Genomic DNA, 115343 nt, shown 5'->3' on the forward strand with positions numbered 1-115343 from the left:
CGTCCAGCAGCGCCGACGTCGGGAGTTCCACGGGAACCCGCGCCGACACCGTGGAAACCAGGTGCCACACGCCGGGCGCGCGCCGCACCACCAGCAGCTCGGGCACGGTGACCGTGCCGACGATCGCGACCCGGCCCAGGTCGTTGCGGACCAGGTCCACGATCATGATGTTTTCGGCGACCTCCTTGGCCGAGGCCCGCAGCGCCGACGGCCACGCATTCAGCGGCAGGGTGCCCTTGATGGGGCTCGACGCCACGACCGCTCCGTTCCGCCGCAGAAAAAGCTCCGGAGACAGCGATGCCACGGCCCCCCAGGGCCCCGCGACGTAGGCCGCCCGGGCCGGGGACGTCCGCGCGACCCCGTCGATGAAGAAGTCCAGCGGGGCGCCGGTGACCGAGCCGCTGAATTGCGTGCACACGCAGGCCTGATACACCTCGCCGGCGCGGATGGCCTCCAGGCAGGACAGGACCCCGCCGCGGTGCGTCGCCCGGTCGGCGGCACCCCAGTCGATCCGGCAATCGCGCGCCGGGGCCGGCCGGGCCGCCAGCGCGGCGCTCAGCCATGCCGGCATAGGGGCACCAGAGATGCTTTCGTACCACCACTGCCCGTCGCGGTCGCGGCGTAAAACGCAGTCGGTCCAGCCGCCCGCGGCCTCGGGGATCCGGTTGCCCCGCCCGTCGGCGCCGGGATCGGGGTAGGACAGGTAGCCGAACCAGCCGCCGCCGACTGCCTGCGACTCCGGCGCCGTCGTGGACTGCGGGACCGCGAACGCGTCGCCGGCGTCCACCGGCCGCGCGGCCAGGCTGGGTGCGATCACGGCCAGCGCCCCGAACCACTCGCCGGTCAGCGCGGCCGGTGGCGGCAAGCCGAGCCGGCCGGTGGCGACGCCGACGGCGCGCAGCACCCGGGGCGCGGCGCCCAGGTCGCCAAGCCGGTCGATTCGCACTGACCTAGCTTGACAGAGCGGCACGCCCGTCGCTTAGCCGCGGCTGATGTCGCGGGCGCTGGCCAAAGCCGCCAGCTTCTGCGGGTTGCGCATCACGTAGAAGTTGCTGATCTTCCCGTCGGAAATCTCCAGCGTGATCACCCCTTCGAGCTGGTCGCCGAGGTAGAGCAACACCGCCGGAGCGCTGTTGCAGGTCACCATGTCTACGCGCGCCCCGGCCATTGCGGCCGCCCGGCGCATCAGTCCGGCGATGGCCCGGGCCACCCGTTCGGCGCCGACCACCGGCCTGCGGGCGGCGCTGACGAGGCCGCCGCTGTCGGCCGTCCAGGTGGCGTCGGGTGCGAGCATCGACATCAGCGCTTCCACGTCACCGCTGGCCGCCGACGACAGGAACTGGGCGGTGATCTCGGCGTTGCGTTCGGGGTCGGCCGCGTCGAACCGTTTCCTTCGCGCACGCACGTGTTCGCGGGCGCGGTGCGCCACCTGACGCACGGTCGGCGCCGCTTTGCCGACCGCCTCGGCGATCTCGCCGTAATCGAAGCCGAACACCTCGCGCAGCACGAACACCGCCCGCTCGTCGGGGCTCAGGGTTTCCAGCAAGACCAGCATCGCCATCGAAACCGATTCCGCCAGAACGACATCGGCGGAGGGATCCTGGTCATCGAGCAGCAGCGGCTCGGGCAGCCACGGCCCCACGTACTCCTCGCGTCGGCGCGCGTCGGCGCGCAGCGCGTTGAGCGCCTGCCGGGTGACCAGCTGGGCCAGGTAGGACTTGGTGTCGCGCACGGCGGACAAGTCCACGGCAGCCCACCGCAGGTAGCTGTCCTGCAGCACGTCGTCCGCCTCGGTTGCCGAACCGAGGATCTCGTAGGCGATCGTGAACAGCAACGGCCGCAGCAGCGTGAACCGGTCGGCGTGCTCGGACCCGGCCGTCATGGCAACGCGAGCCGCTCGTCGGCCGGCGACGGAGCGAGCCGCCGACCCCCCTTGAACCAGAAGTACGAGCCCGGCTTGGCGGCCTCCCGGCGGATGGCCCAGAGCGTGCCCTTGCACACCGCTTCCTTCACCGAGGCCGCGAACCGGCCGCCGAGGTACAGCTCCACCGGGGTGTCGTCTTTGCGGGCAAGCTGAACGGTCGCGTGCGAGCGCCCCAGGCTGATGCACTGGCCCGTGAACGCCTGGTTCAGCGGCGCCGGTGTTTCTCCGGCGATGCGGCTGAGCACGGTGTTGGCGGCCTGGGCGCCGAGCGGCCCGGCGGCCTGGCAGCTCATCCGCAGCGGTTGGCCCGACGGCGCGGCCGCGTCCCCGGCGGCGACGATGCGGCCGTCGTCGATGCTGGTCAGCGTCTCGTCGGTGAGCAGCCTGCCCGCCGCGTCGGTGCTCAGCCCGCTGCGCGCGGCCAGGTCCGGCACGGTGAACCCCGCGGTCCACACCGTCGCGGCGCTGGGCAGCACGGCGCCGTTGCTCAGCACCACCGCGTCCCAGCGCACCTCGGCGGCGGAAACGGATTCGAGGACGTTGACCTCGAGGCCGCGCAGTTGCTTGGCCACCGAACGCCGGCCCCGCCCGCTCAGCGACGGACCGAGCACGCCGCCGCACACCAGGGTCACCGGGCGTCCCAGTTCGGCCAGCTCGGACGCCGTCTCGATCCCGGTCAGCCCGCCGCCGACGACGGTGATCGGTGCGGCCAGCGGCAGGTCGGCCAACGCGTAGCGCAGGCGCTGCGCGCTTTCCAGGTCGGCGACCGAGTGGGCGTACTCCGCCACCCCGGGCACCGCGGACGAGCCGGTCGGCAGCGCGCCGGTGCTGCCGACGGCGTAGATCAGGTAGTCGTAGTCCAGCTCGGCGCCCGAGCCCAGCACCACCCGCCGGTCGGCGGGCACGATGCGGTCGACGGCGTCGACGATCAGGCCGATGCCCTCGCCCAGCAGGCTCTCGTAGTCGGCGATCGCGGCGCTGGAGTCGGCGACCAACTGGTGCAGGCGGATGCGCTCCACGAAGACCGGGCGCGGGTTGATCAGGGTGATCGCGACGTCGGCGCGTTGGCGCAGGTGGTTGGCGGCCACGGTTCCGGCGTATCCGCCGCCGACGACGACGACGTGGGTGCTGGGGAAGGTCGGCTCGGTCATGTCGGTCTCCTACTCTCACGGGACTGTTGCCCTTGAGACACCGGAGCCCGGCCGCGCGTGACAGTCGCGGCGCGACTGTGAGCTGTTTCACTCGCCCTTCGGGACGAAGACGAAGTTGTTGACGTAGATGCCCTGGGCCGCCCAGCCGTCCTCCCTGCCACCGATATTCGCCGGGTCCTGGTGGGTGGCCGCATCGAACTCTTCGACGGGCCGCCGGCCGTCGCCGCCGTCAAAGTAGCCCTGGTAGCCGAGTCCGGTCAGCAACTCGGTGATCGCGGCGACGGCGCCCCGGTGATGGCGCTCTTCGGCTTCGACCAGGACCGCCGGCCGGTTGCGGGCGATCGTGTCCGCGGCGCCGCGCAGTACCGCCAGTTCGTGGCCCTCGACGTCGATCTTGATCATTCCGACGTCGTCGAGGCCCAGATCGTCGAGTCGCTTGACCGGCACGTCGATCGTGCAGACCGCGCCCCCGTCCGCGTCACCGAGGGCGTTGCCCGTGTCGATGGTGCTGCGGCCCGGGTCGGATTCGACCACGCGCATGGTGGTCACGCCGGGCTGGTCCGACAGCGCCACGGCTTCCACCCGGACCGCGGCGCCGACCGCGTCGAACATCGCTGCCAGCTCGCGGGCCTGAGCCGGTCGCGGCTCGAACGCGATCACCGAGCGCGACGAGGGCAGCATCGCGATGGTGAATTCGCCGACGTCGGCCCCGATGTCCAGCGAGACGCGGGCGGGATCGCACAGGGACGCGACCAGCTGCACGTCCGGCCGGGATTCGCCCAGCCGTCGCAGGATCCGGAATTTGCGCCGCCAGAACAGGCCTGGAGCCAAGGTCTTTGCCGCCGGCGCGAGCCGACGTTTCGCGGAGCGTGCGACGGACATTCGCGGGTTTCCCATCCTCGTTGGGGGCCAGCTTGACCGGGGCTGAGCCGGGCCGCACATGATACGCTTCGCAGCAATTCGTGACCTGCCCCGGGCCGAATACTGCCACCGCGAAAAACCCCCTTGATTGGGCCCCTGAACAGGCCAAGCCCAGCTGGGACACGTGCCCGATCGGAGGAGTCCTTGCCGCGCAGCCTGGATCTCGTCGTCACCTCCGTCGCCACGCAGCTGATGGAGGCCACCGGATCCACGGCGACCCAGGTGAGTCAAAAGGTGCTCGCCCAGCTCGTCGAGCAGTTCGACCTGGACGCCAGCTTCCTGCGCCACCACGACCACGACATTCGGGCCTCGGTGTTGGTGGCGGAGTGGCCGCCGCGCACCGACATTCCGGACCCGGACCCGATGGCCGTCGTCCACTTCACCAGCGCGGACCCGGTGCTCGCGCAGTGCGAGCACGGCAGGAAGCCGGTGGTGATCCGCCCGGAGCCGAACAACCGGGCATTCGGCCGCCGGTCGGGCGGGCCCAAGCAACCGGCGTCGCCCTCGGTGGCCGCCGCACCGCTGGTCTCGGGCGACACCACCACCGGGGTGCTCGGCTTCGTCAAGAACGGCGCCCGCAAGTGGAAGCAAGAGGAGATCAACACGCTGGAAGCGGTCGCCGCGCTGTTCGCGCAGCTGCAGGCCCGCATCGCGGCGGAGGAAAAGCTGCGCTACCTCGCCGAGCACGACGATCTGACCGGCCTGTACAACCGACGGGCGCTGGTCGCGCACCTGACCGAACGGCTCGCGCCGGGAAGCCCGGGGCCCGTCGCGGTGCTGTACCTCGACCTGGACCGGCTCAAGCCGATCAACGACTACCTCGGCCACACCGCGGGCGACTGGTTCATCCGTGTTTTCGCGCAACGCATTCGGGTGTGCGCGGGCAGCCAGGCGATGATCGCCCGGCTGGGTGGGGACGAGTTCGTCGTCATCCCGGACCAGGCGATGTCGACCGGGACCGCGGAGTCGTTCGCGCGCCGCCTGGGGACCATGCTGCGCGAGCGCCTGGCGATCGGCGGGCACATGATCACCCGCACCGTGAGCATCGGGCTGGCGGTGGGCATGCCGGGGCGCGACAACAGCACCGACCTGTTGCGCCGGGCCGATGAGGCCGTGCTGACGGCCAAGCGGGGGGGCGGCAACCAGGTTGCGCTGTCCACCGACGACATGTCGCTGAAAAGCGCCTTCCGCAACGACATCGAACTGCATCTGCAGGGCGACATCGACAGCGAAGCGCTGCTGCTGCATTACCTGCCCGAGGTCGACCTGTGGACCGGTGCCATCGTGGCCGCCGAGGCGCTGGTCCGCTGGCGGCACCCGATTTGGGGCCTGCTGCTGCCGGATTCGTTCATCGGGGTGGCCGAATCGACCAACCTGGCGGGCGAGCTGGGCCGGTGGGTGATGCGCAGCGCGTGCGCCGAATTCAGCCGGTGGCGGGCCAACGGCGTGGGGCAGAGCGCCGTCCTGCGCATCAACGTTTCGCCCATCCAGCTGATCACCCGCGGCTTCGTGCGCAGCGTCGCCGACACCATCGAGGAGTTCGGCATCGACGGCGGATCGGTCTGCCTGGAGATCACCGAGCGGGCCGTGGTGCATGACATCGAAACCACCCGCAAGACCCTGCACGAGCTCAAGGAGGTCGGGGTCCAGATCGCCATCGACGACTTCGGCACCGGCTATGCCGTTCTGTCGCACCTGAAGTCGCTTCCGGTCGACATGCTCAAGATCGACACCGGGTTCGTGCGCGACCTGGGCACCAACGCCGGCGATCTGGCCATCGTCCGGGCGATCATCGGGTTGGCCGAGGCGTTCGGGCTGCAACTGGTCGCCGAGGGAGTCGAGACACCCGCCGCCGCACTGACTTTGATGCAACACGGCTGCCACCGTGCGCAGGGCTTCCTGCTGTCCCGGCCGGTGCCGGGCAACGCGATGGAGGCGTTGCTGGCCGCGCGCTGGATGCCGATGCCGTTCCTCGCCGACCGCGAGGCGCTGTCGTTAGGCGCGATCTAGCACACATGTTTCGCCAGTCGAATAAAAAGGGTAAAAGGGCCCTTGCCGCGGTCATCGCGTGCACGGCGCTGCTATTGAACGGGTGCGGCGGCCACCCCAATCCGGGCCCGTTGTCCGCGATGGTCTTTCCGGCCATCCCGCCCACCGTTCAGGAGATCGCCAACCCGCTGCGCGGCCAGTACGAGGACTTGTTGATTCCGCTGTTCCCGCAAGGCAATCCGGCGCAGCAGCGGTACCCGGCATGGCCGGCGTCCTACGACGCCAGCATGCGCATCTCGTGGCGGCAGTTGCAACCCACCGACCCGCGCACCCTGCCGCCCGACGCCCCCGACGACCGCAAGTTCGACTTCAGCGCGATCGACGACGCCCTGACGAAGCTGCAGAACCGCAACATGCGGCTGACGCTGCGCGTGTACGCCTACAACTCGTGCTGCAACGACTCCTATCCCGACAACACCAACATCGCGATCCCCGACTGGATGCGGTCGGCGTCCACCCCCTATCCCGCGCCGGCCAACAGCCCGACGCCGGGCGTGACCCAGGTGGTCCCCAGTTGGAACGACCCCAATTACCTGAACGCGTTCGGGCAGCTGCTCGCCGCGCTCGGCCGCCGCTACGACGGGGACGAGCGACTCAGCGTGTTCGAGTTCTCCGGGTACGGGGATTTCAGCGAGAACCACATCGCGTACCTGCGCGACGTGTTGGGCGCGCCCGGTCCCGCGCCCGACGAGAGCAAGGCGATGCTGGGCTATTACAGCCAGTTTCGCGATCAGAGCATCACCACCGATTCGATCCGGCAGCTGGTCGCGGCCAACGTCAACGCCTTCCCGCACACGCAATTGGTGGTCACACCGCAGAATCCCGAGATCGTGCGCGAGCTATTGGCCGACGACGTGACCAAAAAACTCTCGGCCCCGGTGGGCGTCCGATCGGATTGCCTCGGCGTGCAGGCGCCGTTGCCGGCGTGGGCCGAATCCAGCGACTCGCAATACGTGCGCAGCAACGACGCCGTCGTCAACGCGATCAAGCAACGGATGGCGTCCGCCCCGGTGATCACCGAATGGTGCCAGCTGCCCGACGGAACCGACCCCCGGTCCTACTACGAGAAGGGCCTGCACGACGTCGTCCGCTACCACGTGTCGATGACGTCGAGCGTCAACTTCGCGGACCGCGAATCCAGGTCGGCGATGGACCCCGGCCTGTTTTTGCTGTGGGCCCAGGCCAATACCTCGGCGGGCTACCGGTATTCGGTCGAGGGGCGCCCGGGTTCCCAGTCGCTGCAGGGCAAGGCGGCGACCATCTCGGTCGCCTGGACCAACTACGGCTCGGCGGTGACCACCGAGCAGTGGGCGCCCGGGTACAAGCTGGTGGACTTCTCGGGAGCGGTGGTTCGCAGCCTGCCGGCCACGGTCAACCTCAAGACGTTGGTGAGCGACGACAGCAGCTCCTCACGCGAGGAGGCGGTCCCGGCGTCGACGACGGAGACCGTGCGCATCGACCTCAACGGCCTGGCGCCCGGCCACTACACGCTGCGCGCGTCGGTGGACTGGCAGCAGCACAAGCCGGGCGCATCGCACGTGGTGAACTACGCGCCGATGGCGTTGGCGCGCGATGGTCGCGACGCCGCGGGCCTGTATCCGATTGCTACGCTGGACATTCCGCGAGACTCGACGATATCAGCGAACCGGCAGTGACCTCAGCGACGGCTCGCGCCGCGGCACCGACGCGCCCGCCAGGCCGGTCCATGACCGGGCCAGCGCGTCGTACCAGCGCTGCAGCCCGAAGTCGCCCGCTCGGTCGCGCGCGGCGGTGCCCAGCCGCTCCCGCAGCCGCTCGTCGGTGACGAGTGCGGTCAGCGCGCCGGCGATCTGATCCGGCGCACCCGGTTGCACGACGGCACCGGTGACCCCGTCGCTCACCGCCTCACCGATGCTGCCGACCGTCGTGGTCACCGGCGCCAAGCCGTACGCCATGGCCTCCAGCAACGCCATCGGCAGCCCCTCGTCTCGGCTGGGCAGCAGGAAAACGTGTGCGGCGCAGAGCAGTTCGTCGCGAGCCGCCGCATCCAGCCAGCCGACCACCCGGATCGTGTCGCCGAGACCGGCCGCCGCCACGGCGGCGCGCACCCCGTCGACCTCGCCGTCGCCGGCCAGGGTCACCCGCAGCCGGCGGCGAACCGTCTCGTCGAGCGCCCCCACGGCCGAGACGATGTCGTAGCTGCCCTTGCGCGTTCCCATCCGGCCCAGTGCCACCGCATGCACCCGGTCGACACCCGATTGCGCCACGGCGGTGTCCGGGATCCGGACGGCGTTGTGCAACACGCTGATCCGGCCCTCGGGCAATCCCAGCCGGACCGCATACTCCTCGATGTGGCGCTCGCCCAGCACCAGCCAGTGATCGGCGACGAGCATGCGGCGCACCGCGGCCCGCACCGGCGCGAATAGCCGGTCGAACCAGCCACCGAAGTCGTAGCTGTGTCCGTGGACCACGGCCGGCACGCCGGCCAGCCGGGCCGCGGCCAGCGGCACCGCCTTGCGCAGCACGCTGCCGCCCTGCGCGAGGTTCGCGTGCAGCACGTCGGCGCGCCCGCGCAGCAACAGCCAACTGGCGCAAAGCATTCCGCGGATGCCCACCAGCAGCTTGACCGACCGCGACCGGTCCACGTAGGTGGGCACCACGACGACGGTGATCCGCTCGTCCGGATGCGCGGCCATCAGGGCGGCCACGGTTGCCATGCCGCCGCGGCTGTCCGCCGCCGCGGGTGCCGGCCCGATCACCAACACCCGCACCGGGTTTCGTCCCCCGCTCACCGTGCGGCCCCCGCGAGCAGCGGCTCGGCGCCGGTCTCCGGGGCGTTCGACCGGCGTCGTAGCCGCGCGAACGCCAGGGCCGCTCCCAGCGCCATGCCGAGCGTCATGGCGTTGGCCGGGTCTTCGGGCAGCGGGTCGACGATGCACATCACCAGCAGACCGGCGGAGACCGCCGCGGCGGCCTTCGCCGGCGCCGACGCGCTGCGCAGCGCGGCGACCAGCGGCGTGAGCGCGAACGCGGCGAACGCGGCCATGCCGACTGCGCCCGATTTGGCCAGCCACCACAGGTAGAAGTTGTGAGAGTAGGTGGTGCCCAGCGTGTTGGTGAACTCGTCCGGGTCGTTGCCGAACGGCTCCTGATACGCGTAGCCCAGCCCGTGGCCGAACACCGGCGCCCCGGCGATGGCCCGGTTGAGCTTGGCGTCCTCGGCCAGCCTCGCCAGCGTCGAGGAGTCCACCGCGAGCGCGTTGCTCGAGACGCCGCCGAGCACCCGGTGGCTGAATCCGGTGATCTGATCGCTGAGCCACTCGCCGGCCATCGAATGCTGCAGCAGGAACAGCGCGCCCGGCACCGCCACCGCCAAGATGCCCGCCCCGGCGATGGCCAGCCTGGCCGCCCGCCGCAGGGACGACCACCCCAGCGTGGCGGCAAACGCCACCACCGCGGCGACCCCGAGGGCGATCAGGGTGTTCCGCGAGAAGGCCAGCACCGAGATGATCAGCGCGGGCAGGCCCAGCGCGAGGTACCAGACGGGTTTGAGGCGCATGACGATCTGCGCCGCCACCAGGGCGGCGAGCACCGCGATCGCCGGCGTCAGGGTGGAGGTGATGACGCGGTTGGCCGTGTCGCCGGTGTCGGTTTGCAGGCTTTCCAGCCGGCCCGCCAGCCGCAGGCCGCCCGAGGAGCTGAGGATGGCCATGCCCGCCGAGAACCACAGGGTGAGCACCATCGCGTGGGTCGACAGTTTGACGTAGCCGCCGTACACGATGACGAGCGCCAGCACGAGACCGCCGACCATCTCGAGCAGAAAGGTGGCCTCGCGCACGATGATTGGCGCGGAATGACCGGTCGCGAACCCGACCGCGGCGAAGTACGCCACGGTCAACGCGAACATCCCCGGCAACGCGTACTCGGAGAAGCGCAGCCGCACGGCCGGCAGCACGAAGCAGATGGCCAGCACCAACGCCACGTGATAGGCGTTGACCGAGACGGGGCCGATCACCTTGGCGACGTGCAGGCCCTGGGGCAGCGCCGCGAACGCCAGGAACAGCGCGACCCCGATCATCGTCGCCGGCCGCGTCCAGTAGATCACCAGGCAGAACGACAGGCCGATCAACATCACCCCTTGGGTGGTGTTGCGCACGGACAGCACGCCGAAGATGAAGCAGCCCAACGCGAATACCGCCAGGACGACTCCAGACATCGCCAGGCGGTGCCGGTTCCGCAGGTACAGGATCACGCCGGTCGGCCTACCTTGGTCCGGTAGGTGCGGGCCGCGGCCCTGGCGTGCCTGGGTATCCGCGCATCGGTCAGCACGGTGCCGACGACCTCGGCACCGGCGGCGCGCAGCGCGGTGAGCGCGTCGCTGAGTTCATCCTCGGTGGTGCGCCCCGCGCGGACCACCAGCACCGTGGCTTGCACCGCCCCGGCCAGCAGTCCGGCGTCGGCCGTCGCCAGGACCGGTGGGCCGTCGACCACCGTTCGGTCGAAGCTGGCCGACACGTCGGCCAGCACCTTGTCGAGGACCTCCGGTAGGTAGGCGCTGCTGGGCAGCGTGTCCCGGCGAGCGGCGCGGGCCGCCAGGATGAAAAGCCCCGGAATCGGCGTCGGCTTAACGGCTTCCGTCGCGATGTCGGGGTCGGACAACGCATTGCCCAGCCCCTCCCCGGAGTCGACCTTCAGCAGGCCGGCGATCACCGGTCGGCGCGTGTCGCCCTCGACGAGCAGGGCGTCTTCGCCCGATTCGGCGAACGCCCTCGCCAGGTTCATCGCCGTGGTCGTGGTCCCCTCCCCGCCGAACGGCGCCGTCAGCAGCACCCGGCGCGCGCCCGGTTCCATCGCGCGGAGCAGGCGCGCCCGCAGGCCGCGCACCGCGTCGTCGAACGAGATGTCGGTGCCGAATCGCGGTGCGTTGCCTCGCCTTCCGGGCAGCTCGGCCAGGGTCGGCAGATTGGAGAGCCGTTCCAGCTTCGCGCGGTCGCGCACGGTGCGATCGGCGGCCTCGCGCGTCAACGCCACCCCGGTCCCCAACAGCAGGCCGGCCGCAAGCCCCATGGCCATGTTGCGCACCGGAACCGGCTTGATCGGACTATCCGGCACGCCCGGCTGCTCGATCACCGTCGCCCTGGCTATCGGGGTATTCGGGGCAACCTGGGGAGGCAGCGCCTGCGGCGTGGCCGCCTGCGTCGGGGTCGCGGACGGGTCCACCGTCGGGGTGGTATCGCCCCCGGGCGGCGTCGCGGGCGGGCCGTCGGCGTCCGGCGCCACGGGCGCCTGGGTCGGACCCTGTGTCGGGGGGACCTGCGGCGGTGGTGCCTGCGGCGGTGAGCTGTTCACCAGCGCCACCGGGTCTTTCGGATTCACCCCCAACGTGCCGACGATCCCGGTGAAGGTGTCGGCCATCGCCTTCGCCAGTGCCGCGGCGCGATCCGGATCGGTATCCGTGACCGAGATGGTGAAGAGCGTCGACTTGGGCGTGTACTCCACGTGCGTCTCGCTGGCCAGCGCGTCCGCGCCGATGGGCAGGTGGAACTGCTTGACCGCGCGCTCGGCCACGGCGTGCCCGCCGGCAATCGCCGCGTAGGACGACAGCCGCTCCTGGGCGGCCTGCGTTCCCGAATACACCTGGGCCAGGTCGGTCTCGCCGGAAAACGAGATGAGGACGGTGGCCGACGATTGGTAGCTCTTGGTCTGCAGCGCGGTGACGGCGGCGGCCCCCGCGAGGCAGGCCAGCAGCGCGCCCAGGAACAGCTTCCAATGGGCCGTCAGCGTCCGGACGAACGTGCGAAAATCCATGAACTAAAACCTTTCCCGGGGCCGGCCGGCGCGGGTGAGTTCACGCGCGCCGAACGGCGGGCGCGCGGCCCGCACCTCGGCGAGGATGTTGAGCAAGCGGTCTGCGGCCGCGTCGCCGCAGCAGCGCCGCGCGTAGTGGCCCGCCGCCTCGGCGCCGTTGCGCGCCGCGACGGCCGGATCCGCCAGCCTGTCGAACGCCGCGGCCAGCCCCGCGACGTCGTCGACACCGACCACCGGGCCGCCCGGCGGCTGGTACTCGGGCAGACCCCCGATGTCCGAAACGATCGGCATCACGCCCAGCTGCATCGACAGCACCTGCACGCCGCTCTGCGAGGCGCGCCGGTAGTGTGCCACCGAACCCTTTGCGGCGGAGATCGTTTCGATGACGTCGGAGTAACGGTACGATCCCGACAGCCATCGCGCATGTGGCGGCAGCGCGGCATTTCTCAGGCTGATCGGCCCGTCGCCGATGAGCAGCAGGTTGTCCCCGCGCCAGGCCTGGCCACTGACATGCCGCTGCCAGGCGCGCAGTACCACGTCGATGTTCTTGTACGGGTTGAGCCGTCCCACCATCACGAAGTCGCGGCGCCCCTCCGCGCGGACCGGCGGTGGGACGAGCGCCACGTCGAGGTCGCTGGTGAGGGGAAGCACGTGCACCGGGGTGCCGGCCACGTCCCGGCGGCTGATGATCGCGTCCGCGACGTAGTCGCTGTAGGTGACGGTCGCCGCCGAGCGGGCACCCCATCGATCGAAGACCGCGCGCTCGTAGCCCGGCCGCTGTTCATCGGCGTCATGGGGTTTGTCGTCGTGCACCAGCTGCACCCGGGGCGCCCCCGCGGCCAGAGCCATCCAGCGCGGATCGCGGACCAACTCGGCGATGACCACGTCCGCTCCGTAATCCCGGACGCGACGCCAGGCGGCGACGCTGGCCGGCCACGTCGCGAGGGTGCGAACCCGCGGATCGAGCACCAGCTCGTAGTCGCGGGCGCCGTCGGACTCCGGGTGCTGGTCGGACGTCACCAGCAGCACGTCGGCTCCCCGCCGCCGCAGGGCCTCGGCCTGCACGCGCGCCAACGGCCGCATCCATGGCGAAAGCCAAAGCACCCGAAGCGAAGTCATAGCGCTAGCCGCTTCACGACTGCGCCCGGCTCGATCGACCAGCGCCCGTCGAGCTGGGGATATGCCCGCCGGACCTCGTCGTAGAGATCGGGCAGCGTCAGCATGACGCAGTCGGGATCGGCCGCGACGAGCTGCTCTGGGGAGATGATCGCGACGTCCGTTCCCGGAATCCGGCGTCCCTGCTTCGCCGGCGACGCGTCGGCCACGGCCTGCAGCAGCCGCCGGTCGACGCCCGCGAGGCTGAACAACGCCGGTACGCGGGAGCTGGCGCCGTATCCATAGACCTTGCGGCCGTCGACAGCCTGGGCCAGGAGCCAATCGCGCAGCTGGGCAGCGTGGACCTCGGCCGCGCACTGCAGCCGTCCGACGACTGCCGGGTCCCTGATCCCGAAATCAGATTCACGCTCCAGTATTTCCCGGACACTTTCATCTGGCTCGACGCGACCATGGACTGCGGCGGCCAATAAGGTACCGCCGTAGAGATCGAACTCCCACGCCGTCGCCACGCTCATCCCGACGGAATTCAGCAGGCCGAGGAGCGCGGTCAGTGAATAGTAGCCGAAGTGTCCGTGGCGCAACGCATTCCACTGCCCCTGACTTACCATTGCCAATAGCCAGGGGAACTGCACCAACAACACGCCTTCGGGTGCAGTCGTCTTCGCGCGAAACTGGAATCCGGCCCGCTGGTCTGGGTCATGCATGACGCCGAAAGAGTCGAGAACTACGTCGGCAGTTTCAGACTCCACGAAACCGCGCTCGGCGAGGAGCGGCAACCACGTCCCCCCGTGTGGACTGCCGAATTCGCGCATGGTGCTGCCGCGCAGCCAACCCGCCTCGGCTACGCGTTGGACGGCGTCAATGGCCTGGTCCCGCAAGGCGAGTGGTTCAATGCCACGGGGTTCTTCGGTAATGGTGTCGTCGCTGGCGAGTTGGGCGAGACCGCAGCCCGCACAGAGATCCATCGCGAGCGGATGCGCCGACTCCGCTGGGCTCACCGGCTCCGATACTAATGGAAAGTTGTCAGCGGCCGGCACATTTCCCAGGTCCAATACTCGGCATAACCTTGTGCAACCGCAGGCCCGGCAGGCGCTCACACCACACCGCCGCAGGATGGGCTCAAACTCGGCGCCACGTGAAGGGTCGGAAGCGGAAACACCAACTGGCAACCCCAGTCGGCGATATAGCCGAGTTGCTCGGTCAGCTCGGCCTCCAGGTTCCAGGGAAGCGCGAGAACGACGTCGGGACGGTCCCTTGCGATCCGTTCCGGCTCGTGGATCGGGATCCTCACGCCTGGCGTGAAGTGGCCATGCTTGTATGGGTTGCGATCGACGGTATATTCCAGCAGATCGCTGCGAATCCCGCAGTAGTTCAGCAGGGTATTTCCCTTGCCCGGTGCGCCATAGCCGACCACGCGTTTGCCGTCGGCGCGGCACTGCAGCAGAAAGCGCAAAAGGTCCTGCCGCGTGGCCTCCGTCTTAGCCTGAAGCTGAAGGTAACCGTCGACGCTGTGCAGGCCCGCCGCCTCCTCGACGCTCAACACCTTTGCGACTCGTTGGCTCGGCGGTCCGGCAATCTCCGCCGAGCGTGCCCAGATTCGCAATGACCCGCCATGAGTGGGCAACAGTTCAACGTCAACGACCGCCAGCCCCGCCGTTGCGAGCGCGCATATCGCCGAGAATAGCGTGTAGTACTGGAAGTGTTCATGATAAATGGTGTCGAACTGCGCCAACTGCACCAGGTTTAGCGCGTGATGCACTTCGATGCTTAGCCACCCATCGTCTGCCATCAATCTACGAAGGGATCGCGTGAAGCCTCTCAGATCGGGGATGTGCGCGTAGACGTTGTTCGCGACAACGAGGTCGGCCGGCCCGTGCTCGTTGCGGACCTTGGCCGCGATCTCCTCGTCCAAAAACGACGATACGGTAGGCACGTTACGCGCTCGGGCGGCCGCGCTGACGTTTTCCGACGGCTCGATGCCCAGACAAGGCACGCCGGCCGCAACGACGTGCTGTAGCAGGTAGCCATCGTTGCTGGCGACTTCGACCACGCGCGAATGCGGTCCGAGTTGGAGTCGCTGGATTGCCTCGTCGACGAAGTCCTTGGCGTGACGCACCCAGCTGTCCGAATATGAAGAGAAATAAGCGTATTCGGTGAAGGTGTCCTCCGGGGTGATCAGCGCAGGGATCTGCAGCAGCAGGCATTCCTCGCACAGCCGGAGGTGCAGGGGATAGTTCGTCTCGGGCAAATCGAGGTCGTCGAAAGAGAGGATCTTTTCGCACGGCGGGGTCGCGCCGAGATCCAAGACGCTGATCAACCGGTCCGAGTCACATAAGCGGCAATTCATTGGGCTCTCAATCCATGGCTTCTGGGGCTTCGTTGACGAACTAGTGGTGCAGCCGTTCCCAGGGCGTCAGTCATGCGCTCCGGTCGACGCCGGGAACTAGCGTTGCCCGGAGGCATCCTATGCTCGCGGGTTTGGCAAAACCAATGTCGCAGCGGCTGGCGCGTCAGCGATCGGGTAGTTGTGGAGGTTGACTGTCCGATGTCATGACGAGGTAGGTCATTGCGAGGCAGACAACGGCCGTTTTCTCGGGCATTGAAGGACTCTTCGCGCGCTATTGCTCCGCACGGCATGATGCCGCTGCCCGGGATAACCGTCTTAAGGGCGCGATCCGCCTTGCGGCGGAATGGATGTCGGGACGATCGGGCAATCATGAGATCACCGCGTTGATCGCTTCGACGTAGGCGTTGGCCATTGCTTCCACCGTGTAGTGTGCGCGCAGCCGCTCGTAGCCGCGCCAACCGATCGACTGCAGCGCGTCAGGGTCGGCCAAAATGTCGGCCAATCGGGCACGCCACGCCGGCATTGAAACAGGGTCGACGACGAAGCCCGCGCTGCCGAAGTCGAGCATTTCCGGCACCGCGCAAACCGCCGACGCCGCAACGGGGATCCCCCGCGCCATCGCTTCCAGGATCACGAGCGGGAAAGCCTCGGACCGGCTGGGCACACAGAGCAAGTCCGCCTGGGCCAACGCAGGACCCGGGCCGGCAGACCATCCGTGCCACAGGACGCGGTCGCGCAACTCGACGGGCGTACGGGCCTCCAATCGCTCCCGGTCCGGGCCGTCGCCGAAAATGGAGAGCCGCCAGGGCAGATGCGCCAAGCCGGCGAGGGCTTCGATCAGCAGGTGGGGGTTTTTGTGCTCGACGATGCGCGACAACATCACCAGGTGAAGTGGTTCACCCGCCGCCCGGGTCCGGCGGCTCGGCTTTGCCATCATGGCGACGCCATTGGGGGCGACGAACATGCGTCCCTTGAGCCGGTGGTGCACGCCAAGCATGTCCCACTGCCGTCGGGCGAGAACAACAATGCCATCGGCACGACTCATTGCAGCGGTCAGAGGTCGCGAATAAATCGGACGATCGGCTTCCGGCGGGATGTGCGGGGCGACTAACCAGCGACGACCACGACCGGCCGCGCGCCACAACGTAGCAAAACCCGTTTCGGTGTTGGTGTCACCGCTGATCAGTACTGCTGGCCCCTCGGGCATATCGACCGCCGGGGCCCACCACGGCTGCCGCACCACACGCACGCTGTGCGGGATCTCCTTGATCATCGGGCCAAATCGTTGCATGCAGACGATCGTGACCGGATATCCGCGGCGATCCAATTCAGTTGCCAGCAAGGACTTCTGACGCTCGGCGCCACCGTAGACCAAGCGGTTTGTGGTGATCACGATCGATGGCTTGCCAGTGCCGCGGACAGCGATGGCGCGCTTACGAGTATCTCGCTTGGACCGCTGCAGCCGGTCCAACAAGCTTGTGCCGGCAAGATATACGTCCGCATGGTGAACGCCGTACTCGCGTTCGAGCAGCAAGGCGATGTTGGCGCGCAACAAATCGCGGTTGCGGTAGCGTTCGACCGTCGGCACTGCCGCACCGTGCGCCGAGTCGGGTTCGGAATCTGTCGGTGCCGCCGGATTGCCATGCTCGATTTCTAGTTCGTCGGCGAGCAGAATACGCCAGCCCGCCGACTTGGCGCGATCCTGCCAGTCGGTCTCTTCCCCATAAAGGAAGAACTCTTCGTCCATGCCGCCGATCTCGTTCCAGGCCGCACGGTTTATCGCCAGGCATGCGCCGCCCAAATATCCGTCAATACTTTTGGACTCGGCGGGCTGGCGAGAATAGAGGTGCGATATCGGGGTCCGACGAAGTGCGGCGGAGTAGCCAGCGGACGCCACCAGGGCCCGGCTCAAGGTCCGGCGGCGCGTCGCGATGTCCCAACGGGCCGGACCGGGTGCCCCTTTGTCGCGTACCAGCGGTGAGACTGCCGCCACTCCTGGTTGGCGAAGCAACTCTCTCGTGCGGTTCAACGGGCCCTGGAGCCGCGCGTCGGCGTTCAGGAGCAACAGGTCAGTGTCGCTCGGTGTGTGCTCCACCAACGCATTGAAGGCGGCGCCAAAGCCGAGATTAATCGGGCCCAGCACCCAGTGCACCCCGGGGTGCCGCGCGGCCAGCTCGTGGCGACCGGGATATCCGTCGCCGCTGTTCTCATAGACGTAGACCGGCAGTTCGGGCAGGTGCTCGGCGACGCTGGCCAGGCACTGCTCGACCAGGTCGTGGCTCTTGTAGGTCACGATCATCACCACCATCGGCCGACCGGACCTGGTAAGCGTGCCGACCGGGCGTTTCAGGTATGCCCGGTCCAATTCGCGTGTCATGCCACTACTTTCCTTTGGCGCAGTGCGGTCAACTGAGTGCGCAACGACGACCACGTGAACGGACCGATCGTCACGCTGGTGACCAGGTACACGGCGGCGGAGGCGGTCACGACCAACGCCACGTGGTGGCCCACGAGGAGCAGCGCCACCGCGACGCAGGCGCCCGTGGGCACCAGCAGCCGAAGCAAAAACGCCACGGGCGTGCGGTAATCGCACGTGCGGCGCAGCCACCAGCTGGCGATCACCATGCCGAACAATTCGGTGCCCACCAACGCCAATCCGGCGCCGACCGCGCCGAATGGCTTGTCCAGCGCGAGGTTCAGCGCGATGTTGAACGCCAGTGTGGCGATGGAGAGCCGGAACAAGAACTTCTGCTGGTGGCAGGCGAACAGGCCCTGGCCGAGGGTGCCGGTGACGAAACGCAGTGCGACGGCGACGAAGAGCATCGCGAGTGCGGGTGCGCCGCGCTCCACGAACTCACGTGCGCCGAACAACTCGATCAGGGGGCGCGCCAGCAACGCGCCGACGACGGCGACCGGGACGCCCACGAAATACATCAGCTCGACGCAGCGCCGCAGGAAGGCGCTGAACGCCTCGACGCTGCGCGAGAACAGCTCGGTGGCCGTCGACAGCGTCGCCTTGAGGAAGAACATCGAGACGACCAGGGTGTTGAACGCGACCGTGTAGGCCAGCCCGTAGACCCCGACCTCGGAGTGCGTGCTGACCTTCGACAGGATGACGCCGTCGGTGCGCCAGTATAGGACGCCGACCACGGCCACACCGATGGGAAAGATGCTCTCCCGCAACAGGTCCGCGACCTCACGCGGGGCGAAAATTGGTCGCAATGAGATGTGGCGCGCCGCCGCGCTGCCCTGGATGAGCAGCTGCAGCGCCGGCGGTATGAGCTGTGCGACCGCGAACCAGACGACGTCGGCGCGGACGGCGACCAGGTAGCTGACCATCGCCAGCGTGCCCAGCCGGCCCGCGACGTCGGAAATCGCCACTGCCGAGAAGCGGACGGTGGACAAGAACACCGGCTCGAACCGCGTCGTCATCGTCAGCATCAACAGCTGGCCCGAGAGCACCACCAACATGACCCGGACGTCGGCGTCGCGATAGAGCAGCAGACCCGTGCCGGCCGCCGCCGCAGCGAGCGGAAGGCAGTACACCAGCGATAGGCCGCTGTTGACGCGGACCAGCCGCTCCAGGTCTCCGGTGCCCGAGGTGACCCGGCGCACGATGACGGTGCCGATGCCGAGATCGGCCAGGCTGGCCCACATTCCGACGAAGGCGACCGCGATGGTGAGCTCGCCGTAGCGCCCCGGGCCGAGGTAGCGGGCCGTCATCGCGACCGACACCACTGAGGCCAGCATCCCCAGCGCCCGGCAGATCAGTTGGACGGAGAACGCGTGCGCGATCCGCGACCGCGGCACCGAGGCGACGGCCGGCGCCGCCACGGCCGGCTCAATTGTGCTCTCACGCACCATCAGTAGGCCCCGTCGCTCGACATGACGGCCTTGAGCGTGCGGGCGATGATCATCAGGTCACCGGCCATCGACCAGTTGTCGACGTACGACAGGTCGAGCCGAACCGAGTCCTCCCAGGAAAGGTCCGAACGACCGCTGACCTGCCACAGTCCGGTGACCCCCGGCTTGACCAGCAGCCTGCGCTTGACCTGCCCGTCGTAGTTCTCGACCTCGCGCCGCAACGGTGGCCGCGGTCCGACGACGCTCATGTCCTGCTTGAGCACGTTGATGAACTGCGGCAACTCGTCGATGCTGAACCGGCGAAGGATTCTGCCGACGGGGGTGACGCGCGGGTCCCGGCGGATCTTGAAGAGCATGCCGCCGGCGCCCTCGTTGAGCGGCAGCAGGCGTTCGACCTGGGTGTCGGCGCCGTCCACCATCGTCCGGAACTTCAACATCGTGAAGGGCTTGCCGTCCAGGCCGATGCGTTCGGCGCGGTAGAACACCGGCCCCCTGCTCGTCGCCTTGATCCAGATGGCCGCCGCGATGAGCACCGGCGCCGTGGCGACGAGCGCGGCCAGCGAGAAGCAGAAGTCGAAGGCGCGCTTCTGAAACCGCTGAGTCCCTTCGTATTGCGGCTTCTCGACGTGCAACAGCGGAAATCCCGCGATCGGCTTCAGGGTCAACCGCGGGCCGGCGACGTCGACCACCCCGGGCGACACCACCAGGTCGACGTCCATCGTCTCCAGCCGCCACATCAGGTCCCGGATCCCGTGGACGCCGAAATGCTCGGTGCGCGTCACGGCCACGGTGTCCGCGCCGCAACCCGAGATCGCCGCCACCGCGCGGGTCTCGTCGCCGAGGATCGCGATCTCGTGGCCCTGGACCGTCAACGTTTCGCCGCGGGGCGGGCCGTAACCCGGGATGCAAACCCCGACCACCACGTACCCGTCGTTCGGGTTGCGGATCAGCTCACCGGCGAAATGCGTAACGCCCGGCCGGTCGCCGATCGCCAAAACCATGGTCTGGCATTCGCCGTGCGCCCGTTTGCGCCAGACGTGCTTGCGCCACAGGCTGCGGCTCGCCAATAGCCCGATGGTGCCCGCGGGAAGGGCGACCGCCAGATAGCCACGCGCCAGCTCGATCTTGGCAAGCAGCGTGACCATGGCGATGAAACCGAACGTCCAGAAGGACGCGCTGGCGATGCGCCGGTACTCGTCGATTCCGGCGCCGATGATGCGCGTCGATCGGGTCTGGAACATCGACAGCGACGAAAGCCACAGCGCCGCAAAGAGAACCGAGAGCAACGTCATCACGGGGCCCGGGTATCCCGACGTGGTCGGCGTGTCCCCGAACCGGACGAACTGGGCGAGTGCAACCGCGGCGCACACGATCGCCGTGTCCGTGACGCGCAACCGGGCCGAGTACGCCTGCTGCCAGCGCGAAAAGCCCTTGGCGTGCGGCACGCGCACGGCCTGCGCCCGAAGCGGCGGTACACCGCTGTCGGCTCGAAGGGTTGTCGTCATGCTGGCGGCTTCCTGGCTTAGGCGGTCGCCGATTCGGCTGCGCCGGAGAGGGTCCGGGCAGCGTCGTGGATGGGGGTCCCGGCGTAGTACGCGCCGGGGTAGCAGATCAGCTGGGCCCGCGATGCGCGCAGCAGCGCGAGCGGTCCCTGCAGCAGGTAACGGCGGGCCAGCCGGCGCGGCTCGCAGGTGAGCCGGTAAAACCACTCGAGCCCGGCCCGCTGCATCCAGTCCGGGGCGCGGCGGGTCTTGCCGGCCAAGAAGTCGATGGCGCCGCCGGACGGCAGGAAGACCCGTGCCCCGGTGGCGAATCCGTGCCGGTCGACCCATTGCTCCTGGCGCGGCTTGCCCAGGCTGACCACCAGGATGTCGGTGCGCGCCGTGCGGATGGCGGAAACGAAAGCGTCGGAACCCGATTCGATGTCCGCCGGGTCGGGCGCCCACATCCCCGAGATCGCGAGCCGGGGATACCGCGCCCGCAGGCGCTGCGCCAGCAGCAGGTGGGTCTCGGCGCTGCCACCGAAGAAGCCGACCCGCTGGCCCGTCGACTCGGCCAGCGTCAGGACCGCGGGTAGCAGGTCGGCGCCGGTGACGCGGGGCCACGGCTGCGCGGTCAGCAGTTGTCCTCGCCACGCGATCGGCATGCCGTCGGCCAGTAGCAACCACTCCAGCCGGCCCGCCGGCGCCGCACCCAGGGTGCGAAAGTGGTGCAGGTGGTCGAGGTTCACCGAGCCCACCGCCAGGCCGGGCGACCCGGAGTCCAGGCGGTCCGCGATGATCGACAGCACCTCGTCGGTGTCGCACCGTTCGACGATGCTCCCGCTGACGACCATGCGCACCGGGACCGAGGAGAGGGCCGAGGTCATGACGCCTCGCTCTCCACTGACTCCTCCAGCGAGGGCCAGCTCGCGTCCTTCTCCGACATGACGGTAACCGGCAGCGGCCACTTGATGCCGAATTCGGCTTCGTCCCAACGGAATCCCTCTTCGCTGTCCGGTACGTACGGACCGCTGATCTGGTAGAGGATCTCGGTGTCGTCGGTCAGCGTCTGGAACCCGTGCGCCACGTACGGTGGCAGGAACAGCGCCCGGTGGTTGTCCGCGCTGAGCTCTACCATCACGTGTTCGCCGTAGGTTTGCGACTCGGGGCGGACGTCGACGGCGACGTCGGCGATGGCGCCGCGCACGCAGCGCACCAGTTTGGCCTCCGCGTGCGGCGGCGCCTGCCGGTGCAGGCCGCGCACCGTGCCCCGGGTGTAGTTGAAGCAGATGCTAGTTTGCGCGACTTCGGAGATCAGGCCGTGCTTACCAAACTCGATGGCGCAGAACGAACGGGTGAAGAAGCCGCGATGATCACGGCTGGGTTCGACGTCGATGATCGTCACGCCTGCGACATTCGTGGGTGTGTACTTCACGCGGTTCCCTTCTAGGTCGGTGGCGGTTACTCAGTCCAGCGATTGGGCGCCGAAGGGATTCAAGATCGCCTTCTCGCTCACGAAGGCTTCGGCGTAGCGAACGCGGGCCTGCGCGCCGCGGACCCGCATCAGGCCGAGAAACGCGGCGTCGTCGAACCAGTCGCGACCCGCCTGAGACGGGTACGACTCCGCGAGCAGTTGGGTCTTCTGGCGGGCCACCTCGTCCGGAACGCCCACGTAGAGAGTCGGATTCGGCAAGTCGGACTCCCATTTGAGAATCTCGTAGCCCAGCACCAGATGCGCACGAAACTCGGTCGGTATGAGCTCGGCGACCAAGCGATGGTCCTGGTGGTAATCGTGGCGGTGCGGGCCGATCACCAGGTCGGGCTCGCATTGGCTGCGGAACTGGGCGAGGTGTCGCTTGACCGATCCCCAGTGGTCGGGCAGGCGGCCATCGGGCAGGTCGGCCACCGTCAACCGAACCTCCGACCGCGGGAACAGCGCCGCGAACGCGTTCTTTTCTTCGATCTCGCGTTCGCTGCCGCCACCGGTCAACACCAAGGCGTGCACGACGACATCGGGGTTGTGGCGGGCGATTTGCAACAACGTGGCGCCCGCGCCGATGAGGATGTCGTCGCAGTGCGCCCCGATGGCCGCAACCGATTTGATTGCGCCGGTGTGCAGGCCGATCATGCCGAACGTCTCGCCGGAGATTGCTCCCAGACCATCCACGGGCGGGTGCCCGCGTTGTAGTCGGCGTCGAGTTCCGCGCGCTCCTTGAACGTGTCGGCCGGCTTCCAGAAGCCGTCGTGCTGATACCCCAGGAGCCGGCCGGTCCCGGCGAGCGCCATGCAGGCGTCGCCGACGAGGTCGCCGTTCTCGGGGATGAGGTCGAAGACCTCATCGGTCAGTACGAAGTAGCCGCCGTTCACCCAGATCGGGAACTTGGCGATCGGGGCGATCTCCTTGATGTCGCCGGCGGAGCTGACATCGACGCAGTGGAACGACGACTGTGGCGGCACGATCAGCATGGAGGCCGCCGCACCGCTGGTCTTCAACCGGTCGATCATGGTGTCGAGCGGCGCGTCGGTCAGCACATCGGCGTAGTTGGCGAGGAAGTACTCGTCGCCGCCGACATACTTGCGCACCCGGCGCAGCCGCTCGCCGATCGGCGACTCCAGCCCCGTGTCGACGAAGGTGATGGTCCAGTCGGACATGTCGGAATCGAGCAATTCGATCTCACCGGCGCGCATGACGAAGTCGTTGGACTCCATCTCGCGGTAGTTGAGGAAGAAGTCCTTGACCATCGACTGGCCGTAACCGAGGCACAGGATGAATTCCTTGTGCCCGTAGTGGGCGTAGTAGCGCATCACGTGCCACAGCAGCGGTCGGGGACCGACCATCTGCAGCGGCTTGGGGACAAGGTCGCCCTCGGCCGTGCGCATCCGCATCCCATAACCACCGCAGAAAAGTACGACTTTCATGACACCCAACCCTTCGGACGACGGACCGCGCGCGGGCAGCGCGCGAGGGGGTGAAAACCAAGGACCCACTCAGAGGGGCTAAACGATACTTTTGGTATATCGGCATTTGCGGGGGTCATATGATCGACGCCCCGTAGCCGCCGGACGGCGGTTGCGCCATCACGGTGGGGATCAGCCCGTACCGCGGACCGGGCGCTCCGCGGCCCCCGGCCCCCCTCGGCAGCCCGCCCAGCATGCTCGGCGGCATGTTCCCCGCTCCGCCGGGGGCGCCGGCGCTCGCCAGCTCCGCCCCGGCGCTGGTCAGGTGCGCGGTCGGGATGACGCTGGTCCAGCTGGCCGGCACCGACAGCGGGCCCAGGGTGGCCGCCTGGCCCATGGTGCCGACGAGGCCCGCGCCGGCGGCCTCGGCCGCGCCGGCGGCCTCGGCGGCGGCTGTCCCCGCGACATCGGCGGCCCCCGCGGCGGCCGTGGTCGCCATCCCCTGCAGGGTCTGGGCCATGCCGAGCACGCTGGAGAGCCCGTACAACGGGGTCGCGGCCACCATCAGATAGCCGGGGAGCAGGGCGGGCATGTTGCTTTCGAACTCGCTCATGAAGCTCGCCACCGAGAGCCCGCCCGTCCCGGAGCTGAGCCCACCCAGCAGGGTCCCCCAGGGCGTCGTGGTGGTCGCGGCACTCGCCGTGGCCGGCGACGCCAGGTTCGACAACATCGTGGACAGGGTGGACATCAGGCTGGCCAGGGTGAGTTGTTGGGTGGACGAGCCCGCGGCCGCTTCCGAGAGTGCGGTGGCCTGTCCTGCGGCGCCGGCAGGGTCGCTGACCTCGGGCGCCGATGCGAACGGCGTCAGGTCCGCGGCCTCCGCCGAATTCGCGGCGTATTGATACATCGCCGCGGCGTCCTGCGCCCACATCTCGCCGTACTGGGCCTCGTTGGCCGCGATGGCCGGCGAGTTCTGGCCGAAGAAGTTGGTCGCGGTCAACACCGCGAGTTGAACCCGGTTGGCGGTGACCGCCGCGGGGGGCACGGTCATCGCCCACGCGGCCTCATAGATCTCCACCGCCAGCCTGGCGTGACTAGCCGCCTCCTGGGCCCGCGCGGCGGCACCGGACGTCCACGCCGCATAAGGCCCGAAGGCGGACGCCATGGCCAGCGACGACGGACCCAGCCACCGCCCGACCGTCAGCCCCGAGATCACCGATCGGTAGGACGCCGCGGCGGAGTGCAGCTCGGCGGCGAGGTCATCCCAGGCCGCGGAGGCCGCGGCCAGCGAGCCCGGGCCGGGGCCGGCGTACATCCTCGCGGAGTTGATCTCCGGCGGAAGGGCACCAAAATCCATCGTGTTCTACCCCTGGCCGCACCGGTCGGCGGCCGCCGCCGGCCGAAGCGAAGTGACCAACGACACACGCGGCACGCGGTGCATACGGGCCGTCCGGCGCAGTGGTTGACGGGGTGAGCCGGGCACCCGGGGCCCGGCTGCAGGCCTCTGACCAGGCAAACAAACTGAAAACCACATAGATGACGATTCTACATACTTTTAGTTCGTAGTACAGCAAGAACGCTCACTACGAGTATTTCCAAGTTCGCGATGCAGACCCGTAGCGTTGAAGCCTCGACGTGACGACTGACTGCTAACCTCAGAGACGGCCGTATTGCCCCCGAGACCCGCCGGTGAGTGCTGGCTCTGAACCGAGGTGCGGGCCCTGCTCGAGGAAGGCTTCGTGAACGTGACACTGATCGATCCGGGCCATGACACAGGCCCCGGAATGATCACTCGCGTTGCTGCCCCAGGAACGCGATCAAGCCGCTCCGGACAGTCGGGTCCACGGTTCCGATGACGACCCACTCGACCGACGGACGCGCGGACGCGACCCGGCGACAGATTTTGCGGGCCGCCTCGCATCAGTTCGCTCGACGGGCCTATCACGATGTCGGCCTTGATGACATTCTCGCGGAAGCGGAACTGACCAAGGGCGCGATGTATTTTCACTTCCGGTCCAAGCACGCGTTGGCCGTCGCGATCATCGAACGTCAGACCGTCGCCGGCGCCACCGCGGTGGAAGATCTGCTGACGCGCGGACTTTCGGGCCTGGAAACCCTCATCGACTTCTCCTATCTGATCGCCGTCGGTGACATCAAGACCGACGGGGTCAGGGCGGGGCTGAACCTACTCGAGTCGGTCGGCCGGTCCGAGGGGCTGCAGAAGCGGCTGCTGGAGGAATGGGCCAAGGCACTGGCCGGAGTCGTCGAGCAGGCCATCGCCGAGGGCGACATCGACCAGCACTGTGATCCGCAGGACGTGGGGCGCCTGATGGTCTCCCTGCACGTGGGGCTGCGGCAGACCAGCAATCTGGAAGAGCCGGAGCGTTTCCTGCATGACCTCGAAAAGTGCTGGCTTCTGCTGCTGACCGGCATCTTGCAGCCGGAACGGATCGACTACTTCCGCCAGTTCCTCAAGCGACGCGCGGCGCTCGCGGTCACTACCAGCTCGACGGCCGCGGATTCGGACTAGTGCGCGACCTGCGCATCGCGCGATCGGGACCGGTGGGGGCGGCTGTTAGGCTTGAGCCTTCGGCCGGAAGATTCGTGAACACGTCGAGATCCGGAATTTAAGCCCATCGACCGAATTCCGGAGGTGCAGAAGCGATGGCGCGCCAGGTTCGATCGGAAGCCACCCGGCGAAAGATCCTCGATGCCGCAATAGACGTTTTCGGTGAGGTCGGGTACGCCGCAGCGGGGTGGAACACGATCATCGAGCGGACGGGCATGACCAAGGGTGCCCTCTACCACCACTTCGATTCGAAGGAGTCGTTGGCGTCGGCGATCATCGAAGAAGGTTCGGAGACAATACTTGTCGCGTTCCGCAATGTGTGCGGGTCATCGTCGCCGGCGCTGGAGAACATGATCCACGGCACGTTCACGATCGCGAATGTGCTCACCACCGACAAAACAGCCCGCGCCGCCGAGCAATTGACGGCCGCCCTGAGCGGGTTCAATGAAGCGGCCACGCGCTTCTGCGCGAACCTGGTCGAGCTGATGGCGGCTCAGGCCCGCAGGGCCGCCGCCGAAGGTGACCTGCGTCGGGAGCTGGACGCGGCGATGATCAGCGAGTCGCTCGTCGGCGCTATCTTCGGCACGCGTTTGCTGTGCAACGCGATCGCGGCCAAGGGCATCGCGGGTCACGAGGGGGCAGGCGGCGCCGCCGATCGCCTCGCCGGCCCCCCGAGTCAAATCTGGCATCTGATGCTGGCCGGCATCGTCACCGAGGCGTCGTTGCCCTACTTCCGCGAGTTTCTTTCGCGCGAGGCGCTCCGCCATGGCCCTTCGGCCGCACCGGCCGGCGCCGACGTCGCGGCGGTCCCCGAGGTCCGCTGAGCGGCGGCGACCGGCCGTCCGATGAGAAGGTCGACGCAAAAAGCCATACTGCAAGTATCTGATTGTGCCGGGATTATTCCTAATGGTTTATCGAGGCGGCTAGCGCTCTTCTTCCCATAATTGCTCGGTCAGATCCTGAAAGACCGCAAGTACGAACTGATCGTCCGCCCGCAGCAGGGCGGACTTGCTCATCAGCGCGCGCACCATCGAGCCGTCCTTGTGCGCCAATTTCACGACCATGTTGGCGAGGGCGTGGACCACCGACAGCAACGATTCCGACTCGGGCGCTTCGTGGAATATCTCCTGAAACCGCAGTTTCAGGACTTCCTCGGGCTCGAACCCCAGCATCTCGGCGAACGCGGTGTTGGTGAACAGGATGCCGCCGTCGTTCCCGATCGCGAGCACCGGGACCGGAATCCTCTCCAGGACGACCAGCGCAGGCAACTGCTGCAAAGTAGTCAGCGGCTCGCTCGATTGCGGGTTTCGTCGTCGCTCCACCGCCCGATTATGACCTATGACCGGAGGTCGTTCGGCGCTTTTATCCGGGGCGCCAAGAATATTCATCGAATGAGCCTGCCATGCAACTCAATAACCGCTTCTGGCTCACTCGACTTCGGTGTCGGATGCTCGTCTCGCTCCCGTCACTGCGTTCCGCTCACTCGACTTCGGTGTCGGATGCTCGTCTCGCTCCCGTCACTGCGTTCCGCTCACTCGACTTCGGGCGCTGGCGGCTGATAGCGCGGGAACACACCCGTCGGTGCCGGCAGCGCGGTCCCCGGGACCAGTCGCGCGCCGATGGCGGTGAAAGCGCGTCGGTCTTCGGCCTGACCGAGCAGGTCGAGCAGCCTGCCGGCCGACTCGGGCATCACGGGTTGGACCAGCAGCGCCGCGATGCGGACCGCTTCGCAGGTGGTGTACAGCACGGCGCGAAACCTCGCCTGATCGGCCTCGGAGTCGCTCTTGCGCAGCACCCACGGCTGCTGGGCGGAGAAGTACTTGTTGGCATCCCCGAGCATCAGCCAGATTGCCTCGAGCGCCAGATGCATGGCCTGCGCGTCGAAGTGGGCGCGCACCCGCTCCAGCAAGCCGTCGGCGGCCGCCAGCAGTTCGCTGTCGGCGGCGCTCAACTCGCCCGGGTCGGGCACCACCCCACCGAGGTTCTTGGCCACCATCGACAGCGACCGTTGGGCCAGGTTGCCCAGCTCGTTGGCGAGGTCGGTGTTGATCCGGGTGATGATCGCCTCTTCGCTATAGCTGCCGTCCTGGCCGAACGGGACCTCGCGCAACAGGAAATAGCGCACCTGGTCCACCCCGAAGGTGTCGACCAGGTCCTCCGGGGGAACGATGTTGCCCACCGACTTGCTCATCTTTTCGCCGCGGTTGAGCAGGAACCCGTGTGCGAAAACCCGCCGCGGCAGCTCGATTCCCGCCGACATCAAGAAGGCCGGCCAGTAGACGGCGTGAAACCGGATGATGTCCTTGCCGATCATGTGCAGGTCGGCCGGCCAGTAGCGGCGGAACAGCTCGGAGTCGGTGTCGGGGAATCCCGCCCCGGTCAGGTAGTTGGTCAGCGCGTCCACCCAGACGTACATGACGTGATCGGGGTGCTCGGGCACCTGCACCCCCCAGTCGAACGACGTCCTCGAGATCGACAGGTCGCGCAAGCCGCCGGAGACGAAGCTGACCACCTCGTTGCGCCGCACCTCGGGGGCGATGAAGTCCGGGTTCGCCTCGTAGTGGGCCAGCAGCTTGTCGGTGTACGCGGAGAGCCGAAAGAAGTAGGTCTGCTCCTCGGTCCAGGTCACCGGGGTGCCGGTTTCGGTGGCGATCCGCGTCCCGTCCACGACCTCGGTCTCCGATTCGACGAAGAATCGCTCGTCGCGCACCGAATACCAGCCCTCGTAGGTGTCCAGGTAGATGTCGCCGGCGGCGGCCATCCGCCGCCAGATCTCCTTGGACGCCTCGTGGTGGTCGGCGTCGGTGGTGCGGATGAACCTGTCGAAGGAGACGTTGAGCCGCTCCTGCAGACGCTGGAACACGTCGGAGTTGCGGCGAGCCAGCTCGGCGGTGGGCAGCCCTTCGGCCGCGGCGGCCTGCGCCACCTTCAGGCCATGCTCGTCGGTTCCGGTCAGGAAGCGCACGTCGAAACCGTCGAGCCGCTTGAACCGCGCGATGGCGTCGGTGGCGATGTACTCGTACGCGTGCCCCAGGTGCGGCGCGGCGTTGGGGTACGTGATCGCGGTGGTGACGTAGTAGGGCTTCATCGGGACTCACCCTATTGTGTGGCGGTGAGCTCCAACCGCTCCGGTAAACGCGAGGCGCCTCCGGCGCCCGAACCGCTGGCGCCCCTGATCGACGCCCACACCCATCTCGACGCGGTCGGCGGCGGACCCGACACGGGCGCCGGGGACGTGCGGGCCATCGTGGACCGCGCCGCGGCCGTCGGCGTGGAAGCGGTGGTCACCATCGCCGACGACCTGGACTCGGCGCGCTGGGTCACGCGGGCCGCCGACTGGGATCCCCGCGTCTATGCCGCCGTGGCGTTGCACCCGACTCGTGCGAACGCGCTGGACGACGCCGCCCGTGCCGAGATCGAGCGGCTGGTCGGCCTGCCCAGGGTGGTGGCCGTCGGCGAAACGGGGATGGACCTGTACTGGCCCGGCCGCCTGGACGGGTGCGCGGATCCCGGCGTGCAGCGGGACGCCTTCGCCTGGCACATCGACCTGGCCAAGCGGTGCGGCAAACCGCTGATGATCCACAACCGAGAGGCTGACGCCGCGGTCCTCGACGTGCTGGCGGCCGAGGGCGCCCCCGACGTCGTGATCTTTCACTGCTTTTCCTCCGACGCCGCGATGGCCCGCCGCTGCGCGGCCGCCGGGTGGTTGCTGAGCCTGTCGGGGACGGTGAGTTTCCGCAACGCCCGCGCCCTGCGGGAGGCGGTGCCGCTGATACCTCTCGAGCAGCTTTTGGTGGAAACCGACGCGCCTTTTCTGACGCCGCACCCCTACCGGGGTGCAGTTAACGAGCCGTACTGCCTTCCCTATACTGTGCGGGCGATCGCTGAACTGCTGGAGCGCCGTCCCGAGGAATTGGCGCAAATCACGACTAGCAATGCCCGGCGGGTTTACGGGCTGGCCTCGTGACCGGCGCCGCGGCGGGTGATTTCTACAACAACGCCGCGCCGGAGTTGCCCAACATTGGCCGGTTCGTTACCGTCTTGTGATCGTAAGGTCGGGGGCCCCTGGGCCCTTTTGTCATTTTCCTGCTGAGTGTTACGTAACTGTTGCTGAGGTCGGGGTAGCGCGCGTTGACTGTATTGACAAAACTTCATCACAATTCGTCACCCACGTTGCGCCTCCTAGTCGGAGCGCTGTTGTTGGTACTGGGGTGCGCCGGCGGGCTTGCGGTCTCCGCGTCCAAGACGGTCACGCTGACCGTGGACGGAATGGCGATGCGGGTGACGACCATGAAGTCGCGAGTGATCGACATCGTCCGGGAGAACGGCTACAACGTCGACGACCGGGACGACCTCTACCCCGCCGGCGACGTGCAGGTCCACGACGCCGCCAATATCGTCCTGCGGCGCAGCCGTCCGCTGCAGATCTCGCTGGACGGCCACGACGCCAAGCAGGTATGGACGACGGCATCAACCGTCGACGAGGCGCTGGCTCAACTCGCGATGACCGACACCGCCCCGGCCGCGGCGAATCGCGGCAGCCGCGTGCCGCTGGCGGGGATGACGCTGCCGGTCGTGAGCGCCAAGACGGTCCAGATCAACGACGGCGGCGCGGTGCGCACCGTGCACCTGCCGGCGCCCAACGTCGCGGGGCTGTTGAACGCCGCCGGCGCGCCGCTGCTGGAGAGCGACCAGGTGACGCCCGGTGCGGCGTCCCCGATCGTCGACGGGATGCAGATCCAGGTCACCCGCAACCGGATCCAGCGGGTTACCGAGCGGGTGCCGCTGCAGCCGCCCGCACGCCGGATCGAAGACCCGGGAATGAACGTCAGCCGCCAGGTCGTCGAGGACCCGGGCAGCCCGGGCACGCAGGACGTGACGTTCGCGGTGGCCACCGTCAACGGGGTCGAGACCGGGCGACTGCCCGTTGCCAACACGGTGATCACGCCGGCCCGTGAGGCTGTGGTGCGCGTGGGCACCAAGCCCGGCACCGACGTGCCCCCGGTGAGCAACGGGTCCGTGTGGGACGCCATCGCGGGCTGCGAGGCGGGCGGAAACTGGGCGATCAACACCGGCAACGGGTATTACGGGGGTGTGCAGTTCGACCAGGGCACCTGGGAGCGCAACGGCGGGCTGCGGTTTGCGCCGCGCGCTGACCTCGCCACCCGTGAGGAGCAGATCGCCGTTGCCGAGGTGACCCGGGAACGGCAGGGCTGGGGCGCCTGGCCGGTGTGCAGCGGAAGAGCTGGTGCAAGCTGACCATCCGGCTGCTCGGGCGCACCGAGATCAGGCGGCTGGCCAAAGAACTGGAATTTCGGCCACGCAAGGCTCTGGGGCAGAACTTCGTCCATGACGCCAACACCGTGCGGCGGGTGGTCGCGACCTCCGGCATCGGCCGGTCCGACCACGTCCTGGAGGTCGGCCCCGGCCTCGGTTCGCTGACCCTGGCGCTGCTGGACCGCGGCGCCGCCGTCACCGCCGTGGAAATCGACCCGGTGCTGGCCGGCCGGCTGCCCCAGACCGTCGCCGAGCATTCGCACAGTGAGGCCCATCGGCTGACGGTCCGCAACCGCGACGTGTTGGCCCTGCGCCGCGACGAGCTGCCCGCCGAACCCACGGCCGTGGTCGCCAACCTGCCCTACAACGTCGCCGTGCCCGCGTTGTTGCATCTGCTCGCCGAATTCCCATCCATTCGCGTCCTCACTGTGATGGTGCAGGCCGAGGTCGCCGAGCGGCTGGCCGCCGAGCCCGGCGGCAAGGAGTACGGCGTGCCCAGCGTGAAGGTCCGCTTCTTCGGGCGGGTACGTCGCTGCGGCACGGTCTCGCCGACCGTCTTCTGGCCAATTCCGCGCGTCTATTCCGGGCTGGTTCGCATCGACCGGTACCCGACGTCACCGTGGCCGACCGACGAAGCCTTCCGGCGGCAGGTGTTCGAGCTGGTGGACATCGCGTTCGCCCAGCGGCGCAAGACGTCTCGCAACGCGTTCGCCGGGTGGGCGGGCTCCGGCAACGAATCGGCGAATCGGCTGCTGGCCGCCAGCATCGATCCGGCGCGTCGCGGTGAGACGCTGGCCATCGACGACTTCGTGCGCCTGTTGCGGCGTTCGGGCAGCGGTGACGACACGCTGCCGCACGTCTCGGGGCACGCTTCCGCGAGCTGACCGGGCGCCGTTGCGCGCGGTTGGCCTTGCGCAGCGATAGTCTGCTGCCGTGGCTGACAATGTCTGACGGCAACACCGCCGCGCAGTGGGTGCCCACCGGGTCGGTCACCGTCCGCGTGCCGGGCAAGGTCAACCTGTACCTGGCGGTGGACGATCGCCGCGAGGACGGCTACCACGAGCTGACGACGGTGTTTCAGGCCGTTTCGCTGCTCGACGAGGTGACCGTCCGCAACGCCGACGTGCTGTCGCTCGAGCTCGTCGGCGAGGGCGCCGGCACGCTGCCCACCGACGAGCGCAACCTCGCCTGGCAGGCCGCCGAGCTGATGGCCGAGCATGTGGGGCGGGCGCCGGATGTGTCGATCATGATCGACAAGTCCATCCCGGTGGCCGGCGGCATGGCGGGAGGCAGCGCGGACGCGGCGGCGGTGCTGGTCGCGATGAACTCGCTGTGGGAGCTCAACGTGCCACGCCGGGACCTGCACACGCTCGCCGCGCGGCTGGGCAGCGACGTGCCGTTCGCCCTGCACGGCGGCACCGCGCTGGGAACCGGCCGCGGCGAGGAGCTGGCCACCGTGCTGTCCCGCAACAGCTTCCACTGGGTACTGGCGTTCGCCCACGGCGAGTTGCTCACCCCCGACGTCTTCGCCGAGCTGGACCGGCTTCGGGACGGCGGGGATCCGCCGCGACTCGACGAGCCCGGGCCGGTGCTGGCGGCCCTGGCCGCCGGCGATCCCGAGCAACTGGCGCCGCTGCTGGGCAACGAGATGCAAGCGGCCGCGGTGAGCCTCAACCCGGCGCTGCGCAGCGCGCTGCGCGCCGGTGTGGAGGCCGGCGCCCTGGCGGGCATTGTGTCCGGCTCGGGCCCGACGTGCGCCTTCCTGTGCACCTCGGCGGGCGAGGCGGTCGATGTCGGAACCCGGCTGTCCGGCGAGGGCGTCTGTCGCACCGTGCGGGTCGCCAGCGGTCCGGTACCGGGCGCCCGCGTGGTGCCGACACCCACTGAAGTGTGAAATCGCGCTCATCGCGCGCCACAGTTTGGCAGTTACTTAAGAGGAGTTTAAGATGGCTCCCGGTGACGAGCAGCGCTAAGCACGACCACTCAACTCCGTCGTCCGCCGGGCATCCCGGCGGACTCGTCGGCTCACCACCGCTTCGAGACCTAACCGCTGCCCAACTGTGCTCGCGCGCCTGCTACACAGCGGCGCCCAGCAGGCGGAATATGAGAATCCGGGCCTTGGGGAATTTGCCGGAACCGAGGAGGTATTTGTGAGCAGGTTTACCGACAAGATGTTCCGCAATGCCCGCACGGCGCAGACGGGCATGGTCACCGGTGAACCGTACGAGCCCGTTCGGCACACCTGGGGCGAAGTTCACGAGCGCGCTCGCCGCATCGCCGGCGGCTTGGCCGCCTCGGGCATCGGCCTCGGCGACGCCGTCGGCGTGCTCGCCGGCTTCCCGGTGGAGATCGCCCCGACGGCGCAGGGGCTGTGGATGCGCGGCGCCAGCCTGACCATGCTGCACCAGCCCACGCCGCGCACCGACCTGGCCGTGTGGGCCGAGGACACCATGACCGTCATCGGCATGATCGAGGCCAAGGCCGTCATCGTCTCCGAGCCCTTCATGGTCGCCATCCCGGTGCTCGAGGAGAAGGGCATCAGGGTCCTGACCGTCGCCGACCTGCTGGCCTCGGAGCCGATCGACCCGATCGAGGTCGGCGAGGACGACCTGGCGCTGATGCAGCTGACGTCGGGTTCGACCGGATCACCCAAGGCCGTCCAGATCACCCACCGCAACATCTACTCCAATGCCGAGGCCATGTTCATCGGCGCCCAATACGACGTCGACAAGGACGTCATGGTGAGCTGGCTGCCGTGCTTCCACGACATGGGCATGGTCGGCTTCCTGACCATCCCGATGTACTTCGGCGCCGAGCTGGTCAAAGTCACACCGATGGACTTCCTGCGCGACACGCTGCTGTGGGCCAAGCTCATCGACAAGTACAAGGGCACCATGACCGCGGCGCCCAACTTCGCCTACGCGCTGCTGGCCAAGCGGTTGCGCCGCAACGCCAAGCCGGGTGATTTCGACCTGTCCACGCTGCGGTTCGCGCTGTCGGGGGCCGAGCCCGTCGAACCCGCCGACGTCGAAGACCTGCTCGACGCGGGCAAGCCGTTCGGGCTGAGGCCCTCGGCGATCCTGCCGGCCTACGGCATGGCCGAAACGACGCTGGCCGTGTCGTTCTCGGAGTGCAACGCCGGCCTCGTCGTCGACGAGGTCGACGCCGACCTGCTGGCGGCCCTGCGCCGGGCCGTGCCCGCCACCAAGGGCAACACCCGCCGGCTGGCCACGCTGGGTCCCCTGCTGAAGGACCTCGAGGCCCGCATCATCGACGAGAACGGCAACGTGATGCCCGCGCGCGGCGTCGGCGTCATCGAGCTGCGCGGCGAGTCGCTGACGCCCGGCTACCTCACCATGGGCGGCTTCATCCCGGCCCAGGACGAGCACGGCTGGTACGACACCGGTGACCTCGGCTATCTGACCGAGGAGGGCCACGTCGTGGTCTGCGGACGCGTCAAGGACGTGATCATCATGGCGGGGCGCAACATCTACCCGACCGACATCGAACGGGCCGCCGGTCGCGTCGAGGGGGTCCGGCCGGGCTGCGCCGTCGCTGTGCGCCTGGATGCCGGCCACTCCCGCGAGACGTTCGCCGTCGCGGTCGAGTCCAACGCGTGGCAGGACCCGGTCGAGGTGCGCCGCATCGAGCACCAGGTCGCCCACGAAGTAGTGGCCGAGGTCGACGTGCGGCCGCGCAACGTCGTGGTGCTGGGCCCCGGCACCATCCCGAAGACCCCGTCGGGCAAGCTGCGCCGCTCCACGTCGGTCAGCCTGGTCAGCTAGCGACCCCTCCCGCCGCCGCCCCTTCCTGCGCGAGCGTGCGCAGATTGCCGCGGTTTGCGGTGTGTCGCTGTACCAACACGCACGCTCGCCGACGGCTCCGCATCACCGCAGCGGGGAGAGCCCCGACCGCACCAAGTCCAGACAGGTCGCGGAGATGGCACCCAAGTCCTCGACACAGCCGTTGCGCCCCCACGTCTCCACCCCGACGACCATGGCCGCGGCCAGTGTGGAGCCCGCGACGCCGGCGACGAGATCGATGTTCTCCACGTCGGGGTAGCGCTGCATGACGAAGTCGGTGATGACCGCGGCGAACGAGGACTGGACCACCCGCAGGTGGCTGGCGATCTGGTCCCCGGTGATCAGTTCGGCGCGGGCGAGCGCCGCCTGCCGAACCAGCTCGATGTCGTGCGGATAGCTTTCCATGCTGGCCAGCACCGCCTCGAACACCGACTCGGAGCGCGGCCGTTTCGCCAGCGCATCGGCCAGCCATTCCACCTGGGTGTCGTAGTCCTGGAACAGCACGGCTTCCTTGGTGGGAAAGTGCCGGAAAAATGTGCGCTCGGTGACGCCGGCTTCCTGCGCGAGCTGCTGCACCGTGACTTTGGCGAAGCCTTCGCTGGCGAACCGCCTCAAGGCAACCTGCCGCAGCGCCTCATGGGTTCGGCTGTGGCGCAGCTTGTGCAGGTTCGTCCGCTCGCTCATACCTCGCATCCCATCACATCCGACGCCCTGTCAGCGCCGACATCTTTCAATTGGGTCAGTACTGACATATATTAGGGGCGCCCCTCGGCGGGCGCCTTGGCCAGGTCGCCTCGAAGACCATTCGGAGAAGGAGCATGAGCGATGACGGATTATGACGCGATCGTGGTCGGGGCCGGCCACAACGGGTTGACCGCCGCGGCGGTCCTGCAACGCGCCGGCCTGCGCACGCTGTGCCTGGAGGCCAACACCTACAGCGGCGGAATGGCCGCCACGGTCGAGTTGATCGACGGATTTCGTTACGAGATCGCGGGTTCGGTGCAATTCCCCACCGCCCCTGCGATCACCAAAGAGCTCGGGCTGGACACACTGCCCACCGTTGACGCCGAGGTCCAGTCGGTCAATCTCGGCGACAACGGCGAAGAACCCATGATCTTCTACCGGGATCCGATGCAGCTGATGACGCACCTCGCCGAGAAACTTGGAACCGAGGCCGTCACGGGTATGGCCGAGATGATCGGCTGGAGCCAGGGACCCGCCAAAGCGCTCGGCCGCTTCGAGGTGTGCACGCCACCCAAGACGCTCGACGAGATGTACGCCTGCGCCGCAAACGAATTCGAACGCAGAGCCATCCACGAGGTGATGTTCGGGACGGCGATGGATGCCATCGACCGCTTCCTGCCCGACAAGGACAAGCACGCGGTGCTGCGCGGCATGCTCGCCTTCCTCGCCATCAACTCCACCTATCGCGGGCCCTACACGCCCGGCAGCGCAACATGTTTGGCGTTCGCGCTCGCCGTCCCGAGCGAGGGCACCGCGATGATGACGAAGCTCGAAGGAGGAATCGGGGCGCTCGGCCAGCACCTGCACGAGCTGTTCGTCTCCCACGGGGGGGAGATCAGGTATCGCGCCAAGGTCGAGAAGATCCTCGTCGAGAACGATCGCGTGACCGGCGTGCGCCTGAAGGACGGCTCCGAGATCACCGCTCCGATCGTCGTGTCCAACCTGTCGCCCGACCTGACCATGATGGACCTGGTCGGTGCCGAGCATCTGACCGCGGACCTGATCACCCGGCTCAGCGGACGCGACCACCGGGCGCCGTTCGTGCAGATCCACTTCGCCCTCGACGGCCTGCCGGAATTCGCGCCGCCGTACGACTTCCTCAACGAACCCGGCATGCAATCGTCCATCGGCATCTTCGGCTCACCCGAAGAGCAACAACGCCAATGGGAGGAGTGCAAGCGGGGCATCATTCCCGACAATCCGTCGATGGGCATGCAGATCCCGTCCGTGCACGATCCCAGCATGGCGCCTCCAGGCAAGCACGCGGCGAGCGCGTTCGCCTATGCGTTCCCCGTCGAAGCGAGCCGCGACCTCCATGGTCAGCTCAAGAACGTGATGGCGGAGAAGGTCATCGACAAGATCACCCGTTACGCACCCAACTTCCGCGACATCCAGATCCGGCATATCACGTTCGCGCCGTACCATATGCAGACGATGTTCGCCGCTCCCGCCGGCGACTTCTGCCACGGCCTGCTGCATCCAGACCTGATGGGGCCCAACCGGCCCGGCCCCAAGGGCTTCCTCGACATGCCCATCGGCATCGAGGGGCTTTACCTGGGTGGCGCGGGATGCCATGGGGGGCCGGGGATTACCTTCACTCCCGGCTACAACGCCGCCCACCAGGCGCTGGAGGACATCTCGCGATGACCTACGTGATCGCCGAGCCCTGCGTCGATCTGAAAGACAAGGCATGCATCGAGGAATGCCCCGTCGACTGCATCTACGAGGGCGCCCGGATGCTCTACATCCAGCCCGACGAATGTGTCGACTGCGGTGCCTGCGAACCGGTCTGCCCGGTCGAGGCCATCTACTACGAGGATGACCTGCCCGATCAGTGGAGCGGCTATACGCAGCTCAACGCCGCCTTCTTCGAGCGGCTCGGTTCGCCCGGTGGTGCGGCCAAAGTCGGTGTGTGCGAACATGATCCACCGGCCGTCAAGGAACTCCAGCCGATGGGCGGGCAGGGCCAATGACGCGACCCCTCGAGGGTGCGGTGGCCCTGGTCACCGGCGCGAGCCAGGGGATCGGGCAGGGCATCGCGATCGAGCTCGGCAAGCAGGGCGCCACCGTGTGGCTCACCGCCCGCACCGCCGCCGGGCTCGAGCAGACCGCCGATCAGATCGCCGAACTCGGCGGCGCCGCGGTGGCCCGGGCGTGCGATCACGCCGACGACCCCCAGGTGGTGGCCGTGTTCGACGAATTGCGCCGCGAGGCGGGCCGACTCGATTTGGTGGTCAACGTCGCGTCGCCTGATTTCACATCCATGGTGGGACAGCCGTTTTGGACCCTCCCGTTCCAGGCGATCACCGACAGCCTCACCGTAGGCCCCCGCGCGAACTACGTGACCTCCGCCCTTGCCGCCCCGATCATGATCGAGCAGGGGGGCGGGCTGGTCGTCAACATCTCCTCCCATGGCTGCGAGGACTACATACTGTCCACGCCGTATGGGGCGGCCAAGGCCGCCATCGAGAAGATCACGCACGACACGGCGCTCGAACTGCGCGAGCACAACGTGGCGGTGATCGGGTTGTGGCCGGGCCTGGTGCTCACCGACCGCATCCTCGGCTTCGCGACCGAGGGCCCGTCGGGGTCGCGCCAGCTGTTCGGGCTCGACCTCGACATCTGCGAGTCCCCGCGGTTCTCGGGCCGCGCCGTCGTCGCGCTGTTCACCGACCCCGACCGGATGGCCCGCACCGGCCGATCGTTCTTCGCCTCCCGCCTCGCACGCGAGTACGGCTTCACCGATGTGGCCGGCCGTCTGCCCCCGGAGGTGCGGCTGCTGGTCGACCTCCTCGGCGACGGCAACGTGCCCGAGTATTGGCAAATGGTGGAGCGGTTCGGCCGCGGCTTCGCCGAACCGTCGCCGGCGTAATCCGCGTCCGCACCCCGCCGGGCCGGTCAAATTTGTCAGTACTGACGTCTTCCAATTAAGTCAGCACTGACATATTCTGGCGTCACCTCGGGGGTCTGTGGCGGGAGCCCGGGAGCATTGTCGAAAAGGAGCTCGAGCATGGCTGACCAGCAGGCGGTCGCCCGGGTGCGCGGTAGCGATGGCACGTAGCGGGGCGGCGCGTGCCGTTCGTCCGCTGATGGGCCTGGTGACCGTCGCGGCGATCACCGGGATCATCGCCCTCACCGCAGGCTCGTTTCGGGGGGACTTCACCGCCAGCGTGCCCGTGACGGTGATGTCACCCCGCGCCGGGCTGGTGATGAATCCGGACGCAAAGGTGAAATTGCGCGAGGTCCAGGTCGGTACGGTTTCCTCGATCGAGGAGCGGCCGAACGGCCAAGCGGCGCTTCACCTGGCGATCGATCCGTCGAAGTTGCGGCTGATTCCGGCCAATGTGCTCGTCGACATCGCCTCGACGACTGTGTTCGGGGCCAAGTTCGTCCAGCTGATTCCCCCGGCCGATCCCTCGGTGCAAAAGCTGCATGCGGGCCAGGTGCTCGACGCGAAAAGCGTGACGGTGGAAATCAACACGGTATTTCAGGAACTCACCTCGGTGCTGGCGAAGGTCGAGCCGGAAAAGCTCAATGAGACGCTGGGCGCGCTCGCCTCGGCGCTCAACGGCCGCGGTCACCGGATCGGTCAGATGCTCTCGGATCTGGATTCGTTCCTGGCCAAGCTGGATCCCGCTCTGGCGAACCTGGGCCATGACATCGCGACCTCTCGAAAGGCGTTCGGCGCCTACGCCGATGGCGCACAGGACCTGGTCGAGGTCGCCGGCAATGCGACGAAGATCGGCCAGACGATCGTGGACCAACAGGCCAACCTCGATGCGCTGTTAATCAGCACGATCGGGCTGGCGGACATCGGAAACGACGTCGTGGGGGGCAACCGGCAGGCCTTGACCGATGTTGCCCAACTGCTTTTGCCGACAACCGATCTCGCCAACGAGTACCACGAAGCGCTGAATTGTGCGATCGCCGGGACGCTGCCCATGGCGAAGAACCCGCCCCCGTCCGACCCGGGTGTCGTGGTGTCGGTCAGCTTCACACTGGGGCTCGAACGCTATCGGTACCCGGGTCACCTGCCGAAGGTCGGCGCCACGGGTGGTCCGCATTGCCAGGATCAACACCTGCCGGCCGTGCCGTACGAAACGGCTCCGCCGTTCCTGGTCACCGACGTGGGCGCCAACCCATGGCAGTACGGAAACCAGGGCATCCTGCTCAATTCCGACGGGCTCAAACAATTGCTCTACGGACCGATCGACGGGCCACCGCGCAGCTCCGCTCAGATCGGTCAACCCGGATGAGTGGCGGGGCGCGCGCGACGGTCATCAAGTTCGGGGTTTTCGCCGTCGTGATGACCACGCTGACCGCGTTTCTCTTCTTCATCTTCGGCCAGTACCGCACCGGGGCGACCAACGACTACTCCGCGATCTTCTCCGACGTCTCGCGCCTCAAGGTCGGCGACTCCGTGCGCGCGGCCGGTATCCGGGTCGGCACCGTCAACGGCGTCGAACTACGCACGGACAAGACCGTTTTGGTGACGTTCGACGCCGATCGCGGAGTCGCCCTCACCGCCGGCACGAAGGCCGCGGTTCGCTATCTCAACCTGGTCGGCGATCGCTACCTCGAGCTCGTCGACGGGGCCGGGTCCACCAGGCCACTGCCGGCGGGAGCACAGATTCCACTCGACCGCACCGCGCCCGCCCTCGACCTCGATCTACTCCTCGGCGGCCTGAAACCCGTTGTGCAGGGCCTTAATCCCCAGGACGTCAACGCGCTCACCTCATCGCTGGTGCGGGTCTTCCAGGGCGAGGGCGACACCCTGGACTCCGTATTCTCCAAGACGTCGTCGTTCTCGAACGCTATGGCCGACAACAACCGGACGGTCCAGCAACTCATCGACAACATGCACGCGGTGCTTGCCACGCTCGTCAAGGACGGCGACAAGTTCTCCGGCGCGATCGACCGGCTCGAGCGGTTGACCACCGACCTCGCCCAAGACCGCGACACGATCGGCGCCGCGATCGACTCGCTGGACAGCGGGACCGCGTCGATCGCCGACCTGCTCAGGAAAGCCCGGCCGCCGCTGGCCGGTACCGTGCAGCAGTTGGGTCGCCTGGCGCCGCTGCTCGATCAGGGCAAGGACCAAATCGACGTGGCGCTGCAGAAGGCCCCGGACAACTATCGCAAACTCGTCCGCCTCGGCGCATACGGCAGCTTCATCCAGTTCTACATCTGCGGCATGACCGTCAGGGTCTCCGACCTGCAGGGCCGGACCGCGGTGTTCCCCTGGCTCAGGCAGGTCGGCGGGAGGTGCGGGGAGCCCGATGCGTAAGTACCGCGGTGCCCACCTGATCCGGGCCGGCTTCATCGGCATTGTCCTGATGATCCTCGTGATCGCAGTGGGTCTGCAGCCGCAGCAACTTGTTTCCCTGGCGACCGATGTCCGCTACCAGGCGCTGTTTGCCGAGGCGGGCGGGCTGGAGGTCGGCAACGACGTGACGACATCGGGCATCAAGGTCGGCACGGTCTCGGACATCGAGCTGTGCGACGGCAATGCCTTGGTCACGTTCACCGTGAAGGCAAAGGTCAGGCTCGGGTCGTACAGCACCGCACACATCAGGACGGGTTCGCTGCTGGGCCGGCGGGTGCTCACCCTCGATTCGACGGGCAGCGGGATGCTGCGCCCGTCCGACGTCATCCCGGTCACACGCACCTCATCGCCGTACACGCTGACGGAATCGGTCAGCGACCTCACGACCAATCTGGCGGGAACCGACACCGCGTCGCTGAACCAGTCGTTGGACACGCTGTCGGCCACGATCGACCGGGTCGCACCGCAATTGGGGCCGATGTTCGACGGCCTGACCCGCCTGTCAGAGTCGCTCAACGGCCGCAACAAGACGCTCGGCGAGGTCCTCAAGGACACCAGCACGCTCACCGGCATCCTGTCGGAACGCAGCCAACAGGTGAACAGGTTGATCCTCAACACCAATGACCTGCTCGACGTGCTGGCGCGGCGGCGCGAGGCGATCGTGGACCTGCTGGCGAACGTGTCGGCCGTCGCCAAGCAACTGTCCGGTCTGGTGCGCGACAACGAAAAAACGCTGACACCGATGCTGCAGAAGCTGAACGCGGTGACGGACGTCCTGGAGAAGAACCGCGACAACATCGCCAAAGCCCTGCCGGGCCTGGCCAAATACGAGGTCACCCAGGGCGAAGCGGTGTCCAGCGGGTTCTACTACCAGTCGTTCACCCCGAACGTGATGCCACCCCAGTTCATCCAGCCGTTCCTCGATTACGCGTTCGGGTTCCGCCGGGGTGACATCCCCGGCCAGCTACCGGACAACACCGGCCCGCGGGCGGAATTCCCGTTCCCGCGCAACGGGATTCCGCAGGGGCCGCACTGATGGCGCGGAACAGGCTGGTCGTGATCACGGCCCTGGCACTGGCCGCGCTGGGCGCCGGTGGCGCGAGCTTCGTCGCCTATCAAACGTTTTTGCGACCCAAGACGGTCACGGCCTACTTCACCGCCGCGACCGCGATCTACCCGGGCGACCGGGTGCGGGTCGCCGGCGTCAGGATCGGCGAGATCACAGCGATCCGACCGGAGGGCAACCTGGTCAAGGTCACGCTGCATGTCGACCGCGACGTGCGCATCCCCGCCGACGCCAGGGCGGTGATCGTCGCCCAGAACCTGGTCGCCGCGCGCTATATCCAGCTGGCGCCGACCTACCGGGGCGGGCCGACGATGCCCGACGCGGCGGTGCTGCCGGTGGAACGCACCGCGGTACCCGTCGAATGGGATGAGGTGAAGGCCCAATTGACGCGGCTGGCCACGGATTTGGGACCCAACAGTCGGGTGTCGACGCCGTCGGTCGCGCGGTTCATCGACAGCGCCGCCAACGCGTTGAGCGGCAACGGCGAGAAGTTGCGCCAGACCCTGGCGCAGCTGTCCGGGGTGGGCCGGATCCTGGCCAGCGGCAGCGGCAACATCGTCGACATCATCAACAATCTGCAGGTCTTCGTCACGGCGCTGCGCGACAGCAACCAGCAGGTGGTCCAGTTCGAAAACCGGCTCGCCACGCTCACCAGCGTGCTCGACGACGGCAGGTCGGAGCTGGACGCCGCGCTGACCGATCTGTCGAATGTGGTGGGCGACGTCCAACGGTTCGTGGCGGGCAGCCGCGACCAGGTCTCCGAACAGATTCAGCGGCTGGCCAACGTGACGCAGAACCTCGTTGACCATCGCACGGACCTGGAGAACCTCCTGCATGTGGCCCCAAACGCGTTCGCCAATTTCTACAACGCCTACAACCCCGACACCGGTGACACCATCGGATCGATTGTGCTCAACAACTTCTCGAATCCCGTGCAGTTCATCTGCGCACAGATCGGAGCGCTGGAAAACGCCACCTCGACCGAAACCGGCAAGCTGTGCGCCCAGTATCTCGGCCCGGCACTGCGAGCGATCAACTTCAACTACCCGCCGTTTCCGATGAGCATGGTCCTGATGAAGTCGGCCAACCCCGACAACATCGTCTATTCCGAGCCGCGCCTGGCACCGGGCGGCGAGGGCCCGGGGGCCGCGCCACCCGAGCTGCCGCCCGCGGTGTCCGCTTACACCGGGCTGCCGGGCGACACCCCGCCGGCCCCGCCGCCGCCACCACTGGGACGCATACCCGGGGCGGCGCAACCCGAGCCGCCGCCAACGACGGCCACCGGCACCGCGACACAAGACCTGCCGGCGCGCGAACCCGCGAACGTGCAGGACATGCTGCTACCGGTGGGAGGGGCCCAGCCGTGAGCCGATTGCCCCACCTGCGCCGGGCGCTCGTCGTCGGCGCCGCCGTGCTGTCGACCGCGACCGGATGCGCGTTCCAGGGCCTGAACTCGCTGCCGCTGCCCGGCACGGTGGGGCGGGGGCCGGGTGCGGCCATTTACCACGTCGAGTTGGCGAATGTAAGTACGCTCGAGGCGAATTCGCCGGTGCTGCTCAACGATGTGGTCGTCGGCAGCATCGATCGCCTGACCTTCCGCGACTGGCACGCCGACGTCGACATCTCGGTGAAACCCTCCGTCGTCGTGCCCGCCAACGCGGTGGCCCGCGTCGGGCAGACCAGCTTGCTGGGATCGATGCATCTCGAGCTGAACCCGCCGCCGGGCGAGGCCGCGAACGGCCGGCTGCAACCGGGGGCCACCATCCCGCTCAACAGGTCCGGGACCTACCCGTCGACCGAGCAGACGCTCTCGTCGTTGTCGGTGGTGGTCAACGCCGGGGGGTTGGGGCAGATCGGCGACATCATCCACAATTTCGGTGCCGCCATGGCCGGGCACGAGGACCAGATCCGCGACTTGCTGAACCGGCTCAATGACTTCGTGGGCACGCTGGATACGCAGCGCGACAACCTCATTGGCTTCATCCAGGAGCTGAACCACCTCACCGACACGTTAGCCGGACAACGCGACGTGATCACTCGAGCGCTGCACAAGATACCGCCGGCGTTGGACGTGCTGATCCGGGAGCGGCCGCGCATCACCACCGCGTTGGACAAGTTGCGGTTCTTCAGCGACACCGCGAACCGGCTCGTCAACGACACCCGCGATGACCTGGTGCACAACCTGAAGGACCTGGAACCGACGATCAAGGCGCTGGCCGACATCGGTCCCGACCTGGATACCGCGCTGGCCTGGGCGACGACCTTCCCGTATGGCCAGAATCTGATCGACCGGGGCGTCCGGGGTGACTACATGAACATGTTCCTGGTCGCCGACCTCACCCTGCCCCGGGTCAAGCGGACGTTGCTGCTCGGCACCCGGTGGGGTCAGGTCGGCGCGAAACTGGTTCCGGCACCGGGAGAACCGGAATATTTGAATTTCACCTACGACCCGCTCGACGCGGGTAAGCCACCCCGGCCGCAGGGCGTTCCTGCGCCGGTGGCGCCCAGCGCGGGCGGGACGGAAGCCGGTCCAACGCCGGCGACTCCCGTCGTCCCGCTGCCCACCGATTTCCCGCCGCAAGACCAGGCCGGCGGCTGATGCTGACGCGGCTGGTCAAGATCCAACTGGCGATCTTCACGATCGTGTCGGTCGCCGGCGTCCTTGCCATGGCCGTGGTCTACATCCAGGCGCCGACCTTGCTGGGCATCGACCACATCACCGTGCGCCTCGAATTGCCCTCCGGCGGAGGGATATACCGGTTCGCCAACGTGACCTACCGTGGCGTGCAGGTGGGCAAGGTGACCGCGGTCGACTTGAAACCCGACGGGGTGCAGGCGACGCTGTCGCTCGACGCGTCGGTGCGGATTCCCGCCGACCTGCACGCCGAGGTGCGCAGCGTGTCGGCGGTGGGCGAGCAGTATGTGGACCTGCGGCCGAAAAACAATGCCGGCCCCTACCTGCGCGATGGATCGGTCATCCCCGTCGATCGCACCACGATTCCCCAGCCGGTGGGGCCGATGCTGGACAGGGTCAGTGCGCTGATCAACAGCATCCCCAAAGGGAAAATGAGCGCTTTGCTCGACGAGTCCTTCAAGGGGCTCAACGGGGCGGGCTACGATCTGGGCTCGCTGCTTGACTCCTCGGCTCAATTCACCCGGGACGTGTCGCCCGTCTCCGATCAGACCCGGACGCTCATCGATGACGCTGTGCCGCTGCTGGATTCACAAGCCGAAACGACGGGCGCCATCCGAACCTGGGCGCACAGCCTGGCGGACGTGACCCACACGCTGGCGACCGACGACGGCCAGTTGCGCACGCTGATGAAAACCGGACCGGGCGCCGTCAATGAGGTCTCTCGCCTGCTCGACCAGATAAAGCCCACGCTGCCAGTCTTATTGGCGAACCTCACCACGGTGGGCCAAATCCTGGTGACCTACAACCCGTCGGTCCGGCAATTGTTGGTGTTGCTGCCGCCGGTGATCGCGTCGCTGCAGGCGTCGGGTTTGTCGAAGAACAACCCGACCGGGATGGCGATGGGCGAGTTTGCGATCAGCATCGGCGACCCGCCGCCGTGCACGGTTGGGTTTTTGCCGCCCTCGTCGTGGCGTTCCCCCGCCGACACCACCACGATCGACACACCGGACGGGTTGTACTGCAAACTTCCCCAGGACTCCCCGATCGCGGTCCGCGGTGCCCGCAACTATCCCTGCATGGACAAACCCGGTAAACGTGCACCGACGGTGCAGATCTGCGACAGCGACAAGCCCTACGAACCGCTGGCCATGCGCCAACATGCGCTCGGTCCCTATCCGCTGGATCCGAACCTGATCGCGCAGGGCATCCCGCCCGATGACCGGGCCACGTTCGGCGATCACACGTACGGCCCGGTGGGCGGGACCGCATTGCCCCCGGGCGCTGCGCCGTCGGGAACGCCGCCCGATGCCGCGCCGAGTTCGTTGACGACCGACGGCCCGGCGGCCAATCCCTCTGTCGCCGTGGCCAGATACGACCCCCGGACCGGCAAGTACATGGCGGCCGGGGGCCGATTGTTTCAGCAATCCAACCTGGTTGCCGCCGCGGCGCCGAAGTCGTGGCAGGACATGCTGCCCAGGTAGGCGCTCGGGGTGATCCGCCTACCAGGCGTGGACGCGGTTCTGCGCCGGCTCCAGCCCCAACTCGATGAGCAACTCGGTGGCGTCGGCGGCCTGCTCGCAGATCGTCGGGACCTCGCCACGCTCAGTGGCGGTGAAGTTCTCCAGCACGAACGCGGCCGGGTCTTTGCGTCCGGGCGGACGGCCGATGCCGATGCGCACGCGCTGAAACTCCTTGGTGCCCAGCGCCGCCGCCACCGAGCGCAGCCCGTTGTGGCCGCCCTCGCCGCCGCCGATCTTGAGCCGGATACTGCCGAACTCCAGGTCGAGGTCGTCGTGGATGACGATGATGTCGGCCGGGGCGACCGAGTAGAACTTCGCGAGCGGCCCGACCTGGCGGCCGGATTCGTTCATGAAACAGCGCGGCTTGGCCAACAACACCGAGCGCCCGGCCAGCCGACCGCTTACGACTTCGGCACCGGATCGCTTGTGCGCCTTGAACTTTGCGCCCAACCGCGCCGCGAGCAGGTCGGCCACCATGAACCCGAGGTTGTGCCGGGTGCGTGCGTAATTGTCTCCGGGATTGCCCAGGCCGACCACCAGAAGCGGTTCGGCCACGTCGTGAACCGCCTACTCGGACTCTTCGCCGGAGGCCTCGGCTTCGCCGCCCTCTTCGGCCTCGGGAGCCGCGGCTTCGCCCTCGGGGGCCTCGCCGGCGCCCTCTTCCGCGAGGTCCGCGGCGGTCGGCGCATTCACCACGTTGACGACCAGCAGGTCGGGGTCGGAAACCAGGCTGACGCCCGTCGGCAGCGTGATCTGCCCGGCGGAGAACTGGGTGCCCGGAGGGGCGTCCTGGACGGACACGGTCAGCTGCTCGGGAATCGACATGGCCTCGGCCTCGATCTCGATCGTGTTGGTCTCCTGGGTGACCAGTGTGTCCGGGCCGGCCTCGCCCTCGACGACGACGTTGACCTCCACGTGCACCTTTTCGCCGCGGCGCACGACCACCAGGTCGGCGTGCTGAATGGTGCGGCGGATCGGGTGGATGTCGAGCGCCTTGGTCAGCGCCAGCTGCTCCTTGCCGGCGATGTCGAGGGTCAGCACCGCGTTGGTGCCCGAGTGCCGCAGCACCGCTGCGTAGTCGTGGCCGGGCAGTTCCAGGTGCTGGGGCTCGGCGCCGTGACCGTAGAGGACTGCGGGAATCATGCCGTCGCGGCGGGCCCGGCGGGACGCGCCCTTGCCGGTCTTGGTACGCACCGTCGCTGCGAGTTGGTTGACTGCTGACTTGGCCATCGTGTCGCTCCTGTTGCTCACTCGTTCGGGCACGGCCAGGTCGCGACAATCAAGTCGGTCTCCGTCGATAACGGTGTGCAAGCACCCTCGCCGTGACGCCCGGCCAGGTTAGCGCATGTGCACCTCAGAGCGGAAATTGAACGAGTGTGCGCTCAGGGCTTTCGGTGTGCGGCCAGGGCGCATATTCGACGCGATTTCCGCCCAGGGCGCACAGTCGAAGCCCGCTGCGCACACGCGGCTACAGCGGAAATTCGGTGCCCGTGAGCTGCTCAGACAGCTCCCACAGCGCGGCGGCCGTGGCCTCGTCCTTCGCCCGGCGGCTGCGCCCGACCGGTTGCGTGCGGCCGAGGTAGCCGAAGCGCGGACCGACGAACGTGTCGCCCGGCAGGTCCTGCGACGCCGCGTAGAGGGTCTGCCGGGCGCCGAAATCGGCGTCGGTGGCCACCACCCGCGTGGCGGCCGACATCAGCGCGTCGCCCAGCTTGCGGCCGGAGGCGCCCTGCAAATTGGTGTGCGAGTAGCCGGGGTGGACGGCCAGCGCCCGCAGCGGCGAGCCGACCGATTCGAGCCGGCGCTGCAGCTCGCTGGTGAACAGCAGGTTGGCGAGCTTCGATTGGCTGTAGGCCAGCCAGGGGGAGTAGCGCCGGTTCTTCCAGTTCAGGTCGTCGAAGTCGATGCGGCCCGGCCAGTGCGCCATCGACGACACCGTGACCACGCGGTCGGTGAGCTTGGGCAACAAAAGATTGGTGAGCGCGAAATGACCCAGATGGTTGGTACCGATCTGGCTCTCGAAGCCGTCGGCGGTGAGCGCGTAGGGCGCGGCCATGATGCCGGCGTTGTTGATCAGCACGTCGGCCCCGTCCGCCCCCTCGGCGAACTGGCGCACCGACGCCAGGTCCTGCAGGTCGAGTGGGCGCACCGCTATGTCCCCGGTCATCTGCCGCGCGGCGGCCTCGCCCTTGCCCGTGTTCCGGACGGCCATGATGATCTTGGCGCCCCGCCCGGCCAGCTCGCGCGCCGTCACCGCGCCCAGCCCGCTGTTGGCGCCGGTGATGATCACGGTGCGCCCCGCGAACGACGGCAGGTCTGCGGCGGTCCAGTTGGCCATGGCTGAAGAGCTTAGTGAAAGCCTGCCGCGAGAGTGCAACTACCGACGGCGCCACTCGAGAAATGCGTAGCCAGTTGCACTTTCGGCGACAGGAATCACTTAGCGGCCACGACGAATCCGTGGATGATCGCCTCGATGTCGGGCGCCTGCGCGGCCGCCTGGTCGGCCAGGCTGGTGATGGTCAACTGAACCAGGTACCGCTGGTTCGCGGGCGGCGACCCGGTGGGCAGCACGATCCGGTTCCAGCTGTGCAGCCGCGTGCCGTCGAGGTCGTAGCTGCCCTGGATCATCGACGACGGAAAGCCGTCGTAATCCGCCGTCGAGGCGTCCAGCTGCTTGAAATCGGCAAACAGCTGGGCGTCGTCGTTGCCGTGCTTGATCACCTGGGCCGGGTCGAAATCCCCCAGCAACTTGAAGACCACCAGCCTGGCCGTCGGATACTTGCCGCCCTTGGAGATGATCACCGTCTCCTTGGCGATGTTCGGACTGGTAAACGGCGACCAGCCCGGCGGTGTCGGTATCGACACCGTCAGATCCGGCAGCGATCCCGGCGCGACCTGTTGCCCGTTGACGCCGATGTTCTGCAGATACTGGGACAGGGGGACGGGCTTCTGCGTCGTCGTGGGGGCGGCGCCGGTCGTCGAGCTCCTCGTCAGGACCGACTGGTAGTCAGGGGCTTTCGGCTGGTCGCACGCCGCCATGGCCATGCTCAGCGCGACCGCCACGACGGCGGCGCCCCAACGCAACCTCACAGAATCTCGCGCACCGCGTCGATCGGCCGCGCCAGCCGGGTGCCCTTCGGTGTGACGACAAACGGCCGTTCGATCAGGATGGGATGCTCGGCCATCGCGTCGAGCAGCTCATCATCGCTGGCATCGGCGAGCCCCAACTCGGCGTAGATCGGTTCGCGCTTGCGCACGGCCGAGCGGACGTCGATGCCGGCGTCGCGGATCATCCCAACCAGCTCGGGCCGCGACGGCGGGGTCTTCAGGTACTCGATGATGGAGGGGTCAAGACCGTTGTCCCGCAACAAATCCAGCGTTTTTCGGGAGGTGCCGCATTTCGGGTTGTGGTAGATGACGGTATCGGCCATCTAGGCGTCCCCGTCGAAAAGCCCTGTCACGGAGCCGTTTTCGAAGACGGCACGAATGGTGCTGGCCAGCAGCGGCGCGATGGACAAGACGGTGAGCTGCGGGAAGCGCTTCTGCTCGTCGATGGGCAGCGTGTTCGTGACGATCACCTCGCGGGCGCCGCAGGAGGCCAGGCGCTCGGCCGCCGGGTCGGACAGCACCCCGTGGGTCGCCGCGATCACCACGTCGCTGGCGCCGTCGTCACGCAACAGGTTTACCGCGCCGGCGATGGTGCCGCCGGTGTCGATCATGTCGTCGATCAGCACGCAAGTCCGGCCTTCGACCTCGCCGACCACGCGGTTGGACACCACCTGGTTGGGCACCCGCGGGTCGCGGGTCTTGTGAATGAAGGCCAGCGGCACGCCGCCCAACGCGTCGGCCCACTTCTCGGCGATGCGCACCCGGCCCGAGTCGGGGGAGACCACCACCATGTTGCCGTCCGGGTAGTTGTCCTTGATGTAGCCGGTCAGCAGGTTCTGAGCCCGCATGTGGTCGACGGGCCCGTCGAAGAAGCCCTGGATCTGGTCGGTGTGCAGATCGACCGTCACGATCCGGTCGGCGCCCGCGGTCTTGAGCAGGTCGGCGACCAGCCGCGCCGAGATGGGCTCGCGCCCGCGGTGCTTCTTGTCCTGCCGGGCGTAGGGGTAGAACGGCATGACCGCGGTGATTCGCTTCGCGCTGCCGCGTTTGAGCGCGTCGATCATGATCAACTGTTCCATCAGCCAGTTGTTCACCGGCGCCGGGTTCGATTGCAGGACGAACGCGTCGCAACCACGCACCGACTCGTGGAAGCGAACGAAAATCTCGCCATTGGCGAATTCCCGCGCCGTTTGCGCGGTGACGTGGACGTCGAGCTCCTTGGCGACCTGTTCGGCCAGTTCCGGGTGCGCGCGGCCCGAGAACAGCATCAGGTTTTTTCGGTTATCGGTCCAGTCGTGGCTCAACGCACTGCCCTCGTTTGGGTCGAAATGGAAGCCTCATCGTACGTAGCGAATCGTACGGAAATGCGGCCGGGTTACCAGGGACCAAATTCACGGTGTCTGTTCGGGCTCTGGTTTGTCTTTGGTTTTTTCTATCGCCTCTTCGGCCGCTTTCGCCGCCGCGCTGCCCGGCCGCTTGCGCTGCACCCAGCCCTCGATGTTGCGCTGCGGCCCCGCCGACACCGCCAGCGCGCCCGGCGGGACGTCGTCGCGCACCACCGTGCCGGCGCCCGTGTAGGCCCCGTCGCCGACGGTGACCGGCGCGACGAACATGGTGTCCGAGCCGGTGCGGACGTGCGAGCCGACCGTGGTGCGCCGCTTGGACTCGCCGTCATAGTTGACGAACACGCTGCTCGCGCCGATGTTGCTGTGCTCGCCGATGTCGGCGTCGCCGACGTACGTCAGGTGCGGGACCTTGGTGCCGGTCCCGATGTTGGAGTTTTTGGTCTCGACGAACGCGCCGAGCTTGCCGTCGGATCCCAGCGCGGTTCCCGGCCGCAGATACGTATACGGGCCGACCGTGGCGCCGTCCCCGATCGACGAGGACGTGCCGTGGGTGCGGACGACCGAGGCGCCGTCACCGACGACGACGTCGGTCAGGGTGGTGGCGGGCCCGACGACGCAGCGACCCCCGACCCGGGTGCGGCCGTGCAGCTGGGTGCCGGGGTGGATCACGGTGTCGCGGCCGATCGTCACGTCGACATCGATCCAGGTGCTGGCCGGATCGATGATGGTGACGCCGGCCATCTGGTGGGCGGCGACGATCCGGCGGTTGAGTTCGGCGCCCAGTTCGGCCAGCTGGACGCGGTTGTTGACGCCGGCCACCAGCGCGCTGTCGGCGACGTGCTGAGCGTGCACAGTCCGGCCGTCACCGCGCAGGATGGCGATGGCGTCGGTCAGGTAGAGCTCCTGCTGGGCGTTGTTGGCGCTCAGCCGGCTCAACGCCGACCGCAACGCCACGATGTCGAAGGCGTAGACACCCGCGTTGACCTCGCGAATCTCGCGTTGCGAGGGCGTCGCGTCGCTGTGCTCGACGATCCCCATCACCTCGTTGTCCTGGGTGCGCAGGATGCGGCCGTAGCCGACCGGATCGCTCAGCGTGGTGGTGAGCACCGTGACCGCGGCCGCCTGGGCGCTGTGGGTGGCCACCAGGCCGGCCAGGGTGTCGGAATCGAGCAGCGGCGTGTCGCCCGAGGTGACGACGACGATGCCGGCGTAGTCGTCGGGCAGGGCCGACAGGCCGCACAGGACCGCGTGGCCGGTGCCCAGCGGGCGGTCCTGCAGCGCCACGTCGATCGTGCGTCCGAGGTCCTCGCCCAGCTCGGCGACCAGCGGCTCGACGCGTTCGTGATCGTGGCCGAGGACCACCACCAGATGCTGGGGCGCCACCTTGGCGACGGCGTGCAGGGCGTGCGCCAGCATGCTGCGGCCGGCGATCGTGTGCAGGACCTTCGGGGTGTCAGAGCGCATCCGGGTGCCGGGCCCGGCCGCGAGAACCAGGACCGCGGTGTCACCACGAAACGACACGGATCTCCCTTCTTCGCGCGAGCGTGCGTGTTTGTACGCCGACACGCCGTCAAGCGTGTCATTTCATGCACGCTCGCCGCAAAGGGCCACGCCAGCTCCGTCGCCAGGACTCGAACCTGAACTCTCAGAACCAAAATCTGATGTGCTGCCGATTACACCACGACGGACTGCAGGCCCATGGCCCCGCGCCACCAAGACTCTAGACGGCACGGCCGCGCCGCGCCGAACCGATACGCTGATTGACGTGGCCGTTCTGGACCCCCAAACGCAGAAGGAGCCGGACAAGGAAGCGCGGGCGCCACGCGCCCGCATGACCGGTAGCGAGCGCCGCCAGCAGCTCATCGGCATCGCACGCTCGCTGTTCGCCGAACGCGGTTACGAGGGCACCTCGATCGAGGAGATCGCGCTGCGGGCCAACGTCTCCAAGCCCGTCGTCTACGAACATTTCGGCGGCAAGGAGGGCTTGTACGCCGTCGTCGTCGACCGCGAAATGTCGGCGCTGCTGGACATGATCACCTCGTCGCTGACCAACAACCGGTCCCGGGTGCGGGTCGAGCGCGTCGCGCTGGCGCTGCTCACCTACGTCGAAGAACGCACCGACGGGTTCCGGATCATGATCCGCGACTCGCCGGCCGCGATCAGCTCGGGCACCTACTCCAGCCTGCTCAACGACGCCGTCAGCCAGGTCAGCTCCATCCTGGCCGGCGACTTCGCCCGCCGGGGCCTGGATCCCGACCTGGCCCCCCTGTACGCGCAGGCGCTGGTGGGCTCGGTGTCGATGACGGCGCAATGGTGGCTCGACACCCGCGAGCCCAAGAAGGAAGTGGTCGCCGCCCATCTGGTCAACCTGATGTGGAACGGCCTGACCCACCTGGAGGCAGATCCCCGCCTGCAGGACGAGTAAGGCCTACGGCCGCACCCCGTCCAGGAAGTTGTTCAGGGCGTGTTTGCCGATTTCCCGGATGCCCAGGGGTCGCGGAAGCAGGCGGGTGACGACGAACATCATGCGCCGGTTCGGCGCCCCCACTTGCATGCTGGGGCGTTTGCCGAGATAAAGGACCGCCTCTTCCACGTTTTCCTCGGGCGTGTTGATGAGGCTGCCCCTGGCCCGCGCGACCTCGAGCGCGTCGGCGGCCCCCGGCGAACTCGTGAGCCCGGCCATGCACGCCAACACGTGTACGTTGTCGGGTTTCAATTCGTACCAGAGCCCTTCGGCGAGAATGATGTTGTATGCCCTCGTCGCGCCGTAGTGCGTGTAGTACGGGCTGCCGATCAGCCCCGTGCCGCTACTCATCAGGACGATGCCGCCACGGCGGCGCGCCTTCATCAGCGCCCCGTAGTGGTAGGTCAACCCAAAAGGGCTGGCGCAGTTGATGTTTATCCGCCGCCGCTCGAATTCGAGGTTATCGGCCCAGAATCCCCCGACCGTGGCCAGCGCGGCGTTGGACACCAGCAGCCCGATTTCGCGGTCGCCGACGGCCGCGACGATGTTTTCCACGGCATCCGTCGCCCCCAGTTCCTGGGAGACGGCAAGCACCTCCACGCCGAACTTTGACACCAGCTCCTGACGTTTCTTCTCCAGCTTTTCGGGGTCGCGCGCGACGATCGCAACCGACAAGCCTTGGGAAGCAGCATAATCCGCCCAGGCACCGCCGATGCCCTCGCTGGCGCCGGCCACGAGCGCCCAGGGTCCGTACTGCGCGGCGAAGTTCTTCGGGGGGCGCCGGACGAGCGGGCTGTGCGCTTGCCACTGCTTGGCGACGATTGACTTCAACGCCAGAGCCGATTGTGCTGCATTCATCGCTACCTTCCTGGTGTTTGTTACCTCAGCGTGGGGATGGCTTTGAGGCGATCGATGAGCATCGCCAGCACGTCGTCCGGCACGTCGGTGACCGGCAGGCTCAAGCCGGTGCATACCGCGGAGTACCAGCGTGCGAGCACCGCGGGGATTTCGTCGTAGGTGCCCTGCGGCACGATCACGTCCAGCACCTCGTCGGTGAGGTGCTGGTGCAGGTCGGACCATTCGTTCCGGCGGGCCATGCCGGTCAGGGCCTCGCCGATGTCCTCGAAGCCGAAGAACTCGAGCTGCCGGCGGTAGGCGGGGGTGCTGTAGAGGAAGGCAAGTTCGGATCGCCGGTGTTCCCGCAACCGCACCAGCTCGGCGTCGGTGGTGGCCATCAACGGTTGCGGGTTGGCTACCACGGCGACCGGAATCCCGGTGCGCCGACCGTTTTTGGCGCCCTCGGCCAGGGCCGGCAGGGTCTGTGCCTTAAGGATCGACGGGTGCGAATTGGTGGGATGGCAGACGAAGCCGTCGGAGATTTCGCCGGCCAGAACGCACATCTTCTTGTTCACCCCACCGGTCCAGATCTGCGGGGGCGCACAGGGATTCGGACCGGGGTTGAAGTACGGCTGCAGGCGGTCGAATCGGTAGAACCGTCCGCTGTAGTCAAGGGGCTCGCCGGTCTGGAAAGAGTGGAATATGGCGAGTACTGCTTCGATGTAGTCCCGCATGCGCAGCGCCGGCTGCGACCACGGGACCGAAAATCGTCCGACGATGTTCCCGCGCACCTGGGTGGCCAGGCCGAGCTGGAAGCGCCCGTCAGAGTACCTGGCGAGATCCCAGGCCGCGTACGCGGTGATCATCGGGCTGCGCGGAAACGCGAGCGCCACGCTGGTCCGCACGGTCAGCCGCGTGGTGTGGGTCAGCGCCAGCGCCGCGACCGTGAACGCGTCGTGGATGGTCTCGGACACATGGATGACCTCGAAGCCGATGCGCTCCATGCGCGCCGCCCACGGACCGATCTCGGCCAAGCCGAGCCGGGCCGGCGCGGAGGCGACGACTTCCATCGGCCGCTCGGCCTTCCCGCCGCCGGTCACCGGGTCAGTCCCCGGACGATCAGCGTGGTGTTGTGCCCAAGCCAGGCGTCGTCGAGGGTGCGTTCGGTGGCCATCGACATCATCACCGTCCCGCCGATCATGTCCATCAGCAGGCGCGCGTCGATGCCATCGGCCGCCGACCCGTTCGCGGCGGCGTCGTCGAGGTAGCGCTGCAGGCGCTCGTAGGTGCCACCCTGCAGCCGATCCAGCAGCCGCGCCGACAGCCCGGGCTCCGACGGCAGTTCGGCCGTCAGGCCCGACACCGCGCTGTGCACCGCCGGCCGGCTGAACAGTTGGATCGATCCCTCGAGCAGGCTGCGCACGACCGTGCGCAGGTCACCGGTCAGCGGCAACTCCTCTTGTGGCGTCGGGGGAAACACCGCCGCGAAGACGAGTTCGATCTTGGTGGGAAAACGCCGGTACACCGCCGGCGGCGTGGCGCCGGCCCGGGCCGCCACCAACGGGATGCTCAGCCGCGCATAGCCGATCTCTTCGAGCAGTTCGTTGGTGGCTTGGAGCACCGCGTCGTCGATGCGCGCGTCGCGGGGCCGCCCCTGGGACCTGGTGTCGCGACGCCGGCGTTCGAAAGGTGTTGATTTCATTACGTTCAGATCGTAATGTTTTGCGCAGCCCGGCACAATGGTCCACCGGGGACCGATCAATCGGAATGGGTCGCGAATAATGCTGCGCATCAATCGGTTTCGACCGATGCGACCGGATAACGCGTGTCCACTCAACGATGAGGAACGCCCGACATGGCCATCGAGACCCCACCCAGACCGCTACCGTTTCGGATCCTCGACGGTGGCTACCGCGCCGCCCGGATGCTGGGCGCTCATCCCTTGCCGCTGCGCAAGTACGCGCTCATGGACCGGGCCAGCCGGCGCGCCGGCGGCCTGACCGACTTCGGTGATCCCCGCTTCGAAGCCGGCCTGGACCGGCTCATCGAGTCGATCAATTCCGAGGACAAGCTCAACGGCTTCGGCCGCATTCTGGCCACGACGCACATCACGAACCTGCTACGCCAGCGGTTGCTGGTCATGGACCACGTCCGTAGAAACCCTTCGATCCGCGACGAGGTCATCGCCAAACCGGTCTTCCTGGTCGGCGCGCCACGCACCGGCACCACGATCACCCATCACCTGCTGAGCCAGGACGATCGGTTTCGCTTCCCCCTCACCTGGGAGTGCGACGAGCTGCACCCACCGCTGGATCCGGCCACGATGCGCACCGACCCGCGCATCGTCCGCAGTGAAAAGCAGATCCGGCGCACCCTGGCCCTGGCCCCCGATCTGGACGCGGCCCACCCGCTCGGCGCCTGGGAGGCTCAGGAGTGCGCGCTGTTGCACGCCTACGCCTTTCACAGCGAGACGTTCCTCGTCATGTTCAACTGCCAGGGCTACGACCGATGGTTGGCCGACCAGGATCGCACCTGGGTCTACCAGGAGGAGAAGCTGCTCCTGCAGTACATGCAGAGCGGGGGACTGCGTCCCCGGGAGAGCTGGCTGCTCAAGACGCCACCGCACATGGCCAACATCGACAAGATCCTCGACGTCTTCCCCGACGCCCGCTTTGTCACCACCTACCGCGAACCCACCGAAGTCATCGCCTCCAGCTGCAAGCTGTCCGGCACCGTCTTCTCGATGGTGACCGACGGCGTCGACTGGCATGACCACGGGCGCTACATGAGCTGGCGCACCGGGAGCATGCTCGCCCGCAACGTCGAACTGCGGCGCCAATTCGCCGACCTCGCAGCGCAATTCATTGACTTTCCGATGGATCGGATGGTTCGCGACCCGATGGCGTGCGTCAAGGAGGTCTATGACCACTTCGGCATGGAGCTCACCGCCGAGGTGCACCGGAAGATGAGCAGGTTCATGGCCGAGCGGGGCGTGGCCACCCGCAAGCCCAACATCTACCGTGCCGAGGATTACGGACTCGACACCGCCACGATGTGGCCCGAACTCCAGTACTACCGGGACTTCTACGGAATCGAGGACAAGCGGTGACCGAAGAGCTGAGTGAAGCCGTGCGGGCGGCATGGCGGCGGTTCGGCGACCTCCACGACGACCTGCTCGGCGACGCGCTGGCCCAGGGCGACCTCGACGAGGGTTCTGCCACTGCGCTTCTGGGGCGCCTGGTCGGCCACATTCAGTACATGGGGTTGCAACTGCGCAGCGACCCGGCGCGACCAACGCTGATCAACGCCCAATACGCGTCGTGGAACTGGGGGCATTCCAACCCCGACACCTTGTACCTGTCGGCGCGGATCGACGATGCGCACGACTACCGGGTGTACGGCACATTGGGCTCGGTCGCACAAACCACCTTCGGCGTCTACGCCGGCAAGGATGACCAAGCCCGGGCGGTCAAGACGCAGTCCGAGGACCTCGACGTCGCCCCGGACGGCTCCTTCGAGATCTACTTCAGCCGCGAGAAGGTAGGAGATACCAACTGGTTTGAACTTCCCCCCGACGCCGAGTCGTTCTGCTGCTATCAGACCTACGGAGACTGGCAACGGCAGTCGAAAGGCAGCATTCGCATCGAATGCCTCAATCCGCAACCACCGGCGGAACCGCCGTCGCTGGTGCAGACCGTCGCCGCGTTCGACGAGCACTTGGCCGCCTCGCGCGACCTGTTCACCATGTGGGTCAAAGACATTCCCGCGCGCGTCTTCGGGGCCTTGCCGAAGAACGTCGCCATCCCGCCGATGCAACCACCGTCGGCGATGGCCGGAGCGTGGTTCGTGCCCATCTCCTGGGAACTCGAGGACGGCCAGGCCTTGATGATCGACTACGAAATCCCCGCCGACAGCCCGTACGTCGGCGTCTGCCTAACCAACCGGTGGAGCGAGATGATCGACATCGCGACCCGCCAGACGAGCCTGAACCGGGCCCAGTCGCACGCCGACGGAAATCGCGTGCGGGTGCTGGTGGCCGCCCAAGACGTCGGTGTCGAAAACTGGCTCGACGCCCGCGGGTATCGAAGCGGGGTCGTGACCTGGCGGGCAACCGCTACCGAGCAGCCCGCGACACCGACGGCCACGGTGATCGAAATCGACGACGTCGACGAGTACTTCGACCCGTCGCGGCGTGTCACCGCCGACCAGCGGGCGGCCGCGCTGTCGGCGCGCCAGCGTCACTTCGCCGAGCGCGACGCGCTCTGACGCCGACGGCTGGCCCGATGGTGGTGAGCTGCTGCGCCCCGCTACGCGGCGCTTGCACTCACCACTAGTCCGATGGTGGTGAGGTGAGCTGCTGCGCCCCGCTACGCGGCGCTTGCACTCACCACTAGTCCGATGGTGGTGAGGTGAGCTGCTGCGCCCCGCTACGCGGCGCTTGCACACACCACTAGTCCGATGGTGGTGAGCTGCTGCGCCCCGCTACGCGGCGCTTGCACTCACCACTAGCCGCAGTCGCGGGAGAGCAGATCCGCCACCGTCTCGCGGCGGACCAGGGCCCGCGCCCGGCCGTCCTTGACCGCCACCAGCGGCGGCCGGCCGACCATGTTGTAGTTGGAGGCCATGCTGTGGTGATAGGCGCCGGTGCAGGCCACGGCCAACAGGTCGCCGGGGCGAAGGTCCGCCGGCAGTTCGATGTCGCGGGCGATCTCGTCGCCGGCCTCGCAGTGCCGGCCGGCCACGGTGACGCGCTGCTTGGCTCCCTGCGGGTGCCGGTTCGCCAGCGTGACGGTGTATTGCGCGCAGTACAACGACACTCGCGGGTTGTCGCTCATCCCGCCGTCGACGGCGACGAAGGTGCGGCCGCCCGGCTGAGTCTTCACCGAGCACACCCGATAAAGCGTCACACCGGCCCGGCCGCTTATGGCGCGTCCGGGTTCCACCACGACGGCCGGCCGGGGGAAGTGCTCGGCCGCGCAGGCCTCGTCCAGCGCGTCCTCGATGACGCGGGCCAGCTCGCCGAGGTCGAGCTCGCGATCGCCATTGAGGTAGGGGATGGCGTGGCCGCCGCCGATGTTGAGCTCGGTGAGGATGACGCCGTGGCGGGCGCGGATGTCGGCCATGGCGGCGATCATCCGGCGGATCGCTTCGCCGTACAGGGTCGCATCGGAGACCTGCGAGCCGAGATGGCAGTGCAGCCCCACCAGGTCGAGGATGGGGTGCGCCAGCACACGCTTGACCGCGTCCGCGGCGTGCCCACCGCCGAGGGTGAAGCCGAACTTCTGGTCGCTGATGCCGGTCGTGACGGCGCGATGGCCGTGTATGTCGATATCGGGGGTCACCCGGATGAGCACCGGCTGGCGCCGGCGGGCGAGGCCCGCGAGGTAGGCGATCTCGATGCACGAATCGACCACGACGCGCCCGACGCCCGCCTCCACGGCCTCGCGCAGCTCATCGGGCGATTTCGCGTTGCCGTGTAGGACGATGCGGGCCGGGTCCACTCCGCCGGCCAGGGCGATGGCCAGTTCGCCGCCCGAGCAGACATCGACACCGATGCCCTCCTCGCGTGCCCACCGCGCTACGGCCGTGGTCAGCAGCGACTTCCCCGCGTACACGACCCCGACATCCCGCAACGCCTTGCGGTAGCGCCGGGCGCGATGCCGAAAGTCGGCCTCGTCGATGACGTAGGCGGGGGTGTCGAATTCGTCGGCGATGTCGGCCAGCGCCACGCCTCCGACGCAGAGCTGCCCCCGCTCATCGGAGCGGGTCGTGACCGGCCAGATCGTGGAATCGAACCGGCGCGGTGCGGCCCGACCGAGTGACGGCACGATGTCGAGCAATGTCATGACTTTCAAGGTGCGGCCGGCCGGCGCGGGGCGCCGCTTTTCTTACGATCCCTTGACGGAACCGGGCCCGATCTTGACGCCGTGCTGTGCTTTTTGGAGCGTCCCTAGAATGGATTCATCATGACCGCACCGGGGCCTGCCCACCCAGAAACCCCGATCGCGGGGCTCGTGGATCTGGCGCTGACCGCGCCGACCTTCCAGCAGCTGATCGACAGCGCGGCAACCCGACCCGCCGAATTGAGGCTGGTCGGACCGGCCAGTGCCAGGCTGTTCGTCGCGGCCGCGCTGGCGCGGCTGGGTCCGTTGCTCGTGGTCACCGCGACCGGGCGCGAGGCCGATGAACTGACCGCTGAATTGCGGGGGGTGTTCGGCGACGCGGTGACGGTCTTCCCGTCTTGGGAAACCCTGCCGCACGAACGGCTTTCCCCGGGCATCGACACCGTCGGCGCCCGCATGCTGGTGCTGCGCCGGCTGGCTCACCCCGACGACGCGCGGCTGGGCCCGCCCTTGCAGGTGGTGGTGACGGCGGTGCGGTCGCTGTTGCAGCCGATGACGCCGCGGCTGGGCGACGTGGAGCCGGTCACCTTGAGCGTCGGCCGGGAGATCGCCTTCGAAGACGTCGTCGCCCGGCTGGTCGAGCTGGCCTACACCCGGGTGGACATGGTCGGCCGGCGCGGTGAGTTCGCCGTGCGCGGCGGGATCCTCGACGTCTTCCCGCCGACCGCCGAGCATCCCGTGCGCGTCGAGTTCTGGGGCGACGAGGTCAGCGAGATGCGGATGTTCTCGGTCGCCGATCAGCGCTCCATCCCCGAGATCGAGGTCGACGCGGTGATCGCGGTGGCCTGCCGCGAACTGCTGCTTACCGACGACGTGCGGAAGCGGGCCGCCGCGCTGGCCGCCCGGCACTCCACGGGCGAACCCGCCATCACCGGCACCGTCACCGACATGCTGGCCAAGCTGGGCGAGGGCATCGCCGTCGACGGCATGGAGGCGTTGCTGCCGGTCCTGCGTCCCGGCGAGCACGTGCTGCTGACCGACCAATTGACCGGCGGCACCCCGCTGTTGGTGTGTGACCCGGAGAAGGTGCGCACCCGCGCGGCCGACCTGATCAAGACGGGCAGCGAATTCCTCGAGGCGTCGTGGTCGGTCGCGGCGCTGGGCACCGACGCGCCCGTCGACGTGGCCCAGTTCGGCGGGTCCGGCTTCGCCGAATTGGAGGACGTGCGGGCCGCGGCGGCCCGCGCCGGTCACCCGTGGTGGACGCTGAGCCAGCTCTCCGACGAGTCGGCGGCGGAGCTGGAGGTTCGGGCGGCGCCGTCGGCCCGCGGGCATCAGCACGACATTGACGGCATCTTCGCGATGCTGCGCGCCCACGTCGCCACGGGCGGGCACGCCGCGGTCGTCGCCCCCGGCACCGGGACCGCCCATCGGGTGGTCGAGCGGCTCGCCGAGTCCGAAACCCCCGCCGCCATGCTGGAACCGGGTGCCGCCCCGAAACCCGGGGTGGTCGGCGTGCTCAAGGGTCCGCTGCACGACGGCCTGATCATTCCGGGCGATCCCGCCAACCTGGTGGTCATCACCGAGACGGATCTGACCGGCAACCGGGTCACCGCCGTCGAGGGCAAGCGGCTGGCGGCCAAGCGGCGCAACACCGTCGACCCGCTGGCGCTCACCTCCGGCGACCTGGTGGTGCACGATCAGCACGGCATCGGGCGGTTCGTGGAAATGGTCGAGCGGACCGTCGGCGGCGCGCGCCGGGAATACCTCGTTCTCGAATACGCCTCGAGCAAGAGGGGCGGGGGTTCCGACAAGCTGTACGTGCCGATGGACTCACTGGACCAGCTGTCGCGCTACGTCGGCGGGCAGGCGCCGGCGCTGAGCAAGCTCGGCGGCAGCGATTGGGCCAACACCAAGACCAAGGCGCGCCGGGCCGTGCGCGAGATCGCCGGCGAGCTGGTCTCGCTCTACGCCAAGCGGCAGGCCAGCCCCGGGCACGCGTTCGGGCCGGACACCCCGTGGCAGGCCGAGATGGAAGACGCGTTCGGGTTCACCGAGACCGTCGACCAGCTCACAGCGATCACCGAGGTCAAGGCCGACATGGAAAAGCCGGTCCCGATGGACCGGGTGATCTGCGGCGACGTGGGCTACGGCAAGACAGAGATCGCGGTGCGGGCGGCGTTCAAGGCCGTCCAGGACGGCAAACAGGTCGCCGTGCTGGTGCCCACCACGCTGCTGGCCGACCAGCACCTGCAGACGTTCAGCGAGCGGATGGCCGACTTCCCGGTGACCGTCAAGGGGCTGTCCCGATTCACCGACACCGCCGAGTCCCGCGCCGTGATCGACGGCCTGGCCGACGGCACGGTCGACATCGTGATCGGCACCCATCGGCTGTTGCAGACCGGGGTGCGCTGGAAGGATCTGGGGCTGGTCGTCGTGGACGAGGAGCAGCGGTTCGGCGTCGAGCACAAGGAGCACATCAAGTCGCTGCGCACCCACGTCGACGTACTCACCATGAGCGCCACCCCGATCCCCCGCACGCTCGAGATGAGCCTGGCCGGGATCCGCGAGATGTCGACGATCCTCACCCCGCCCGAGGAGCGCTATCCCGTGCTGACGTACGTCGGCCCGCACGACGACAAGCAGGTCGCGGCCGCCTTGCGGCGCGAGCTGCTGCGCGACGGCCAGGCGTTCTACGTGCACAACAGGGTCAGCTCCATCGACCGGGCCGCGGCCCGGGTCCGCGAGCTGGTGCCCGAGGCGCGCGTCGTCGTCGCGCATGGGCAGATGCCCGAGGAGCGGCTGGAACGCACCGTGCAGGGCTTCTGGAACCGCGAGTACGACATCCTGGTCTGCACCACGATCGTGGAGACCGGCCTGGACATCTCCAACGCCAACACGCTGATCGTCGAGCGCGCCGACACCTTCGGGCTGTCGCAACTGCACCAGCTGCGCGGCCGGGTCGGCCGCAGCCGCGAGCGCGGGTACGCGTACTTCCTCTATCCGCAGCACGCGCCGCTGACCGAGACGGCCTACGACCGGCTGGCGACGATCGCGCAGAACAACGAGTTGGGCGCCGGCATGGCCGTCGCGCTGAAGGACCTCGAGATCCGGGGTGCCGGCAACGTGCTGGGCGTCGAGCAGTCCGGGCACGTCGCCGGTGTCGGCTTCGACCTGTATGTGCGGCTGGTGGGCGAGGCCGTCGAGGCTTATCGGGCGGCCGCCGACGGGCAGACGGTTACCACGCCCGAGGAGCCCAAGGACGTGCGGATCGACCTGCCGGTCGACGCGCACCTGCCGCCGGACTACATCGCCAGCGACCGGCTCCGGCTGGAGGGCTACCGGCGGCTGGCCGCGGCCTCTTCTGACAGTGAGGTCGCCGCCGTCGTGGACGAGCTGATCGACCGCTACGGCACGCTGCCCGAGCCGGCGGAGCGGCTGGTGGCGGTCGCGAGGCTGCGGCTGCTGTGCCGCGGCGCGGGCATCACCGAGGTGTCGGCCCCGTCGGCGGCGACCGTGCGGCTGTCGCCGGTGACGCTGCTGGATTCGGCCCAGGTGCGGCTCAAGCGGATGTACCCGGCGGCGCACTACCGCGCCACGACGTCCACCGTTCAGGTGCCCATTCCGCGGGCCGGCGGGGTCGGGGCGCCGCGCATGCGCGACGTCGAATTGCTGCAGATGGTGGCCAACCTCGTCACGGCACTGCAGGGAAAACCACAGATAGAGATTGGTATAACGGGGTCACAGCCAGCACCGATGTCCGGGGAGGAGGGGCGCGCATGATCGTCGTCTTGTTCGACCCCCGTCGCCCGTCGCTGGTGCCGGTCGAGGCCATCGAGCACCTCACCGGGGAGGTGCAGTACACCGAGGAGATGCCCGTCGCGGTGCCCTGGTCGCTGCCGGCCGCGCGGCCGGTGCACTCCGGTGACCCCAATGCTCCAGCGCCGGTGCTGCTGTCCTCCGATCCGGACCACCCGGCCGTCGCCGCCCGGTTGGCGGCCGGGGCCCGGTTGATCTCCGCACCGGACAGGCCGCGCGGTGAGCGACTGGTCGACGCCGTGGCGCTGATGGACAAGTTGCGCACCGCGGGGCCGTGGGAAAGCGAACAGACCCACGACTCGTTGCGCAGGTTCCTGCTCGAGGAGACCTACGAGCTGCTGGACGCCGTGCGCAGCGGCAACGCCGACCAGTTGCGCGAGGAACTCGGAGACGTGTTGCTACAGGTCCTCTTCCACGCCCGTATCGCCGAGGACGCGCCGCAGTCGCCGTTCACCATCGACGACGTCGCGGCCGCGTTGATGCGTAAGCTGGGCAATCGGGTGCCGGGGGTGCTTGCGGGGCAATCCATTTCGCTCGAAGAGCAATTGGCCCAGTGGGAGGAGGCCAAGGCCTCAGAAAGGGCGGCAAAGGCGAGAAACTCGGTGATGGACGACGTGCACACCGGTCAGCCGGCGCTGGCTTTGGCGCAGAAGGTGATTCAGCGCGCGGAGAAGGCGGGGTTGCCGGCCGACCTGATCCCCGCCGAGATGACCTCCGTTGCGGTGGCCGCCGACATCGATGCGGAAAGCGCGCTTCGCGCGGCGGTTTTGGAGTTCGTGGACACGGTCCGCGGCGTGGAGACGGCGATCGCGGCGGCGCGCCGCGGCGACAACGTTCCGGTCGAACTCGACGTCGCGCAGCTGGGCGACGTCACCGAGGAGGAGTGGCGCGCCCATTGGCCTTTCGCTGAATCGGCGGTCGAGGACACGGTCGTCGGCGAGGCGGCCGCTAACGACGCCGGCGCCAAGGCGTCCGGCGGGGGCTCCAAGCGGCGCAAAGGGCGGAAATAGGGCACTTTGGCGCGCTAGCGGTGCGCTTGGCGCAGGAATCGACGGGGTAGCCGCGAAACGCGTGGGACGATGGTCGTGGCCGGAGTTGGTGCAGGGGAGTAGTAGGGGAGCTTAAACGGCATGGTTTCGCCGAGGCGTTGGTTGCGTGCGGCCGCCGTGATCGGCGCGACCGCCATGCTTCTCGCGTCCAGCTGCACCTGGCAACTCAGCCTGTTCATCCCCGCGGGCGTCCCGCCGCCGGCCGGGGATGCGGTACCGCCGGTGGACACTCACGTCAGCGGTCGGCCCGCGGATCAGTTGCGCCAGTGGGCCCAGCAAAGATCGGCGGCGTTGGAGATTCCGGTCATCGCGTTGGAGGCCTACGCGTACGCCGCCCGGGTCGCCGAGGTCGAGAACCCGAAGTGCCATATCGCGTGGACCACGCTGGCGGGCATCGGGCAGGTCGAGAGCCACCACGGCACGTACCGGGGCGCGACCCTGTCGCCGAACGGGGATGTGAGTCCGCCCATTCGTGGCGTTCGGCTGGATGGCAGTGGGGGGACTCTGCGCATCGTCGACGCGGAGGAAGGGGCCGACGGCGAGCCCGGCGTGGTGCGCGCGATGGGCCCGATGCAGTTCATTCCCGAGACGTGGCGGCTGTACGGGGTGGACGCCCACAACGACGGCCGGGTCAGCCCGGACAACATCGACGATGCGGCGCTGGCGGCGGCGGGTTACCTGTGCTGGCGCGGAAAGGACCTCGGGACCCCGCGGGGATGGATCACCGCGCTGCGGGCCTACAACAACTCCGGCGTCTACGCGCGGGCGGTGCGGGACTGGGCAACCGCCTACGCGGCGGGTCACCCGCTGTAGCAGGATGTATCGCTGACCCACGCTTTACGACGCAAGGAGAACCCAGTGCCGCTTATCGAGCAGGTCGGCGCCCGCGAGATCCTCGACTCCCGCGGTAACCCGACCGTCGAGGTCGAGATAGCTCTGATGGACGGGACGTTTGCCCGTGCCGCGGTGCCGTCCGGCGCGTCGACGGGGGAGCACGAGGCAGTCGAGTTGCGCGACGGCGGGCAACGATACGGCGGCAAGGGCGTGCAGAAGGCAGTGCAGGCCGTCCTCGACGAGATCGGTCCCGCGGTCATCGGCCTGGCCGCCGACGACCAGCGGCTGGTGGACCAGGCGCTGGTCGACCTCGACGGAACTCCCGACAAGTCCCGGCTGGGCGGCAACGCCATCCTGGGCGTCTCGCTGGCCGTTGCCAAAGCGGCCGCCGATTCCGCCGATCTGCCGCTGTTCCGCTACCTCGGCGGCCCCAACGCCCACATCCTGCCGGTGCCGATGATGAACATCCTCAACGGCGGTGCCCACGCCGACACCGCCGTCGACATTCAGGAGTTCATGGTGGCGCCGATCGGCGCGCCCAGCTTCGCCGAGGCGTTGCGGTGGGGCGCCGAGGTGTACCACGCGCTGAAGTCCGTGCTGAAGAAGGAGGGGCTGTCGACCGGCCTGGGCGACGAGGGGGGGTTCGCCCCCGACGTCGCCGGCACCACCGCGGCGCTGGACCTGATCGGCCGGGCCATCGAATCGGCGGGCTTCAAACTCGGCGCCGACGTGGCGTTGGCGCTCGACGCGGCGGCCACCGAGTTCTACACGGACGGCACCGGCTACACCTTCGAAGGCTCGACCCGCACCGCCGAGCAGATGGCGGAGTTCTACGCCGGCCTGCTCGGCTCCTATCCGCTGGTGTCCTTGGAAGACCCGCTGGCCGAAGATGATTGGGACGGATGGGTGGCGCTGACCGCCGCGATAGGCGACCGGGTGCAAATCGTCGGCGACGACATCTTCGTCACCAATCCCGAGCGCCTCGAAGACGGGATCGAAAAGGGCGTCGCAAACGCCTTGCTGGTCAAGGTCAATCAGATCGGGACCCTGACCGAGACGCTCGATGCCGTCGCGCTGGCCCACCACAGCGGATATCGCACGATGATGAGCCATCGCAGCGGCGAGACGGAAGACACCACGATCGCCGACCTGGCGGTGGCCGTCGGTTCCGGTCAGATCAAGACCGGCGCGCCCGCCCGCAGCGAGCGCGTGGCCAAATACAATCAGCTGTTGCGGATCGAGGAAGCCCTCGGTGACGCGGCACGGTACGCAGGCGATCTGGCGTTCCCCCGGTACGCGCTGGATCAGAAATAGGTTGAAACACCTTTGACGCCCAAGCCCGATCCGAAGCGGCGCTCCCCGGCATCGCGCCCGGGGAAGGCCGGCGATTCGGTTCGGCGCCGGCGCGCCGTCAAGCCGTCGCAAACCGCCAACCATACGACGCGGTCGCTGCAGGAGCGTGTCGTTGAACCCATCAAGCGGCAGGTCGCCGAATCCGTCGAGCAGCGGTCCGACCAGCGGCTGGGGTTCACCGCGCGGCGGGCGGCGGTGCTGGCCGCGGTGATCTGCGTGCTCACCCTCACCATCGCCGGCCCGGTGCGCACCTACTTTGCGCAGCGGACCGAGATGAACCAGTTGGCCGCCAGCGAGGCCGCGCTGCGCAGTCAGATCGCCGACCTCGAACAGAAGAAGGTAAAGCTGGGTGACCCTGCCTATATCGCGGCGCAGGCCCGCGAGCGCCTGGGTTTCGTGATGCCCGGGGACATCCCGTTCCAGGTTCAACTTCCGCCGACGGCGGCGGTGTCCGCGCAGCCCGGGGCGGATGCGGCGAAGCCGGCCAGCCACGACCCGTGGTACACCTCGCTGTGGCACACCATCGCCGATGCCCCGCACCTGCCGCCGGCACCGCCGGAAGCGCCCAACCCCACGGCCCCCGGTGGTTGATCGTGCCGACCTGGATGCGGTGGCGCGTCAGCTCGGGCGTGAGCCGCGCGGGGTGCTGGCGATCGCCTACCGTTGTCCCAACGGCGAGCCGGGCGTGGTGAAGACGGCGCCGAAACTTTCTGACGGCACGCCCTTTCCGACGTTGTACTACCTGACGCATCCGGCGCTGACCGCGGCCGCCAGCAGGCTCGAGACGACGGGGCTGATGCGCGAGATGACCGAGCGGTTGCGGCAGGACCCCGAACTGGCGGCCGCGTACCGCCGAGCCCACGAGTCGTATCTGGCCGAGCGCGATGCCATCGAGCCGCTGGGCACCACATTCTCCGCCGGGGGTATGCCGGACCGGGTCAAGTGCCTGCACGTGCTGATCGCGCACTCGCTGGCCAAGGGTCCGGGTGTGAATCCCCTTGGCGACGAGGCGTTGTCGATCTTGGCCGACGACCCCGCCATGGGCGCGGTGCTGGTGGCGGGGCAGTGGTGAGCCGGCTCGCCGCAATCGATTGCGGTACCAACTCGATTCGGTTGCTGATCGCCGACGCCGACGACGGCCGCCTGAGCGACGTGCACCGCGAGACGCGGATCGTGCGGTTGGGCCAGGGCGTCGACGCGACGGGTGAGTTCGCGCCGGACGCGATTGCCCGAACCCGCGCCGCGCTGGCCGATTACGCTTCGCTGCTGACGGAGCATGGCGTCGAGCGGGTGCGAATGGTGGCGACCTCGGCGGCTCGTGACGTCGCGAATCGCGATGTCTTTTTTGCGATGACGGCCGAGGTGCTGGGCGCCGTGTTGCCCGGCGCGGTTGCCGAGGTGATCACCGGCGCCGAGGAGGCCGAGCTGTCCTTCCGCGGCGCCGTCGGCGAATTGGACGGTGCTGCGGCTCCTTTCGTGGTCGTCGACCTCGGCGGGGGCTCCACCGAGATCGTGGTCGGCGGGGATGCGGTGGTGGCCAGCTACTCGGCCGACATCGGGTGTGTCCGGCTCACCGAGCGATGTCTGCACTCGGACCCGCCGACACCGCGGGAAGTGGAGGCGGCCCGCGGGGTGGTGCGCGAGCGGCTCGACGCCGCGCTGGGCGTGGTGCCCGTCGAGGGAGCGCGGACCTGGGTCGGGCTTGCCGGGACGATGACGACGCTGTCCGCACTCGCGCACAACATGGCGACGTATGACCCTGCGTCCATTCATCTTTCGCGCGTCTCGGGCGGCGACCTGCTGGCGGTGTGCGAGCGACTGATCGGCATGACGCGATCCGAGCGGGCGGCGCTGCCGCCGATGCACGAGGGCCGGGCCGACGTGATCGGCGGTGGGGCGATCGTGGTGGAGGAACTGGCGCGGGAGCTGCGCGCCCGCGCCGGGATCGACGAGCTGATCGTCAGCGAACACGACATCCTCGACGGCATCGTGCTGTCGATCGCCGGTTGAGTTACGTCCGCCACACTGGACTCCGCGCGGAGGGCGGCGCCCTTTGTGCCCCCAGTGAGGCGGGCAACCCAAGCATCACCGCCGGCACTCATCGCTGGGCTACCAACCCCCAGCCCGCTATGCCGCGGCATGCACCCACCGGTGAACGACTCTCGTCCGCCGTGGACCAGTCCGCGAGGGCCGGTCATGGTTGTTCAGCTGGCGACGAGGTCGAATCCGTTGTGTTTCGGGATCGGTGGAGCTGATCCATCGGTTGTTGTCGCTCAGTGACCGCACTTGTCGGGGTCGAGGTGGACGCGGTTTTTGACCGTCTTTCCCTCGGGAACGCGGTGGAACATCAGTAGCGGTCCGTCGGCCGGGTCATCGTCAGCGGTGATGGAAGCGAACTGGTCGGTGGCGCCTTCGGTGACGTTGCGCTGCAACGCTTCTGCCCAGAATGCGGCGCGTTGCCGGGGATCGTGGGCGTCTCAGCCGATGCCGAGGAGGTCAATGCTCATCGTCGTTTTTTCTTTGGGCGTGGGTTGCCTTGGTGGGAGCGCCCAATTATCAGCGGAGTCGATTGTTCGTTGCTTTGGAGTGCTGTGGTGAGGAGTGCGGTGACTGCGGCGCGAGCCTCCGCCGCGATGGATGGGTCGTGATCCATCTGCGCGCTGAGGATGGCGCCGTCGTAGATGAGGTGCAGTTGGCGTCCCAGTGTCCGGGAATCGGCGGCACCGGTGTCTGCGGCGAGACTGGTGAACAGTTCCCGTAGCTCGGCCCGGTAGGCGTCGACGGCGTGTTCGATCATTCCGCCGGGCGGCGCCTCGGCGCTAGCCGAGATGAACGCGCAACCACGGAAGGTGGGCTGGGCGAGGATTTCGGCTTGGGCGTCGAAGACCGCGTACACCCGCGCCACCGGGTCACTGTGCCGTCGCACCGCGGACCGCAGCCGGGCGATAGTGCGCGCGTGCCGTCCATCGAGATAGGCCTGCACCAATTCGTCCTTGCTGCCGAACGCGTTGTACAGCGACGCCTTGGCCACTCCGGCGCGTTCGATAACACGGTCGATGCCCACGGTGTGGACGCCTTCGTCATAAAACAATTCGTCGGCGGCATCGAGCAGCCGTTGACGAGCCGAGCGCCTCGGCGCTGGCGCACTCGTGCCGGTGGTCGCCCGTGTCGCGGTGGCCATCAGCTCTCCCCGGCCACTTGGGCGACATCCGTTGCGCTGTCGGACTGTTCGATCGGTTCGAGCAGCATCACCGGAATGTCGCGATCGCCGGCCTTGGCGCGGTATTCGGGGAAGTGCGGCCAGAAGCGTTCGGCGACCTCCCACCATTGCGCTTTCTCGGCACCGTGGGCTTCCCGGGCCCGCAGGTAATGGACGGTGGCGCCGTCCTGCAGCGTCAACTGTGGGTGGGCAATGAGATTGCGGTACCACGCCGGATGAGTGGGGGCGCCCGCGGCCGAGGCGACGGCAACGTAGGTGTCGCCCTGCTTGATGCGCATGACCGGGTTTTTCCGGACGCTGCCGGTTTTGGCGCCGATCGTGGTCAAGATGACCACCGGTCGGCCCTCCAGGGTGCCGCCCTCGACTCCGCCGGTGGCTTCGTAGAGTGCGACCTGCTCACGTACGCGATCACTGGGGCTGGGCACATAGCTGCTGGTCATGTTCTACACCGCCGTCCGGCCGCCGTCGACGGGGATGACCGCGCCGGTGATGTAGCTGGCCTTGTCGGAGGCGAGGAAGGCGACGACCTCGGAAATCTCCTCAGGGTGCGCACCCCGATTCAGTAGCGTGGTGCCGGCCAGATTCTCGATCAGGTCGCGCTTGGACTCGGCGGTGAACACCGGCCCAGGCGCCACCGTGTTCACCCGCACTCCCGAGGGGCTGAACTCGGCTGCCCACGCCCGTGACATCGCGGTCAGCGCCGCTTTGGTCGCCCCGTAGGCGGCTCCGCCGGCCAAGCCGACGTGCCCGGCCATGCTGTCGATGCTGACGATGCTGCCGTGCCCACGCTTGGCCATCCCCGGCGCCAGTGCGGCGACCAGCTGGTAGGCCGCGCGCACGTTGCTGTCGAACAAGTGATCAAAGGTCTCGGTGTCCAGCTCCGCGCTGGGACCGAACCAGGAGATCCCACCGTTGTTGACCAGCACCTCAACCTCACCAACCTCTGCCGCCAACGCCGTCACTGCGTCGGCGTCGGCTAAGTCCGCCGCGACGAACCGCGCCCGACCGCCGTTGGCGGCGATCTCATCGACCGTGGCCGCGCCCCGTCCGGCGTCGCGGCCATGCACGATCACCTCGAAACCGTCACGCGCCAAGTTCAATGCGACTGCCCGGCCGATGCCCGAGGTCGCCCCGGTCACCAGGGCCACCGGCTGCCGACCGTTCGATTGTTCCGTCATGATGACTCCTGATTGAGTAGACCTGTCTGTCTAATTTTTTTAGGACGCCAGTTCAAACAGAGGGCCTCGTCCGATCATTCCCGACACAGCCGAGACACGATCTGAGCACGCTCGTAGCTCTAGATGCGAGACTCCACGACTGCACGGCTGCGGGCGGTCACGAAAAGTCAGTCCGCTAGGCTTCCCGGTGCTCCATTGAGGACTCTCCTGTGCCGTGGACAATTCACGGGGTCCAGCCAGGGGCGCATGGTGCGGATATGACGTGGAGTGACCGGACCGGACGTCAGGCCTCGAAGCGGTAGCCCATGCCCGACTCGGTGAGCAGGTGCTTGGGATGCGACGGGTCATCCTCGAGTTTGCGCCGCAACTGCGCCAGATACACGCGCAGGTAATGGGTTTCGGTGGCATACGCCGGCCCCCACACCTCTTTCAGCAACTCCTCGCGGCCCACCAGCTTGCCGCGGTTGCGCACCAGCACCTCGAGCATGCCCCACTCGGTCGGCGTCAGGTGTACCTCCACGCCGTCCTTGGTGACCTTCTTGGCGGCCAGATCGACGGTGAACGCGTCGGTTTCGATCACCGGCTCGTCCACTTCGGACGCCGCGGCGTTGCGGCGCACCGCGGCGCGCAGCCGGGCCAAGAACTCGTCCATCCCAAAGGGTTTCGTCACGTAGTCGTCGGCGCCGGCGTCGAGGGCCTCCACCTTGTCCGACGAATCCGTGCGCGCCGACAGCACGATCACCGGCGCCGAGAGCCAGCCGCGCAGGCCGGCCAGCACTTCGATGCCGGATATATCCGGCAGGCCGAGATCCAGGATCACCACGTCGGGCCTGTGCTCGGCGGCGGCGCGCAGCGCTCCGGCACCGGTAGCGGCGGTGATGACCTCGTAGCCACGCACCGACAGGTTGATCCGCAGCGCGCGCAGGATGTGCGGCTCGTCGTCGATCACCAACACCCGGGTCATAGCGCACCGAACGCCTGCGGCGCGGCCAGGTCCACCACGACGGTCAGCCCGCCGCCCGGGGTGTCGCCGGCCGCAATGGTGCCGCCCATCGCCTCGACGAAGCCCCGCGCCACCGACATGCCCAGGCCCACGCCGGTGGTGTTGTCGTGATCGCCCAGCCGCTGGAAGGCTTCGAAGATCTGGTCCTCGGTGCCCTTCGGGATTCCCGGACCCTCGTCGATGACGTTGATCAGCACGCGATCGCCCACCCGCCCCGCGTTGACCCGAACCACGCAGTTGGGCGCGTAGCGCAGCGCGTTGTCGATCAGGTTGGCAAGGACCCGTTCCAGCAGCCCGGCGTCGGCCATCACCACCGCGTCGCCCACGTCGACCTTGACGCGATCGATGGCCGATCGGTAGAACCCGGTGGCGCCCTTGCCGATACTGACCAGGGCGCGCTGCACCGTTTCCTCGAGATACACGCGCCGCAGGTCCGGGTGGATCACCCCGGCGGCCAGGCGCGAGGAGTCCAGCAGGTTCCCGACCAGGGCGGTCAGCTGGTCGATCGATTCCTCGATGGTGGCCAGCAACTCGGCGGTGTCTTCGGGGGAGAAGGCGACGTCTTCGGCGCGCAGGCTGGACACCGCGACCTTGGCCGCCGCGAGCGGCGTGCGCAGGTCGTGGCTGACCGCCGACAGCAGGGAACGTCGCAGCTCGTCGGCCCGCACGATCGCCTCGGCCCGGCTGGCCTCCTCGGCCAATTCGCGCTGCCTGATCAGGCCCGCCGCCTGCTTGGCCACCGCGCTGAGCACCCGGCGGTCGCGTGTGGAGAGCTTCTTTCCGGCCATCAGCATCCAGAATTCTTCGTCGCCGACCTCGATCGCCGTGTCGGCCGAATCGACGCTCACACAAGGATCTTTGCCCACACAGGCGACGATGTAGCCCTTTCTTCCGCTGGCGCGCTCTTCCTCACTGGGTTCGCGCAGCATGCTGACGGCGCGCTGTGAATAGGTCTCGCGCACGCGCTCCAGCAGGGTCTCGAGGTCGGCGCCCCGCAGTACTGACCCGGCGAACAGCGTGAGCAGCTCGGCCTCCTGGGATGCGCGACGGGCTTCGCGGGTGCGTTTGGTCGCACCGTCGACGAGGACCGCGACCGCGACCGCGATCATCATCAGCACCAATTCGGTGATGGCGCTGTTGGGTTCGGCGATGGTGAAGCTGTGTCGCGGGGTGATCAGGTAGTAGTTCAGCAGCAGCCCGGACAGCACCGCGGACAGGGCCGCCGGGGCAACGCCGCCGAGTAGCCCCACGAACAGCACCCCGACGAAGAACAACGCGCTCTCGCCGGCGTTGTTCAGATACCGGTCCAGCAGCGTCACCGTCACGGCGCAGATGGCCGACGGCACGATCACGGCCGCCAGCCACGAGGCGACCCGGCGCTCGCGGGGCACCAGCGACCCGAAATGAAGGACGCGTTTGGATTCCTCGTGCGTGACGATGTGCACGTCGATCTTCCCGGACCGCTCGACGATCGTGGGGCCGATCCCCTCCTCGAAGATGCGGGCCCAGCGGGGCCGCCGGGACGTGCCGATCACCAGTTGGGTCGCATTGTTTTCGCGGGCGAAATCGAGCAGGGCCGTGGGAACGTCGTCACCGACCACGGTGTGCAGGGACGCGTCCAGGCTGTTGGCCAGCTCACGAATCTTGGTCATTCTGCGTTCCGAGACGCCGGCCAGCCCGTCACCGCGGATGACGTGCACCACCATCAGCTCGGCGCTGGACTTCGACGCGATCCGGGATGCCCGTCGTACCAACGTCTCCGATTCCGGGCCACCGGTGACCGCCACCACGACGCGTTCCCGCGCCTCCCACATGTCGGTGATTTTGTTCTCGGCACGGTACTTGGCCAGCGCGGTGTCCACCTGGTCCGCCAGCCACAGCAGCGCCAATTCCCTGAGCGCGGTGAGGTTTCCGCGGCGGAAGTAATTCGACAGCGCCGCGTCGATGCGCTCCGGCGCATAGACGTTGCCGTGGGATAGCCTGCGACGCAATGCCTCCGGAGTGATGTCGATGAGCTCGACCTGCGAAGCCTGGCGCACGATCGAATCCGGTATGGTTTCCTGCTGTTCGATGCCGGTGATCTGAGCGACGACATCGTTGAGGCTTTCGAGGTGCTGGATGTTGACGGTGGAGATCACCGTGATCCCCGCCTCGAGCAGCTCTTCGACGTCCTGCCACCGCTTTTCGTTCTTACTACCGGGCGTGTTGGTGTGCGCGAGTTCGTCCACCAGGACCACCTGCGGATGCCGCGCCAGCACGGCCGGCACATCGAGTTCCGGGAAGGTGCTGCCGCGGTATTCGACGAAGCGCGGCGGAATGACCTCGATGCCCTCAATCAGCTCAGCGGTTTTCGCGCGGCCGTGGGTCTCGACCACCGCCGCTACCACGTCGGTGCCGCGCTCCAGCCGCCGGTGGGCCTCGCCGAGCATCGCGTAGGTCTTGCCGACACCGGGAGCGGCACCGAGGTAGATGCGTAGTTCCCCGCGCTTGGGACGGTGGTCGGTCACGCTCACGTCAACCATCATCCCCTAAGTTCGATGGCCCGGCTCCTAACTCGCGCCGTTCCGGCGCTCGCCGTCGCCAGGCTGGGCTAGCCCGAGACCGGATACTGGTGATCGAGTTGCAGGTTGAGTTCCAGCACGTTCACGGTGGGCTCACCGAGGACCCCGAGGTCGCGCCCGCCGCGGTAGTGCGCGAGGACCGCCCGGATCTGATCCGGGCTGACGTGGCGGGCCTTGGCCACGCGGGTGACCTGGATGTCGGCGTAGGCCGGGGAGATGTTCGGGTCCAGGCCGCTGCCGCTGGCGGTGACCGCGTCGGCCGGCACGGCCGGGTTGTCGGGCGCGGCGCCGCGGACGGGCACGATCTGGCCGATCGTGTAGTCCTCGCCGTACTTGGCGCACTCGACCCGCACCCCTTCGTAGATCGACAGGAACGGCGCCTGCGTCGACTGGCACGGCTCGTTGACGCTGACCACCCGGGTCGGGTGGGCGACGTTGCCGCGGGCGTCACGCGGGCCGATCACCGAGAGCACCGCACCGACGCCGCCGCCTGTGCAGAACGGTCGTGCTCCGTCCACCCCCTCGAGCTGCCCGACGGCGGCGCTGCGCGTGCAGACCTGGGTCAGCAGGCTCGGCTTGAAGCCCGCATCCGACGCGGACTTGCCGGCCGTCAGCTGCGACGGGTCGGCGGGTGTATCGACGATGCTCTCCGGCCCGAGGTTGCTCGCGCTCGAGTTCAGCGGGTCGTAACCGGTGCCGGCCGCCGAGGGGCGGCTCTGGAAGTATTGCGCCAGCGCGTTGCCGTCCTTGTCGGTGAAGAGCTGGCCGATCAGCCGGCTGCCGACCGGCTTGCCGTTGCTGGTGAGCATCGACCCTTCGGCCTTGTCGTGCAATCCCGGGATCTGCGCGACGAGCCAGATGAACACGGGGTAGGCGAGGCCGGTGAGCACCGTCAGCACCAGCAGCGCGCGAAAGGCCGCCCAGTGCATGCGGATGAAATTGGAGAACTTCATGTCAGGACATCCCGGGGACGAATTGGACGATGAGGTCGATTGCCTTGATCCCGATGAACGGGGCCACGATGCCGCCGAGCCCGTAAACATAGAGGTTGCGGCTCAACAGCTTTGACGCGCTGCTCGGCGTGTAGCGCACGCCGCGCAGCGACAACGGGATCAGCATGACGATGATGATGGCGTTGAAGATCACCGCCGACAGGATCGCCGACTGCGGGCTGTGCAACCGCATGATGTTGATCATGTCCAGCCCGGGGAACATCGCGACGAACATCGCCGGGATGATCGCGAAGTACTTCGCGATGTCGTTGGCGATCGAGAAGGTGGTCAGCGCTCCGCGGGTGATCAGCAGCTGCTTGCCGATCTCGACGATCTCGATCAGCTTGGTGGGGTCGGAGTCGAGGTCGACCATGTTGCCGGCCTCTTTGGCGGCCGAGGTTCCGGTGTTCATCGCCACGCCCACGTCGGCCTGGGCCAGCGCCGGCGCGTCATTGGTGCCGTCGCCGGTCATCGCGACCAGCTTGCCGCCCTCTTGCTCGCGCTTGATCAACGCGAGCTTGTCCTCGGGCGTCGCCTCGGCGAGGAAGTCGTCGACACCGGCCTCGTCGGCAATCGCCTTGGCGGTCAAGGGGTTGTCGCCGGTAATCATCACCGTGCGGATGCCCATCTTCCGCATCTCGTCAAAGCGATCCCGCATCCCCTGCTTGACGACGTCCTTGAGGTGGATGACTCCGAGCACCGCCGCCTGGCCATCGCGGCCCTCGCCGACGACCAGTGGGGTGCCGCCGCTGGCAGAGATGCCGTCGACGATCTCACCAAGCTGATGCGGCACGTTACCTCCTTGGCCGCGTACCCATTCCGCGACCGAGCTGGCCGCGCCCTTGCGCAGCAGGTGCCCGTCGAGGTCGACACCCGACATACGGGTGGTGGCCGAGAAGGCCACCCATTGGGCGTGCGCCAGTTCGCCCGGCGTGCGGGCGCGCAGCCCGAAGTGTTGCTTGGCGTACACGACGATCGAGCGTCCTTCGGGCGTTTCGTCGGCGAGGCTGGACAACTGCGCGGCGTCGGCCAGTTGCTCGTTGGTGATTCCGTCGAGCGGGATGAATGCCGCGGCCTGCCGGTTGCCCAGGGTGATGGTGCCGGTCTTGTCGAGCAGCAGCGTGTTCACGTCGCCGGCCGCTTCCACCGCCCGCCCCGACATCGCCAGTACGTTGCGCTGCACCAACCGGTCCATGCCGGCGATGCCGATCGCCGACAGGAGCGCGCCGATCGTCGTGGGGATCAGGCACACCAGCAGCGACACCATCACGATGCCCGTGACGCCGCTTGCGTCGAGCGCCTGGGTATCCGGGACGCCCGGATTGTTCGCCTTGGAGTAGATCGCCAGCGGCTGCAGGGTCGCGACGGCGAAGACGAAGATGATCGTCAGCGCGGCCAAAAGAATGTTCAGCGCGATCTCGTTGGGGGTTTTCTGGCGGTTGGCGCCCTCGACGAGCGCGATCATCCGGTCGATGAAGCTTTCCCCAGGCTTCTGGGTGATCTTCACGACGATGCGGTCGCTCAGTACGGTGGTGCCGCCGGTGACCGCCGAGCGGTCGCCGCCGGACTCACGAATCACCGGCGCCGACTCGCCGGTGATGGCCGATTCGTCCACCGACGCAATGCCTTCCACCACGTCGCCGTCGCCCGGTATCACCTGCCCGGCCTCGACCACCACGATGTCGCCCTGCTGCAGCAGCGGCGCAGCCACCTCTTCTTCCACGGCGGAGGCCCCGGGTTCCCACTTTTTGAGCCGCCGCGCCACGGTGTGGGATTTCGCTCGGCGCAGTGTTTCGGCCTGGGCCTTGCCGCGACCTTCCGCCACAGCCTCAGCGAGATTGGCGAAAAGCACCGTCAGCCAAAGCCATACCACGATGAGCCACGCAAACCAGGTTTCGTTGACGATCGCCAGCCAGGTGCTCCACGCGGCGCCGATTTCGACGATGAACATCACCGGGTTGCGCCACAGGGTGCGCGGGTCGAGCTTGCGCAGCGCGTCCGGCGTCGACTTCCACAGCATCCCCGGGTCGAGCAAGCCACCCTGAACCCGTTTCGGGCCGGCGTGGTCCGCTGGCTGCGTCTGCTCAGCCGGATCGGTGGCGGTTGCGGTCATCAGTGGATTCCTTCAGCGAGAGGCCCGAGCGCGAGCATGGGCAGGAAAGTGAGGGCGACGAGGATCACCGTGACGCCGGCGACCATTCCGACGAACTGCGGCCGATGGGTCGGCAGCGTGCCCGCCGATTCCGGCGTGTGACCCTGCTTGGCGAGCGAGCCGGCCAGGGCGAGCACGAGCACCATCGGCAAAAACCTGCCGAATACCATGGCCAGCCCTAGGGCGGTGTTGTACCAGTTGGTGTTGACACTGATCCCGGCGAACGCGGAGCCGTTGTTGTTGGCGGCGGAGGTGAACGCGTACAGGACCTCCGACAGCCCGTGCGGGCCGGTGTTGGCCATGCCGGCACGCTCGCCCGGCAGCGCCATCGCGACCGCGGTGCCGGTCAGCACGATCAGCGGGGTGACCAGGAAATAGCTTGCGGCGAGCTTGATTTCGCGGGGGTTGATCTTCTTGCCGAGGTATTCCGGGGTGCGCCCGACCATCAGCCCGGCGACGAAGACGGTGATCACCGCCAGGATCAGCATGCCGTACAGACCCGACCCGGTGCCGCCGGGCGCGACCTCCCCGAGCTGCATGTTGAACATCGCGATCATCCCGCCGAGGCTGGTGTAGGAGTCGTGGAACGAGTCGACGGCACCGGTGGAGGTGAGCGTCGTCGAGTCCGCAAACACCGCGGAGTTGGCGATGCCGAACCGCTGCTCGACGCCTTCCATGGCGGCGCCGACCGCGGTTGGAACCGTGCCGTGGTGCTGCAGCTGGAACAACATCATGAAGGACACGCTGATCGCGTACAGGCTCGCCATGACCGAGGCGATCGCGTAGCCCTGCTTGGTGCTGCCGACCATGCGACCGAAGGTGCGCGGCAGCGAGAAGCTGATCACCAGCAGCAGGAAGATCTCCAGCCAGTTGGTCCATGTCGTCGGGTTCTCGAACGGGTGCGCGGAGTTCGCGTTGTAGAAGCCGCCGCCGTTGGTGCCGAGCTCCTTGATCGCCTCCTGGCTGGCCACCGGGCCGCCGGTGATCGTCTGCTGGGCGCCGCCGAGGGTGGAGGCGACCTGGTCGTGCAGGTGGAAGTTCTGAATCGCCCCGCCGGCGATGAGCAGGATCGCGGCGACGATCGAGATGGGCAGCAGGATGCGCAGCACCGTGCGCACCAGGTCCACCCAGAAGTTGCCCAGGTCGCCGGTGCGCTTGCGGGCGAAACCGCGTACCAGTGCGATCGCCACCGCCATGCCGACGGCGGCCGAGACGAAGTTCTGCACCGCCAGCCCGGCCATCTGGACCAGATGGCCCTGCGTCGACTCGCCGGAGTAGGCCTGCCAGTTGGTGTTGGTGGTGAAGCTGACGGCGGTGTTCCACGCCAGCCCCGGGGTCATCTGGGTGGCCGGATCATGCAGGTGCAGCGGCAATTTGCCCTGCACGAGCTGGAACACGAAAAGGAACAGGATGCTGAGTGACGAGAACGCCAAGACGCTGCGCGCGTAGGCACCCCAGGTCTGCTCCGAGCGCGAATCGACACCGATCAGCCGGTAGATCACCCGCTCGGCGGAGGAGTCCTCCTCCGACGTATACACCCGGTACATGTAGTCGCCGAACGGCACATGCACTACCACCAGCGCCACGACGAGGACGACGAGGAAGATGATCCCCGCTGTTGTTGTGCTCACTAGAACCTCTCCGGAAACAGCAGCGCGGCTGCGAGGTAGACGGCAAGCAGCACGGAAAGCGCCAAGCCGACGACGTTTTCGTAGCTCACAGCCGCTCGACCAACTTCTGCGCCAGCCCGAGCACGGCGAACACCGCGATCGTCAGCAAGACGTAGATCAACACGCCCATCTTGTCTCCGTTCCGCGCCAATCATGTGCATACGAAATGGCCTCATCGAGGCGGCCACGGTGCATTCCTCGGAGGCAAGGTCAGCTTGAAGCTAGACGCGGCCGAGCGGGTAGGGCCTTTGGTTGACACTTTCCTAACGCCGTCGCGGTGCGCCTTTACGGTTTCTTTACGCCCACTTCGAACATGTCCGCGCCCTAACCGTTGAGCCGTTCATAGAGGGCACGCAATACGGCGTATCGACGATCGACATCGGCGCGATCGGATTCCTCGGGAACCGATTCGGCACTCGCGCGCTGGATCATGGCCGCCTGGTCCTTCAGGACTTGTGCGCGTTGCCGGTCGGTCGCTTGTTCCATGATCGTCGTTAACGCATCGAGCTGGCGGATCATCACCGCGGGCATCCCCCGGCTGGCTTGGCGGATCTTCTCAAAGGCTCGCTGCACCAGCCGCTCATAGCTGACTTGATCGGAGATGACGCGAATGACGCCGCGATGGTCGCGATGGACTTGGGTGGGCGTCCATACCGGCGCGATTTTGCACAGACAGTCGCCGAGCCAGTCGATGCACGTTAGTGCTGTGAAGGTGTCGTTGACGGCCGGCGACAGCGCCCGGATGGCGATCTCGACGAGCTGATCCACGCCGAAGGCGACGTCCTGTGTCAGGGTGCGGTGCGGTCCGGTTGCCTGGGCGCGGGCCAGGTAGTCGGCCACCTGCTCGGCGGCGGTGGCAGGCCACACGCTGGCCAGTTCACGGCCTGCGACGAGGAAGTGGCCCGGGCGGTAGGGCAGTCGGATCACCGCGTCCGCCTCGGTGGCGACGCGGACCAGCGTCTGATGTCGAATGAATTGCAGGTACCCGCTTTTGGGAGTGCGAATGACGCTGCCGGAGGTTTCGATCCTGGCGAGCAGCTCGTCGAGCGACGGACCCTCTGCAGCCTTCCGTGCCGAGCGGGGCTGGTCGCTGCTCTGCACCGCGACGGCATGGGCCAGATCTTTCGCGATGCCGGCGATCACCTGTGGCAGCTGGATCTGGGTGGCGATGTGGTGAATGAAATAGATCAGCACCGCCAGATCGATAAGCACCAGACCGAAAGCGGTTGTGATGGAAATATGAGGGACGAACTCTCCCCGATCGCCGGGTCCGATCGACACCAGCACCACGACGCAATACACGAACGTTGCGACGAACGTGCCCAGCGTGAGCTGGGTGCCGCGGTCGCGGATGAAGTTGCGCAGCATCCGCGGACCAAACTGCGTCGACGCTGTCAACGGTCATGTAGTTCTCCCCACTGACGGTCAGGAGATCTCCTCGCTGGTGGCCACGAGTACTCCCCACGGACGGACGTGGGATCTCCCCGGTTGATCAGTTGGGTAGCGGCGCCACCCCCTTGCCGGTGGTGGCTTGGGCGAGCCTGAACGATTGGCCTTCGGTGACGCAGACGTGGGCGTGGTGTAACAGCCGGTCGACGGTGGCGGTGGCCAGGGTCTTGGGCATGAGTTCGTCGAAGCCGGCCGGGTGCAGATTGGATGACACTGCCAGCGAACGGGTTTCGTAGCAGGCGTCGACAAGCCGATAGAACCCTTCGGCGGCGTCCTCGCCGACGGGCAGCATGCCAATGTCATCAAGAATGATCAGATCGACTCGGGTGATGCGGCGGACCGCTTTGGTGATGGAGTCATCGGCGCGGTGACGGCGTACCAGGGCGCCGAGGTCGTCGATGGAAAACCAGGCCACGGTGCGTCCGGTGTCGATGGCCAGCTGTCCCAGGGCCTCGCAGAAGTGGCTCTTGCCGGTGCCGCTGGGACCACAGACGCAAAGGTTCTCGCGCCGGTCGACCCATTCCATGCCGCGCAGGGCTTGCTGGGTGGGTGCGGGGATGGAGCAGCGGGTTTCATCCCAAACGGCGAAGGTCTTGCCGGCCGGGAAGTTCGCCCGCGCTCGCCGCAGCCGTAGGGTGGCTTCGTCGCGGCCGGTGATCTCCTCACAAAGCAGTACGCGCAGCACCTCGGCGGGGTCCCAGCGTTGAGCTCGGGCGGTGGGCACCACGTCGGCAATGGCTTTGCGCAGGTAGGGCATCCGCAGGCGGCGGGTTAACGCGATCACCTCCTCGAGGGTCTGGGTGGCGGGCCCGGCGACACCGGATCCGACCGTCACTGCCGGTTTTTTGGTTGCGGTCACTTTTCACCGCCGGGATTGGTCGCGCCGAACCCCGACCAGCCGGCGGTGCCGGGTTGCAGGCTGTGGGTTTCGGTGGCCCGGGTCGGCGGGCCGTTGGGCCCGTGCTGCTGGTGGGTCAAGATCGCGGCCAGATCCGCATCGGCGAATCGGCCGGCCAACGCCGCGGTGCCCAACGCTTGATCGACGGCAACCGAGCCGTGCAGTTTGGCGAACGCCACCGCTTCGGCCATCTTCGAGCGCACCCGAGCCGCGCCGGACGCAGCGGCCTCGGTCAGCCACGCGGCCGCGCCGTCACCGATAGCCAGAAACGCGGCCTCGGCCGGGTTGGCCGCGCGTGGGGTGCGGTCCCCGGGCAGCGCGCGGCCTCCGGGATGGTCACTGGGGTAATGCTCGTCGCGGATCTGGGGTCGCCCACGTTGCCCGCGCCCGTGGCGGGCGATCTCGACCGGGCCCGCTTCATCGATGACGGTGACTACCAATTCCTCACCGCACCAGCGCACCCAGACCCGCTCATCGATGTGGTGGTGCGGCACCGAATAGCGCACTCCCTCCACGCTGATCGTGGAGTCCCAGCCCACCCGGCGGGTCAGGCCGAACGCAATGGCCACCGGTTGGGCGGGCAGCACATGCAGCCGTGCACGTTCCTCGACCAACAGCTCAGCGGGGACCTGACCGGTCACCCGATGCGGCCGGGCATTGACCTGCTCACAGAAGTCACGACAGGCCTGGGCCAGCTCAGCGAAGGTGGCGTAGGCATCAAGCAGATTAGCCTCGGTGGGCACCAGATCGGCTTTGGCGATGCGCACGGTGGCCTCCGCACCGCCCTTGGACTGAGGGTCAGCCGGCACACAGGTGCGGATCGTCATCCCGTAATGCCGACCCGCGGCCACCACGTCGGGATGCCGAATCGGTACCCGGGCAACATGTTCGACAGTGACCGTCTTCTCGTTGTCAGTCAACGCATACGTCGGTGCCCCACCGATCACCCGCAGCGTGGCGTCCAAACAGCCCAGCAGGGTCGGCAGGGTGCGATCCCAGGTGGGCAGCACCACCCGAAACCGTGACCAGGCCAGCCAGGCGCAGAACAACAACGTGGGCCGACCGGCGACGGTGGGCCCTTGGCCCCAGTCGAACTGCAGCCATAACCCCGGCTCAGCCACCCACGGCCGAAACACCCTGCGATGACCCGACCGCCACGACTTCTTCGCCGCCGCCACCGCTCGCCGGGTGGTGCGCTCCGAGCCGCCGAAGCCCATCGCAACCAGCTTGTCGTGCGCGACGTCGGCGCGGATCAACCCCTGCGAATGGTCCACCCACTCCTCGATCTTGTCCAGGAACGGATCAATGGCCATCGCCCGCCGCGGCCGCTCCTCCGGGCTGAGCCCGGCATCGCGCAACGCCACGTAGTGAGCCACCGTCTTGTGATCACAGCCAGCCAACGCCGCCGCCGCTCGTAATCCGCCGGTCAAATCAAACGCCTCCAAAATCTCCATGATCTCCTCACTGCTCTTCACTTACTGGCCTTCCGCCCTGGACACATTCGGTCCAGAACAGCCAGCCCGACACCGCCGCCGACAACCGGCAGCGACACGACCGCAATGGGGAAATCCGTGGCCGTCAGTGGGGAGAATTCATGACCGCCAGCGGGGAGATCAGCTGGCCGTCAGTGGGGATTTTTCCGTGTCCGCCGACAGACGCCAGGGTCAGCGTGACGATCGTGATGGAAAAGACGATGCCGACGACGGTGATTACCGATGCCGCGATCGAAGTCAGGAGTTGACGCGCCGCGTCGGCGGAGCCGCTGACCACCCAGGATGGGGGTCGGAATCGGCCGTCGTAAGCGGCTCTATCAAGCCGCAGGGTGAGCACGAAAAGCGCGAGCGCGCCGACTACCAGAATCGTAGGAACCAACCACAGATTGGTGCGCAGCTCTTCTCGCTGCCACTCTGGCCACACCATACGGAGGCGTGGCATCACATCAGTTAAGCCCCTGTCGATTGAAGATCCTTACGTTCACTACCACGGCGGATATCTAACTGACCGGTCCCGATAAGCGCAAGCCGCTTCTGCTGGCCGCTTCGGTGCGGGCTCGCCGCTCATGCTCTCGCCGCGTCGATAAGGTCGCGTAAAGGTGGGGCCGTGCAGCGTATAAATGTCGTTTGGATTGTTAGTGGGCGTCGCGAATTGGGCGTAGACCCAAGCTCATGCGAAAAACCGTGCAGCGACGCCCCGAGCCGGGCATCCTCCAGCTGTCCCAGAGTGCGCCGGCGCAACCGCAGTGGTGGTCGCGGCCGCTCGAGGGCGCCCACCAGTGGGGATCGTTCGATGCCACGGTTGGCAGATACGGCGTGCAGCGCTACCGGTTGACCGTCTACCCGCCCGGAAGCACGACCGCTGACCGTCGGCTGGCGCGACTGTGGCGGGGGTGGCCGATAACCGGCGCCGTGCTCGGATTGCTTGCGATCATGCTGCTGGGCGATGCGGCGGCCTCACCCCACACCGTGCTCGCGATCTTCGTGGTCGCATACGTGGGTATCGGCGCGCTGCTATTCCTGCGAGCCGGACCCGTCCGCGTGCGAGTCAGGTCGATGTCAGTCAGCCTTTTGCCCAATGGCGCCGACGTGGCTGAGCGGCGCCGGCACACCGAGTGGCGAACGCTGACCGGCATGCTGACCGAGGCTGACCGCATGTTGGCGAACGGCGCGATCTCCCTGGTCGAGCATGAGGCCATCTGGTGGGAGGCTTACGACCGTGTCGAGGCGATCGCGCATGTCTGACACGTTGTCGCAGATTCCCGAGGCCGCCGCCGCGGCGGCGACTCTGCTGAGCGTCTACTACCTGGCGCGGCGAGGGCATGGGCGAAGCCGTGCCGAATCCTGGCCAGGTCGACGAAATCGTCGGGTGTAGAACAGCCATCGATTCGAATACCGCGGTGCACTTCACGGTGTCAAGAAAGCATCAAAGGAACGACCGGTAGCGTCAAGAAGCCGTAATCCGCGTTGCGCGCGAGCATCGCGGTCTGATGCGATGGACGCCATGGCCCGCACTACGGTAGTCGCCGTCGCATTGCCTTCGGCGCTGGAGCGTTACGGTGTGGGCTGGGACGACGAACCGCCATCGTGCAGCCGAATCGGCTTCTGAACCCGGCTTTTTAGCGCTCGCGGTATCAAACCTTCGTTTCATTCCTATTCGACTTCGATTTGGAGTCGCCGTCGCGTCGTATCACGCGACTTCTGCTGTCGTACCTCCACCAAGCGAAAGTTATTATGGCCCAGATTATTTCCCACCCCCCGACGGTTCTTGTCACAGGTGCTACCGACGGCATCGGTTATGCAACGGCCCGCCGGTTCGTCGATGAAGGCGCAACCGTATATCTGCACGCCCCAGACGAGGATGCTGGCGAGAAGGCGATGACGCGCCTGGTGAAAGACGGAGCGGAGCCGCTGCGCCTGAACCTGGTCGTCGCCGACTTCACCCGCCTGGACGAGGTCGCCCGCGTGGCCGACACGCTCGCCGCGACCTTGCCGACGCTGGATGTCCTGGTGAACAACGCCGCGGTCGCCGCCCCCGAGGGACGCACGTACACGGCGGACGGGCATGAGCTGACGTTCCAGGTGAACTACCTGGCGCCCTACCTGCTCACCACAAAACTGGTTCCCAGGCTTGCCGGCGTCGGTGGACGAGTCGTCAACGTATCGTCGCTGCGGCACTCCGGGGGAAACATCAACTGGAAGAACCCGGCCGGCGACCAGTACTGGCCGCTGGCGGCGTATGCGCAATCCAAGCTCGCCCTGACGATGTACACGAAGTCGCTGGCCGAGGCCGGCGGTGACTCGTTCATCGCGCTCAGCGTTCATCCCGGCGTGTTCCAGACCCGGCTGCTGCGTATGTATGGCCGCGTCGGCCGGCCGCCCGAAGAGGCCGCACCGATCATCACCACGCTGGGGTCGCCCACGTATCCAGTCGTCGACGGTGGTTACTACGACGGCCTGAGCCTCGCGAAGGCCGCTGCGCTCGTGGAAAATCCGCGCGCTCGCAGCCGGCTGGAGAAGCTCAGCGTCCACCTCGTCGCGTCGGCGCTGCGCTGACCAGGAAGGGATGCAACGCGGTGTCCAAACGCGCCGACAAGAAGCGCGCCCGACGTTACAAGAACGCTAACCACGGAAAGCGTCCGAACTCTGGAAAGCGTTTACGCGTACCGAAACTCGCGACGAGCCGCCGCTAGGGTCTCGGCGGCTCGCCGGCATCCGTGGCCGGATCCTCGATCAGCGGAAGGCGCACCCGGAAGACCGTTTGGCCATCGGCGGATTCGGCAGTCACCGAACCGTGATGGGCCTTGACAATCGAACTCACGATGGCCAGGCCCAACCCGATGCCAGAGCCGTTGGAGCGGGACGTGTCCGCGCGGGCGAACCGCTCGAACAGCCGAGGCAGCAGGTCCGCATCGATGCCGGGACCGTCGTCGACCACCGTCAGCTCCGCATAGGGCGCGTCGGGGCCAAGGCGGTGGCAGGTGATTCCGGTCGTCACCGTGACACCCGGCGGTGTGTGCACCCGGGCGTTGCTGAGCAGGTTGCTGACCAGTTGGTGTAGCCGGGCGTGGTCGCCGCGGACCCACACCGGCTCGTCGGGCAGGTCTTTCACCCAATGGTGCGTCGGCGCCGCGACGGCGGCGTCGTTGACCGCATTGATGACGAGGTCCGCCAGGTCGACGTCCTGGGTCTGCAGATCCTCGCCCTCGCCCAGGCGTGACAGCAGCAGCAGTTCGTCGACGAGCACCGCCATGCGCCGCGCTTCCGACTCGATGCGCGCCAGCGCGTATTCGGTGGTCGGCGGCAGCGCCGAACTGTCCTGGCGCGTCAGTTCGGCGTAGCCCTGGATCGCCGCCAGCGGCGTCCGCAGCTCATGGCTGGCGTCGGTGATGAATTGCCGCATCCGCATATCGGACTCGGCCCGATGCGCCAGCGCGCTATCGACGTTGTCCAGCAACCGGTTCAGCGTGTGCCCGACGATTCCGACTTCGTTGTCCGGATCGGTGTCCTGCGGTCGCACCCTGGCGCTGATCCGGTGATCGCCGTCGGTCAGGGGCATGGCGGCGACCTCGGCGGCGGTCGCGGCGAGCCGGCGCAGCGGGCGCAGGGTGGACCCGACGACCCACACGGTCAGCCCCGCGGTGACCGTCAGGGCCACGGCGACAAGCGCCGTGGTGGTCAGCTGCTTGCGAACGATGATCTGGTCGGCGCGGGCCAGCGATACGCCGACGACCAAGAGGTCGGATCCACTGACGCGGCTGTCGACGCGATACGAACCGAGGCTGCCAAGTTTTTCGGTTCGTGGCGGCGCGTCGGGCCAGGACTGCGCTTCCAGGGCGCGGACCACGTCGGGCGGCGCCGGCCGCGCTTCGGCTTCGGAGAAGACCGCCGAGCCGATCACCGTGCCATCGTGCAGCACGGCGATGACGTTGCCCGGCGTTTGATCGGTGAATTCGAGCATGGCCTGCGCGATCGGCTGGGCGCCCGGTTGCGCCGCCGCATGTTCGCCGTTGCGGTATCTGGAGTACGAGTTGCTCAGCGCGTCAAGGGATTGGTCGACGTCGGCGTCGCTCATCGCGGTGACGTAGCCGCGCAGGCTTAGCACCGAGACGATGCCGACCGTCACCAGCACCACGCTGACGACGGCCAACACGCCCAAAAGCAATTGGCGGCGCAGCGAGTGGGGAAGCCACCGGGGACGGTCCCTGAATGCGGTGTGTCCCTCGCCGATCATTCCGGCGGTCGCAGCATGTATCCCACGCCGCGGACGGTGTGGATCATCGGCTCGCGGCCGTAGTCGATTTTCTTTCTCAGGTACGAGATGTACAGGTCCACGATGCTAGTGCGCCCGGCGAAGTCGTAATTCCAGACGCGGTCCAGGATTTCGGTGCGGCTCAGCGCGCGACGGGGATTGCGCATCAGGAAGCGAAGCAGTTCGAACTCTGTCGACGACAGCGAGATCGGGATGCCGCCGCGGGTGACCTCGCGGCTGGCGGTGTCGACGTGCAGGTCGCCGATCTTCAGGGATTCGGCCGCCGGTGGGGTCAGCTGAGTGGAGCGGCGCAACAACCCCCGGAGCCGCGCGACGAGTTCCTCGAGGCTGAACGGCTTCGTCATGTAGTCGTCCGCGCCCGCGGTGAGGCCGGTCACGCGGTCCATGACCGAATCGCGCGCGGTGAGGAACAGCGTGGGGGTGTAGGCGTCGGATTCGCGGATCCGCTGCAGGATCCGCAGCCCGTCCACGTCGGGGAGCATGATGTCGAGCACGAGCACGTCGGGATTGACGCTCTCGAACTTCGCGAGTGCCTCGCGCCCGTTGTGGGCGATGTCGACGACCCAGCCCTCGTAGTGCAGCGCCATCTTCACCAGGTTGGTCAACGCGGGCTCGTCGTCGACCAGCAAAACCCGGATCGGGGAGCCGTCGGCACGGTAAATGCGGGGCAGCTGCCCCAGGATGGCCTGGCGTGGCCGTTGGCTGCCTGCGTATCCCGTCATCACGGTCATGTTCCTACATTCTCCCAAGCGCACATGTCATTGTCACGGACCTCATAGAGATCTCAAATAAAACTCTGTTCCGTAGCTCACATCAAAGCGCGCTCAAATATGTGTTTTATATGTCTCGCACCTGTGAGCTTGAGGTGAGATGATTATCCAAAAATACTGGTATGCATGGATGTTGGTTTAAGAGAGCCGAGGAGCTTCGGGCGGTAGTGCCCCAAATCACACGCATACGAATGGAATTCATTGATCATAAGGCGCTGCGCTTCAGCAGATGCCGTCGCGGCCGGACGGGCGCGCACGACGGCCGCGGACAAAGCCGCCCTGAATCTCGTTAACGCAAAGTTACGCGATGTTACGAATACTGGCATTTGCAAATGAATTTCGTAGCGCGAGCATCGTGCGCCCTGTCAACAGCGGCTTCACCGACGGTTGCTGATTGCAAGACGATCGGCTTTGCCTGCTCCCTCAATCGGGCTGGAGAACCAACCGGTCGCGCTTCGGTCGAGCGGGTAATGCCGACGGACATCGACGGCGATGTCCGCGCGTATAGAGGAGCGCTTCGTCGCGATTCGCGTCAAGCGCGGCGGGGCGCGGCTCGCGGTGGAGACGTGCTCTCGCTCACCACGGCCGTCCGCGGCATCGGCGCCGCGGACGCAAGATCCACATAACTGGACCAGCAAACTCAAGCGAAGGATAGGAACGGGCGATGGACTTTGGCGCGCTGCCACCGGAGATCAACTCCGGTCGGATGTATCTGGGTCCGGGGCCCGGAACCCTGTTGACCGCGTCGGCGGGTTGGGAATCGCTGGCCGCCGAGCTGACCGACGCCGCCAGCGGGTACCAGTCGGTGATCGCCAGCCTTACCGACGAGTCCTGGCTGGGACCGACGTCGCTGTCGATGGCGGCCGCGGTGACGCCCTACATATCGTGGATGACGGGCACCGCCGCGCAGTGTGAGCAGTCGGCCACCCAGGCCACGGCCGCCGCGGCGGCGTTCGAAACGGCATACGCGATGACGGTGCCGCCGCCGCTGATCGCGGCCAACCGCGCCCAGCTCATGGCGCTGATCGCGACCAACATCTTCGGGCAGAACACGCCGGCGATCATGGCCACAGAAGCCGAGTACAGCGAGATGTGGGCGCAGGACGCCACGGCGATGTACGGCTACGCCGCCAATGCGGCTGCGGCGTCGGCTTTTTCGACGTTCACCGCGCCGCCCCAGACGACCAACCCGGGCGGCGTCGCCGGGCAGACCGGCGCCCAGGTCGGCAGCAACGCCCAGACGACGACGGCTCAGTTGATGTCCTCGGTGCCCCAAACTCTGCAGAGCTTGGCGACCCCGGGCGCCGCGTCCGGCACCGGGCTGTCGCCGGCGGCGGGCGCCGCCGTGTCGCTGGGATCGTCGGGGGCTTCCGCCCCGCTCAGCGCGCTGTCGAGTCTGACCGGGGCTACGGGCAAAACCGCCACCAAGGGCGCCAGCACCGGTGCGAGTGCGCTCTCCGGATTGACCTCGAGCCTCACATCTCTGCTCAGCGGAAACACGGGCGGGGTTGGCCTCGATGCGATCGGCCTGGGCTCCGACCTGGCGGGGCTCGGCGGCGACGGCGCCGGCTTGGGCGCCGACGGCGCGGGGCTTGGCTTCGACGGGTATGGCCTGAGCCTGGATTTCGCAGGCTTGGGATCGCTCGAGGGAGTCGACGGGGGAGCCGTCAGTGGCCTGGGAGGCCTCGGACCCGTTGGGGGTTTGGGCGCGGCAGCGTCGGCGAGCGTGGGTCAAGCGCCTTCGCTCGGCACCCTGTCGGTGCCGCCGACTTGGGCCGACGCCGTCTCGTCGGTCACGCCGCTGCCCGCGCTGGACGCCAACGCCATGCCGGGCGGGTGGGGCGCATCGCCCGCGTCAGCCCCCACCGCGGGCATCTCCAAGCTGCCGCTGGGCGGCATGGTCGGACGCGAATCCGAGGGTGCGGTCCAGCGAATCGGGTTCCGCCCCACGCTGATTCCGCGTTCGCCGGTGGCCGGGTAGCGCGGACAATGCAACGGGGCCGCACACCCACCGGTGTGCGGCCCCGTTCTTAAGCGTGCGGTGTCAGGCCCAGCTGGACCCGACGGCGCTGTCGGTGCTGGCCATGTTGCTGCCGGCGCTTTGCACCTTCTGGCCGTGGGAGTTGGCCTGCTCGTAGATCACCTGGAAGTTGCGACCCAACTGGGTGATGAACTCCTGGCAGGCCACCGAACCCGAGCCGCCCCAGAAGTCACCAGCGGCCAGCACATCGCGAACGATGGACTGGTGCTCGGCCTCCAACGACGCCGCCTGGGCGCGAATCGTCGCGCCGTGGGCGTCCACATCGCCAAACTGGTAATTGATGGTCATGTTTACGTCCTTTCAAGTCGTGAAAAGTCTTAGGCGACAGCGCCGTTGGGCTAGCTGCCGAGGATCTGCTGGGAAGCCTGCTCTTGCTGCTCGTAGTTGTTGGCGTCGCGGATCAGCCCGTCACGCACACCGTGCAGCATGTTCACGATGTTGCGGAAGGCCTGATTCATCTGACCCATGGTGTCGTAGGAGGTCGCCTGCGCCTGGCCACTCCAGCCGGCACCGGCGATGTTCATCGACGACGCCCACATCTTGCGAGCCTCGTCCTCAACGGTCTGCGCGTGGACCTCAAAACGGCCCGCCATCGCCCGCATCTCGTGCGGGTCGGTCATAAAACGTGTTGCCATGTCTTCTTTCTCCTTGTCTTGGAAGCCTTCAGCTTGACGAAGTCTTGTCGATTTATGATCGATGCGGTGCTAGCCGCATCAGGCATAGATCAAGGCGTACCGGCTAACTGTTCGCCTCGAATGGGTGACACATATCCTTTCTGTTTTCCCTCCCTTGTCACGGGATCAGACGACAACCTGCTTGGGCATGACGATCGGTTTGAAGCCGTACCGCGGGCCGGAGCCGTAGGCGGCAGCGCCCTTGGCCGCTCCCGCCATTCCCGGCATGCCGGGCATCGCCGCGACCGGCTCGGCCTCGGCGGCGGCGGTCCAGCCGGAGCCCTCGAGCGGAGCGGTCGACGAGGCCAGCGTCGCCGGGGCGGCCGAAGACCAGCTGGCCGGGACCGACAGGCCGCCGACCGTGGAGGCCTCGGCCATGCCCGCCGACATCCCTCCGCCGCCCACGCTGTTCACCAGGGCGCCTTCCGCCGCGACACCCCCGGCGAGCGGTGTAACGGAGTCGACGGTCGACCACGGCACGGCCGGAATTGCGCCCACTGTGTGCCCGAACGACACCGCCGTCGGGATGGTGTTGCCGACGAACCACGCCGCGGTCACACCGAACTGCTGGACGAGGTTGAAGTTGAACAGCGTGCCGAAGAAGCCGTCCGCCGCATCCAGCACCTCCGCCGGCCCAGGGAACGCGGTCGAGAAAGCGTTCCATATCTCGGTACCGAAGGACTCGGTCCCAAAGTTCGCCAACAAGCCACTCAACCCCGTCGCCGCGCTGTTGCTCTGGGCGGACGCCAAGGCGGTCGACACCGCGGCACCTTGGGTGGCGGCCGCGGCCGGACTGGCGGTCGGCGACGCCGGCGTCAGCGGCTGAAGGACCGAGGAAGCCGCCGCGCTGGCCGCGTAGGTGTACATGGTGAGTGCGTCTTGGACCCACATTTCCATGTATTGGGCCTCAGTGGCCATGATCGCCGGCGTATTGATGCCCAGGAAGTTGGTCGCCACCAGCGCCGCCAGCAGCGACCGGTTAGCGGCGATCACCGGCGGGGGTACGGTCCCCGCAAAGGCTGCCTCGTAGGCGGCCGCCGCGGTCGAAGCCTGAGCGCCCGCTTGCTCGGCCGCCGCGGAGGTCGTGGTCAGCCAGGAAATGTACGGCGCGGCCGCGGCCGCCGCCGCCGCCGACCCCGCACCCGTCCACTGCTCGCCGGTCAACGTCCCGACGATCGACTCCCAGGAGGACGCGGTGGTGCTGAGCTCGGCCGCCAGATTGCTCCAAGCCGTTGCCGCGGCCATGAGCGGTCCGGAACCGGCGCCGGCGTACATGAGGCTCGAGTTGATCTCGGGGGGCAAGGCTGCAAAATCGAGAACCATTTTTCTGTATCCCGTTCTGTTGTTGGAAACCTGTTTGCTTGGGTGTGCGCGCGGCGGCTGCTAGACGGCCGTCGGCTTCGGCATGACGATGGGCTTGACGCCGTAGCGCGGGGCGCCGAAGCCGGCGCTGTTGCGGGCGGCGCCCCCCAATCCCGGCATCCCGGGCACGATCGTCCCCGGGCCGGCCTGCGGCGCGGCGCCGGTCCAGCCGACGGTCTGAACAGCTGTGACGGGACTGAGCCCGGGCGTGAAACTGCCGGCCCAGCTCGGGGGAACCGACAACTTGCCGACCATGGTCGCCTGGCCGGTGCTGGCGACCGGCATCGCGGCCATGGCGCCCGCGCCCCCTAGGCCCCCGGCCGGCGCCACCGCGTTCACATCCGCCGCGCCCGCCGCAGCGCCTGCTGCGTCACCAGCAGCGCCAGCAGCGTTGCCGGCAGAAGTATCTATCAGGCCGCCGCCGGCCATGCCGAGGCAGTCGGACATGGCCGACGCCCAGTTTCCGCCCTCGAAGCTGAGGAAGTTGGCCGTGTTGCCCGAGAAGCTGAGCGGGTTTCCGCCCGAGCTGTTGAGCGGGCCGCCGAGGAACGTCGCAACGTTGGTCAAGCCAGTGGCGATGGTGTCGAAGGGGTTGGACGCCGCCGACGCGTTGGCGGCCTCGGTGGCGGTGTAGGTGCCCGAGCTGAGGCCGAGGGTCTGCACGAACTGCTGTTGCATCGACTGGGCCTCGGCGGCCAGCTGCTGGTAGAGCGTGCCGTACGTCGAGAAGATTCCCGCCTGTAGACCCGATACCGGGTCGGCGGCCGCGGGAGCGATGGTCGTCGTCGGTGCCGCGGCCCCCGCATTCTGCGCCGTCAGTGAACTGCCGATCCCTTCCAGCTGTGCCGCGGCGGCGAGCAACTCTTCAGGAATTGTTGTCAGAAACGACATCTTCTGCTCCTAGTGTTGGGAACTTGCCGAAACCCACCCGGTGGCTCGGCACTGTGTGTTCGCGTAACGGCTCCTGTGCGTCGGCGTAAGGTTAACGAGCCACGACTCCACAGTCCCGGCGGAAAAGGCTAGGGTGACGGGCGTTTACGGCTTCTTAACGACGACGCGAGCAGTTTTAACAAGGTCCTGTCGGCCGACATGGCGCTGTCATCTGAGATGCCCCCGCAAAGCATCAAGAGGCCCGCGGCGGGCGCATCTTAGGCCAAATGCGGTCGGGCCGCATCTTTGGATTTTCGCCGTTTTTTGGTGGGGCGCGACGCCCCGTTGTGCGGCTCCGCGCGCTAAATTCGCCGCCGGGCCCCCATAGCCCAATTGGCAGAGGCAGCGGACTTAAAATCCGTCCAGTGTCGGTTCGAGTCCGACTGGGGGCACGGCGTTCGGGTGATGCTCAGGACGCACCAAACAAGGGACCCGCGATGACCGACGAACGTCCGGCCACCGACCCGCGCGGGCGGCACGAGCCGGTGGCGCGCGGCCATCAGCGGCGCTCCGCGGAGGACTCCGCGGCCTATCTGCTGCCTCACCTGAAGCCGGGTTCGTCGGTGCTCGACATCGGCTGCGGTCCCGGGACGATCACCGCCGACCTCGCCGAGCGGGTGGCGCCCGGAACGGTGCTGGCCGTCGACCTGTTCGCCGGCGTCCTCGAGGTGGCCCGCGCCGAGATCGAGCGGCGCAACCTGCCCAACGTCGCCTTCGCGGCCGCCGACGTGCATCACCTCGATTTCCCCGATGACGCCTTCGACGTCGTCCACGCCCACCAAGTGCTGCAGCACGTCGCCGATCCGGTGCAGGCGCTGCGGGAGATGCGCCGCGTGTGCCGGCCGGGCGGCATCGTCGCGGCGCGCGACGCCGACTACGCGGGGTTCGTCTGGTTCCCGCAGCTTCCCGCGCTCGATCTGTGGCGGGACCTGTATTGCCGGGCGGCACGCGCCAACCGCGGCGAGCCGGCTGCGGGCCGGCGGCTGCTGTCGTGGGCGCTGGCGGCCGGCTTCGACGACGTCGCGCCGACGGGCAGCGTCTGGTGCTACGCGACGCCCGAAACCCGCGAGTGGTGGGGCGGGATGTGGGCCGACCGGATCCTGCACTCCGGCGTGGCCCGCGAGCTGTTGCGGTTGGGTCTTGCCACCACAGCGCAGCTCGAGGAGATTGCGGCGGCGTGGCGGTCCTGGGCCGCGGCGCCGGACGGCTGGCTGTCCATCCCGCACGGCGAAATCCTGTGCCGCGCGTGAACGCGGCCCAATCCCCCTCGAGTATCGGGTGCATTCGGAGTCATCGGGGGCCACCGCAGTTGCCGCCGAGGGCGCCGCGAAGCCTCCCTCATACACTGACCCCTCGTGGGCATGCTGTTTTGCTTGGCGCCGTGGATCGTCTATTGGGTGCTGGTCGGTAACGTTCCGTTCGCCGCGGCCGCGCTCGTCGCGCTGACGCTGGCCGTCGCGGTGATCGCGGTCGGTCGCTCGGCGGGCAAACCGTGGGATGCATTCCAAGTCGGCTCTGCCGCAGTGTTTTTGGTGCTGACAATCCCGGCGCTCGCGCTCGATGACTCGTTCAACCAGCGGTGGATATTGCCGCTGGGCAACGCCGGGATCTTCGTGGTCGCTCTGGTCGGCGCGCTGCTCGGCAAGCCGTTCGCGCGCGCATCGGCGGCCGCCGAACGGCCCGACGACGTCGTCAAGACCCAGCTGTTCGCGCGGATGGCCGGCGTGCTCACCTGGGCCTGGGTCGCCGCGTTCGCGGGCATGACGGTGTCGTCGGCCATCCCGCCGATCGCCGATGCCAACGCGACGATCCTCGACACCCAGGCGCCGCTGTCCTATGTCTGCTACTGGGTCGTTCCGTTCTCGCTGCTGGGGGCGGCTGCGCTGGCCTCGCGCGTCCTGCCCGACCGGATGTTGGCGGGCATCGACGACGTCGCCCGCGAAACGTCGTTCGTCGCCTACGACGAGGCCACCATCGACGAGCTCTACTACCTGGCGCAGCAACACGCCGACCGCGAGGTCGGCCCCGGCAAGGAGGCCTACAACGTCAAGGTCGGCGGGATGGGGACGCCGCTGACGGGGGACGAGTCGCGAAAGTCGTGGCCCTCCACCTACAAAGTGCGCGATAAGCGGCGTTAGAAGCGCAAAGATTGGCTTCATGGCATCACCTCGCCTGACATCGCTGCCCGGGTGGCTGGCGGCGGGAACGGCGTTGATCACCGTTGCGGCGTGCTCGTCGGATCCGCCGCCGTCGCTCTCCGCGCCGTCGCTGAAGGAACTGAGCACCGGCGCGGGAAGGGTGCTGACGATCTCGCCGGACCAGCTGCTGGCGGCCACCAGCGGCGTCACACCGGTGGCCTTCGGCAAGCCCGCCCACGGCACCATCGCGTACGGCGCGTACGGGGCGATGGTCTACACGCCGGACGTCGGCTTCACCGGCACCGATCAGCTTCCGGTCACCGTCAGCCACGCCGTCAGGCTCTACGTCGAGGACGAGGCGCCGTTGCTGATCGTCGGCGAGGTCGCCGTGCAAGCCAACGCGCACGGCTCCGCGATCGCCGCGGTGCCCGGCAGCACCGACGAAATCTACGGCCTGTCCGATCGGGGCCCCAACGTCGACGGGCGTACCCCGGGCGAGAAGGTGCTTCCGATACCGAATTTCCATCCGCAGATCGCCAAGCTCAAACTCGCCCGCGGCGTGGCCTCGCTGGAGCAGATCATCACGCTGACCGGGAAGGACGGTGCGCCGCTGGTGGGGCTCGTCGACCCGCGGGCCGCCACCGGCGAGTCGATGGTGGACCTCAACGGCAACCGCCTGCCGCAGTCGGATCACGGCCTGGACACCGAGGGCCTGGTCGCCATGCCCGACGGCACGTTCTGGGTGTCCGACGAGTACGGCCCGTTCGTCGTCCATTTCGACGCCAACGGCAAAGAGCTGGAACGTCTTTCGCCGTTCGACGGCAGCCTGCCCGCAGAGCTTGCGCTGCGCAGCCCGAATCAGGGCATGGAGGGGCTGACCATCACCCCCGACGGCGGCACGCTGGTGGGCATCATGCAATCGGCGCTGGCCACCCCGGGCTTGGCCGGCTCGTCCCGATCCGTTCCGCTGACCCGGATCGTGACCATCAACCTCGCCAACCGTGGCGACGTGCGCGAGTACCTCTATCCACTGGCCAACCCGCAGCAGACGAAGGTCGCGGTCTCGGAAATCACCGCGTTGAGCGCCACCACGTTCCTGATCGACGAGCGCGACGACGCGCCGCAGCCCGGCGGCAACAAGAAGATCTACGTGGCCGACATCGCCGGTGCCACTGACGTCGGGCCGCACTCGACCGCCCCGGGGGCTACCTATCAGGCGGGTGCCGGCGGGCTGCTGATCGACGGCGTCCCCATCGAGACCTTCGTCGGCGTCGGCACCGATGCGGCGGCCGCCGCCAAACTCAAGGCGGCCGGGATCGCCCTCGCCACCAAGTCGCTCAAGCTCGATCTCGGGGGTCTGGTGCGAACGCTCTCGGCGGACGGCAATTTCTTCGGGCACGACAAGATCGAAGGGGTTATCAGCCGGGACGGCGGCAACACGCTGATCATCGCCAACGACAGCGATTTCGGGTTAGCCGGCCTGGCCTCCGATTCGCCGCCGTTTCAGCTCAAGCCCAAGATGCTGCCCAACGGCACCCAGGACAGCGGCGAGATCCTCGCCGTCGACACCACCCGGCTGCCCGCCACGACCGAATCGGTGACGGTGCCGATCAAGGTCGGCTGAGGCCGGCGCGCAGGTCGGCGCCCTCGCGCTCGGCGATGCGTTCCAACGCTTGCTGCATCCCGGGAACCGAAATTCAATGGCCAAGCTTGCCGAGCACTCGCTGAATCCTCAGGCCGATTCGAGAGTGACGGGAAGCGATTGATACCGGCGGATGATGTTGTTTTCGGCCCAGGTAGGTGGGCCGCTAACGTGGATGCGGTCGACGCGATTGATCAGCGCGCGCAACATGGCGGCCGTCTCCAGGCGGGCCAGGGCTTGGCCGGCACACGCATGCGCGCCGTTGCCGAAGCCGAGGTGTCGTCCCGCATCGCGGCGAATGTCGAAGGCGTCCGGGTCTTTCCATTCGCGTTCGTCGCGGTTGGCCGAGGCGTACATGACGAGGACGCGCGCACCCGCCGGAATGGGGGCACCGGCGATCTCGGTGTCATGCCGGACCAGCCGGGCAAACGCGCGCAGCGGCGATTCGTAGCGCACGATCTCGTTGACCGCGTTGGGAATCAGGCCCGGGTCGTTCTTGAGGAGTTGCCACTGCTCGGGGTGACTGGCGAACAGGGACACGGCGTTTGAGATGGCGCTGATGGTGGTGTCGAGCGACGGCGCGATGTAGTCGATCATCAGCGCCGTGCACTGCTCGCGGCTCACCGTTCCCGCGTCGACCGCGGCGAGCAGCTCGTCGACGATGCTGCCCTCGAGCACGGTGCGGCGGCGGACGACGCGGCGAGCGAATCGCAACATCTGCAGGCTACGCGGAAAGGACATGACGGCTTGCCGATTCAGCGGGCCCAGCACGTCGAATGTGGCCCCGCCCCAGTCGATCAGCAGTCCCCGCTCGTCGCGGGGCCATCCGACCAGATCGGGCACCACGGCCAGCGGCAACGCCGAGGCGAGGTCGGCGACCGCGTCAACCGTGCGGCGGCGCGCGGCGGTGTCGACGATGGCGGCAGCTAGATCATCGATGGTCTCGGCAAGGTCGCGTAACGCTCGCGGAAGTAGCCTGTGCGCAACCAGTTTGCGTCGCCGGTCGTGCTCCGCGCCGTCGCTGTTGAGCGTCGTGCCTCGTGACAGCCGATTGCTGATCGGATTGAGTGCCACGCCGTGGCCCGAGATGAACGTCGCGTCATCCCGCAGCGTTGCTTTGCACTCGGCATAGCGGGGCAGCGCATACACGCCGTGCCGGCTCAGCCACACCACCGGTCCGAGCCGGCGGAGCCGGCGGTAGTGCGGGTACGGGTCGACCACTGCTGACTTGGTGTAGATGTTTGGACCGTAGCTCGCAACGTTGTGGGGGCCGTTCCGCATCAAGTCGGCCCAACCTGGCGCTGGAGCCCACGGAAAATATTGCCGCGCAGCGCATCACGCAGTGTTGCGCCGACGGCGCGTTGCAGCAGCCACGCTGGGTGCCGGGGGCGTGGTCGCGATGTGCCAGGTTCGTCGATGAAGCTCATGACATAGCCCGCCCTTTCTTCCTACTGACGATATCGTCACATACGAGCATATCGTCAGTCAATCCTGCCGCGTTGGGCGGTCGACGGGACACACGGCCTCGTGACCGCGCGATCGGGTGACCGTGGCGCAGTTCGGCTACGTTGGGTTTGTCGTAGCGAGCCCCAAGAAGGAGCGGCGATGAACGCGCCCAGTCCGGACGCCATCCGCGCGGAAACCGTCACGATCACCGGCCACGGCGGCGACGAGATCGAGGCGTACCGGGCCATGCCGCTCGCCGAGGGATCGCGCGGCGGAATCGTGTGGATCCACCACATGCCCGGCTACGACCGGGAAACCAAGGAGTTCGTCCGGCGGCTCGCCGTCACCGGCTATCACGCGGTGGCCCCCAACCTGTATTCGCGCGAGGCCCCGGGCGCGGCGCCCGACGACGCGGCCGCAACGGTGCGCGCCGCCGGCGGGGTGCCGGACGAGCGTCTGGTCGGCGACGTCGCGGGCGCGGTCGAGCACCTGCGTTCGTTGCCCGGCGCGAACGGCAAGTTCGGGGTCATCGGGCACTGCTCCGGCGGGCGGCACGCGTTTTTGGCGGCGTGCTCGCTGCAGTTCGACGCCGCGGTGGACTGCTACGGCGCGTTCATCGTCGAGGACCTACCCGAGGGCATGCCCAGGGCGATGCAACCGATCCTGCATCTGGCGGCGAACCTGAGCTGCCCGATGCTGGGGCTGTTCGGGGCCGACGACCGCTTCCCCGCGCCGCCCGCGGTGGCCGCCCTGGACGCCGAGCTGACCAAGTTCGGCAAGCCGCACGAGTTTCACTCCTACGAGGGTGCGGGCCACTCGTTCTTCTCCGTCGACCGGCCGGCGTACCGGCCGGAGGCTGCGGTGGACGGCTGGCGCCGCATCGACGAGTTCTTCGCGACCCACCTGAAAGGCTAGGTGTGCCAAGGCATGTGCACTTACCTCACCGAACACGTAGCGATCGACGGCAGCGGCAAGGGGGCGACGGGGTGGTTCGGCGCCACCGGCGCGACCGTGTATGTTGACCACCCCGTGCATGCGCCGTACGGTCACACGGTCAACATCGACGTAATCAATCCGGAGCTGGGCCCGTCGGCGCGGGTCGCCCTCGAGCTCACCGAGGAGAGCGCGCTGGCGCTCGCCGACGCCATCCACCGGGCGATCGCCAACGCGCCGGCCGGGCTGGCATCCGGGGACCAGACGTGACGGCCGAACGCGACTACCCACAAATGGCCGCCGCCCGCGGGCGCGTCGAGCCCGCGCCGCGCCGCGTTCGCGGCTACCTCGGCCACGAGCTGGTGTTCGACACCACCACCGCCCGCTACGTGTGGGAATTGCCCTACTACCCTGCGTATTACATCCCGCTGGACGATGTTCGCACGGGTTTTTTGGTCGACGAGGACCACCCGCAGAAGGTGCAGCTCGGTCCGTCGCGGCTGCACTCCCTGGTCGGTGCCGGACAGACGCATCCCTCGGTGGCGCGGGTGTTCGACGCCGGTGACGGTCCCGTGGCGGGCACCGTTCGCTTCGAATGGGATCCGTTGCGGTGGTTCGAGGAGGACGAGCCGATCTACGGCCACCCCCGCAACCCCTATTCGCGCGTCGACGCGCTGCGCTCCCACCGCCACGTCCGGGTCGAGCTCGACGGAATCATCCTCGCCGACACCGGATCTCCGGTGCTGCTGTTCGAAACGGGTTTGCCGACAAGGTATTACATCGATCCGACCGACGTGGCGTTCGAACACCTGGAACCGAGCTCCACCCAAACGCTGTGCCCGTACAAGGGAGTGACGTCGGGCTACTGGTCGGTGCGGGCCGGCGACACCACGCACCCGGACCTGGCGTGGACCTACCACTACCCGCTGCCCGCGGTCGGGCAGATCGCCGGCCTGGTGGCCTTCTACAACGAGAAGCTCGACATCACCGTCGACGGTGTGGCGCTGCCCAGGCCCCGGACCCAGTTCAGCTAGCACGTGAGCGGCTGCGGCGCGCCGAAAGAAATCAATATTTAAACCGCCGAACACACGGCCGAAACATTGCGGGCCGACGCTTCACCCGTCTACGGCGTCACTTCGTACCGCGGCTGATCCACTAAGCCCATTGGCTCGAATTGGGGTGTGTCTGAACCATGTTGCCCTATCCCGATTGGCTGAACCCCGGAGACAACGCCTGGCAGTTGGTGGCGGCGACCCTGGTCGGCCTGATGAGCATTCCAGGCATCGCCGTGCTCTACGCCGGCATCGTGCAGAAGAAGTGGGCCGTCAACACCATGCTGATGGCCTTCACCGGCTTTTCGCTGGTGCTGGTCGTGTGGGTGCTGTGGGGCTTCAAGATGGGCTTCGGCGAGCCGCTCAAGCTGGGCCCCGGCATGCTGCAGTCGGCGGTCGGAAAGCCGAGGACGATCCTGAGCAGCAACAACCAGCAGATCGCCTACATCCCGCTGCTGGACGGCACGATGCCGTCCTTCCGGTTCTCCGAGACCACCCTGGCCTACTTCCAGTTCGTGTTCGCCGCGATCACCCCGCTGCTGTTTTTGGGCAGCGTGATCGGCCGGATGAACTTCAAGGTGTGGCTGATCTTCGTACCGCTGTGGTCGACCTTCGCCTACTCGGTCAACGCCTTCCTGTTGTGGGGCGGGGGCTGGTGGGCCCACGCGGGCGCCCTGGACTACAGCGGTGGGTACGTGATCCACCTCGCCGCGGGAACAAGCGGATTCGTCGCCGCCGCGGTGATCGGCCCGCGGCTGGCGCGCGACCGGGAGCGCGCCGTGCCCAACAACCTTCCCCTGGCCGCGGTCGGCGCCGGCGTGCTGTGGCTCGGCTGGAACGGGTTCAACGGCGGTGACCCGTACTTCTCGGGTGCCGACGCATCGCTGGCGGTGCTCAACACCAACCTCGCCACTGCCGTCGCGTTGCTCACCTGGGTGATCTGGGACATCTTCGCGAGCAAGCAGCGCAAGCCGACCTTCCTCGGCGGCGTCAACGGCATGATCACCGGCCTCGTCGCCATCACCCCGGCGGCCGGCTTCGTCAACAGCTTCGGCGCGATGATCATCGGCTTCGTCGCCTCGTCGCTGGTCTGGATGTCCTGGAACTGGCTGGGCAGGACGAGGCCGTTCAAGAAGGTCGACGACACCCTGGGCGTCTTCCACACCCACGGCGTGGCGGGGTTGGCCGGCGGGTTGCTCGTCGGCGTGCTCGCCGACCCGCACATCGTCGAATACCTGGGCGGCAGCACCGGGCAGGACGTGACCACTGCCGGTTGGCTATACGGCCACCACCCCAAACAGATCCTGATCCAGGCCGGCGCTGCGGCCACGGTCATCGTCTGGGACGCGCTCGTCACGTTCGTCATCCTGAGGGTCCTCGGCCTGTTCATGAAGCTGCGGATGCCCGACGAGGTCCTGGAAGCCGGTGACGTCGGCGTGCACGACGAAGAGGCTTACCCCGACGAGGGCCTCGTCACGGGCCGGCTGGTCGAGCCGATTGGGTCAACGCGGGCCGGGACGGTGGGCTCCAAGGCCGCCGAACCGGTGGACGATTGAGGCTGTGAGACGCCATGAAGCTGGTCACCGCGATCGTCCAGCCCTTCACGCTCGATGACGTCAGGCACGCCGTGGAGGCCGTCGGCGTGCTGGGGATGACCGTCACCGAGGTTCAGGGGTATGGCAGGCAGCGCGGGCACACCGAGGTTTACCGCGGAGCCGAGTACAAGGTCGAGTTCGTGCCGAAGGTCCGTGTCGAGGTACTCGTCGACGAGGAGTTCGCCGACCGAGTCGTCGAGGCGATCATGGGCGCGGCCCGCACCGGAAAGATCGGCGACGGCAAGGTCTGGGTCTCACCGCTGGAGAAGGTGATCCGCATCCGCACCGGCGAACGCGACCACAACGCGCTCTGAGGGGAAGTTGTCAGCGAATTAATTCCGGAATGGCGCGCGCATCGGCAAAATGTGACATTTGCCTCTTTCCGCCGCAATTCTAAGAGACTCTTATTTATCGGCATCGACCGTGACGCGGGCCCGGTGTTAGCCGCGCACCTGAATCACCTGGCAGATCCGGGAATTTGGTTCGCCGGCGAGTCGTTCCCAGCATCGTCGATGAAAAGAGCCTAAGCGTTGGTGGCGCGTGCGACGTGATTTTTCCGACAGCGCCGATGTCGCATTCTTTTTGCCCGTAATTCGCTCGGTAAAATTTTTCTTCAAGCAGCCATCTACGGGTGGTGGGGTCCAGTTCGTGCGAGGCGCGGGGCGCCCATTGAGGGAACCGGACGTACTACGAAGACAGCAAAGGCGGTGCCAGCATGCTCGCAGTGAACCACCGAGAGGCCGGAGGCGGCGAAGTCATCCAGTTGGGAGCGGCGGCCGGGTTCCCGATAGTCGTCCAGATCGCCGTGCACCAGGGTCCGATCAGCGGCATCGCCGCCAGCCCCGACGGCACCCGGCTGATGGTGGCCAACTACGCCGGCGACAGCGTCTCGGTCATCGACACCGACACCTGCCGCGTCGTGCACACCGTCGCCGACCTGCCAGAGCCCTTTGCGCTCGCCGTGGCCGGCGACAACACGCACCGCGCCTACGTCAGCACCGTGACACCGGCGTACGACGCGATCGGGGTCATCGACGTGCCGACCAACACGGTCGTCGCGACCCATCCGCTGGCGCACAGCGTGAGCGACCTGGCGGTGAGCCCCGACGGCAACTACGTCTACGCGGGCCGAAACGGCGCCCGCGGCGCGGATGTCGCCGTCGTGGACGCCAGGACCGGCCGCGTGGCGGAGGTCGCGTGGGCGAACCGGCCGGGAACCACCACCGAATGCGTGCGGGCCAGCGCCGACGGGGGCCGGCTGTATGTCGCCACGAACGGGGCGGCCGGCGGCCAGCTCGTCGTGATCGACACCCGCGCGCCGTCGCGGCCGCGCGTTGTGGGCACCGTCGAGATCGGCCTGCCCCTCCGCGACGTCGCGCTCAGCCCCAACGGCGCGCTCGCGTACGTGGCCAGCTGCGCCCCCGAGTTGGGCGCCGTGATCGACGTCGTCGACACCCGCACCGCCAAGGTCACCGGCACCCGCAAGATCGGCGAGATCGGCATGCTGACCGGCCTGACGCTCAGCGGCGACGGCGACCGCGCCTACCTGGTCAGCGACGACGGCATCACGGTGTTGTGCACGCTCACCCACGACGTCATCGGCACGATCGGGGTCGCCGATCAGCCGTCGTGCATGGTCGAAAGCGCCGACGCGAAATACCTTTACATCGCCGACTATGCCGGCACGGTCACCGTGGCGCCCGTCGCCTCGATCGTCGCCCTGGGCATCGAGACGTCGGTGCACGAGAGCCAGGCCCCGACCGAGTGGGTCGTCCCCGAGTTGCCGCACCGGGAGCCGGTCCTGGCCTGACGCTTCGCCGGGCAAACCCGGCAACTCGCGCTTAAAACGCGCATTGTCGGGGGAACCCGTTTTCTCAAGGCCGCATGCGGCGATAGCATTCGCCCGACCGCAGAGGTGGCGGTGTTGCGCCGAGAGAGCGAGGCGGTACCTCGATGGATAGCACGATGCAGGACTTTCCGTTGACCATCGCCGCGATCATGCGGCATGGCTGCGGCGTCCACGGAGCGCGGACGGTCACCACCGCCACCGGCGACGGCTTCCGGCGCATCACCCATCGCGAGCTGGGGCAACAGGCCGCCCGGTTGGCAAACGCGTTGCGCCGCCTGGGGGTTACCGGGGATCAGCGCGTCGCGACGTTCATGTGGAACAACGCCGAACACCTGGCGGCCTACCTCGCGGTGCCGTCGATGGGCGCGGTCCTGCACACCCTCAACATCCGCTTGTTCCCCGAGCAGATCGCCTACGTGGCCAACGAGGCCGAGGACCGGGTCGTGCTGGTCGACGGGTCGCTGGTCAAACTGCTGGCCCCGGTCCTCGGCGAACTCGAGACGGTCCAGACCGTGATCGTGGTCGGCGAGGGCGAACAAGCCGGGCCGCTGCGGGAATCCGGTAAGACCGTGCTGAGCTACGCCGAGTTGATCGACGCCGAATCGCCGGACTTTGCGTGGCCGGAGGTCGACGAGCGGTCCGCGGCCGCGATGTGCTACACCAGCGGCACCACCGGCAACCCGAAAGGTGTTGTCTACAGCCATCGTTCGAGCTTCCTGCACGCGATGGCGGCATGTACCACCAACGGCATCGGCGTCGGGGCCATCGACAGCGTGCTGCCGGTCGTGCCGATGTTTCACGCCAACGCGTGGGGGCTGCCGTACGCGGCGCTGCTGGCGGGCGCCGACCTGGTGCTCCCCGATCGTCACCTCGACGCCCGCTCGCTGATCGGCATGGTCGAAAAGCTTCGGCCCACGGTGGCCGGCGCCGTGCCCACCATCTGGAACGATGTCCTGCACCGCCTGGAGGACGACCCCGAGCACGACATGTCATCGCTGCGCCTGGTGGTCTGCGGCGGCTCGGCCGTTCCGGTGTCGCTGATGCGCACGTTCGAGGAGAAGCACGGCGTCCAGATCCGTCAGCTGTGGGGCATGACCGAAACCTCGCCGATGGCCACGATGGCGTGGCCGCCGCCGGGAACCCCCGACGATCAGCACTGGGCGTTCCGCGCGACGCAGGGCCAGCCGGTGGGCGGGGTGGAGATGCGGATCGTCGACGACGACGGCGCGGTGCTGCCCAGCGACGGCGAGGCCGTCGGCGAGGTCGAGGTCCGCGGCCCGTGGATCACCGGCTCCTACTACCTCGGGCGTGACGAGTCCAAGTTCGACTCCGGCTGGTTGCGCACCGGCGACGTCGGCCGCATCGACGACCGCGGGTTCGTCACCCTGACCGACCGGGCCAAGGACGTCATCAAGTCCGGCGGGGAATGGATCTCGTCGGTCGAGCTGGAGAACTGCCTCATCGGACACCCCCAGGTGCTCGAGGCCGCCGTCGTGGGGGTGCCCGACGAGCGGTGGCAGGAACGACCGCTGGCGGTCGTCGTCGCCAAACACTCGTCGGTGAGCGCCGAAGACCTGCGAAAGTTCCTGGCGGACAAGGTGGCCCGGTGGTGGCTGCCCGAGCGCTGGACATTCGTCGACGAGATTCCGCGCACCAGCGTGGGCAAGTACGACAAGAAGGCCATCCGGGCGCGATACGCCGAGCACGGTTACTGGGTGGTCGAGGCCCGCGACTGAGCGGGCTGTTATGCGCGAGCGGACGCAGATCGCATCTCTGTCTGCTCGCGACGGGAAAGGTGAGGTGCGTACATGAGCCTGCGCGTCGTTCAGTGGGCGACCGGATCGGTCGGCACCGCGGCCATCAAGGGCGTCCTGGAACATCCCGAGCTCGAACTCGTCGGCTGCTGGGTGCATTCGGAGACCAAGGCCGGCAGGGACGTTGGCGACATCATCGGCACGTCGCCGCTCGGCGTCACGGCGACCAGCAGCATCGACGAGGTGCTCAGGCTGGACGCCGACGCGGTGATCTATGCGCCCTTGTTGCCCAGCGTCGAGGAGGTCGCGGCGCTGCTGCGCTCGGGCAAGAACGTGGTGAGCCCGCTCGGCTGGTTCTACCCGAGCGAAAAGGAGGGCGCCCCACTGGAAGTCGCCGCGCAGGCCGGCAACGCGACGCTGCACGGCGCCGGCATCGGGCCGGGCGCGGCCACCGAGCTGTTTCCCCTGCTGTTGTCGGTGATGTCGACGGGAGTGACCTTCGTTCGCGCCGAGGAGTTTTCCGACCTGCGCACCTATGGAGCGCCGGATGTGCTGCGCCACGTGATGGGCTTCGGCGGCACGCCCGACAGCGCGCTCACCGGGCCGATGCAAAAGCTGCTCGACGGCGGCTTCACCCAGTCGGTCCGGCTCTGCGTCGACCAGCTGGGCTTCGCCGCCGGTCCCATCCGGTCGGCGCAGGAGGTGGCCGTGGCGACCGCGCCCATCGACTCGCCGATCGGGGCGATCCAGCCCGGCCAGGTCGCCGGGCGCCGCTTCCACTGGGAGGCGCTGGTGGGTGACGCGGTGGTCGTGCGGATCACCGTGAACTGGCTGATGGGGTCCGAAAACCTGGACCCACCTTGGTCATTCGGCCCCGCCGGGGAGCGCTACGAGATCGAGGTGCGCGGCAACCCGGACACCTTCGTCACGGTGAAGGGCTGGCAGCCGGAAAGCGTGGAGGCGGGCCTGCGGAGCAACCCCGGGATCGTCGCCACCGCCGCGCACTGCGTCAACGCAGTGCCCGCCACCTGCGCGGCCCCGGCCGGGATTCAAAGCTTCTTCGATCTGCCGCTGATCACCGGCCGGGCCGCGCCCGGGTTGGCGCGCTAGCGCCGCGAGACATCATCCGTTGCGACGCTTTTCGGCGTGTCGTCGCAACTGGTTATGTGTCGCGAAATCCGGCAGAGCCGCCTTCGGTACGGTCGGAATCATGTGCCGACTTTTTGGCTTGCACGCCGGGACGGACGTATGCACCGCGACCTTTTGGTTGCTCAACGCCCCGGACAGCCTGTCCGAGCAGAGCCGCCGGAACCCCGACGGCACCGGGCTGGGGGTCTTCGACCGCAACGGCCGGCCACAGGTGGACAAGGATCCGATCGCGGCCTGGCAGGACGCCCAGTTCGCCACCGAGGCGCACGAGCTGACCGGCACGACCTTCGTCGCCCACGTCCGTTATGCGACGACGGGTTCGCTCGACGTCCGCAACACCCACCCGTTCTTGCAGGACGGCCGGATCTTCGCGCACAACGGTGTGGTCGAGGGGCTGGAGGACATCGACGAACGGCTGCGCGAGCTCGGCACCGACGGCCTGGTCGCGGGCGAGACCGATTCCGAGCGGGTGTTCGCGTTGATCACCGGCTCGATTCGCGCCCGGGGTGGCGACGAGACCGCCGGCCTCCTCGACGCCATGCGCTGGCTGGCCGCGAACGTGCCGATCTACGCGGTCAACGTCGTGCTGAGCACGGCCACCGACATGTGGGCGCTGCGCTACCCGCAGACCCACCAGCTCTACGTCCTGGACCGGCGCCATCCGCACGAGGCGGCACCGCCCGAATTCGACTTGCGCACGCACCGAATCCGAGCGCGGTCCGAGCATCTGTGCACCCGCTCCTCGGTGGTGTTCGCCAGCGAGCCGATGGACGACGACCCGCGCTGGCGCCCGCTCGAGCCCGGAGAGCTCGTCCACGTCGACGCCGGGCTGCGCATCACCAACGCGGTCGTGCTGCCCGACCCGCCGGCGCATCCGCTGCGTCGGGCCGACCTGAGCGAGCCCGCCCAGCGGGCCCAGCACACGTCGGCGTAAGGGCCTTCCGACGTGACAACCAGACGAGCGCTCGTGCTGGCCGGTGGCGGGATAGCGGGAATCGCTTGGGAGACGGGCGTTTTGCGCGGCATCGCCGACGAGGCGCCCGCGGCGGCCCGCGCCCTGCTCGATTCGGACGTGCTGGTGGGCACCTCGGCGGGTGCGGCCGTCGCCGCGCAGATCGGCAGCGGCTGCCCGCTGGAGGCCCTGTACGACCGGCAAGTCGCGGAGTCGTCGGCCGAAATCGATTCCGGCGTCGACATCGACGACATCACCGCGATCTTCCTGACCGCCCTGGCCGCACCGTACGACGAGGCGCAGGACAGGACCGGTCAGCAGATGCGGCGGATCGGGGCCGTGGCGTTGGCCGCCAAGACGGTTGCCGAGCCCGTGCGGCGCCGCGTGATCGCCCAGCGGCTACCGTCGCACGACTGGCCGGACCGGGCGCTGCGGATCACCGCGATCGACGTCGCCACCGGCGAACTCGTCGTGTTCGATCGGCCCTCGGGTGTCGGGCTCGTCGATGCCGTGGCGGCCAGCTGCGCGGTGCCGGGGGCGTGGCCGCCGGTGACGATCGGGGGGCGGCGCTATATGGACGGCGGGGTGGCCAGCTCGGTCAACCTTTCGGTGGCCGGCGATTGCGCCGCGGCGGTGGTGCTGGTGCCGTCGGGCGCCGACGCGCCGGCGGCGTTCGGCGCGGGGCCGGCCGCCGAGATCGCGGCGTTCGCCGGCACGGCGTTCGCGTTGTTCGCCGATGCCGGCTCGTTGGCGGCGTTCGGACCCAACCCCCTGGATCCGCGCTGCCGCATCGATTCGGCCATGGCCGGGCGCGAACAGGGCCGCCGGGAAGCCCGGGCCGTCGCGCGCTTCCTGGGTGCCTGACCCCGGCGCGCTCAGCCGTCGAGTGCGGGCGGCGCGGCGCGCTCCGGCTCGGCTTCGAGGCCGTCGAGGGCCTCGTCGGCCAGCGCCCGGCCCGCGGCGATGACCTCCACCGCCCGGTGAAATTCCAGGCCCCGGCACGTCGAACGTGGCACCTCGATCAGCAGGTCGGGCGGGTAGGCCGCCAGCGTGTGACGCGCCAGCGCGGACTGGGCGATGTCGATCGTGCGGTTCATCACCTCGAAGCTGCCCAGTTTGGGCACCACCGGAAGGTCGGCGACGTCGTCGGGGCCGACGTCTTCGGCGTCCGCATCGTCCGACCCGAACCTGCCGAGCACCGCCCGCGCGGTCGGCCGGTCCAGCAGGGACCGCGCCGCGGCGGTGTCCAGCAGCGCGGACGTGCTGCGCACCATGCGGCTCAGCCACTCGACGGTGGCCCCCGGCTCCGCCTCGCGGTCGCCTGCGATGCCGCCGGCCTCGCTGCCGCTGAGGCTGACCGCGATCGTCAGGTCGGCGTTCACCGCGGCGATCGGCGCCATCGGCAGCGGGTCGAGGATGCCGCCGTCGGCCAGCAGGCGGCCGTCGAACGCGTGTGGCGCGATCACCCCGGGAATGGCGATGGACGCGCGGATCGCCTCGTCGAGGGGGCCGCGCTGAAACCACACCGACTTGCCGGCCAGCAGATCGGTGGCGACGGCGGTGTAGGGGATGGGGAGCTCCTCGATGGAGACCGGCCCGAGGATGTCGCGCACCGCGTCCAGGATCTTGCCGGCCCGCAGCACGCCGGCCGCGCTGATGGACGGGTCCAGCAGACGCAGGATGGTGCGCTGCGTCAGGGACTTCGCCCAGTCGGCGAACTCGTCGAGTCGCCCCGCCGCGTGCAGCCCGCCGACCATCGCGCCCATCGAGGAGCCGGCGACCCCGACAACCTCGTAGCCGCGGGCCCGCAGCGCCTCGATCACGCCGATGTGGGCGTAGCCGCGGGCGCCGCCGCTGCCCAGCGCCAGTGCCACCCGAGTGGGTGAAGAGGGGCGCGGCATGTCTTCATTCTGCGCGGCGGAACCCGCCATCGGCGGCCGGGCGGCCCTTTTTTGTACCCGTGATCACAATTGCGCGGAGGGCTTTCGGCCTACCCGCATTCGTCGGCGGCGGCCGCGCGCGCGGCGGTGATCACGGCCGCCTGCCTGGCCAGCGTCAGCTCCGACCAACGGGCGCCCCAGGTGCCGGGTGTGCCCGACGGCGACGCCTGCACCATCGCCAGGTACGGCTCGAAGAGCGACGCACCCGTCCTGGGCTGGGCCTCCATCCAGACCTTTGCGGCGTGACAGGCCTGGAAATACTCCTCCTCGGTCGAATCCGCGGGGACGTCGACCCTGGTCGTCACCCCGCCCGGGGTGAGCCCGATGGCGTCCGGCGATGCCGAGGCCGGGCCGCGGGGGATGCCCGACGGGCGCGTCGAGTGAGACGGCGCGGTGCCGCCTGGGGTGCCGTGCGAGCACCCCGTGACCGCCAAGAGAAGGGCCGCGACGACAACCCCGCTCCGCGGCCCGGGGCGATGACGGCAACGGCGCACGGTCTCAATCTATGCAACACTGGCGACCGTGATGGAGCGCTTCGGATTTTGCGAGTGTTGTCGGCCCTAACACGCCGCCGCTTGCCCATCCGTTGATCCTGGAGCTCCTCAGATGTCCGTTTCTTTTGCGACGCCTGCCGTCGTCTCGTCACCCCTCAAGCCCGCGTCGGGACCCACGCGGCTGCGGGTGCCCGACCTGCTGCACGCCACCGACCAGGCCGCCGACCACGTCCTCAGCGGGCGCTATGACCACCTGCTGCCCAGCGGCGGGGTGCCGGATTCCAAGCGCTGGTTCACCCGCATTCATGGCGACGAGGAACTGGACGTCTGGCTGATCAGCTGGGTGCCGGGTCACGCCACCGAGTTGCACGACCACGGCGGGTCGCTGGGTGCGCTGACCGTGGTGTCCGGCTCGCTCAGCGAATTCCGTTGGGACGGAAAAGGTTTGCGGCGGCGCCGGTTGGACGCCGGCGATCAGGCCGGGTTCCCGCTGGGCTGGGTGCATGACGTGGTGTGGGCGCCCAGGCCCGTTCCGCAGCCGGCGATGAAGGCGGCGCCCGCGGTGGCGCCGACCCTCAGCGTGCATGCCTACTCGCCGCCGCTGACCGCGATGTCGTACTACGAGGTCACCGACCGCAACAGGTTGCGCCGCGACCGCACCGAATTGACCGACCAACCGGAAGGATCCTGATGAGCCGCATCGACGTTGTCCTGAGATCGGCCCGGCGCCGGTTTCGCCGCCTTCGCGCCACCGAGGTGCCCGAGGCGCTGCGGCATGGCGCCGTGCTCGTCGACATCCGGCCGCAGGCCCAGCGGTTCCGCGAGGGCGAGTTGCCGGGCGCGCTGGTGATCGAACGCAACGTCCTCGAGTGGCGGTGCGACCCGACCAGCGACGCCAGGCTGCCCGAGGCCGTCGGCGACGACGTCGAATGGGTGATCGTGTGCTCCGAGGGCTACACGTCCAGCCTGGCCGCGGCCGCGCTGCTGGACATCGGCCTGCACCGCGCCACCGACGTCATCGGCGGCTACCGCGCGCTGGCCAGTTCCGGTGTGCTGGACAAGCTCGCCGGTGAGCCGGTCGACCCTCGCCAGTCCGCGACGGTGGACGCCGGTACCGCCGGTCGCCGCTGGCTCTAGGCAACCGGTTTGCCGCGCCGGCCCGGCTAGCCGTTGGCGTGCAGCAGCGGCCGCAGTTTGTCTGTCTTCTCCGGTGTCCAACCGGGTGGCGACAGCACCGCCGCCCAGCCGTTGGCGACATCGGCGACGTAGTGGTGGCCGTGCCCGTCCGGCACGTCCACCGCCACCGCCATGTCGGCCGAGACTTGCAGGAACGTCACCACCGGGATCCAGTAGGTTTCGGGCAGCACGTCGTACCCGCGCTTTTCGCGCAGCCAGTCGGGCTTGGCGAACAGCAGGTCGGGCGTCCACCAGGCGATCGGATCGGAGGCGTGCTGTAGATAGACCACCCGCGGGTGGCCCCATGCGGCGTTCGGGCGCCCCAGATCGCTTGCGCGGGCGACGAATCGGACGTTCTTGCCGTCGTTGTAGACCGGCAGCCACTGGGGGGAGCCGGCGTCGCGCGTCGACGTCAGGTCGGTCCAGATCGTGTTGTTGAACGTCGGCCCGCTGAACAGCGCGCCGTCGGTGCGGGCTAGGACGTTGTTGAGGCTCATGAACGGCGCCTCGCCGCCGAACGATCCCAGGCTCTCGCCGAACACCACGAGCTTGGGGCGCTGCCCTTCCGGCATCTGGCGGACCAGCCGGTCGACGGCCTCGAAGAGCGCCTGGCCGGCGTGCCGCGCGTTCTCCTTGTCCACCAGGAACGACAGCCAGCTCGGCAGGAACGAGTACTGCATGCTGACGATCGCGGTGTTGCCGTTGTACATGTACTCCAGCGCGGAGGCCTCGGCTTCGTTGATCCAGCCGGTGCCGGTGGTCGTCGCGACCGCGACGACGGCGCGCTGCAGCCCGCCCTCGCGTTGCAGCTCTTGAGCCGCCAGCTCGGCGGCCGCGGTGATGCCGTCCGCGGAGTTCAGCCCGGCGTAGGCGCGGATCGGTTGGGTGGCGGGGGACCCGTTGAACGTGGTCAGTTCGTCGACGCGGGGCCCACCCTCGATGAACACGCGGCCCTCGCGACCAAGCGACTCCCACGAGACCAGCGACTGTGGGCCACCGGATCTCAGCGGCGTTTTTGGCGCCGCCGTGTCGGGGCTCATCTCGTTGTTGGCCGACGCGAACGTGTTGTTCATCGTGCGCATGGCGAACTTCAACACGACGCCGTTGAGCAGGGTGATGGTCAGCACCACGAGCACGACCACGACGATGGTCACCGAAAGGCGAAACGGCGCAATTCGATCCAGCTGCTCCACCAGAAAACGAACCAGCCAGCGGATGAACTGGCCAAGCTCGACCAAAGCGAACAGCACCACCAGCGACAGCGCGCCCGCGATCGGATAGTCATACCAGTGAAGGTGTTCGACACCCATCAGATCGCGCACGTTGTCTTGCCAGACGTGGAACCGGATCGCCATGATCACCATGCCCGCCGCGCCGACCGGGATCATCACCATCCACGCCCACCGCGGCGCGGGCGGACTGTAATTCTTGGTGCGCATGTAGCGGACCAGCCAGACCGCGAAGACCCCCAGCCCGTAGCCGATGGCCCCGGAGATGCCGCTGACCAGCCCCTGGAACAACGCGCCGCGCGGCAGCAGCGACGGCGTCATCGAAAACAAGATGAAGATCAGTCCGACCGAGGTGCCCATGAAGGTGTAATGCCTTACCCACCAAGGCCTCGAGCGTTGTACGCGAGGCCTACCGGTTTGCGGTGTGGGTTCCGGCTCGGCCTCACGGTCGGCTTCGTCTTGGGGGGCGGTCGTCGCGGAACCCGGGTCGCTCATCGAAGCGTCCTATCGGTGGGTGAAGTTGGGGGGCCGCTTCTCGATGAATGCCGCCATTCCCTCGGACTGGTCCTCGGTCGCGAATGTGGAATGGAACAGCCTACGTTCGTAGAGCAGCCCCTCGGACAGCGTGGATTCGAAGGCGCGGTTGACGGCTTCTTTGGCCATCCGCGCCGCCGAGCGCGACATCTGCGAAATCGTGGTCGCGACGGCCTTGGCCTCGGTCAGCAGGTCGTCGGCCGGCACCACCCGCGAAACCAGGCCGCTGCGTTCGGCTTCGGCGGCGTCGATGGTGCGCCCCGTCAGGATGAGGTCCATGGCCTTGGCCTTGCCGATGGCGCGGGTGAGCCGCTGCGAACCGCCCATGCCCGGCAGCACACCGAGTTTGATCTCCGGCTGGCCGAACTTCGCCGTGTCGGCCGCGATCAGCAGGTCGCACATCATCGCCAGCTCGCAGCCGCCGCCCAGCGCGTGACCGGCCACCGCGGCGATGGTGGGGGTGCGGACGGCGGCCAGTGTGCCCCAGGCGGCGAAGAAATCGGCGTCGAACGCGTCGGCGAAGGTCAGGGCCGCCATTTCCTTGATGTCGGCGCCGGCCGCGAACGCCCTGGCCGAACCGGTGATGATGATCGCCCCGATGCCCGGATCGTTGTCCAATGCGGTTGCCGCGCTGGTGACTTCGCGCATCACCTGGCTGTTGAGCGCGTTGAGCGCCTGCGGCCGATTCAGCGTGATGGTCCCGACCCGCTGATCGCGTTCGACGAGGATGGTCTCGTAGTTATCGGTCACCCGAACCGCCTTTCTAGAATTTCAGGTCGTCGTCGACCGGCGCGAAATACGCCTCGACGTCGGCCGGTGTGATGTCGGCCAGCGTCGCCGGCGACCACTTCGGATTGCGATCCTTGTCGATGATCTGCGCGCGGATGCCCTCCACCAGGTCGTGTGAGCGCGCCGACGCGCTCGAGACCCGATAGTCCTGGACCAGAACGTCTTCCAGCGTCTGCATCGTGGCGGCGCGGCGCACCGCCTCCAGCGCCACCGACACGGCGATGGGGGAGCGGGTGGCGATCAGGTCGGCGGCGGCTTCAGCGCGTGCCGCACCGGGACCCCTATGACCACGCAGGGCCGCGAGGATGTCTTCGACAGTGTCGCCCGCGAAACACCGGTCGATCCAATCGCGTTGCGCGGCAAGCTCGCTCGGTGGCGGCTCGACGGCATGGGCGGCCAGCGCGCGGTCGATGCCGTCCTCGACGATCGCCTTGGTGAAGGCTTCCAGTTGGTCGTGCGGGACGTAGTGGTCGGCGAATCCCATGGCGATGGCGTCGGATCCGGAGAACGGCGCCCCGGTCAGGGCGGCGTAGAGGCCGAGCTCGCCGGGGGCCCGCGAAAGCAGAAACGCCCCGCCGACGTCGGGGATGAACCCGATGCCCACCTCCGGCATTGCCACCTTTGAGGTTTCGGTCACCACCCGCACGCTCCCGTGCGCGCTGACGCCGACCCCGCCGCCCATCACGATGCCGTCCATCAACGACACGTACGGCTTGGCGAACCTGCCGATCTGGCCGTCGAGCAGATACTCGTCGCGCCAGAATTTGCGTACCTCGACGCCGTCCTTGCGGGCGCTGTGGTAGACCGCGACCACGTCGCCGCCGGCGCACAGGCCGCGATCGCCCGTCCCCGCCAGCACCACCGCGCGCACCGC

General features: G+C 68.0%; 105 protein-coding genes, 2 tRNA genes and 1 pseudogene (2 of these 108 cut by a window edge). 48 read left to right on the top strand and 60 right to left on the bottom strand.

Annotated features, from left to right (window positions below):
• From MTAB308_RS22400 to MTAB308_RS22415, 4 genes are all read right to left on the bottom strand, one after another.
• Positions 1-946 carry the 5' portion of an aminodeoxychorismate synthase component I gene (locus MTAB308_RS22400; protein WP_077102266.1) on the bottom strand. The gene continues 308 nt to the left of window position 1, outside the view, so only the first 946 of its 1254 coding nucleotides appear in the window; it begins with the start codon at positions 944-946; its stop codon lies beyond the left edge, outside the window.
• A 33-nt stretch (positions 947-979) separates the two neighbouring features.
• Complete coding sequence (locus tag MTAB308_RS22405; protein WP_077102269.1) at positions 980-1882, bottom strand: RNA polymerase sigma-70 factor; 903 nt, start codon at positions 1880-1882, stop codon at positions 980-982.
• Complete coding sequence (locus MTAB308_RS22410; RefSeq protein ID WP_077102271.1) at positions 1879-3075, bottom strand: NAD(P)/FAD-dependent oxidoreductase; 1197 nt, start codon at positions 3073-3075, stop codon at positions 1879-1881. The genes MTAB308_RS22405 and MTAB308_RS22410 overlap by 4 nt, the downstream gene beginning before the upstream one ends.
• A gap of 87 nt (positions 3076-3162) precedes the next feature.
• The gene (locus MTAB308_RS22415) at positions 3163-3957 is read right to left on the bottom strand and encodes an FkbM family methyltransferase (RefSeq protein ID WP_077102273.1); all 795 of its coding nucleotides are present in this window, start codon (positions 3955-3957) and stop codon (positions 3163-3165) included.
• 183 nt (positions 3958-4140) lie between these two features.
• Between MTAB308_RS22415 and MTAB308_RS22420 the strand changes: the two genes are divergently transcribed.
• Positions 4141-6006: a putative bifunctional diguanylate cyclase/phosphodiesterase gene (locus MTAB308_RS22420; RefSeq protein ID WP_077102275.1), complete on the top strand. Its 1866-nt coding sequence runs from the start codon at positions 4141-4143 to the stop codon at positions 6004-6006.
• 5 nt (positions 6007-6011) lie between these two features.
• The gene (locus MTAB308_RS22425; protein WP_077102277.1) at positions 6012-7700 is read left to right on the top strand and encodes a hypothetical protein; all 1689 of its coding nucleotides are present in this window, start codon (positions 6012-6014) and stop codon (positions 7698-7700) included.
• Here the strand turns inward: MTAB308_RS22425 and MTAB308_RS22430 are convergent.
• From MTAB308_RS22430 to MTAB308_RS22495, 14 genes are all read right to left on the bottom strand, one after another.
• Positions 7683-8816: a glycosyltransferase family 4 protein gene (locus MTAB308_RS22430; RefSeq protein ID WP_077102279.1), complete on the bottom strand. Its 1134-nt coding sequence runs from the start codon at positions 8814-8816 to the stop codon at positions 7683-7685. The genes MTAB308_RS22425 and MTAB308_RS22430 overlap by 18 nt on opposite strands.
• Complete coding sequence (locus MTAB308_RS22435) at positions 8813-10240, bottom strand: O-antigen ligase family protein (RefSeq protein WP_425436353.1); 1428 nt, start codon at positions 10238-10240, stop codon at positions 8813-8815. The genes MTAB308_RS22430 and MTAB308_RS22435 overlap by 4 nt, the downstream gene beginning before the upstream one ends.
• 32 nt (positions 10241-10272) lie before the next feature.
• Positions 10273-11832 (bottom strand): tyrosine-protein kinase domain-containing protein, encoded by a 1560-nt coding sequence (locus MTAB308_RS22440; protein WP_077102283.1) that lies wholly within the window; start codon positions 11830-11832, stop codon positions 10273-10275.
• 3 nt (positions 11833-11835) lie between these two features.
• Positions 11836-12951, bottom strand: coding sequence for a glycosyltransferase family 4 protein (locus MTAB308_RS22445; RefSeq protein WP_077102285.1), 1116 nt, complete (start codon positions 12949-12951; stop codon positions 11836-11838).
• On the bottom strand, positions 12948-14045 hold the full coding sequence (locus MTAB308_RS22450; RefSeq protein ID WP_077102287.1) for a class I SAM-dependent methyltransferase: 1098 nt from the start codon (positions 14043-14045) through the stop codon (positions 12948-12950). Before MTAB308_RS22450 ends, MTAB308_RS22445 begins: the two co-directional genes overlap by 4 nt.
• Entirely contained in the window at positions 14042-15295 is a 1254-nt protein-coding gene (locus tag MTAB308_RS22455) for a class I SAM-dependent methyltransferase (protein ID WP_077102289.1), read from the bottom strand. Before MTAB308_RS22455 ends, MTAB308_RS22450 begins: the two co-directional genes overlap by 4 nt.
• Before the next feature lie 367 nt (positions 15296-15662).
• Entirely contained in the window at positions 15663-17672 is a 2010-nt protein-coding gene (locus MTAB308_RS22460; RefSeq protein WP_077102291.1) for a glycosyltransferase, read from the bottom strand.
• Complete coding sequence (locus MTAB308_RS22465) at positions 17669-19159, bottom strand: oligosaccharide flippase family protein (RefSeq protein ID WP_077102293.1); 1491 nt, start codon at positions 19157-19159, stop codon at positions 17669-17671. Before MTAB308_RS22465 ends, MTAB308_RS22460 begins: the two co-directional genes overlap by 4 nt.
• The gene (locus MTAB308_RS22470; RefSeq protein WP_083746630.1) at positions 19159-20664 is read right to left on the bottom strand and encodes a sugar transferase; all 1506 of its coding nucleotides are present in this window, start codon (positions 20662-20664) and stop codon (positions 19159-19161) included. Before MTAB308_RS22470 ends, MTAB308_RS22465 begins: the two co-directional genes overlap by 1 nt.
• 17 nt (positions 20665-20681) lie before the next feature.
• A complete protein-coding gene (locus MTAB308_RS22475) occupies positions 20682-21527 on the bottom strand; it encodes a WecB/TagA/CpsF family glycosyltransferase (protein ID WP_083746631.1) in 846 nt (281 codons plus the stop codon).
• A complete protein-coding gene (gene rfbC, locus MTAB308_RS22480; protein ID WP_077102295.1) occupies positions 21524-22075 on the bottom strand; it encodes a dTDP-4-dehydrorhamnose 3,5-epimerase in 552 nt (183 codons plus the stop codon). The genes MTAB308_RS22475 and rfbC overlap by 4 nt, the downstream gene beginning before the upstream one ends.
• A 30-nt stretch (positions 22076-22105) precedes the next feature.
• Positions 22106-22768 (bottom strand): PIG-L deacetylase family protein, encoded by a 663-nt coding sequence (locus MTAB308_RS22485; RefSeq protein ID WP_077102297.1) that lies wholly within the window; start codon positions 22766-22768, stop codon positions 22106-22108.
• Complete coding sequence (locus MTAB308_RS22490) at positions 22765-23559, bottom strand: glycosyltransferase family protein (protein ID WP_077102299.1); 795 nt, start codon at positions 23557-23559, stop codon at positions 22765-22767. The genes MTAB308_RS22485 and MTAB308_RS22490 overlap by 4 nt, the downstream gene beginning before the upstream one ends.
• Positions 23560-23674: 115 nt before the next feature.
• Positions 23675-24895 (bottom strand): PPE family protein, encoded by a 1221-nt coding sequence (locus MTAB308_RS22495; RefSeq protein WP_077102301.1) that lies wholly within the window; start codon positions 24893-24895, stop codon positions 23675-23677.
• 495 nt (positions 24896-25390) lie between these two features.
• On the opposite strand from MTAB308_RS22495, the gene MTAB308_RS22500 reads away from it, so the two are divergent.
• Both MTAB308_RS22500 and MTAB308_RS22505 read left to right on the top strand, forming a co-directional pair.
• The gene (locus MTAB308_RS22500; RefSeq protein ID WP_077102303.1) at positions 25391-26068 is read left to right on the top strand and encodes a TetR/AcrR family transcriptional regulator; all 678 of its coding nucleotides are present in this window, start codon (positions 25391-25393) and stop codon (positions 26066-26068) included.
• Between the two features lie 134 nt (positions 26069-26202).
• On the top strand, positions 26203-26931 hold the full coding sequence (locus MTAB308_RS22505; protein ID WP_077102305.1) for a TetR/AcrR family transcriptional regulator: 729 nt from the start codon (positions 26203-26205) through the stop codon (positions 26929-26931).
• A 99-nt stretch (positions 26932-27030) separates the two neighbouring features.
• Here MTAB308_RS22505 and MTAB308_RS22510 read toward each other — a convergent pair whose 3' ends face one another.
• On the bottom strand, positions 27031-27393 hold the full coding sequence (locus MTAB308_RS22510) for a PAS domain S-box protein (RefSeq protein WP_083746727.1): 363 nt from the start codon (positions 27391-27393) through the stop codon (positions 27031-27033).
• Positions 27394-27638: 245 nt separating this feature from the next.
• Entirely contained in the window at positions 27639-29195 is a 1557-nt protein-coding gene (gene metG / locus MTAB308_RS22515) for a methionine--tRNA ligase (RefSeq protein WP_077102309.1), read from the bottom strand.
• A gap of 18 nt (positions 29196-29213) precedes the next feature.
• Here metG and MTAB308_RS22520 point away from each other — a divergent pair, with 18 nt between their 5' ends.
• The 5 genes from MTAB308_RS22520 to MTAB308_RS22540 all read left to right on the top strand — a co-directional run bounded on the left by MTAB308_RS22520 (position 29214) and on the right by MTAB308_RS22540 (position 35169).
• The gene (locus MTAB308_RS22520) at positions 29214-30074 is read left to right on the top strand and encodes a TatD family hydrolase (RefSeq protein ID WP_077102311.1); all 861 of its coding nucleotides are present in this window, start codon (positions 29214-29216) and stop codon (positions 30072-30074) included.
• Between the two features lie 164 nt (positions 30075-30238).
• Positions 30239-31366 carry a resuscitation-promoting factor gene (locus tag MTAB308_RS22525; protein WP_077102313.1) on the top strand — a complete coding sequence of 376 codons (1128 nt, stop codon included), beginning with the start codon at positions 30239-30241 and terminating at the stop codon, positions 31364-31366.
• Entirely contained in the window at positions 31330-32268 is a 939-nt protein-coding gene (gene rsmA / locus MTAB308_RS22530; protein ID WP_077102315.1) for a 16S rRNA (adenine(1518)-N(6)/adenine(1519)-N(6))-dimethyltransferase RsmA, read from the top strand. Before MTAB308_RS22525 ends, rsmA begins: the two co-directional genes overlap by 37 nt.
• Positions 32269-32321: 53 nt before the next feature.
• Positions 32322-33278 (top strand): 4-(cytidine 5'-diphospho)-2-C-methyl-D-erythritol kinase, encoded by a 957-nt coding sequence (locus MTAB308_RS22535; protein WP_216823706.1) that lies wholly within the window; start codon positions 32322-32324, stop codon positions 33276-33278.
• A 256-nt stretch (positions 33279-33534) separates the two neighbouring features.
• Positions 33535-35169, top strand: coding sequence for a fatty acyl-AMP ligase (locus tag MTAB308_RS22540; protein ID WP_077104669.1), 1635 nt, complete (start codon positions 33535-33537; stop codon positions 35167-35169).
• Between the two features lie 102 nt (positions 35170-35271).
• Here the strand turns inward: MTAB308_RS22540 and MTAB308_RS22545 are convergent, their stop codons facing one another.
• Positions 35272-35871, bottom strand: a complete 600-nt coding sequence (locus tag MTAB308_RS22545; protein ID WP_077102319.1) for a TetR/AcrR family transcriptional regulator — start codon at positions 35869-35871, stop codon at positions 35272-35274.
• A 141-nt stretch (positions 35872-36012) separates the two neighbouring features.
• On the opposite strand from MTAB308_RS22545, the gene MTAB308_RS22550 reads away from it, so the two are divergent.
• The 9 genes from MTAB308_RS22550 to MTAB308_RS22590 all read left to right on the top strand — a co-directional run bounded on the left by MTAB308_RS22550 (position 36013) and on the right by MTAB308_RS22590 (position 46439).
• On the top strand, positions 36013-37578 hold the full coding sequence (locus MTAB308_RS22550; protein ID WP_077102321.1) for a phytoene desaturase family protein: 1566 nt from the start codon (positions 36013-36015) through the stop codon (positions 37576-37578).
• Positions 37575-37904: a ferredoxin gene (fdxA, locus tag MTAB308_RS22555; RefSeq protein ID WP_077102323.1), complete on the top strand. Its 330-nt coding sequence runs from the start codon at positions 37575-37577 to the stop codon at positions 37902-37904. Before MTAB308_RS22550 ends, fdxA begins: the two co-directional genes overlap by 4 nt.
• A complete protein-coding gene (locus tag MTAB308_RS22560) occupies positions 37901-38803 on the top strand; it encodes an SDR family NAD(P)-dependent oxidoreductase (protein ID WP_077102325.1) in 903 nt (300 codons plus the stop codon). Before fdxA ends, MTAB308_RS22560 begins: the two co-directional genes overlap by 4 nt.
• A gap of 178 nt (positions 38804-38981) precedes the next feature.
• On the top strand, positions 38982-40187 hold the full coding sequence (locus MTAB308_RS22565; protein ID WP_077102327.1) for an MCE family protein: 1206 nt from the start codon (positions 38982-38984) through the stop codon (positions 40185-40187).
• Positions 40184-41218, top strand: a complete 1035-nt coding sequence (locus MTAB308_RS22570; RefSeq protein WP_077102329.1) for an MCE family protein — start codon at positions 40184-40186, stop codon at positions 41216-41218. The genes MTAB308_RS22565 and MTAB308_RS22570 overlap by 4 nt, the downstream gene beginning before the upstream one ends.
• On the top strand, positions 41211-42293 hold the full coding sequence (locus MTAB308_RS22575; RefSeq protein ID WP_077102331.1) for an MCE family protein: 1083 nt from the start codon (positions 41211-41213) through the stop codon (positions 42291-42293). Before MTAB308_RS22570 ends, MTAB308_RS22575 begins: the two co-directional genes overlap by 8 nt.
• The gene (locus MTAB308_RS22580) at positions 42293-43690 is read left to right on the top strand and encodes an MCE family protein (protein ID WP_077102333.1); all 1398 of its coding nucleotides are present in this window, start codon (positions 42293-42295) and stop codon (positions 43688-43690) included. Before MTAB308_RS22575 ends, MTAB308_RS22580 begins: the two co-directional genes overlap by 1 nt.
• 5 nt (positions 43691-43695) lie before the next feature.
• The gene (locus tag MTAB308_RS22585; protein ID WP_077104671.1) at positions 43696-44922 is read left to right on the top strand and encodes an MCE family protein; all 1227 of its coding nucleotides are present in this window, start codon (positions 43696-43698) and stop codon (positions 44920-44922) included.
• Entirely contained in the window at positions 44922-46439 is a 1518-nt protein-coding gene (locus MTAB308_RS22590; RefSeq protein WP_077102335.1) for an MCE family protein, read from the top strand. The genes MTAB308_RS22585 and MTAB308_RS22590 overlap by 1 nt, the downstream gene beginning before the upstream one ends.
• Positions 46440-46457: 18 nt before the next feature.
• On the opposite strand, the gene pth is transcribed toward MTAB308_RS22590, so the two are convergent.
• From pth to MTAB308_RS22630, 8 genes are all read right to left on the bottom strand, one after another.
• The gene (gene pth / locus MTAB308_RS22595; RefSeq protein WP_077102337.1) at positions 46458-47033 is read right to left on the bottom strand and encodes an aminoacyl-tRNA hydrolase; all 576 of its coding nucleotides are present in this window, start codon (positions 47031-47033) and stop codon (positions 46458-46460) included.
• Positions 47034-47045: 12 nt separating this feature from the next.
• Positions 47046-47708 carry a 50S ribosomal protein L25/general stress protein Ctc gene (locus MTAB308_RS22600; protein ID WP_077104673.1) on the bottom strand — a complete coding sequence of 221 codons (663 nt, stop codon included), beginning with the start codon at positions 47706-47708 and terminating at the stop codon, positions 47046-47048.
• Between the two features lie 238 nt (positions 47709-47946).
• Complete coding sequence (locus tag MTAB308_RS22605) at positions 47947-48816, bottom strand: oxidoreductase (protein ID WP_077102339.1); 870 nt, start codon at positions 48814-48816, stop codon at positions 47947-47949.
• Positions 48817-48911: 95 nt separating this feature from the next.
• Positions 48912-49523, bottom strand: a complete 612-nt coding sequence (locus tag MTAB308_RS22610; RefSeq protein ID WP_077104675.1) for an LpqN/LpqT family lipoprotein — start codon at positions 49521-49523, stop codon at positions 48912-48914.
• Between the two features lie 41 nt (positions 49524-49564).
• On the bottom strand, positions 49565-49909 hold the full coding sequence (gene arsC, locus MTAB308_RS22615; protein ID WP_077102341.1) for an arsenate reductase (glutaredoxin): 345 nt from the start codon (positions 49907-49909) through the stop codon (positions 49565-49567).
• Positions 49910-50890, bottom strand: coding sequence for a ribose-phosphate diphosphokinase (locus MTAB308_RS22620; RefSeq protein ID WP_066915287.1), 981 nt, complete (start codon positions 50888-50890; stop codon positions 49910-49912).
• Between the two features lie 87 nt (positions 50891-50977).
• Entirely contained in the window at positions 50978-52453 is a 1476-nt protein-coding gene (glmU, locus tag MTAB308_RS22625; protein ID WP_077102343.1) for a bifunctional UDP-N-acetylglucosamine diphosphorylase/glucosamine-1-phosphate N-acetyltransferase GlmU, read from the bottom strand.
• A gap of 95 nt (positions 52454-52548) precedes the next feature.
• Positions 52549-52620, bottom strand: a tRNA-Gln gene (locus tag MTAB308_RS22630).
• A 143-nt stretch (positions 52621-52763) separates the two neighbouring features.
• Here MTAB308_RS22630 and MTAB308_RS22635 point away from each other — a divergent pair.
• Positions 52764-53357 (top strand): TetR/AcrR family transcriptional regulator, encoded by a 594-nt coding sequence (locus MTAB308_RS22635; protein WP_142308819.1) that lies wholly within the window; start codon positions 52764-52766, stop codon positions 53355-53357.
• 3 nt (positions 53358-53360) lie between these two features.
• On the opposite strand, the gene MTAB308_RS22640 is transcribed toward MTAB308_RS22635, so the two are convergent.
• From MTAB308_RS22640 to MTAB308_RS22650, 3 genes are all read right to left on the bottom strand, one after another.
• The gene (locus tag MTAB308_RS22640; protein WP_157900999.1) at positions 53361-54131 is read right to left on the bottom strand and encodes an SDR family NAD(P)-dependent oxidoreductase; all 771 of its coding nucleotides are present in this window, start codon (positions 54129-54131) and stop codon (positions 53361-53363) included.
• A 143-nt stretch (positions 54132-54274) separates the two neighbouring features.
• A complete protein-coding gene (locus MTAB308_RS22645) occupies positions 54275-55303 on the bottom strand; it encodes a TIGR03617 family F420-dependent LLM class oxidoreductase (protein ID WP_077104677.1) in 1029 nt (342 codons plus the stop codon).
• 26 nt (positions 55304-55329) lie between these two features.
• Positions 55330-55935 (bottom strand): TetR/AcrR family transcriptional regulator, encoded by a 606-nt coding sequence (locus MTAB308_RS22650; protein ID WP_173842219.1) that lies wholly within the window; start codon positions 55933-55935, stop codon positions 55330-55332.
• Between the two features lie 153 nt (positions 55936-56088).
• Between MTAB308_RS22650 and MTAB308_RS22655 the strand changes: the two genes are divergently transcribed.
• Entirely contained in the window at positions 56089-57342 is a 1254-nt protein-coding gene (locus tag MTAB308_RS22655; RefSeq protein ID WP_077102347.1) for a sulfotransferase family protein, read from the top strand.
• Positions 57339-58499 (top strand): DUF1214 domain-containing protein, encoded by a 1161-nt coding sequence (locus MTAB308_RS22660; RefSeq protein ID WP_077102349.1) that lies wholly within the window; start codon positions 57339-57341, stop codon positions 58497-58499. Before MTAB308_RS22655 ends, MTAB308_RS22660 begins: the two co-directional genes overlap by 4 nt.
• Positions 58500-58738: 239 nt before the next feature.
• Here MTAB308_RS22660 and lysA read toward each other — a convergent pair whose 3' ends face one another.
• Complete coding sequence (gene lysA, locus MTAB308_RS22665) at positions 58739-60079, bottom strand: diaminopimelate decarboxylase (protein ID WP_077102351.1); 1341 nt, start codon at positions 60077-60079, stop codon at positions 58739-58741.
• Between the two features lie 120 nt (positions 60080-60199).
• On the opposite strand from lysA, the gene mfd reads away from it, so the two are divergent.
• From mfd to MTAB308_RS22700, 7 genes are all read left to right on the top strand, one after another.
• Complete coding sequence (gene mfd, locus MTAB308_RS22670) at positions 60200-63859, top strand: transcription-repair coupling factor (RefSeq protein ID WP_077102353.1); 3660 nt, start codon at positions 60200-60202, stop codon at positions 63857-63859.
• Complete coding sequence (locus MTAB308_RS22675; protein WP_077102355.1) at positions 63856-64905, top strand: nucleoside triphosphate pyrophosphohydrolase; 1050 nt, start codon at positions 63856-63858, stop codon at positions 64903-64905. Before mfd ends, MTAB308_RS22675 begins: the two co-directional genes overlap by 4 nt.
• Before the next feature lie 120 nt (positions 64906-65025).
• Positions 65026-65757 (top strand): lytic transglycosylase domain-containing protein, encoded by a 732-nt coding sequence (locus MTAB308_RS22680; protein ID WP_077102357.1) that lies wholly within the window; start codon positions 65026-65028, stop codon positions 65755-65757.
• Between the two features lie 45 nt (positions 65758-65802).
• Entirely contained in the window at positions 65803-67092 is a 1290-nt protein-coding gene (eno, locus tag MTAB308_RS22685; protein WP_077102359.1) for a phosphopyruvate hydratase, read from the top strand.
• A 12-nt stretch (positions 67093-67104) separates the two neighbouring features.
• Positions 67105-67722, top strand: coding sequence for an FtsB family cell division protein (locus MTAB308_RS22690; RefSeq protein WP_077102361.1), 618 nt, complete (start codon positions 67105-67107; stop codon positions 67720-67722).
• A complete protein-coding gene (locus MTAB308_RS22695) occupies positions 67715-68203 on the top strand; it encodes a DUF501 domain-containing protein (RefSeq protein ID WP_077102363.1) in 489 nt (162 codons plus the stop codon). The genes MTAB308_RS22690 and MTAB308_RS22695 overlap by 8 nt, the downstream gene beginning before the upstream one ends.
• A complete protein-coding gene (locus tag MTAB308_RS22700; protein WP_108637382.1) occupies positions 68197-69141 on the top strand; it encodes a Ppx/GppA phosphatase family protein in 945 nt (314 codons plus the stop codon). Before MTAB308_RS22695 ends, MTAB308_RS22700 begins: the two co-directional genes overlap by 7 nt.
• Before the next feature lie 263 nt (positions 69142-69404).
• Here MTAB308_RS22700 and MTAB308_RS29960 read toward each other — a convergent pair.
• The 15 genes and pseudogenes from MTAB308_RS29960 to MTAB308_RS22770 all read right to left on the bottom strand — a co-directional run.
• Positions 69405-69596: pseudogene (locus MTAB308_RS29960) on the bottom strand (VOC family protein); the annotation flags it as partial.
• 38 nt (positions 69597-69634) lie between these two features.
• The gene (locus tag MTAB308_RS22705) at positions 69635-70312 is read right to left on the bottom strand and encodes a TetR/AcrR family transcriptional regulator (protein ID WP_077102365.1); all 678 of its coding nucleotides are present in this window, start codon (positions 70310-70312) and stop codon (positions 69635-69637) included.
• The gene (locus MTAB308_RS22710; protein ID WP_077102367.1) at positions 70312-70791 is read right to left on the bottom strand and encodes a nitroreductase family deazaflavin-dependent oxidoreductase; all 480 of its coding nucleotides are present in this window, start codon (positions 70789-70791) and stop codon (positions 70312-70314) included. The genes MTAB308_RS22705 and MTAB308_RS22710 overlap by 1 nt, the downstream gene beginning before the upstream one ends.
• Before the next feature lie 3 nt (positions 70792-70794).
• Positions 70795-71529: an SDR family NAD(P)-dependent oxidoreductase gene (locus MTAB308_RS22715; protein ID WP_077102369.1), complete on the bottom strand. Its 735-nt coding sequence runs from the start codon at positions 71527-71529 to the stop codon at positions 70795-70797.
• Between the two features lie 283 nt (positions 71530-71812).
• Positions 71813-72493 carry a response regulator gene (locus tag MTAB308_RS22720; RefSeq protein ID WP_077102371.1) on the bottom strand — a complete coding sequence of 227 codons (681 nt, stop codon included), beginning with the start codon at positions 72491-72493 and terminating at the stop codon, positions 71813-71815.
• Entirely contained in the window at positions 72490-75057 is a 2568-nt protein-coding gene (locus MTAB308_RS22725) for a sensor histidine kinase (protein ID WP_077102373.1), read from the bottom strand. Before MTAB308_RS22725 ends, MTAB308_RS22720 begins: the two co-directional genes overlap by 4 nt.
• 65 nt (positions 75058-75122) lie before the next feature.
• On the bottom strand, positions 75123-76046 hold the full coding sequence (locus tag MTAB308_RS22730) for a potassium-transporting ATPase subunit C (RefSeq protein WP_077102375.1): 924 nt from the start codon (positions 76044-76046) through the stop codon (positions 75123-75125).
• Position 76047: 1 nt separating this feature from the next.
• Positions 76048-78198 (bottom strand): potassium-transporting ATPase subunit KdpB, encoded by a 2151-nt coding sequence (gene kdpB, locus MTAB308_RS22735; RefSeq protein ID WP_077102377.1) that lies wholly within the window; start codon positions 78196-78198, stop codon positions 76048-76050.
• A complete protein-coding gene (gene kdpA, locus MTAB308_RS22740; protein ID WP_077102379.1) occupies positions 78198-79868 on the bottom strand; it encodes a potassium-transporting ATPase subunit KdpA in 1671 nt (556 codons plus the stop codon). The genes kdpB and kdpA overlap by 1 nt, the downstream gene beginning before the upstream one ends.
• Positions 79868-79957, bottom strand: a complete 90-nt coding sequence (gene kdpF, locus MTAB308_RS29965; protein WP_108637383.1) for a K(+)-transporting ATPase subunit F — start codon at positions 79955-79957, stop codon at positions 79868-79870. The genes kdpA and kdpF overlap by 1 nt, the downstream gene beginning before the upstream one ends.
• Positions 79954-80058: a potassium ABC transporter ATPase gene (locus tag MTAB308_RS29970; protein ID WP_245831475.1), complete on the bottom strand. Its 105-nt coding sequence runs from the start codon at positions 80056-80058 to the stop codon at positions 79954-79956. Before MTAB308_RS29970 ends, kdpF begins: the two co-directional genes overlap by 4 nt.
• Positions 80059-80231: 173 nt before the next feature.
• Positions 80232-81305, bottom strand: coding sequence for a DUF2254 domain-containing protein (locus MTAB308_RS22755; RefSeq protein WP_281253127.1), 1074 nt, complete (start codon positions 81303-81305; stop codon positions 80232-80234).
• Between the two features lie 94 nt (positions 81306-81399).
• Positions 81400-82113, bottom strand: a complete 714-nt coding sequence (locus MTAB308_RS22760) for an ATP-binding protein (protein ID WP_083746431.1) — start codon at positions 82111-82113, stop codon at positions 81400-81402.
• Between the two features lie 98 nt (positions 82114-82211).
• On the bottom strand, positions 82212-83729 hold the full coding sequence (istA, locus tag MTAB308_RS22765; protein ID WP_077097808.1) for an IS21 family transposase: 1518 nt from the start codon (positions 83727-83729) through the stop codon (positions 82212-82214).
• Between the two features lie 103 nt (positions 83730-83832).
• The gene (locus MTAB308_RS22770) at positions 83833-84189 is read right to left on the bottom strand and encodes a DUF2254 family protein (protein ID WP_108637465.1); all 357 of its coding nucleotides are present in this window, start codon (positions 84187-84189) and stop codon (positions 83833-83835) included.
• Positions 84190-84419: 230 nt separating this feature from the next.
• On the opposite strand from MTAB308_RS22770, the gene MTAB308_RS22775 reads away from it, so the two are divergent.
• The 3 genes from MTAB308_RS22775 to MTAB308_RS30640 all read left to right on the top strand — a co-directional run bounded on the left by MTAB308_RS22775 (position 84420) and on the right by MTAB308_RS30640 (position 86440).
• The gene (locus MTAB308_RS22775) at positions 84420-84992 is read left to right on the top strand and encodes a DUF6611 family protein (protein ID WP_083746634.1); all 573 of its coding nucleotides are present in this window, start codon (positions 84420-84422) and stop codon (positions 84990-84992) included.
• A 423-nt stretch (positions 84993-85415) separates the two neighbouring features.
• On the top strand, positions 85416-86303 hold the full coding sequence (locus MTAB308_RS22780; protein ID WP_157901000.1) for an SDR family NAD(P)-dependent oxidoreductase: 888 nt from the start codon (positions 85416-85418) through the stop codon (positions 86301-86303).
• A 20-nt stretch (positions 86304-86323) separates the two neighbouring features.
• Positions 86324-86440 carry a 50S ribosomal protein bL37 gene (locus MTAB308_RS30640; RefSeq protein ID WP_425436304.1) on the top strand — a complete coding sequence of 39 codons (117 nt, stop codon included), beginning with the start codon at positions 86324-86326 and terminating at the stop codon, positions 86438-86440.
• On the opposite strand, the gene MTAB308_RS22785 is transcribed toward MTAB308_RS30640, so the two are convergent.
• Together MTAB308_RS22785 and MTAB308_RS22790 are read right to left on the bottom strand one after the other, a co-directional pair.
• Positions 86437-87981, bottom strand: a complete 1545-nt coding sequence (locus MTAB308_RS22785; RefSeq protein ID WP_077102389.1) for a sensor histidine kinase — start codon at positions 87979-87981, stop codon at positions 86437-86439. The genes MTAB308_RS30640 and MTAB308_RS22785 overlap by 4 nt on opposite strands.
• Entirely contained in the window at positions 87978-88751 is a 774-nt protein-coding gene (locus MTAB308_RS22790; protein WP_077102391.1) for a response regulator transcription factor, read from the bottom strand. Before MTAB308_RS22790 ends, MTAB308_RS22785 begins: the two co-directional genes overlap by 4 nt.
• A gap of 703 nt (positions 88752-89454) precedes the next feature.
• Between MTAB308_RS22790 and MTAB308_RS22795 the strand changes: the two genes are divergently transcribed.
• Positions 89455-90771 carry a PPE family protein gene (locus MTAB308_RS22795; RefSeq protein ID WP_077102393.1) on the top strand — a complete coding sequence of 439 codons (1317 nt, stop codon included), beginning with the start codon at positions 89455-89457 and terminating at the stop codon, positions 90769-90771.
• Positions 90772-90834: 63 nt separating this feature from the next.
• Here MTAB308_RS22795 and MTAB308_RS22800 read toward each other — a convergent pair whose 3' ends face one another.
• The 4 genes from MTAB308_RS22800 to MTAB308_RS22815 all read right to left on the bottom strand — a co-directional run bounded on the left by MTAB308_RS22800 (position 90835) and on the right by MTAB308_RS22815 (position 93758).
• Positions 90835-91119, bottom strand: coding sequence for a WXG100 family type VII secretion target (locus tag MTAB308_RS22800; protein ID WP_077097458.1), 285 nt, complete (start codon positions 91117-91119; stop codon positions 90835-90837).
• Positions 91120-91169: 50 nt separating this feature from the next.
• Entirely contained in the window at positions 91170-91466 is a 297-nt protein-coding gene (locus MTAB308_RS22805; protein WP_066914021.1) for a WXG100 family type VII secretion target, read from the bottom strand.
• A 165-nt stretch (positions 91467-91631) separates the two neighbouring features.
• On the bottom strand, positions 91632-92828 hold the full coding sequence (locus tag MTAB308_RS22810) for a PPE family protein (protein WP_077102395.1): 1197 nt from the start codon (positions 92826-92828) through the stop codon (positions 91632-91634).
• A gap of 60 nt (positions 92829-92888) precedes the next feature.
• A complete protein-coding gene (locus MTAB308_RS22815; protein WP_077102397.1) occupies positions 92889-93758 on the bottom strand; it encodes a PPE family protein, SVP subgroup in 870 nt (289 codons plus the stop codon).
• A gap of 357 nt (positions 93759-94115) precedes the next feature.
• On the opposite strand from MTAB308_RS22815, the gene MTAB308_RS22820 reads away from it, so the two are divergent.
• The 4 genes from MTAB308_RS22820 (at position 94116) to MTAB308_RS22835 (ending at position 97559) form a co-directional block, all read left to right on the top strand.
• Positions 94116-94189: transfer RNA gene (locus MTAB308_RS22820), tRNA-Leu, on the top strand.
• A gap of 45 nt (positions 94190-94234) precedes the next feature.
• Positions 94235-95047 carry a methyltransferase domain-containing protein gene (locus MTAB308_RS22825; protein ID WP_077102400.1) on the top strand — a complete coding sequence of 271 codons (813 nt, stop codon included), beginning with the start codon at positions 94235-94237 and terminating at the stop codon, positions 95045-95047.
• Between the two features lie 105 nt (positions 95048-95152).
• On the top strand, positions 95153-95935 hold the full coding sequence (locus MTAB308_RS22830; protein WP_077102402.1) for a hypothetical protein: 783 nt from the start codon (positions 95153-95155) through the stop codon (positions 95933-95935).
• 19 nt (positions 95936-95954) lie between these two features.
• On the top strand, positions 95955-97559 hold the full coding sequence (locus MTAB308_RS22835; RefSeq protein ID WP_077102404.1) for an esterase-like activity of phytase family protein: 1605 nt from the start codon (positions 95955-95957) through the stop codon (positions 97557-97559).
• Positions 97560-97667: 108 nt separating this feature from the next.
• Here MTAB308_RS22835 and MTAB308_RS22840 read toward each other — a convergent pair whose 3' ends face one another.
• A complete protein-coding gene (locus tag MTAB308_RS22840) occupies positions 97668-98858 on the bottom strand; it encodes a cytochrome P450 (RefSeq protein ID WP_077102406.1) in 1191 nt (396 codons plus the stop codon).
• Positions 98859-99182: 324 nt separating this feature from the next.
• On the opposite strand from MTAB308_RS22840, the gene MTAB308_RS22845 reads away from it, so the two are divergent.
• The 10 genes from MTAB308_RS22845 (at position 99183) to MTAB308_RS22890 (ending at position 109171) form a co-directional block, all read left to right on the top strand.
• A complete protein-coding gene (locus tag MTAB308_RS22845; RefSeq protein WP_077102408.1) occupies positions 99183-99938 on the top strand; it encodes a dienelactone hydrolase family protein in 756 nt (251 codons plus the stop codon).
• Between the two features lie 12 nt (positions 99939-99950).
• On the top strand, positions 99951-100226 hold the full coding sequence (locus MTAB308_RS22850) for a DUF6295 family protein (protein ID WP_077104684.1): 276 nt from the start codon (positions 99951-99953) through the stop codon (positions 100224-100226).
• Positions 100227-100249: 23 nt separating this feature from the next.
• The gene (locus MTAB308_RS22855) at positions 100250-100990 is read left to right on the top strand and encodes a DUF427 domain-containing protein (RefSeq protein WP_083746729.1); all 741 of its coding nucleotides are present in this window, start codon (positions 100250-100252) and stop codon (positions 100988-100990) included.
• Positions 100991-101148: 158 nt separating this feature from the next.
• Complete coding sequence (locus tag MTAB308_RS22860; protein ID WP_077102412.1) at positions 101149-102564, top strand: ammonium transporter; 1416 nt, start codon at positions 101149-101151, stop codon at positions 102562-102564.
• A gap of 14 nt (positions 102565-102578) precedes the next feature.
• A complete protein-coding gene (locus tag MTAB308_RS22865; protein WP_077102414.1) occupies positions 102579-102917 on the top strand; it encodes a P-II family nitrogen regulator in 339 nt (112 codons plus the stop codon).
• A 401-nt stretch (positions 102918-103318) separates the two neighbouring features.
• Complete coding sequence (locus tag MTAB308_RS22870) at positions 103319-104413, top strand: YncE family protein (protein ID WP_077102416.1); 1095 nt, start codon at positions 103319-103321, stop codon at positions 104411-104413.
• A 143-nt stretch (positions 104414-104556) separates the two neighbouring features.
• Positions 104557-106188 (top strand): long-chain fatty acid--CoA ligase, encoded by a 1632-nt coding sequence (locus MTAB308_RS22875; protein WP_077102418.1) that lies wholly within the window; start codon positions 104557-104559, stop codon positions 106186-106188.
• Between the two features lie 72 nt (positions 106189-106260).
• Positions 106261-107316, top strand: coding sequence for an NAD(P)H-dependent amine dehydrogenase family protein (locus MTAB308_RS22880; RefSeq protein ID WP_077102420.1), 1056 nt, complete (start codon positions 106261-106263; stop codon positions 107314-107316).
• Positions 107317-107416: 100 nt separating this feature from the next.
• Positions 107417-108289, top strand: coding sequence for a class II glutamine amidotransferase (locus tag MTAB308_RS22885; protein ID WP_077102422.1), 873 nt, complete (start codon positions 107417-107419; stop codon positions 108287-108289).
• Positions 108290-108301: 12 nt separating this feature from the next.
• On the top strand, positions 108302-109171 hold the full coding sequence (locus MTAB308_RS22890) for a patatin-like phospholipase family protein (RefSeq protein WP_077102424.1): 870 nt from the start codon (positions 108302-108304) through the stop codon (positions 109169-109171).
• Between the two features lie 11 nt (positions 109172-109182).
• Here the strand turns inward: MTAB308_RS22890 and MTAB308_RS22895 are convergent, their stop codons facing one another.
• Together MTAB308_RS22895 and MTAB308_RS22900 are read right to left on the bottom strand one after the other, a co-directional pair.
• Positions 109183-110208, bottom strand: coding sequence for a patatin-like phospholipase family protein (locus tag MTAB308_RS22895; protein WP_077104686.1), 1026 nt, complete (start codon positions 110206-110208; stop codon positions 109183-109185).
• Positions 110209-110297: 89 nt separating this feature from the next.
• Positions 110298-110681, bottom strand: coding sequence for a lipoprotein LpqV (locus MTAB308_RS22900; RefSeq protein ID WP_157901001.1), 384 nt, complete (start codon positions 110679-110681; stop codon positions 110298-110300).
• A 172-nt stretch (positions 110682-110853) separates the two neighbouring features.
• On the opposite strand from MTAB308_RS22900, the gene MTAB308_RS22905 reads away from it, so the two are divergent.
• Together MTAB308_RS22905 and MTAB308_RS22910 are read left to right on the top strand one after the other, a co-directional pair.
• Positions 110854-111432: a cysteine dioxygenase gene (locus tag MTAB308_RS22905; protein WP_077102428.1), complete on the top strand. Its 579-nt coding sequence runs from the start codon at positions 110854-110856 to the stop codon at positions 111430-111432.
• On the top strand, positions 111432-111878 hold the full coding sequence (locus MTAB308_RS22910; RefSeq protein WP_077102430.1) for a rhodanese-like domain-containing protein: 447 nt from the start codon (positions 111432-111434) through the stop codon (positions 111876-111878). The genes MTAB308_RS22905 and MTAB308_RS22910 overlap by 1 nt, the downstream gene beginning before the upstream one ends.
• A 26-nt stretch (positions 111879-111904) precedes the next feature.
• Here MTAB308_RS22910 and MTAB308_RS22915 read toward each other — a convergent pair whose 3' ends face one another.
• The 3 genes in view from MTAB308_RS22915 to MTAB308_RS22925 are tightly spaced (at most 13 nt apart) and all read right to left on the bottom strand, a layout consistent with a single transcriptional unit that may run on beyond the window.
• On the bottom strand, positions 111905-113641 hold the full coding sequence (locus tag MTAB308_RS22915) for an alpha/beta hydrolase (protein ID WP_077102432.1): 1737 nt from the start codon (positions 113639-113641) through the stop codon (positions 111905-111907).
• A gap of 9 nt (positions 113642-113650) precedes the next feature.
• Positions 113651-114430, bottom strand: a complete 780-nt coding sequence (locus MTAB308_RS22920) for an enoyl-CoA hydratase (protein ID WP_077102434.1) — start codon at positions 114428-114430, stop codon at positions 113651-113653.
• A gap of 13 nt (positions 114431-114443) precedes the next feature.
• On the bottom strand, positions 114444-115343 hold the 3' portion of the coding sequence (locus MTAB308_RS22925; protein WP_077102436.1) for an enoyl-CoA hydratase/isomerase family protein. Its footprint extends 147 nt past the window's final position; the window shows 900 of its 1047 coding nt (coding positions 148-1047); the start codon falls outside the window, past its right edge; it ends in the stop codon at positions 114444-114446.

Origin of the sequence: Mycobacterium terramassiliense, assembly GCF_900157385.1 — a bacterium.
GTDB classification, from domain to species: domain Bacteria; phylum Actinomycetota; class Actinomycetes; order Mycobacteriales; family Mycobacteriaceae; genus Mycobacterium; species Mycobacterium terramassiliense.

Coding starts and splice junctions, on each gene's coding strand:
- MTAB308_RS22495 (WP_077102301.1), bottom strand. CDS start 24,895: ATGGATTTTGGTGCCCTTCCGCCGGAGATCAACTCCGCGAGGATGTAC.
- MTAB308_RS22710 (WP_077102367.1), bottom strand. CDS start 70,791: ATGACCAGCAGCTATGTGCCCAGCCCCAGTGATCGCGTACGTGAGCAG.
- MTAB308_RS22545 (WP_077102319.1), bottom strand. CDS start 35,871: ATGAGCGAGCGGACGAACCTGCACAAGCTGCGCCACAGCCGAACCCAT.
- lysA (WP_077102351.1), bottom strand. CDS start 60,079: ATGACATTGCTCGACATCGTGCCGTCACTCGGTCGGGCCGCACCGCGC.
- MTAB308_RS22870 (WP_077102416.1), top strand. CDS start 103,319: ATGCTCGCAGTGAACCACCGAGAGGCCGGAGGCGGCGAAGTCATCCAG.
- MTAB308_RS22885 (WP_077102422.1), top strand. CDS start 107,417: ATGTGCCGACTTTTTGGCTTGCACGCCGGGACGGACGTATGCACCGCG.
- MTAB308_RS22635 (WP_142308819.1), top strand. CDS start 52,764: ATGACCGGTAGCGAGCGCCGCCAGCAGCTCATCGGCATCGCACGCTCG.
- MTAB308_RS22705 (WP_077102365.1), bottom strand. CDS start 70,312: ATGGCCACCGCGACACGGGCGACCACCGGCACGAGTGCGCCAGCGCCG.
- MTAB308_RS22645 (WP_077104677.1), bottom strand. CDS start 55,303: ATGGAAGTCGTCGCCTCCGCGCCGGCCCGGCTCGGCTTGGCCGAGATC.
- MTAB308_RS22825 (WP_077102400.1), top strand. CDS start 94,235: ATGACCGACGAACGTCCGGCCACCGACCCGCGCGGGCGGCACGAGCCG.
- MTAB308_RS22845 (WP_077102408.1), top strand. CDS start 99,183: ATGAACGCGCCCAGTCCGGACGCCATCCGCGCGGAAACCGTCACGATC.
- MTAB308_RS22575 (WP_077102331.1), top strand. CDS start 41,211: ATGCGTAAGTACCGCGGTGCCCACCTGATCCGGGCCGGCTTCATCGGC.
- MTAB308_RS22560 (WP_077102325.1), top strand. CDS start 37,901: ATGACGCGACCCCTCGAGGGTGCGGTGGCCCTGGTCACCGGCGCGAGC.
- MTAB308_RS22610 (WP_077104675.1), bottom strand. CDS start 49,523: ATGGCCATGGCGGCGTGCGACCAGCCGAAAGCCCCTGACTACCAGTCG.
- MTAB308_RS22810 (WP_077102395.1), bottom strand. CDS start 92,828: ATGGTTCTCGATTTTGCAGCCTTGCCCCCCGAGATCAACTCGAGCCTC.
- MTAB308_RS22415 (WP_077102273.1), bottom strand. CDS start 3,957: ATGTCCGTCGCACGCTCCGCGAAACGTCGGCTCGCGCCGGCGGCAAAG.
- MTAB308_RS22655 (WP_077102347.1), top strand. CDS start 56,089: ATGGCCATCGAGACCCCACCCAGACCGCTACCGTTTCGGATCCTCGAC.
- MTAB308_RS22445 (WP_077102285.1), bottom strand. CDS start 12,951: ATGACTTCGCTTCGGGTGCTTTGGCTTTCGCCATGGATGCGGCCGTTG.
- MTAB308_RS22760 (WP_083746431.1), bottom strand. CDS start 82,113: ATGCCCTACCTGCGCAAAGCCATTGCCGACGTGGTGCCCACCGCCCGA.
- MTAB308_RS22405 (WP_077102269.1), bottom strand. CDS start 1,882: ATGACGGCCGGGTCCGAGCACGCCGACCGGTTCACGCTGCTGCGGCCG.
- MTAB308_RS22570 (WP_077102329.1), top strand. CDS start 40,184: ATGAGTGGCGGGGCGCGCGCGACGGTCATCAAGTTCGGGGTTTTCGCC.
- MTAB308_RS22800 (WP_077097458.1), bottom strand. CDS start 91,119: ATGACCATCAATTACCAGTTTGGCGATGTGGACGCCCACGGCGCGACG.
- MTAB308_RS22850 (WP_077104684.1), top strand. CDS start 99,951: ATGTGCACTTACCTCACCGAACACGTAGCGATCGACGGCAGCGGCAAG.
- MTAB308_RS22465 (WP_077102293.1), bottom strand. CDS start 19,159: ATGGTGCGTGAGAGCACAATTGAGCCGGCCGTGGCGGCGCCGGCCGTC.
- MTAB308_RS22505 (WP_077102305.1), top strand. CDS start 26,203: ATGGCGCGCCAGGTTCGATCGGAAGCCACCCGGCGAAAGATCCTCGAT.
- MTAB308_RS22500 (WP_077102303.1), top strand. CDS start 25,391: ATGACGACCCACTCGACCGACGGACGCGCGGACGCGACCCGGCGACAG.
- MTAB308_RS22550 (WP_077102321.1), top strand. CDS start 36,013: ATGACGGATTATGACGCGATCGTGGTCGGGGCCGGCCACAACGGGTTG.
- MTAB308_RS22455 (WP_077102289.1), bottom strand. CDS start 15,295: ATGAATTGCCGCTTATGTGACTCGGACCGGTTGATCAGCGTCTTGGAT.
- MTAB308_RS22650 (WP_173842219.1), bottom strand. CDS start 55,935: ATGAAATCAACACCTTTCGAACGCCGGCGTCGCGACACCAGGTCCCAG.
- MTAB308_RS22730 (WP_077102375.1), bottom strand. CDS start 76,046: ATGAAGTTCTCCAATTTCATCCGCATGCACTGGGCGGCCTTTCGCGCG.
- mfd (WP_077102353.1), top strand. CDS start 60,200: ATGACCGCACCGGGGCCTGCCCACCCAGAAACCCCGATCGCGGGGCTC.
- metG (WP_077102309.1), bottom strand. CDS start 29,195: ATGAAGCCCTACTACGTCACCACCGCGATCACGTACCCCAACGCCGCG.
- MTAB308_RS22720 (WP_077102371.1), bottom strand. CDS start 72,493: ATGACCCGGGTGTTGGTGATCGACGACGAGCCGCACATCCTGCGCGCG.
- MTAB308_RS22470 (WP_083746630.1), bottom strand. CDS start 20,664: ATGACGACAACCCTTCGAGCCGACAGCGGTGTACCGCCGCTTCGGGCG.
- MTAB308_RS22910 (WP_077102430.1), top strand. CDS start 111,432: ATGAGCCGCATCGACGTTGTCCTGAGATCGGCCCGGCGCCGGTTTCGC.
- MTAB308_RS22835 (WP_077102404.1), top strand. CDS start 95,955: ATGGCATCACCTCGCCTGACATCGCTGCCCGGGTGGCTGGCGGCGGGA.
- MTAB308_RS22875 (WP_077102418.1), top strand. CDS start 104,557: ATGGATAGCACGATGCAGGACTTTCCGTTGACCATCGCCGCGATCATG.
- MTAB308_RS22680 (WP_077102357.1), top strand. CDS start 65,026: ATGGTTTCGCCGAGGCGTTGGTTGCGTGCGGCCGCCGTGATCGGCGCG.
- MTAB308_RS22725 (WP_077102373.1), bottom strand. CDS start 75,057: ATGATGGTTGACGTGAGCGTGACCGACCACCGTCCCAAGCGCGGGGAA.
- MTAB308_RS22905 (WP_077102428.1), top strand. CDS start 110,854: ATGTCCGTTTCTTTTGCGACGCCTGCCGTCGTCTCGTCACCCCTCAAG.
- MTAB308_RS22715 (WP_077102369.1), bottom strand. CDS start 71,529: ATGACGGAACAATCGAACGGTCGGCAGCCGGTGGCCCTGGTGACCGGG.
- MTAB308_RS22770 (WP_108637465.1), bottom strand. CDS start 84,189: ATGCCACGCCTCCGTATGGTGTGGCCAGAGTGGCAGCGAGAAGAGCTG.
- MTAB308_RS22425 (WP_077102277.1), top strand. CDS start 6,012: ATGTTTCGCCAGTCGAATAAAAAGGGTAAAAGGGCCCTTGCCGCGGTC.
- MTAB308_RS22410 (WP_077102271.1), bottom strand. CDS start 3,075: ATGACCGAGCCGACCTTCCCCAGCACCCACGTCGTCGTCGTCGGCGGC.
- MTAB308_RS22485 (WP_077102297.1), bottom strand. CDS start 22,768: ATGATCGGCCTGCACACCGGCGCAATCAAATCGGTTGCGGCCATCGGG.
- MTAB308_RS22805 (WP_066914021.1), bottom strand. CDS start 91,466: ATGGCAACACGTTTTATGACCGACCCGCACGAGATGCGGGCGATGGCG.
- MTAB308_RS22865 (WP_077102414.1), top strand. CDS start 102,579: ATGAAGCTGGTCACCGCGATCGTCCAGCCCTTCACGCTCGATGACGTC.
- MTAB308_RS22775 (WP_083746634.1), top strand. CDS start 84,420: ATGCGAAAAACCGTGCAGCGACGCCCCGAGCCGGGCATCCTCCAGCTG.
- MTAB308_RS22785 (WP_077102389.1), bottom strand. CDS start 87,981: ATGATCGGCGAGGGACACACCGCATTCAGGGACCGTCCCCGGTGGCTT.
- MTAB308_RS22860 (WP_077102412.1), top strand. CDS start 101,149: ATGTTGCCCTATCCCGATTGGCTGAACCCCGGAGACAACGCCTGGCAG.
- kdpB (WP_077102377.1), bottom strand. CDS start 78,198: ATGACCGCAACCGCCACCGATCCGGCTGAGCAGACGCAGCCAGCGGAC.
- MTAB308_RS22435 (WP_425436353.1), bottom strand. CDS start 10,240: ATGTCTGGAGTCGTCCTGGCGGTATTCGCGTTGGGCTGCTTCATCTTC.
- MTAB308_RS22790 (WP_077102391.1), bottom strand. CDS start 88,751: ATGACCGTGATGACGGGATACGCAGGCAGCCAACGGCCACGCCAGGCC.
- MTAB308_RS22880 (WP_077102420.1), top strand. CDS start 106,261: ATGAGCCTGCGCGTCGTTCAGTGGGCGACCGGATCGGTCGGCACCGCG.
- MTAB308_RS22675 (WP_077102355.1), top strand. CDS start 63,856: ATGATCGTCGTCTTGTTCGACCCCCGTCGCCCGTCGCTGGTGCCGGTC.
- MTAB308_RS22490 (WP_077102299.1), bottom strand. CDS start 23,559: ATGAAAGTCGTACTTTTCTGCGGTGGTTATGGGATGCGGATGCGCACG.
- fdxA (WP_077102323.1), top strand. CDS start 37,575: ATGACCTACGTGATCGCCGAGCCCTGCGTCGATCTGAAAGACAAGGCA.
- MTAB308_RS22895 (WP_077104686.1), bottom strand. CDS start 110,208: ATGCCGCGCCCCTCTTCACCCACTCGGGTGGCACTGGCGCTGGGCAGC.
- MTAB308_RS22855 (WP_083746729.1), top strand. CDS start 100,250: ATGGCCGCCGCCCGCGGGCGCGTCGAGCCCGCGCCGCGCCGCGTTCGC.
- MTAB308_RS22460 (WP_077102291.1), bottom strand. CDS start 17,672: ATGACACGCGAATTGGACCGGGCATACCTGAAACGCCCGGTCGGCACG.
- MTAB308_RS22600 (WP_077104673.1), bottom strand. CDS start 47,708: ATGGCCAAGTCAGCAGTCAACCAACTCGCAGCGACGGTGCGTACCAAG.
- MTAB308_RS22580 (WP_077102333.1), top strand. CDS start 42,293: ATGGCGCGGAACAGGCTGGTCGTGATCACGGCCCTGGCACTGGCCGCG.
- MTAB308_RS22475 (WP_083746631.1), bottom strand. CDS start 21,527: ATGACCTCGGCCCTCTCCTCGGTCCCGGTGCGCATGGTCGTCAGCGGG.
- MTAB308_RS22590 (WP_077102335.1), top strand. CDS start 44,922: ATGCTGACGCGGCTGGTCAAGATCCAACTGGCGATCTTCACGATCGTG.
- MTAB308_RS22795 (WP_077102393.1), top strand. CDS start 89,455: ATGGACTTTGGCGCGCTGCCACCGGAGATCAACTCCGGTCGGATGTAT.
- MTAB308_RS22565 (WP_077102327.1), top strand. CDS start 38,982: ATGGCACGTAGCGGGGCGGCGCGTGCCGTTCGTCCGCTGATGGGCCTG.
- MTAB308_RS22605 (WP_077102339.1), bottom strand. CDS start 48,816: ATGGCCAACTGGACCGCCGCAGACCTGCCGTCGTTCGCGGGGCGCACC.
- MTAB308_RS22915 (WP_077102432.1), bottom strand. CDS start 113,641: ATGAGCGACCCGGGTTCCGCGACGACCGCCCCCCAAGACGAAGCCGAC.
- MTAB308_RS22840 (WP_077102406.1), bottom strand. CDS start 98,858: ATGCGGAACGGCCCCCACAACGTTGCGAGCTACGGTCCAAACATCTAC.
- MTAB308_RS22815 (WP_077102397.1), bottom strand. CDS start 93,758: ATGTCGTTTCTGACAACAATTCCTGAAGAGTTGCTCGCCGCCGCGGCA.
- arsC (WP_077102341.1), bottom strand. CDS start 49,909: ATGGCCGATACCGTCATCTACCACAACCCGAAATGCGGCACCTCCCGA.
- MTAB308_RS22440 (WP_077102283.1), bottom strand. CDS start 11,832: ATGGATTTTCGCACGTTCGTCCGGACGCTGACGGCCCATTGGAAGCTG.